This is a genomic window from Roseococcus pinisoli (genome assembly GCF_018413645.1).
GTDB classification, from domain to species: Bacteria; Pseudomonadota; Alphaproteobacteria; order Acetobacterales; family Acetobacteraceae; genus Roseococcus; species Roseococcus pinisoli.
In genome coordinates this window covers 56,408-163,321 of record NZ_JAHCDA010000003.1, presented here as the reverse complement: position 1 = coordinate 163,321, position 106,914 = coordinate 56,408, and the positions used below count along the sequence as shown (strand labels likewise).

Here is a 106,914-nt window from a genome sequence, read left to right as displayed (position 1 = left end):
GCCGAGGATGCCGGTCGCGATCAGCCCCAGGGCGACGGAGACGACCCGGCGCAGGCCGAACCGGTTCATGAAGGCGCCGGCAAAGGGGCCGGTCAGGCCGAAGAGCACGAGGCGAATGGCCAGCGCTGTGGAGATCTGGGAGGTCGTCCAGCCGAATTCGCGCTCCAGCGGGCCGATGAGCACGCCCGGCGCGCTCACGGCGGCGGCCGTGACCAGCATGGTCAGGAAGGTGACGGCGACCACGATCCATCCGTAGTGGATGCCGCTTCGCTGGGGGTTGGGTGGCATGCCGGTCGCTCCTGAAGCGGGTATATACCCTGAAACGATTGAAAAATTCAAAAATCTCGTAGCGTGGTGAACAGCTCCAGCACGCCGGTCGGACCGAGGCGCGCGTCGATCGCGTCCTGCACCCCATCCCAGAGCGGGTCGCCGTCGACGAGGGCCTGATGGCCGGCCGGTGTAAGCCGGACCACGGCCTCCCGCTGATCCTCGCCCCGGCTGAGGGCGACGAGGCCCATGCGCTCGAGGACGCGGACATTGCGGCCGATGGTGGAGCGGTCGAGCTCCGCGAGACGGCCGAGCTCCGTGAGGGTCACGGTCTCCGCGCGGCGGACGCGGCGGAGGAGGCTGAACTGGGCGATATTGACGCCGACGGGCTTCAGCGCCTCGTCATACAGCGCGGCCAGCCGCCGGGAGGCAGCCTTCAGCGCGGTGCAGTAGCAGGGGCTCGACGTCATATCGCGGGTATATGCCCGCAATGGTTCGGATGGCAAGCGTCGCGTGACCGCGGTCGGCGCTTGGCAGCGATGCGCAGGATCCGGGGGAGCCTGGGACGCGCCGGAGAGCGCATCCCAGGCCTCAGGCTCAGCCCGGCTTCTTGGCCGGCGGCAGCTCCACCTTGATGGACAGCTCCTTGAGGCGGATCGGCTCCACCTCGGAGGGCGAGCCCATCATCAGCTCCTCGCCCTGCTGGTTCATCGGGAAGAGGTTGACCTCGCGCAGGTTCGGCTCGTCGGCCAGCAGCATCACGATGCGGTCGATGCCGGCGGCCATGCCACCGTGCGGCGGGGCGCCATAACGGAAGGCGTTGAGCATGCCGCCGAAGCGCTCCTCCACGGCCTCGGGCGGATAGCCCGCGATGCCGAAGGCCTTCACCATGATCTCCGCCTTGTGGTTGCGGATGGCGCCGGAGGCCATTTCGTAGCCGTTGCAGACGATGTCGTACTGATAGGCGCCGATGGTCAGCGGGTTCTGGGTTTCCAGCGCCGCCATCTCGCCCTGCGGCATCGAGAAGGGGTTGTGGCTGAAGTCGACCTGGTTGGTCTCCTCGTTCAGCTCGTAGAAGGGGAAGTCGGTGATCCAGGCGAAGCGGAACACGTTCTTCTCGACGATGCCGAGCTCATTGCCCAGGCGCAGGCGCGTCTGGCCGGCGAACTTGGCGGCGTCGCCCTCCTTGCCGGCCGCGAAGAAGACGGCGTCGCCGGCCTTCAGGCCGCAGATCTGGCGGATCTGCTCGGCGCGGTCAGCCTCCAGGTTCTTCGCGATCGGACCCTTGGGACCTTCCGCGTCGAAGGTGATGTAGCCGAGGCCACCGGCGCCGTTCTCACGCGCCCATTCGTTCAGCTTGTCGAAGAAGCTGCGCGGGTTGCCGCCGGCACCCGGCGCCGGGATGGCGCGGATGACGCCGCCGCCCGCCGCGATCTTGGCGAAGAGGCCGAAGCCCGAGCCCTTGAACTGCTCGGTGACGTCGCTGATCACCAGCGGGTTGCGCAGGTCCGGCTTGTCGGAGCCGTACTTCAGCTGCGCCTCGGCATAGGGGATGCGGATCCAGGGGCCGGCATCCACGGCGCGGCCGGCGGCGAATTCCTCGAACACGCCGCGGATGACGGGCTCCATCGTGGTGAAGACGTCCTCCTGCGTGACGAAGCTCATCTCCACGTCGAGCTGGTAGAACATCAGCGTGCGGTCGGCGCGGCCGGCCTCGTCGCGGAAGCAGGGCGCGATCTGGAAGTAGCGGTCGAAGCCCGCCACCATGGTCAGCTGCTTGTACTGCTGCGGGGCCTGCGGCAGCGCGTAGAACTTGCCCGGGTGCAGGCGGGCGGGCACCAGGAAGTCGCGCGCGCCCTCGGGGCTCGACACCGTCAGGATCGGCGTCTGGAACTCGTTGAACTGGCTCGCGATCATGCGGCGGCGAATGCTGTCGATGATCTGCGCGCGCAGGATCATGTTCCGCTGCAGGCGCTCACGCCGCAGGTCCAGGAAGCGGTAGCGCAGGCGCATGTCCTCGGGCGCTTCCTGCTCCTGCGCGACCTGGAAGGGCAGCACGTCGGCGGCGGATTGCAGCACCAGCTCCTTCACCCGCAGCTCGATGGCGCCGGTGGGGAGCTTGTCGTTCACCGTGCCCGGCTCGCGATTCACGATCTCGCCGGTGACGGTGATGACGCTCTCGACCCGCACGGCATCGGCCGCCTCGAAGACGGAGGAGCCCGAGGGGATCACGCACTGCGTCAGGCCGTAATGGTCGCGCAGATCGATGAAGAGCAGGCCGCCATGGTCGCGCTTGCGGTGCACCCATCCCGAAAGACGGACGGTCTGCCCTGCATTCTCGGCGCGGAGGGCGCCACACGTATGGGTGCGGTAGGCGTGCATCGGGGACCTGCGGAAAGGGAAGATGGACGGCGGAAAGGGCCTTCCCGGGGCGCGCCTGTCAACCCATTGCGGGTCAGGACCCTGCCCCCACCCTTGCATAGCGGCCGTTCCGGCCGCAAAGCAGGCCCATGGCCCGAATGCAAGACCCGCCCATCCGCCTGATCACGCAGTCCGCCGAGCTTGCCGAGCTCTGCGAGCGCCTGCGGACCGAGCCCTTCGTCACCGTCGATACCGAGTTCATGCGGGAGCGGACCTACTGGCCCGAGCTCTGCGTGGTCCAGCTCGCCGGCGCGCGGGACGTGGCGGTGGTGGACGCCCAGGCCGAGGGCATGGACCTCGCCCCCCTCGGCGACCTGCTGGCCGATCCGGCGGTCGTGAAGGTGTTCCATGCCGCCCGGCAGGATGTGGAAATCTTCCTCCTCCGCTTCGGCGCCGTGCCGAAGCCGCTCTTCGACACGCAGGTGGCCGCCATGGTGGCCGGCTTCGGCGACCAGGCGAGCTACGACAGCCTCGTCCGCGCCCTGGCCGGCACCTCCATCGACAAGGCCCACCGCTTCAGCGACTGGTCGGTGCGCCCGCTCTCGGCCTCGCAGATCGCCTATGCCGCCGGGGACGTGACGCATCTGCGCCGCGTCTACCTGGAGCTTCGCGAAAGGTTGCTGAAGGAAGGCCGGCTCGACTGGGTGGCGCAGGAGATGGACGCGCTGCTCGAGCCCTCCACCTACATCACCGAGCCGGAGACGGCCTGGGAACGGCTGAAGCCCAAATCGGCCAACCGGCGCTTCCTCGGCGTGCTGCGCGCCGCCGCCGCCTGGCGCGAGGCCGAGGCCCAGCGCGTCAACATCCCGCGCGGACGCCTGGTGAAGGACGAGTCCCTGGCCGAGGTGGCCGCCTCCGCGCCCGAGACGGTGGACCAGCTGGCGCGCGTGCGCGGCGTCTCGGAAGGATTTGCCAAGGGCAAGTCCGGCGCCACGCTGCTGGCGGCGATCGCCGAGGCGAAGAACCTGCCGGAGGACGCGCTTCCCCTGCCGCTGGAAGCCCGCAAGGGCGCGGGCGCCTCGCCGGCGCTGGTCGCGCTCCTGAAGGTGCTGCTGGCGGCGAGCGCCGAGGCGCATAACGTCGCCCCCAAGCTGCTGGCCGATACCGAGGATCTCGAGCGGCTGGCGAGCGAGACCGAGCCCGATATCCGCGCGCTCTCCGGCTGGCGGCGGGAGGTGTTCGGCGCCGATGCGCTGGCCCTGAAGACGGGGCAGCTCGCCCTCGGCGTCGCGGGCCGGCGCGTGAGGCTGATCCGCGCGGGGTAATCCCTGCCGTCGCCAAACGGCAGGGTGTTCATGTCATCGGGCGGGCGCCCGAGTCGGCGCGCCCGCCCGTGCTGCGCGCTTAGGCCATAGTCGCCGGGATCAGCAGGAAGTCCGGCTCCTCTGCGCCCCGCACCGGATAGAGCTGATAGCGCCATCCGGGCGGCGTGCGTTCCTTCAGGACCGTCTCGACCAGTTCCTTCCTGTCCGTGGTCGCGTGGCGGGCCCGGCGTTTGATCTCGGCCCGGAGCATCGACACGATGATCCGGGACCTTTCCCACAAAGTCTGTTCCATAGTCCCTCCAGCCCGCCCGAACGTATGCGGCGGCAGAAGGTTTCCCGAATGATTCCAATTTCATTGAAGATTTCCATCGCGGCCTGATCGCTCTCGTCGCGCGTGCGACAGGCGCGACAATTCCGTCTCCTCGCGGGATCGGGGTGCGACCGGGCATGGCTATCTGAAGCCCCTGGCCCCGCATGGCGCGGGACCGTCAGAGGAGGACGGCGCGATGCGCGAGCGAGCGATGGCCCCTGGCGACGAGGTTCCCCACCAAAGCTCCGAGGACAAGCCGCCCGAACAAGACCGCTATGAGGGCATCGACGGATGGATGAACGCGGTCCGGGGCTTCTTCGTGCTCATCCTCGGCCTGCTGCTCGTCAGCATCTTCACGGTCGTCTGAAACAACGTCTCCAGCGCTGACCGATTGTCGGCCACCGGGCTTGCCACGATGGGCGGATGATGTGTTCCTCCCGGTTCGCCAAGAACCGCACGTCCGGGGGAAACAGTATCATGACCAATCGCCGCGATATCCTGTCCGCGTTGGCGATCGCGCCGCTTGCCGTCCCTCTGGCCGTCCCTTTCGCCGGCACCGCGCGGGCGCAGGCCTGGCCCACCCGCCCCGTCCGCCTCGTTGTCGCCTTCGCGCCGGGCGGCTTCACCGACATCGCCGCCCGCCTGGTGGCCGAGCGCCTGGCCGCGAGCCTCGGCCAGCCCGTCTCCGTGGACAACCGCGCGGGCGCCGGCGGCATCATCGGCACGGAAGCCGCGGCCCGCAGCCCGGCCGACGGCTATACCGTGCTGATGGGGACCATCAGCACCCAGGCGATGAATGTCGGCCTCTACCGCACCCTCCCCTATGATCCGGTCGCCGACTTCGCACCCGTCTCCGGCGTCGCGACCAGCCCCAACGTGCTCGTGGCCCATCCCTCCACCGGCATCACCGACGTCGCGACGCTGATCGCCCGCGCCAAGGCCCGGCCGGGCGTCCTGACCTTCGCCTCGGGCGGCAACGGCACCTCCAGCCATCTGGCCGGCGAGCTCTTCAAGTCGCTCGCCGGGGTCGACCTGCTGCACGTGCCCTTCCGCAGCACGGCGCCCGCCGCCTCCGCCCTGGTGGCGGGGCAGGTGGACCTGATGTTCGACACCCTGCCCTCCTCTCTGCCCCATGTCCGCGAGGGGCGCCTGACGGCGCTCGGCATCACCTCGGCGCGCCGCCTCGCGAACCTGCCGGAGCTGCCGACGGTGGCCGAGACCGTGCCGGGCTTCGAGATGGGCGTCTGGACGGCGCTCTTCGCTCCTGCGGGCACGCCGCGCGCGATCATCGAGCGCCTGGACGCGGCGGTGCGCGAGGCGCTTCCCCAGCTCCAGGCCCGCTTCGGCGAGCTCGGCCTCGAGCCCTTCGTCGCCGCGCCCGATGCGCTTGCCGCCTATCTGCGGTCCGAGATCGAGAAATGGACCGCCGTGGTGCGCACGGCCCGCATCACCGTCGACTGATCGGCAACGGGCCGCCAAGGGCCCGCGATCGTCCTCGGCGCGAAGGGAGGCAAGGGTGGCCCGGGCCATGAGAAGCGAGCAGTGATGCGTATCGGGATCGAGGCCAGGCTGCTGCTGCTGGCCCTGGGCGCCATGTTCGTTCAGCAGACTTTCGCGTCACTGGGCCGCAACCTGCCGACGGTGATCGCCCCCGCCATCATCACTGACCTGCAGCTCGATACCGCCTGGGTCGGCGTCTATGTGAGCCTGATCGGGCTTTCAGCGCTGATGTTCCAGCTGGGCTGCGGCAGCTTCATCATCCGCTACGGCGCGCTTCGGATGAGCCAGGTGGCGCTGCTGCTGCTGGCCGGCGGCCTGGCGGCGGCCTCCACCGGCTCTATCGCGCTGCTGGCGCTGTCGGCGATCATTGGCGGCGGCGGCTCCGCCATTTCCACACCCGCGAGTTCGCACCTTCTGGGGCGCTACTCGCCGCCGCGCTACGCGCCGCTCGTCTTCTCGGTGAAGCAGACCGCCGTGCCGGCCGGGCTGCTGATGGCCGGCCTCCTGGGCCCGGCGATCACGCACAGCGCGGGCTGGAGCGCCGCGCTCAATGCCGGTGCCATCGGCTGCCTGGTCTTCGCCGTCCTGCTTCAGTTCACGCGGAAGGAGTTCGATTCGGACCGCGTGCCGAGCCGGCGTTTCCACTTCTCGGACTTCCGGACCACCTTCACCTCCGTGCTGGCCACGAACGAGCTGCGCAACCTCTCGCTGGCCTGCTTTGCCTTCAACGGGCTGCAGACGGTCTTCACCTCCTACTTCATCGTCTACCTGGTCGAGCTCGGGCACTCCCTGGCGCTGGCCGGCCTCGTCTTCTCCGTTGCGATGTTCGTGGCCGTGCCCTGCCGCATCCTCTGGGGTTGGCTCAGCAGCACCAGCCTGGCGCCGCGGCCGACCATGGCGGGCCTGGCCTTCGGCATGGCGGCCAGCGCGCTCTTCACGGGGCTGTACGGCCCCTTCTGGCCCGTGCTGCTGGTCGGCTTCGTGGCCTCCTGCCTGAGCGCCACGGCCATGTCCTGGCACGGCGTCCTGCTGGCGGAGGCGGCCCGCCTGGCGCCCCCGGGGATGCGCGGCATGGCCACGGGGGGCGTGCTCTCCTTCGGCCAGATCGGCGCCTTGCTGCTGCCGCTGGCCTATTCGGCGCTGCTATACCTCACGGGCAGCCACGGGCTCGGCTTCGCCGTGTGCGGGCTGCCGGCGCTGGTCGTGGGCGTGCTGCTCGCGCGGAAGTAGGCGGGGCCGCTCATGTCGCCCCGCCCGAGTGCCGCCCGACCCTCTCAGGCCGCGACGGCGGTACCGCGCAGGCAGCGCGCATAGGCCGCGACGAAGCGGTCCACATCCTCCTCGTCATTGTAGACATGCGGGCTGATGCGCATCCGGCCGAGGCGCGGCGCGGCGAAGGCCTTTTCCGCCGCCATCGCCTCGATGAAGCCGTCCGGCATGCCCTTGGGGAAGGAGACGCTGAGAATATGCGGCGCGCGCAGCGACCGCTTCGGCAGGATCGCGCCCGCCTCGGCCAGGCCCTTTTCGAGCCGCGCGGTCAGCATCCCGCAGCGTTCGCCGATCGCGGCGTGCCCCCAGGATGCCATCAGCTCAAGGCCCACCGCCGCCATCTCGAGCCCGACGAAATGGTCGCGCTCGCCCATGTCGAAGCGCCGCGCGGTCGGCGCGTAGGACAGGTCGGAGAGGTACGGCACGCGGTCGTTCAGCACGCCCTTCCGGCCGAAGCCGGTCTGCTCCAGCGGCACGCCGTCCTGATGGCGCTTCGCGATGTAGATGAAGGCGCGGCCGTAGGGGCCGAGCACCCATTTGTAGGTCGGGAAGATCAGGAAATCCGGGTCGAGGCGCTTCACGTCGAGGTCCATCATCCCCGCGCCATGCGTCGCGTCGATCAGCAGCGCCGCGCCCTTCGCCTTCAGCGCCGCCGCGATGCGGTCCATGTCCAGCAGGGCGCCGTCGGCCCAATGCAGGTTGGAGATGGAAGCGATGGAGAGCGGCGCGCCGGGCTTCGCGATCGCTTCCTCTACGGCGGCGGTCCAGTCGCCATCGGCGGGGCGTTTCACCGTCTCGACCGTGAAGCCCTGGGCTGGCGCGCGGGCCAGCCATTCCAGCACGGGCGAGGAATGATCGTCCTCGAAGACCAGGACGCGGGATCCGGCGGGTGGCGCGAAGACCTTCCCGGCGATGGCGACGCCATAGGAGACGGAGGGGATCACGGCGACATCCTGGGCCTCGGCGCCGATCAGGGCGGCGGCGGCCGTGCGGGCACGTTCGATGACGCGGCCCGGAAGCGCCGGATCGACGCCCCAAGGGTGGGTCTTTCGCCCGACGCCCATCCGCCCCGCCTCCTGCACCGCGAGCGGCAATGGCGACCAGGCGGCGGCGTTGAGATAGGCGACATCGCGCGGGATATCGAAGAGGTGGCGCTGGGACGCGAGCATTCTTGGTCTTCCTTGGACGGGTTGGAGTGAGCCTAGATCAGCAAATACCGACGGCCAACGCCGACCTCTCCCGATGGTGTTCAGTAATGGGTATGGCCGGAGACCGCGGGCTGTCAGGCGGCAAAAAGCGCCAACGAGAAGAGCTGATCGATGGGCGCTCCGTTCGGCAATCATCCTCGGTCAGATGCTGCCCGTGCCGAGCCCTCTCCGTGACTCGGGGTCAGTGGAGGGCCATCGCCTTTACTGCGATTGGTTCCAGGACGGTGACGCAGAAACAGGTTTGAGGGTTGTGCCGGCGTTACTTGGGTGCCGAAGATCGTTTCGACACCAAACAATGAAGGGATGGAGCTGCGGGTCGGCGCGGCCCAGGGCGAGCGTCACTCCGGCCAAGCGATCGCGGGCGTATTCCTCGCTCAAAGATACAGACCTGAAATAAATATAAACTCAACGATATCAGGACATTGCACTATAAACCTGAATAATTTAAAAATATACTATAAATCAAAATCCGAAATTAATCCCTGAAATTCAAATATTACGTTGTAAATATAAATAAAAATGCCATCTTCCTGTGGCCCGACACGCCAAGATGTCCGGCCACAGGGATCAATGACATGACTGGAATCGACAGCGCGGCTCCCGGCCGCCGCATGAATTTTCCCGATCGCCTCAGCATGATGACGGCACCCATTCGGAATCTCTGGCGCGGCCCGAAGGGCTTCCTCACCGCCACCCTCCGAAGGGTCAGGGCGAGACCGATGACCTGGACCGCCATCCTGGCGGTCGGTGCCCTGGCATGCCTCCTGATCAGGAGTGCCCATCTCGGCACGGTCCTCGTGGGCGCCATCGGCGTGCTTTGGATGTGGCAGGACATGATCGATGAAGCTGCGGCGGCCGCCCATAAGAGAGGCGCGACATTGCCGGATGACGCGCCTCTCCTGACCCTGCACAGGTGATGATGAGCCCGCACTGCCGCGGCTCATCCCGTCGGGGCAAATCGGCGAACACTCGAATTCGCCGTGAGATTTCTCAGAGAAGAAAACTGGCGGAGGGGATGGGATTCGAACCCACGAAAGGGATTATCTCCCTTTAACGGTTTAGCAAACCGCCCAGGCCGTTTTCCGACCCCTAACCTCCCTTCCAAAATCAACGATTTCAGTCGATTATATCAGGCAGAAGAGGCGGAACAAGCGGCGAACGCGAAGACAGGTATAGCCATCAGTATAGCCGGAATTTGGAAGTGGGGTAGAAACCGTTATAGCGGCCCCCCACCAGCTAATCGAACCCGAAGGGCCTCTGCATCGACCCGCCGTATGGCGAGGATACCCCGGATGCCTCGCTTTTCTGAAGGCAGGACTCCTTGCCGGACATAACGCAGGATCGTGCGGGAAGAGACCCCAATAACATCCGCCGCCTGAGCAGTGGATAGGACATCTCCCTGCCGAATTGATTTACCAAACGTCGCAGCATTTGAAGTATTGGTCATGATCAGAAGCCCCCTCCTTGGTGCTGTCCTGGATCATATGCTGGTAACCATTTGACGTTAGTGTCGCAAGTGTCGCAAGTGTCGCGAATGTCTGCTGGCGCTAAATCTGACCATAGCCGAAAACTCTCCTTCACGGGGCCATGGAGGGTCCGGCCGAAGAGGAAGAACGATTGCCCAAGGAGGGGCATCTTCCTCGACTTCGGATGAGAGGAGATCGTTCGATGCCGGTCATTTACGTCACCAAAGACGCGGCCACCGCCCCGCCCCCTCCCCCATCCAGGATGATCACAATCATCCGATACAAGGCCCCACCGTTGCGGCCTCTCACGGGCTCCAAGAGCTCGAATTGGGGGGCCTGCCTGCGCGAGATGCGGGTCAATGCCGGGCTCAGTCAGCGACAGCTCGCCAGCATCACCTCGATCGACCGCGCTATCATCCGCCGCATCGAGGCCGGCACCGCCCCGGGCAACATCGACGTCATCGAGAAGATCGCCTTCTGCCTCGGCTTCGAGTTCGACCTGATGATGCTGCCCCCCTACCAAGACCCAAACCTACCCGAGACATCGCAGGCGATCGCGTAAATCCGCCGTGCACCCAGGTGCACTACGAATTTTCTCTTGCTCATGCAGGAGGCCCAGCTACGCAAAAGCCGAGGCCAAGGAGGGCCTATCTCATGATCAGCAATCGACGTCTGGGCATGCTTGGGGCGGTGCTCGCCATGCCAGGCCTTGCCATGGTTCGCGTGGCCGAGCCTCGCGTGACCCAGGGAGAGGAGCTGCCCCGCCAGCGGTCCCAAGAGAGCGCGGCCCTGCTGCCCCGCCCGGCCGATCCCAACACCCGCGCGAGTGTCCCAGGCAGCGTGCGCCGACGCCTGGCTCGGGAAGCTGCGAAGGCTGCCGACCGGGCCAACGCGATGGCAGGGGAGACCTCCTAATGGCCGACATCCTGCCGATCGGCACTAAGATCCAGTACACGGGCAATGCGCTGTGGAACGGCGTCATGCGCGACGACACCGGCACAATTTCCGACAGTCGGGCTGTCGTTGGCAACGGTGCCGGAAAGCTGGGCTACCGCTGCACGTTCAAGGCAGGCATCGCCTACCTGCACCGCGAGGAATTCGAAGTCCTGGCGACGGCGTCCGTCTGACCTATTCGACGTCTCGAAGCGAGAGGCCGCCGGCACCTTCGACAACCGCCTGCACCTTGGCCTCCGCTTCCGCCAGCTTGGCCTCGCAGTGCCGACGCAGTGCGGTGCCTCGCTCATATTCGCCGATGGCTTGAGCCAGGGTGCTTTTGCCGCCTTCAAGAGACTTAACGATGCCCTCGAGCTGGCTCAGGGCCTCTTCAAACGGCAGGTTTTTGATCTCGTCTAGGTCCGACATACCGCTTCCGGCTCCACTACCACCCACGCCCGGCCAGGCACCCGCCCCACCAAGCTCCGTTTCCTTAGCATAAGGGCTCTACCGGAGTTCGGCCATGAGCAAGGAACGCCCTCTCGTATTCGGAAGCCCCGACATGCGAGCCGACGATCTCTACCTGATTGCCCGCCGGCACGAGAGCATCCTCGACCCAAGAGAGGTCGAGGTTCTGGAAGCCGCCCGGCGGGAGCTTGCCGCCCACCACGAGGCAAGGCGACCGGTATATCGGATGCTCCACGAGTGAGGGCGTCTAGGTGAACTATTTCTGGCTCCGCAAGAACAACCCTTACCGTGACGAGTTCGGGCGCTTCAGTTCGGCTGATGAAGCGTCCACGACCTTCGCCAAAGATAAATCCGGGGCGAAGGTGACCTTCACGAAGCCCTCGCCAACCAAGCATGTTGCACACACGCCGACGGAGCTGACCGGGAGCCAGGACGTGACCCTGGATGCGCTCCATCGGTACGGGGAGTCGAGCAAACCGTGGAACGAGCAGAAGGAGGCCCCGTCCGATGAGGAGGCCAGGACAGCGCTGTGGAAGGCCAAAGGGCTGGACGCCAAAGGCCGCCCCGAGCGCATCGAGATAGACCAGGCCAACCCCAGCTTCGCCAACGGGCTGATGTCCCATTACGCTAGGCAGCACAGGCTCTCGAAGGAACAGGCGACTGCTGTCCTGGCCTATCAGGGGGCCTCTTACGACGCGATGAACGACCATTTCCGCAAGGACAAGGCGGTGAGCGAGTCGATAAAAGCCAAAATTAAGCAGGTGGATGCCGCCGCTGCGGAGGGTGAGCTACCTGCAAGTATGACGATGTACCGAGGGATCGGGACCACGAATCCCGACCGCTACCTGAAGGATCTGAAGGCCGGAAAATCGAAAATCCTAAGCGACAAGGGCTACACGTCCGTGACGTGGAACAAAGAGGTCGCCGTCAGTTTTTCCAAGGAGAAGGAGCATCAGCTCATTCTGCAGTTCGAGCTTCCAAAAGGGACCAAGGGTCATCTGATGCATGACCAGTATGAGGGGGAGTTCCTCATGCCCCGGGGAGCTGCTTTTCGTCTGAAATCCGTAGAAGAGACCACCGACGATTTCGGAAGGAAAATCTACAGCATCAAGGCGGATTTCATTGGACACCGCAGGTCGGAGGCATAGGTTAGTCACATGCAAACCCTAACCAAGAAGTCGATCCCCCCGATCGACACCGGGCTCCCGAAGAGCCTCCAGCCGAAAGAACCCACCAACCGGTTCGGCTGGAACGACGATGACGTCGAGCTGCTCGACGAAGAAGTCGAACCCGATACCAAGCCCAAGGCTTAGCCCATGATCACGCCCAAGGATGGGGCGTTGGGGTGCTTCATCGGCCTGGCTGTCGGAGACGCTGTCGGCACCACCGTAGAATTCCTCGCTCGTGATTCGTTCCCTCCCATGACCGACATGGTCGGAGGCGGCCCCTTCAAGCTGAAGCCAGGCCAGTGGACCGACGACACCAGCATGGCAATCTGCCTCGCAGAAAGTTTGCTGGTTGATCCGTACCTCGACCAGGATGACCTGCTGCGCCGTTTCGTTCGCTGGTGGCGCAAGGGCATGAACAGCAGCACCGGCCACTGCTTCGACATTGGCAACACCACGGCAAGCGCCTTGCGTCGCTTCGAACGGGGCAAGACCTCGGCGGCTCTTCACGGTGAGGCCGGCCAGGGCGAAGGCAATGGCGGCATCATGCGTTTGGCCCCCGCAGCGATCGTGTGGAATCTTGATGCCAAGATGGCAGTGAAGGTGTCTCGCGAGCAGAGCGACGCCACCCACGACGGCCGGTTGGCTGGCCAATGCGCGATGCTGCTAGGCCGGCTCTTGTCCGATACCATCGCGGGACGACAGTTCCGCTGCCCTCCTTGGGTACGAGATGCCCGATTGCTCGAGATGTTCAGGGGTCGAAGAGAGCCTCTCGCACGTGATGAAGTTAAATCGGGTGGTTATGTCGTCGATACCCTGGAAGCTGCCTTGTGGTGCGTCCAAGGCACGAAAACCTTCGAGGAAGCGATTCTGTTGGCAGTGAACCTCGGAGATGACGCGGATTCTGTCGGCGCCATTACCGGCCAGATCGCAGGCGCGAAATACGGCCTGGGAGGCATACCAAAGAAGTGGGTCGATCGCCTTTGGGACCGAGATAGGTTGCTCGCTCTGGGAAGCGAGTTATTCGAACTTTCTTCACACTTAGGAGAAAATTCTAAGAATTCCCCTTTGACACATGCGCGGCAACCAGCACAGTAGCTGGGTACAAGACGACTGGCCCAAGGAGGGGCCTTCGCAATGAGCCAAGATCTGAATAGCGCGCTGAGCTCCGCCGCCGAGTACATTCTCTCCGGCACGGGCATTCAAGTCGCTGCCGCAGAAGCCGGCGAAGAGTTCTCCCTAAACCCCAAGCTGGTCTTGAACCGCCTCTTGGCGCGGCATTCCGCGACCGTCGAGACGCTGGTGGAGAAGCTCCTGGCCGCTCAGGGCGCTATCAGCATGGCCGCCGAGATGGCCGCGCAAGAGAAGCTCACCGCCGCAAAGCTGGTCGTTCAGCAGATTGCCGGGCAGTACCGCCTTCAGCCCCAAGCCATGGAGCTGGTTGGCCGGCCCTTCGAACTAAAGGGCGTTCAGTACCTCTACGTCGTCAGCGACGCGGCCTGCACGGCCTGGGCAATCCGGGCAGTTAGGCTGTCCGACGCCGCCCCCTGGAAGTTCCGCAAGGAGGTGGCCAGCCGGATTTACGATCAGATCAAGGACTAGCTCTGAACTCAACATGCTCAAGGAGGAGCATTCATGCGAACCATCCGCCAAGGCGGCGTTGCCATCGGCTATGACGTCCAGTTCGACGATCTCCCGGAAGCCATCCGCACCGCACTTCTCGCGCGCAAGCCAACCGATCTGGTGCGCGGCACCGACCCCCGCGATTTCCCGCGCGACGAGGAACATGCACGCCAGTGCAGTTACTGGATCGCCCTCGATCTCGAGCGGACGCACGTGTTCAGCATCATCGAGAACGGGGCCTCGTACCTGAAGCTCGTGGCCGGCCGCCGCTCGGTCGCCGCCTGATGGCCAAGATCACCTTCACGGCCGATCAGGTCGAACATGCCACCATTCTCGCGGCCCTTCGCTTCTACCAGGAGAAGGGTATGGGCGAGCCGGACAACCGCTCTAACGAGATCCACCACATCGCTACGGATGGTGGTGAGGTTATCTCGCTCGACACCGCCGGCATCGACGCGCTCTGCGAGAAGCTGAACGCCTGATTTCCCACGCTCAAGGAGGAGCATGACCATGACCAAAGCGTTGACCCCCAATATCCCGAACCTGACCCGACTCGCGGAGGTGCTTTTTGCCCTGCCGCAGGGGTGGAAGATCGACCTCGACACATATGCGACCGCCGGTGAAGGCGTCGGTACGCATGCCTGTGGCACGACCGTTTGCGCCATCGGCTACGGAGCGCTCGACCCCGTTCTGATGAAGCGCGGCCTGCGTATGACCGGCCCGGACGACATCCTGATCAAGAGCGTCGCCCACTTCAACGCCGTGGTGAAGGCAAACCCCGGAAGCGACTTCGGCATCAAGATCAAGGGGCAGACGAGCTTCGCGCCCGGCGTCACCGACGCCGCGTTCTTCGGCATCGACTCGATCGCGTGGAATGCCCACTTCCAGGACTGTGGGTACGGGCATCTCAAGGGAAAGCCGACGGCCCGAGACGTCGCCATGAAGCTGAATAAGACGTTCAAGCTCGGCCTCAAGGCGCCCCGCAAGTCGCGAGCCAAGGCGGTGGAGATCGCGGCATGAGCGGCCTGACCATCGAACAGAAGAACGAGATCGTGCTGGCCAGGTCGGAGGCCCGTCCAACCCTGCGGCCGACCGTGTCCGCCCTCGAGGAGTGGATGCATAGGGCGATACCTGTCCTCGATCACGGCTTCGTTCGCCTCGTCGACTACATGGGCGATGACAGCGCGATCGTGCAGGCTGCTCGGGTGTCTTACGGGCGTGGCACGAAGACGCTCACCGAGGACGAGGGCCTGATCCGTTACCTGATGCGCCACCGCCACAGCACGCCCTTCGAGATGTGCGAGATCAAGGTGCACTGCAAAATGCCGATCTTCGTCGCGCGCCAGTGGATTCGGCATCGCACGGCGAACGTGAACGAGGCGTCGGCGCGCTACTCGATCATGGACAAGGAGTTCTACATCCCAGAGTCGGCCCAGCTCGCAGTCCAGTCGACCGCCAACCGACAGGGGCGTGGCGAAGTGCTCGACCCGCAGCAGGCCGAGGATGTGCAGCACCTGCTCTTGCGCGACGCCGAGCAGAATTATCGCAGCTACGAGTGGATGCTGAATGAGGACGAGCACGGCCTACCGCTCGACCGCAGCCGGCCGGGGCTGGCCCGCGAGCTCGCCCGTATGAACCTGACGCTGAACACCTACACCCAATGGTATTGGAAGGTGGACCTGCACAACCTGCTGGGCTTCCTCTCCCTGCGGGCCGACAGCCACGCGCAGTACGAGATCCGGGTCTACGCCGACGTCCTGCTCGACCTCGTGAAGACCTGGGTGCCGATGACGCACCGGGCCTTCCTCGACTATCGCCTCGGCGCCGTGACGCTCTCCGCGCAGATGGTGCAGGTCGTCCATCGCAAGATGCTCGGCGAGAAGGTGACGCAGGCCGACAGCGGCCTGTCGAAGCGCGAGTGGTCCGACTTCAAGGCAGCGATGCAGCTCACCGACTGAAAAACCGCGCACCCAGGTGCACGAAAAACCCTGAACCTACCTACGCTTTTTCCTTGAACCGCAGGTAGGCCAAAGCACGATCGACTCATCGAAGAGCCCAAGGAGGGGCACTGAGGATGAACCCAAGTCGCCATTTTGCCCGTATCAGCAATGTTGTCCTGACCGGCCCGGCTGTCACCGCAAATGGTGATGTCGTGCTGCGTGCTGACCTGATCTCGCAGGCAACCAAGCTGGGCTGGAACATTCAGAAATCCGTGCAGGCGACGACCGAGATGCTGGTCGCCAGCCGGGCCGACACTGTGAAGGCCCGCGAGGCGAAAGAGCGCGGCATCATCGTCGTGACCTACGCCGAGTTCCTGGCCCAGATCGGGCCTGTCCCTGCCACTGGCACCTATGACGGCAACGTCGATTGGGTGCCGCCCCCGAAGAAGCTCTTCGCGAAGGCGTTGGCCCAGGCCGCGCTGCTCCCCGAAGACACGATGGTGGAGTTCATCTGAGATGAAGCAGAAGCCCGGGCGCCTACTCTATGCGACCTTCTACAACATCGACGTCTGTCGAAAGCACCCAAGCGCCCTGTTCATCTACGGGGACAATCTGGTGCACGTCGGCACGGGCGGCACTGCGTGCATACGCCGCGAACCGAACTCGCTGGGGGTTCCGACCAAGAAGGTGCCGGCCATGCATGACCTGGCTTACTTCACCGACGATGACTTCCAACAGGTATCGCACCACATTGACCGCGCCTTCGGCAAAGCTCGCGAGCAGCTCGAGGCTGGTGGCGATGTGGTTCTCCCCGCAGGTGGCCTAGGCACCGGACGGGCCGGTCTGGCGCATCGAGCGCCCCGCATCTTCGCACACATCACTGATCACGTGACCGTACTGAGGAAGATCGCGTCCTCCGTCTACGCGCTGGCGGCATAGGGGCAGCCATGAACGAAAATCCGGACCTAGAAGCCTTGGAGTGGGTGCTCAGCCAGGTTGTCCACCACGGCATCCCGACGGGCATCAGCGACATCGAGTACGGCGACAACCTCGACAAGCTGAACCGCGTCCAGGCGCTGATCGAGCGCGTGAAGGCGACCGAGCCAATGAAGCAGGTCTACCGGGTGATGCAGGAGCAAGGCTGCTTCGTAGTCATGGAGGTCACGCGCCAGAGCCTGGCCGAAGACCTGGAGATTCCGGAGCACAAGCTGCCCTCGAACGAGGACATCGATGAGATCGTCGGGCAGGTCGCCGAGGGTAACGGCACATACACCGAAATCATCCTCGAAGGCATCCGCGAAGTGCTCCGAGAGAAGCTGGGGCTAAACGATCTATGACCGATCTCGACGCCATCAAGCTGCTGCTCAAGCTGGCGCGGCACCACGACCTACAAATCCCCAACGACATGAGCGAATTCGCGGTCGTGGACGCCTACCTGCTGATTGAGAAGATGGTCGAGCGGGTCGAGAAGGCAGACCCACAGGAGCAGGCATTCAACGCCCTGGAGAGCAACGGAACCTTCGCCATTCTCTACCTCACCCGAGCGGAGATTGAGGAAGCCAACGCCTCCGGCGCGCCGCTCCCAGACAACGCCGTATTGGCGTCCTGGATCGGCGAGGCTGTCCATTACGACGATGCTGTGACGCTACGAGACACCGTCCTGTCGAGCATCAATAACCTCAGCAAGGATTACGTAGAAAAAATCTAGTAATATTATAGATTTTTACTTGCTAATTTCTAGGTGCCGAATAGTTTGTAGTTGTCACGGAGATCCAAGGAGGGATCGAAGTATGGACCATGCAGTTGTCGCCCGCCACGCAGCGGGCAGTCAGTCTTGGAATAAGCAGACGATTAACTCGCTCCTGCTTTCCAATGATCGGGCCGTCGAGCGCGCTCTCTGCCGCCTCCATGACTCCCAGACCCAACACGAACAGACGATCAACAGGGCCAAGGCGCACAATAACGCGGGTTTCACGGCCCCCGATGCGCCGGCGCTCAGCCCCCTGGCCGCCAAGGTGAAGCGTGGCTGGAGGCTCTATCCCAGAGAGCTGGCTGTGGCCCGAGCGCTCGATGACAAGGGCTACTGCCGGCTCGCCAAATACTGGCGGCAGCTCCTTACCCACAACTCGAACTGAGGAGGCCGCCATGGTCGCCAAAATCCACACCCAGCCCAAGCCGGCCGAGCAAGCATTCCCAGGCGTCACGGTCCTCTCCGAATGGAAGCCGCCGATGCAAGTGATCTTCGAGAAGCAGATCGCCAAGAACAACGGGGAGCCGGTCATGCTTCGGGCCACCATGAGCAACGGCTCGATCCGAAACTACCTGGTCAGCCAGATCCTGGACGGCCAGTGGGCGGTGGTCCGCAAGGACGGGCAGACGCAGGAGCGCCTGCTGAATCTGAACCTCGTCGCGAATATGCACTTCGACCCTGTATCGAAGGCCGCGAAGGCCATCGCCGCCTTCCACGGTGTGGACGAGGGCGAAGACGGCGACGCGGGCGAAGACGAAGACTAAGGGCTGACCCCCACGAAATTGGGAGAGGCACGGAAAGCCTCTCCCCAGGACACCGGTGGCTGGGATTCCCTCAGCCCGGTTTTGCGGCCCCCAGAAAGGCCGCGAACAACACAGCAATGGAGTGCTGAACTATGAACCTTTTCGCCAAGACGATCGAAGATGCCCTGGTCGAACTCGGTGGCCCCGTGGTCGTCGACATGGTCCTGCAGAACGTCGGCCGCACGTCCTTCCTCGTGGAAGCCGTCGAGGACGAGGTGATCATCGCGACGCACAAGCCGTCGGCGACCGGCCGCTCCCGCATGATCAATTCGAACCATATCGTCGAGCTCCTGCTGCCGATCGGCCGCCCCTCGCGCACCGAGACCGTCGTGATCCCCGGCGGCGTCTACGACCCGCGCACGCCGCGCCAGCCGGCCCCGGCGGTGAGTGAGGCCGACGCGACCGAGCTGCCCGAGGCGGCCGAGTAAGCCGCACCGCGCGGTTGGGGCGGGGCCTAAGCCCCGCCCCCTTCCCCATCGTTGCCAAGGAGGGCGACCCAATGAAGAACCCCGTGCCCGCTATGCTGCGAGAGGCCAAGGGCGTGGCCTTCAGCTTCGATTCCCGAGCCGCCGCCTGCCTGCTCCTAGGCCTCTATGGCGTCCTCCAACTGCTGTCCTGGCTGGGGTCGCACAGTTGAGCACCGCCAGCACCCGGTCGGCCTATGAACCCCCCAGCTACCGCTACAACGACGTCGCCCGCGCGGAGGGCCAGATGCTCTTCGATAAGGCCTGGCGCGGCATCATGGCCCAGGGCCGCAAGTCCCGCTCTACGAACGGCTGCGTCTACCAGCTCGACTCAAGCTGCTACTGCGCGATCGGCCATAACCTCACGGACAGAGCCCGCGCCCATCTGGCAAGCGATCCGCGTAGCAACAACGCCGCCGTCCACGACCTCGGCCGCCTGCTCGTCGACTACCCTGGTGATCTCGGGACGCTCTGGCCGCACCGAACTCTGCTGAACGCAATCCAGCTCGCCCACGACGAGCCCTCCGAGAGCCAAGGGCCGGCGTATCTCGAGCCTTTCCTGCTGCGGATGCAAACCGTCGCCAAGACCTTCTCGCTCTCCCTCGCAACGCTGCAGGACGCGGTACGCGCATCGGGCCTTTTCAAGCAGCCCACTCAGACTTCCTGACCGGCCTCGCGGCTTTTCCTTGATAGAAAATAGTCCGTGTTTACAGATACTTAGAGCCAGAATTGAAAGCCGCAAATGACCCTCGCATCCGAGTTTTTCTACCAGCCCTTGCCTCCGACCAGCCTGTGGAAGCCCGACGGCGCCGATCACAAACCGCTGGCCGCCGCGCTCCACAACGAATGGCAGGGGCGCTTCGCTGCGGTGGGCCTGGAGCTCCCGTCGATGGACGCCCCGATCGAGACGCTGAAGCCGTATCTCGAGAACGCGCTGAAGGTGCTGATGGAGAAGGAGGCCCTGCCGGTCTACCCGGTGACCATGCTCTCGCACGGCGGCCGGAAATGGCGCGGCATGAGCGCGATGCAGAAGGGGATTCGCTTCGGTGATCCGACGATGGCCGCCCGCTGCGCCTCGGCCCTGGCCCGTATGTACCCCACTGACTGCCGCCGGCGCCTGGCTGTCATCGCCCTGGAGGACGTAGGGCTGGCCAACCCCTGGGCCGCCACCCTGGCCAACCTCTGGACCGCCAACAAGAAGCTGCGCCGCTCCATCCTGAAGGCCCCCGAGGACCAGGCTGCCTGGGTCGCCGCAGCGCTGTCCACCGGCGCCAAGACTCGAGACCTCTGCCTGCTGGCCGTGTGGGCGCAGAGCAAGATGCCCGAGGCGACCTACTGCATGAACCTGGGGCTGACGGAGCGTGAGGCGCTGATCGGCTACGCCGCTGACCAGCTCATGCCGGTCGGTCCGCGCCTCGCCGCGATGTTCAAGCTCAGCGGCAACGCGAAATGGGGCGCGATCCCCGGCCCCAAGGGCGCCGGCGTGGCGAACCACCAGGAGATGCTCCGCAAGGCGAACGCGCCGACGCTGATTCAGATCCTCTCGGAGGCGAACTATCGGTCCTGCCCGGACAACCATTGGGTCGGGCTGCTGATCTCCTGGGAGATGCTGCTGGCCGGAACCGCCACGGTCGAGAAGGTCGCGGTCCCCCTGGCCAAGATCGGCATCTGCTACGCCGCGACCTTCGACAAGCACGTGTCGGAGGGGAAGCGGTCCCTGATGGCGTTCGCCTCCCAGCACAGCCCGCTGCGCCATGCCTGCGAGAAGTTCGGGGTGGGCACGTCCGACGTGATCGGCTCGCTGGCCTTCTACCATGAAGGCGCCTTGGTGACGCCGCACCTGACGACGCCGCAGACCCGGAAGTTCTTCGATGCGTTCATCGAGGCTAGGGTGCTGCTCGACGGCGTGCCGAACCTGCAGGTCTGGAGCGAGCTCCTGCACGCCTTCGACCAGTCGCTCCCGCAGATCAACAACGTCCGGCGCCAGCATGCAGCCTAGTCCCTACCCTCGCCCGGTGGTGTCCAGTCATCAGCCATCGCTTTGGCCATGGGTTGGCTATTGGGCGAAGGTCGCCGCGTCGGACGTGCACATCATGACCTGCGGCGTCCAATTCGATTACGGCGGCTACCAGAACCGCGTGCAGCTCGGCGCCGCCTGGCTGACGTTGCCCGTGGAGCGCTCCGCGAAGGCAGGCATGGTCCAGGACGCCCGATACCATCCCGAAGCCATTCCCAGGTTGCGCCAGACGGTCCTGGAGGCCCTGGCCGGCAAACGGTGGCCCGGCGCTGAACAGATCAGGTTCATCGTCGCCAGGACATTCGACGATCCGCCGATAGGCAATTTCCTGCTCGATCTGAATATCCAGGGATTCAAAGCAGTTTCCCAGGTGCTCGGACTCACGCACGTGAAGACCTTTCTAGACACCCAAGTTCCGGATGGAAGTTTTAGCAAGACAGAGAGGCTCGTGGCTCGAATTCAGCGCCATGTTCCGGAAGAGCGTATTAGTTATCTTGCTGGCAGTGGGGCACGCGGATACTTAGATCGAGCCACGTGGCCGAGCGGTTGGTCGCTTCGGTTCCAGAACGCCAAGGAGGGCGTGGCGCCGGATACGGTTCTGTCGGTGATCGCTAGGCGCCCCGACGATGCTCTGTCTGTTGTCCTTGGTGCTTTCGGCTATCAGCCGTGGAGCGCCCGTGACGAAGCGCATTCTGGCGATCTCGCCGCACTCGGATGATGTCGAACTCGGTCTGGGGGGCTACCTCCACCGCGAGAACGTCCGGTCGACGATCCCCTGCCACACCCAGGTCGTCGTAATCGCCCAGGGCTCCGGCTCTGCCAGCCGACAGCGGCCGACCGACGGCTGGGTTCGGAACGAGGAAGGCAGCGCCGCAGGCCAGGTTCTTGGGTGCGCCAGCTATGACTTCGTCGGGCTGGCCCCGGACGGTGCTTTCGGCAGCACCCCGCGCGGCGGCCTGGTGAAGTCCCTGGAGCACTTCTTCTACGCCGAGGGGCCCTGGGACGAAGTCTTCATCCCCCTCCCCTCCTACCACACCGACCACACCGTGACCTACGAGGCCTGCCTCGCGGCGCTCCGGATGCGGAAGGGCTTCGTCTCGCCCCGCCGGATCTTCGCCTATGAGTACCCCGCGAATTGCTGGGGGCCGCAGGCGCCGGCGACCGGCAAGGTCTATGCCGCCCTCCAGCCCGCCGACCTGCAGGCCAAGCTGGCCGCCCTCGCGAAGCACAGCTCGCAGTGGGTGTCGGTCCCCGACGCGCCGTACATCGGACTCGACCATGTCGAGGCCTTCGCCAAGGTGCGCGGAGGTGAGTGCGCTGCGCCGGCAGCCGAGCTGTTCTACCTGCTGCGGGAGATCGGCGCATGAAGCTCCTCTTCGACCCGATCTATTCGGGCAAGCCCCGCCGCTGCAGCTCCGCGAGCAAGTACAAGAAGCTAACGGGCCGGCTGCTCGCCGCCCGCCCCGACGTCTTCATTTACTGGCGGGTGCCAACCTGGATGGACGAGGAGGATCGCGCCTGGCTGCCGTCCGATCCTCGCGTGAAGTACATCGAGGTGCCCTGCAACCGCTACGACCGGGTCCGCGAATACCAGCACATCACGCCCGACCTCGAGGATCAGATCAGCTTCAACGGGAGCCTCTGGGATGCCGACGTCGTCGTTACGATGCGCACCCAACAGGTCGCCGCGATGCGCACGATCATGGGCTCGCCGCGCCAGCACCGCTTCACGTGGATGAAGGGCATCTTCCTGCTGGAGGAGATGCTGATCGCTGGCTTCCGCAAGACGGTGCCGGTCTGCCATCAGCGCTCGCAGGAGGGCCTGTCCCTGCTCGGTCACGGCGTGGCCGATGGCTCCTACATCACGGCCAACCACGTGCGCGCCGGCCTGATCGACCTGGCCCGCCAGGAATGGAGCCCGTCCCGCGTCCGCGAGCTTATGGCCAAGGTGAAGCTCGTCTCGCCGCTGCTCTTCACCGACTTCGAGGCGAAGGCCCCGGAGTTCCGCTACGTGCGAGGCCAGGGGCCGTTCCGGCCATTCCATGTCGGCCGCATCAATGCCTTTTCCAGCCGCTGCGAAGAGACGTTCTCCGCCCTCGATAAGAGCTGGATCATGCGCGGCGCCGGCATGGCGCCCGAGGCGTCTTCGCAGTCGGAGGGCAGCAAAGTCGAGGTGCCCGAGAGCGTGACGCTCGGCCTGAACGAGCGGGAGGAGTTCCACCGCAAGATCAAGCAGGAGGCTCACGTCTGCGTGAACAACGCGCTGGACGCCGAGTTCTCTATGACGGTGCTGGAGCCGCTGTGCTTCGGCACACCGGTGATCCTGCCAGACGCTGAATGGTCGCGCGCCCTGTTGGGCAACGAATACCCATTCTTCATCGGGGGCAGCGAGGCCAAGATCTACTCGGCGATCGCCGCCTTCGAGGCTGACTACGACAAGCTCTATGCCCAGTTCCTCGAATGGCGCGACACCGCTTTCGTCGAGCGCATGAGGCCCGGTGGCCTGTTCGGCCACGACATGTACGCGACGCTCGAAGCCGATCTGTTCGGCTTCTGCGACGACATGCGCACCCAGGTGCACAAGCAGTGGGGCAAAACCGGCCTCGAGAACGAGGTCGTGCTCGCCATCCTCAAAGCCTGCGAAGGCAAGGAGGAGATGCAGTTCTTCGACGTGATCCGTGAGATCGCGGTCAAGGGCGAGTTCACAACGCTGCGGGTCAACCTCCCCGAGGCAGCCCCCCGCGCGAAGCTGTCCCTGTCGTTCATGACCGCCTGGCCGATCTACCGGCTGCAGCTCCAGGTCCTGCACGGCTGGGAGGATGCCTCGGCCGAGCCTGGCCACATGAAGCGGAGTAAGCCGGCATGAGCGCCCAGACCAAGACTGACTCGATTGTCCGCCTGGACAAAGTGCCGCTGAGCCTGATGGTTCCGGACGAGGACAACCCGAACCGCATGCCGGCGCGGGCCTTCGATCTGCTCGTCGACAACCTCGAGCGTACAGGCTTCACCGACCCGGTGCTCCTGCGACCGTTCGACCTGCCGGCCTTCGAGGCGCTGCGGGCCAAGGCCGCCGGCGACACCGCTAAGCTGCTTGCGCTGGTCGAGCATGCCCAGTGCCGTTTCAAGATCGTCGGCGGCCACCACCGCCGCGAAGGTGCTCTGTACCTCGGCTTCGATAAGGGGCCGGGCACCATCATCGTCGACCCGGAGTTCGACGACGAGGCTGCCGCCTTCCAGATGGTGCGCATGAACTCGATCCGAGGAAAGATGGACCCGGAGGCGTTCGTGCGCATGTACCAGAAGGTGCAGGCGAAATATGCCGACGAGATCCTGCAGGACATGTTCGGTTTCGCCGAACGCGCCGAGTTCGAGAAGCTGGTCAAGTCGACGGCCAAAGGCCTCCCGAAGGAGATGAAGGACAAGTTTCTCGAGGGTGCCAAGGAGGTGAAGACCATCGACGGTCTCGCCAAGCTGCTCAACGATCTGTTCACCCGGTACGGCGACACAGCCCCTTACGCCTTCATGGTGCTCGACTACGGCGGTCAGCAGCATGTTTGGGTTCAGGTGTCGAAGGCGACGATGAAGTCGCTGCGCACCATTGGTGAAATCTGCATCACCGAAGGTCGCACCATGGACTCCATTCTCGGCAAGTTCGTCCAGGCAGTCGCCAACAATGAGTTTCCCGACTTCCTGAAGGCCGCGATCGAGAGCACGCCCCACGTCGTACTTCCGGCCAACATGCCGGTGGCCCCGACGCTGAAGAACCTCGAGACGATGAACGCCCTGGACTGATTCGATGGTACGAGACCTAGCCAAGGCGCAGAAGCACATGAAGCGCCAGTTCGCCCCGATCGGGCTCGCGCTGAACGAAAGCCAGCTCAAGGCTGTGTCCGAGATGCTGGACAGCGGCATGCCGGTGACCAAGGTCGCGCGGCACATGCAGGGCACTTGGGGCGTCTACAAGGATATGCCCGAGGCAGGCGTAGTGAAGCGTGTCCGAAATTTCCTGACGAAGCACGTCAACCAGGACAAAGACGACCGCATCGGGCGAGAGATCCGCAAGAAGGGCATCAACCGCTTCAATGCGAACGTCAACGTGCTTCAGGAGCTGTACGAGCTTCACGCGATCCAGAAGGCTCGCGTCGGCAAGGCGCTGATGATGGAGAACAAGACCTCGCTGTTGATGGCTTCAGTGCAGGGCGAGATCCGGTGCCAAGCCGACATCCTATCACGCATCGCCGCCGTTCATCTCGACACAGGCATTCTCCCCCGCGCGCCGAAGAACCTGAAGGGCGAGATCACTGACCCCCATGGTCGTGTGATGAAGTTTGATTGGACCGAGAGCGACGACAGCCTGGTTCGCCTCATCGAGTCCGAAGACGCATTGGAAGGCGAAGCTGAGGAGACCGAAGAAGACGTGGAAGCGGGGGCCGGTGTCGCGACTCCTCATTGATATTTGCCGTCGGCTAAAGGAGCTAGGGGAGGCAGGCGAGCACGTCCTCGCACATGCGGCGACGATCGCAGGTAGGGTTCCGCGAGCAGCCTATCTGAAGGAGGCGTTTGCCCACCTCGGCCGCATGCACTCGCTCGGTTGGAAGTTCGTGCGTGTGCCGGTCGACGTCCAGACTTTCCTCGAGTCACCGGCCTTCTTGAAACAGAAGGGCGAGATCTATCCGAAGGTCATGGCGGAGATCATTGAGCTCAACAGCGGCCGTTACACAGAGGCTGTGCTCACAGGCTCCATCGGCTCGGGCAAGACGACTGTGGCTCTCTATACCCAGGCGTACCAGCTCTACATCCTGTCCTGCCTGAAGAACCCGCAGAGGGAATTTGGACAGAACAACTCGGCCGAGCTGACGATCGTCTTCCAGTCGATGAACGCCGCCCTAGCCAAGGCCGTCGACTACGATCGCTTCAAGACGATGATCACCCTGTCGCCCTACTTCCAGCGGCATTTTCGCTTCGACAAGAGCCTCAAGTCGGAGCTGCATTTCCCGAACCGCATCATCGTCAAGCCGCTGTCTGGCGCGTCGACGGCTGCCATCGGCCAGAACGTCATCGGCGGCATCATCGACGAAGTGAACTTCATGGAGATCACGGAGGCATCGAAGAAGTCGGCCGACGGCGGTGTCTATAACCAGGCTGTCGAGGTCTATAACTCGATCGCCCGCCGCCGTAAGTCGCGCTTCATGCGGCGTGGTGCTTTGCCCGGGATGGTGTGCCTGGTCTCGTCGAAGAAGTACCCTGGCGAGTTCACGGAGCAGAAGTCCGACGAGGCGAAGCGTGAGCTCAATGAGCGCGGCTCCACGACAATCTTCGTCTACGACAAGCGCGCCTGGGAAATTAAGCCCGAGGATCAGTTCAGCCAGGCGTGGTTCCGGCTGTTCATCGGCGACCTGAGCCGCAAGCCCTCCATCCTCACGGACGACGAGGTCGTGCCGCCCGAGGACGAGCACTTGGTGATGCGCGTGCCGGAGGATTGGCGCAGCGAGTTCGACAACGACATGCTGTCGGCACTGCGCGACGTGGCCGGTGTGTCGGTGCGTGCTATGCACCCCTACATCCTCGAGCCCGAGAAGGTCACGAAATGCTTCGGCGTGGTGAAGTCCGTGCTCTCGCAGCCATGGGCGGATTTCCGTCTGCAGTGGCCTCTGATCCACCCAAAGCGCATCAGCCAACCGGCCGAGCCTCGCTACATCCATCTCGATCTTGGTCTCACAGGCGATAGCTGCGGCGTGTCTATCGGGCATGTGTCGCATTTCGTTGAGGTGAGGCGCGGCAACGCGGTCGACGCGCCAGTGGAGTGCCTTCCCTTCATCCGCTTCGACGTGGTTCTGCAGGTGAAGCCGCCGAAAGGCGGCGAGATCCACTTCGACAAGATCCGCCAGCTCATTTACCGGCTGCGCGAGGAAGGTATGACGATCCGTTGGGCCAGCGCCGATCAGTTCCAGAGCGCTGACAACCTCCAGATCATGGCCACCCAAGGCATCATCACAGGCCGACTCTCGATAGACAGCACGAGCGTCCCCTACGACATCAGCAAGCAGGCCTTCTATGACGGCCGCGTCGCTTGCCCGGAGCAGGCAACAGCAATGGCCGAGTGGAGCCGCCTCGAGCGCAACCCGAAGACCGGGAAGGTCGACCATCCCGCCAACTTCTCGAAGGACATCTCGGACTCAATGGCCGGCGTGATCTACGGGCTAACCATGCGCCGCGAGATTTGGGCCCGACATAAGATTCCGCCGGTTCGACTGCCGAAGTCCCTGTCTGATGCCATGGCCAAGGAAACGGCCAAAGCACAGCGCCAAGAGATACGGCACCGCGACATTCATTTGACGACCGGCACGCCGATGGAGGTGGGGGTTTAATCGTGCACCCGGGTGCACAACCCCATTGCTTATAAAATAGTTCTCGTCTTAGAACAGTATATGCCAAGTCAAGACCAAGGAGGGTCTTATGTCTGTCATAGACAAGAACACGCCTATAGTGGCGAATAAGCTGATCTACGCTCCCGCCAATGTAGACGCGGATGATCAGATCGTGGTCAATGGCGTGACCTATATCCCCGCCCCCAGCGAGATCGAAGTCCAGACCGTGCACGCGGTGGCCTTCAGACTCACTCCCACCGAGATGTTCTGGGTGCCCCGGCACAAATTGGTGATGATCAGCTTCCTCAACGGGGTGTCTGTCCTCGCCTATCCCGAGGTGTTTGGCGGCAAAATCGTCGCGATCAAGGCGGCGCCCAAGAAGGCGCATGACGACATGGTCGTCATCATCAAGGCCGAGACATCGGGGAAAACCACAATGGCGGTTCGTCTGCGCGTCGACGCGGGCAGCAACAAATCTGGAAAGGCGGAGGAGATCTGGTTTCCGGCTTACCTGTGCTCCCAGCTCGACGAAGGTTTCTGGTCCATCAAGGCGATAATTGCCGTCGAAAAGGGAATTCAAGCACATGTTGGTTAGTCATCCGCCGGCGGCTCTGCTCACGGCCTCTCTGACCCATGGGGCGATGTCCAATATCGGCATGGGCGTGGTGCGGTCCGACGTTCGGCATGCGATGAAAACTGCGTGGCAGGCTGAGTGCGCCAAAATCGACAAACCGATGGTCGCGATGCGCATTGAGCAGCTCACTCAGGCCGTCCATGCGCTGATCAGCGTCGGCGGCATTGAAAGCCCACGAGAGATTTTGGTTGCCTCCTGCCTTTTCGCGATCAAAATGGCGGAGGAAGGTTTCGTGCCCCTGGACAGCAATGTCTGCCTCACGGCCCTTGCCATCACGCAAGATGCGCAGGAAGACGTGCTTCGGGCCGAGACTCGACTAGCAGCAAGCCGTATGTTTGATATGTGGCACCGGTTTATGCATTGAATTCACTTAGAATTTTCCTGTACTAGCCCGATGGTATTTGTATAGTCCGAGACGAGGCCAAGGAGGGCCTTCAAATGAAACTCAGCACGACCCCCCAGATGCAAGCTTTCCCGATCGTGAAGTTCGGGATGGCGGGCTGCCCTGGCCTTAACAACGAGATTGACGCGACGGCGTTTCTCGGTGGCAAGGGCGCCAATTTGGTGCGGATGACCGAGCTGAACCTCCCCGTCCCCCCCGGCTTCACGCTCCCAACGCCCTGGTGCGCTCTGTACGAGACCGCCCCGGACGCAGTCCTCGACGAGGCGGTCGAGCTCGCCCTGGTGGCCTATGAAGAACTGAAAAGTCACTTCGGCTACGCCCCACTCGTCTCAGTCCGCTCCGGTGCCCCCGTGTCGATGCCGGGCATGATGGACACGATCCTGAACGTCGGCATGACGCAGGACAGTCTTCAGGAATGGACGAACCGCCTGGGGGGACGAACCGCCCTCGACAGCCGCCGGCGGCTGATCCAAATGCTGGGCCACACGGCCTACGGCGTCCCCTCCGAGGCCTTCGAGAAGATCCTGCAGAACGCCAAAGACCAAGCCGGCGTGAAGGAGGACAAAGAGCTCGACACGAACGCCTTGGTGGCGGTGTGTGCGGCCTACTGCCAGCTCTTCCAGGCGGTGACCCAGAAGCCTTTCCCCGAGACAATCGAAGAGCAGCTCAGGGCCTCCATCGGAGCGGTGTTCGGTTCCTGGCGCAACGAGCGCGCGGATGTGTACCGAAAGATGCAGGGCATTCCTGTGGAGATGGGCACGGCCGTTACGGTCCAGGCCATGGTGTTCGGTAACGCGAACGATGACAGCGGCTCTGGCGTCCTCTTCACACGTAACCCGTCAAACGGAGAGCCCGGGATTTTCGGTGAGTTCCTACCCAACGCGCAGGGCGAGGACGTTGTCGCTGGCGTCCGCACTCCTATGCCCTTCTTCGTGCTTCGCGAGATGTGGCCGGAGGTTGGTGACCAGATCGTGGCCGTCTGCACACGGCTTGAGGCCGTCTACCAAGATATGATGGACGTCGAATTTACTGTGCAAGATCGGGCTCTGTTCATGCTGCAGTGCCGGGTTGGAAAGCGGGCGTCCCTCGCCAAGTTCCGCATCGCCCACGACATGCACCAGGAGGGTCTGATCGACCTCAATTGCCTGGTGTCTCGCTTCGACGGCAAGGATTTCATAGAAGTCTCTCGGCCTTGCGTGGACCATTCGTTTAAGACGGAGCCCACATTTGTAGGCTTGGCGGGGTCGCCCGGCGTCGTGACCGGGGTAGCGGTAACGGATTCCAAGACAGCGATCACCCGCGCGAAAGCCGGCGAGGGCGTACTTCTCGTGAGGCACGAGACCGACCCCGACGATATCGGGGCCATGGACGCCTCAGTCGGCATCCTGACAAAAACCGGCGGCTCCACAAGCCATGCTGCGGTGGTCGCCCGGGCCATGAACAAGGCCTGTGTGGTCGGCTGCGAAGAGATCGACGTCTCCCTGCTGGAGGGGAAGAAGATCACGATTTGCGGGTCGACCGGTCGGGTATGGGTGGACGTGGACGTGCCGGTCCTGGGGGGCACGCTGACCCCGGAAACGGTAGCCGTGCTGGAGTGGGCGGCTCATTTGAAGGACGAGATGATCGTCATCTCCGATCTCCGCGATGGGGTGCCCAATGTGGCCTTCATCCTCTCCAGTATTGATAATTGGGGGGACGAGTCCTGGCTTGATGCGCAGGTTGCTATCCTGTCTAAAAGCACAGTTCCCCCAGGCAGCTTTTTTCGCCTCGAAAGCCCCAAATCATTAATGAACACGGACGACCTCCTTGTTGCCCGCATGGGTGGAGAGAACTTTCTCTCTAGTGATACTCCTTGGATTCCTGCTCAGCTCAAGAATCTGGGCTTGCCTATCCAAGCGAGCAACGGTCTGGTCGCGATGAAATTACTTGAGCAAGGCATCAATTCGATGGCCAGTCCGTCGACACTGGCTGGCCTGATGGAAGGTGGGGTCGTCGCTGTCTCCGCTGAGCTCGAGGCTGCTTTTGGCAGCGAAGAAGCCAAGGGGAGAATCCTTCGCTGGTGCCGATCGGAGTTCGGCACCGTCGTCGCATCCAACGGCCATTTGCTAGGCGTCGCCTTGCTTCACAAAAACCATTCTCGAGCCCGAGCGGCCTAAAAGGAATTTTCAGATGCCCCTAGTAATGACGTTGCGTCCTGGCGACGAGTTCTACGTCGGCGACACGAAGTTGTCGGTGCTTCGAATTGACGCGCCTCACCATGTCGTAATTCGCCGGGTGGGTGGCCAGGACTTCACGATAAACGACACCAGGGGCACCGAAGTTCTTCCCGATGTATTCATGGCGGTGGGAATGCGAACCCAGCCGGCCATGGCCAGGGTGACGATCGAAGCGCCAAGGAGCCTTCTCGTCCTACGCTCGGAGAAGTATTTGGCGGGCAAGAACCCGACTGACGGACCGACCCAATGAGCTACGACGTATTCCCGTTAGAGGTGCCAGAGCGCGTCAAGGAACAAGCCCGTGCTCTTGGCCTATACGGTAACCTAGATGTGCGCATCTCCCGCATGGCGAAGCAGGCGATGCCCTTCGGGGGCTCCGGGACGGGTTTACGTCGGTTCGATAGCTTCATTTTCAGGATCGACGACGGCGTTGTCGTCGAAATGAAGCTCTTCAAAAGAGAAGAGTGGGACCTCAAAAACAGCTACCAAGCGCGGCGAAATGCAAAGCGCCGCGAGAAATTAGCAGCCAAAATGCTGCAGCCGCTCCCGCGAGATGTAAAGAATTCCGAAGCCGAAGAAAATAGATCCGAAGCGGAACCTAACTCCCCCGAAAAGGCAGAATAGCGTTCTGAACCGCTTGACAATTACCTGCAAATCTTCAGCTTAACTCGTATCACACAGCCAAGGAGGGCTGGACATATGGCCAAGAAAGACCCCGCCGAGTTCACTGCGCAGAGCTTCGGTAGCTCGCCTGAACGCTTCTCGAAGCAGAAGCCCAAGATCAATGGGTCACTTACGATCCCGGTCGATGGGCACGATGTGACGATCTTCGGCGGACCTTTCGATGCCTGCCCCAAGAAGGCCTACAGCGTCTGCCTCGAGGTCCACAGCGCCTTGGCGGACTCCGCTACCATCCTTCTCCATGCGCCCGATTTTGGCACTCCCGATCCCCAGGAGACGCGCGATGCGATGCGTCAGCTCTGGGAGGCCATGCGGGAGGCACCGAACTCAGTCTACTACGTCGGCTGCATGGCCGGCCAAGGCCGCACCGGCTTGTTCCTGGCGCTTATGGCTCGGCTGGCTGGGATCGAGGACCCCGTCGGCTACGTGCGCCGGGAATACTATCGGGCCGCCGTCGAGACTCCCACCCAACAGAAGTTCGTTCGTGACCTCGATCTTACTGGTCTGATCGCACCGAGACGCATCGTCGCTGGGGCCATCTCGGCCGGCCGGATCACTGCCGACCCGGTCACCGTTGACCAGGAACAGGCCGTCGCTGCTGCTCCCGTGCACCCGGGTGCACACTCGATTTTCTCGTTCTGGCCGCGCTTCTTCCGAACTCTCTTCTTGCCTGGCAGGTAGGCTCAACTACGAAAAGTACCGCACTGAAAGACCAAGGAGGGTCTGATGAAGCCGAGCCTGCTCGCACCCAAGAATACGCTCGCCTACCAGTTGGCCAGGCCCCTATGCCGAGCGAACGACATTTCTTCGGTGCCCTGCTCCGAAACGGGGAAGGTCTTCAAAGCCTTCTTCGCCAAGGACACGAACCCGGGGGCGGTCCCGGAAGAAAGCGCCATCACCTTCTACCTGCTCCAGCACGCGGTTGGTGACCTCCGGAAGAAGTTCCACATGCTGGAGCCTCTTCCGATCGATGCGCTGAAGCTTATCGAGACCTATCATGCAGAGGCCTGCGCCTTGGCCGAGAGGTCGTTCGTTTATCTGCTCATCATCTGCACCCGTGAGATGCGGCATCTGAAGAGCTCGGCAAAGACCAAGGCGCTCGTAGCCGGCCTCTACGGGCAGCAGGCATCCGACTACCTCTGCAGCATCCCTGACGATGCTACCACGGCCATGAAGACGTTCCCGAACGCGCCCCCGAACAGCACCTTGGGAGCCTACTGCCAGGCCCTCTGCTACGGCTTCCACAAAGGGTCCTGGGGCGGTGGCTACGGCGGGAAGGCCTGGGGCTCGATCGCGGACTGCATGAAGTCCTACGTGTTCGGCGAGTACACGCCGGAGGTCATGCTCGATGTGTCCTTCACGCTCTCGCACAACAACGGCCCTATCTACAACAAGGGCATGAACTTCGGGATGTACGGGAGCTATTTCCTCTGGGTTCTCGACGTACAGCGCTCGGGTCAAATCCCGCAGATGGTCCACCAGTCCCACGAAGTTGGTATGGGGAAGTACGTCACTGACGCGCACCGCGCCTGGCTGCAAACCCTCTGGGAGCTTTGCCCCCCGGATCACCAGGAACTCGACTACCCGAAAATCCAGGCCCTTGGCGGCAAAGGTGCGATTGCGCCGAGCAAGCCGAAGTCGGCGAAGCCTCCTCCCCCGCCGGTCGCGCAGAAGCTCCCCCCTGGCGCCGAAGCCTGGCTCGGCACGGTTCAGATCATGCCCAAGGTGATTCTGAAAACCCTCAAGATGCAGAGGGCGGCGTGATGCCCGTGCACGTCTACACATGCGTCTTCGCCGAGAGAGACATCGTCGTCGAAGAACTTAGGGCCGGATCTACGGCAAAAGCGAAGGCACACGCCATGAGCAAGGCGAGCAAAAAGGGCCACAAGCCCGGAGATGAGCAGGGAAACCTTCTCGACACTGCCTACGACTATGTGGGCGATGATTCGCCTTGGTACGACACCGCGCCGACCGGCAACCAGACCGTCTCCAGCCAGAGCTCGTCCAAGACCTATCGTGCCTGCTACGAGGACCACCCCCCTCTTACCTTCCCCGACGGACGCAAGATCTGGGGGGGCTCATGCACCCACCCGGTGATCAAGGACGCAGACGTCTACATCGGCCTCGACAGCGGCATGAAGGCCACGAACCGGTCGCTCCCTTGGGAGCCGGGCGACGAGGTCTATTTCCCGATCCAAGACATGCAGATTCCCATCAATCTGTCGTCCTTCACGAAGATGGTGGATTGGACCTACGCGCAGCTTCAGGCCGGGCGGAAGGTTCATGTGGGCTGCATCGGGGGACATGGGCGCACCGGCATGCTCTTAGCCGCCCTGGCGGGCCGCTGTTACAAGATAGACGACCCAATCGCCTTCGTTCGAAAGAACTACTGCAAGAAGGCGGTCGAAACGACCGGGCAGATAGAGTTTCTGGTGAAGCATTTCGGGGCCAAGGCGGCTTCTGCAACCAAGACGACTCAGACCTTCTCCAAGGGGGCCACAGGTAATTCGGGATGGCCTGTGGGCAAGGGCGGAAAGGGCGGTAAGAGTCCGCCGACTGCCAGCGGAACGTCCTTCGGGTCGGTGAATCCGGTCGTCAATTCAAAGACCTACGTCTTCGGCATGAAGGCTTGGCAAGGCACGAAATAACCCTAATTTTCACTTGCCATGGCACAGTAATCTGCCAGTAAAGACGCAGTAGAACCAAGGAGGGTTCGATGCCAGTTATGTACCCCATCAACGGGGCGCTATTCCTCGAGGCGATTGGCTTCCCGTCGATGAAGACCCTGCACAATGCAGGTGTCAGCTTCGAGCAGACCGCTCACAAGTTCACCGTCAAGTTCCCCGACAAGGATCGCATCTCGCTTGCGTGTGGTCCGGCCTTTTCCAAGGCCGCGATCGAGCAGACGCTGACTGAGCACACGATCCTCCTGCACGCTGCGGCACTCAAGCAGTTCGTGGCCGATCTGACGGACAAGCTGAGCACGCTCTTCCCGATAAGCCACCTGCCTGGCGATGCGACCTCGCCCCCGATGACGAACGCCCTCCCCGAGGAAGTTTCGGCAGCCCATCCCGTCTTCGCCGAAGAAGACCTGATGGGGATCATCACCGCCGCTGCGCCGGTCAAGACTTCGTCCGACACTCCGGCGCTTGATATGCTTGCCGGCCCCAAGCCCAAGAAGTCGAAGAAGCCCCCTGCCCTCGAAGAGCTGGGCATTTCGGTGATGGAGCTCACCGATCTTGAAATGAAGACCATGACGACGGTTCCGCTGAGGCAGGCGACGCGGATGTATCAGCCGGTGTCCGGGACGGATGGGCACAGCCGCTACCACGTGGTCGCGTTATCGCCCGCCGTGAATGTCGCGGCTCGTTACCATAACGGCGCACTCTCGATCCGCGTCGAGGGGCCCGGTTTGGGTGAGCTGACGAGCGGTCTGAGCGCCAACGGGTTCACCCCGAAGAGCGGGGGCGGCAAGCCCTACGCCTCCATCCACATGGCCGTGAGCGACGAGAACCTGATGCACAAGTCGTTGGGCGCCCTACTGCTCGGCCTTGGAGTGCCATTCAAGTCGCCGATGCCTCATGCGAAGCGCCTGGTCGGGGTGGGAAGCTAAATGCAGCTCACCAGCATCGCCACGCTACTCGCGCTCAAGGCCGGGACGACCTTCGAGGCCGGACGCCCCCTCCCCTTGGTAACCGATGAGCCGATCGCCTTCGTGGTCACCAAGGTGGACGACGAGAAGAAGCTCGTCCTGGTCGACGCATATCTTTTCGGCATTTGGTTGGGTCGCTGGAAGGGTGACTCGGCCGGAAGCACCGGCATTCGCTGGACTCACCTGAATGAGGTCATGGCACCATGAGTTTCCTGACCCGCGCGGAGGTGTGCGACGCCTTTGGCCTGACGATTCAGTACGGCACATACCCGGCCAAAACGACTGGCGGCGGCAGGACGGACCTCGACCTGGGGCTGTTCAGGTTCCCCGCTCGCCTCGATGTCTGGGATTCGGTCACCGAGGCGACGAAGGACCGGATCACGCTCCTCCTGGCAGGCCCCGGAAATCTGGGCCTCTTGATCGTCAACGGTGAGTCAGGCGGCATGGTCCTGTCGCTTCTCGACCGCAGCACCCTGCCAAAACGAGGCCAAGCCGTATTCACTGACGCTGGCGCAAAGACGGTGGAAGAATGCGTCAAGGCCATCCTGCCCTCCGTCCGGGCGACCTTCGAACGGGATAACCGAGGCGTCTGGGCAGCGGTGGCGTAGGGCGCATGATTCATTTCTGGACGGCTGCACACGGAAAGGCGCTTCAGGCGCACCTTCCACCCATCATGCGGCGCATCGGGTCACCGAAGCACCTGTGCCATAGTCTCAGCCCGCACGTGCCCATACGTTACGTCCCCCCACCCGGGGACGTGGTGCTGGCGATGGGCAAGGATGCCCTCAAGGTGCTGCAAGTCGACGGCATCGCCCCGAAGGGCCGCACCGTCAGCAGCCTTCGTGAGCGGCTGTTTCAGGCTCACCCGGGCGAGGGCCACTACCTGTTGAGCCACGAGCCCGGCGTCTCCGACTTCGATCCCGCCCTGGGGGTTGAGGTCGAGTGGGACGTTATGCTTTCGCATCGCTTCGACACGACCGGCTCGCTCCTGCCGAAGATGGGCATTTACCGCTGGGTCCAATGCTTCGCCGAGACGATCCAGTGGGTGAAGGACCGCTTCGCCGAGACAGGCAAACCGGCCCCCCTAGCCTTCGACTGCGAGACCCTCGGGCTCTCGCCTTTCATCGCCGGCGGCAAGATCCTGTCAGTCGGCTTTACGCGCGTGGCGGGCCAGGGCGACGCGGTGTTCGTGAAGGACATCGCCACGGGCGAGCAGGCCTCGTTGATCCTCCAGCAGCTCACATGGCTCCTGTCCACGCCGATGGTCCGGCTGCGTGGCGCCAACGCGAAGTTCGATCTTCTTTGGCTCAAGGTCGCTTGGAAGATCTCGTGCACGAATCTGTCGTTCGACACGCTGCTGGCCGGCTCGCTGTTGAATGAAAACCGGTCGAACAGCCTCGAGACGCACACGAAGGTCTACGTCTCGGAGCTCGGCGGCTACGACGCGGAGTTCAACCGCACGACGGACAAGTCGCGCATGGACCTGGTGTCGAAGGAGAAGCTCCTGCCCTACATGGGCGGCGATACCGACGCGACCTACCGGGTGGCCGAGAAGATGATCCCGGAGCTGCTGGCCCAGCCGGTGCTCTTGAACTTCTACACGAAGGTGCTTCTGCCGGCCTCGCACACGTTCATGGCCATGGAGGAGGAGGGCATCCTCGTCGACCAGGAGGCCTACGCGCTCCTGAAATCTGACCTGGAGAAGGAGATCGCCAGTCTTGAGGCCGCCGCGCTCGACCTCCTCCCCTACCGGATCAAGGCCAAGTACAGTGACAATCTGAAGCTCACGCGCCCCGCCATCATGCGTGACTACTTCTTCTCCCCGCTGGGCCTGAACCTGAAGCCCATCATCCTCACGGGCGGCGGCAAGGACGGACAGGGCAAGCAGGAGCCCTCGACCGCGAAGTCACACCTGGAGATGTTCGCGCACGTCCCCGAGGCCGAGCGTATCTGCGCCATCCTCGCCGAGCTGAATATCGCTCGCAAAGCCCTCTCGACCTACGTGATAGGCTTCCTCAAGCATCTGCGGGCGGACGGTAAGTTCCACGGCACCTTCAGCCTGCACGCCGGCCGGGTGTTCGACGATGAAGACGACGACGGCGGGACGGCGACGGGGCGTCTTGCCTGCACGGCGCCAGCGCTGCAGACGATCCCGAAGCACAACAAATGGGCCAAGCGTATCCGCGCATGTCTGATCGCGCCGCCCGGCTACCTGCTGGTTGCCGACGACTATGAGCAGGGCGAACTCAAACTGGTTGCCTGCTTCGCCGAAGAGACGGCAATGCTCGCGGCCTACGCCCAGGGCGTCGACCTGCACAGCAAGACGGCCGCCGGCATCGCCGGGGTAGACGTGGCGGTCTTCCTGACCTGGGTAGATTCGCAGCCCGATGTCTTCGACAGCTTCCGCAAGCGCGGTAAGATCTCGAACTTCGGGCTGGTCTACGGCATGTCGGCCGAAGGGTTCCAGGCCTTCGCCTGGCAGCAGTCGCGCCTGCGGCTGTCGCTGCAGGAGGCGGAGGAGCAGCGGAACGCTTTCTTTGCGACGTACCCGGGCCTGCTCGCCTGGTACAAGGCGAAGGTCGCCCAGGTGAAGCGGGACGGGTTCGTGCAGTCGCCCCTCGGCCGCCGACGACACCTGCCCCAGATCTACAGCCCGCTGTCAAACGTGCGGAACGCGGCCGAGCGCCAGGCCATCAACGCCGAGCCGCAGAGCACGCTCTCGGACATGCTGGTGCTGGCCGTCACCGCCGCCCGACTCACCATCCCCCACTACACCCCCGTCGCGACCATCCACGACCAGTCCATCGCCGTGGTGAAGGAGGATCACGCCCTGGATGTGGCCAAGAAGATGACCGACTTGATGGCCAGTCTGCCGTTCGAGAAGGATTTCGGGTGGAAGCCGCAGCTCGTCTTCACGGCCGACGCTGAGATCGGTCAGACCCTGGGCACCATGAAGAAGATGAAGTTCGCAGCCTGACCGGCACTGCGGTTGCAGAAGCCGGCCAGGCCTCCAAGGCAGCGGCCAAAGGCCATACCTAAGGGGCCAGAGAGGGGCTCGTGCACCCGGGTGCACAGGAGAACCCCGTGGCCGAAGCGTCTGTCGACGAGAGCAAACTGAAGGTCACCCTCGTTGGCGCAGCCAGTGGGTCGACGTCTGCGATCACTCCCCGTGCCCTCGAGGTCGAGGACGAATTCCGAGAGTTCTATTCCGGGGAAGGAACACCCACAGGGGCAAGCCTCTCGCTGCTTGCCCCACCCTACCCACCCACGACCTTGGAGCGCCTGGTGCAGGCGAACCCCTCTCTCGGGCCGTGCATTGATTCAATGGAGACCAACGTCGACGGGACTGGTCACGTCATTGAGTTCGAGAAGGGTGATGACGGCGAGAAGGAAACCGACGGTTCAGTCGGCGGGGCTGACCCCGACAAAGAGGAGGCCGCTGAACATCAGGGCCACATTCAACGGGCGAAGAGCTTCTTCGAAGAGACATGGCCGGGAGAGTCCTTCCTCTCTCTCCGCAAGAAGGTCCGCCGCGACCTAGAGAACACCGGCAACGGCTACATGGAGTGCTTGTCCAACGTGAAGGGCGAGCTGGTGTTCATGCGCCATGCGCCATCGCGCAACATCCGCCTGCTGCGGCTAGATGCCCCCGTTCTGGCGCCTGTTAAAATCGAGCGCAACGGCGTCGAAGTAACGATGAGCACCTACATACGGGAGCGGCGCTTCGCCCAGATTGTCGCTGGGAAGCTACTCTATTTCCGTGAGTTCGGCGCCACCCGGCACCTCAACTGTGAAACCGGTATGTGGGAGACGGCCGAGGCCCCCGTACCGCTCGATAAGCGCGCGACGGAGATCCTCCATTTCAAACTGAACCCGGATGCAGGGTCGCCCTATGGCGTGCCCCGTTGGGAGGGTCAGATCCCGTCGGTGATCGGTCAGCGCCGGGCCGAGGAGCACAACCTCGAGTTCTTCGACAGCGGCGGCATGCCCCCGATCCTCCTGATCGTTGGAGGCGGCATCGCGACTGAGGAAACTCGGGCCGCTCTTGAGCAGAAGTTCGCGCCGAAGCAAGGCGGCCAACACCGTGCCGCTATCGTGGAAGTGCAGTCCGCCGGCGGCTCGCTGGACAAGGCCAGCGGCGTCGACATCAAGGTCGAACGTTTTGGCGCCGACCAACAGAAGGACGGCATGTTCCAGAGCTACGACGTCGCCTGCGAGAAAAAGATCCGGCGCTCGTTCCGTCTGTCTGGAATGTTCACGGGTGACTACGAAGGCGTGTCCTTCGCCACTGCCTATGCCGCCGTTCTGCTCGCCGAGAGCCAGGTTTTCCGGCCTGAACGGGACGAGTTCGACAACGTCATCACTCGACGGGTGCTCCCCCGCCTCAACGTGAAGTGCTGCGTCTTCCGCTCAAAGCCCATGGCCGTGGTGGACACTGCGACCAAGATGGCCGGCCTCCAGCTCGCCATGGCCACACAGCGCGTCGACCTCGCCGAAGTAGTGACGAACGTCAATGAGATCGCGGCCCTCAACCTCACCGTGGTTGCGGCTCCTGAACCGCCGCCACCTCAAACCCTCGAGGTGAGTGGCGATGCCACAGACGAAGCTCAGAACAGCTCCCCGCCCGGCAACCCAAGATTGGCAGTGGCCCCTGAAAGCAGTGGCCTTCAGCCGAAGCCCGTCTCAAAGCACGACACGCCGATAGGCGTGCTGGGCCTCGCCGACGAGGTGATGATTGGGCTCCGACGACGAGATTATGTCGGGCTCACCAAGACCATTACTGCCGCCGAAAGCCTGTCCGAGGGCAATAAGGCGAAGCTCCGGGCGGCCCTGGCCGTGCGCCAGTACATGGACCCGTCCATCGACCCGGAGGGCACCAGCCTCCTTGCCGGCTGCACCATCGCTGCAATGCGCACAGCAGGAGAAGCCTGATCGTGACCTACTTCACCCGACGGACCAGTCTCCTCCTCAAGGACGATGATCAGCCCCGAGACGGGATAGGGCGCTTCGCGGCGAAAGCATCTGGCCTCGTTGGGGGAGTCATCTCGCACTTCACGACCAAGGAGCGAGCCGCCTCGATCGAGGCCGGTACGCATGATTTATCGCGAAGCAGTGCCAGATCGTGGCAGGGGGCGGGCCTCTACTTCTTCCCAGGCGAGGGTCCGGAGAAGGCGGACTTCGGTGAGGTGAAGCTGACAGCGGAACACGCCATCAAGGCCCCTTTCGTGGGGACCACCACCGAAGTCGAGGCCAAGGTCTCGAAGCTGAAGGCGAAGCTCGTGCCACCGATCTTCAATCTGCCTGGTGGCCTCACCGTCCCGGGCCTGGATGGGCAGCCCCTGCGGCTGTGGAACGAGGAGCAGACGGAGAACGCGGCCCTTCGAGAGGCGTGGATGGCCGAAGGCTACGACAGCCTGGTCGAGACCGACGCGGCCTCGGGCAAGGCGCTCGTCGTCGCAATTTTCAACCAGACGGCTCTCGGGAAGGTCTTCCGAAAGTCAGGGGGCACATCATGAACCACTTCCTCTTCCGGAAGTCCGAGCCGCGCCCGCTCTACGTTAGCCGCCGGCTACTCAACGCCTATGACCTGATCAAGTGGGCGAAGGAGAACGGTTTCGAGAAGACCGTCCCCCAGGAGGAGATGCACGTCACCTGCTGCTACTCCAAGACGCCGATCGATTGGTTCGCCGTGGACCCGGATTGGAATGGCTATGCCTATGTTGAGGCGGGCGGCGCTCGTATGGTCGAGATACTCGGCGACAAGGGGGCTCGAGTGCTGCGCTTCCAGAGCGAAGGCCTCCAATGGCGTTTCGAGGCCTTCCGGAACGCCGGCGCGTCCTGGGACCATGAGACCTACCAGCCCCATGTGACCCTCAGCTACGAAAGCGGACCCGCCGATCTCGCCAGCCTGACCGCATATTCCGGTCCTCTCGAATTCGGCCCCGAAATCTTCGCGCCCATCTCGAACAACTACCAGGCCACTCTGGTCGAGAAGCGTGAGGCCTAAGCTCCAGACCTACGTCGCGGTCGAGACCTCGTTCGCTGCCGCCATCGGTGCTGCTGTCCAGCCCGATCTCCAAGCGGTAGCAGACGAGGCTGCGAGCCACGCACACCCCGAGAACGCCCTCGGTGTCCTCGATAAATGGGCGCCACCGGTGTTCTCCCAGGAGACCCGTGCCAAGCTCGGCGAACTCGCCGTGTCGGCCATCCTCTTCGGGGCCTCCCGCATGGGCCCGATACAGGAGAGCCGCTACATGCAGGCTCTGCCGCATCTCCAGATCAAGACTGCGATCCACCAGGCCGAGATGATGGCCACGCGCTCGATGCGCAAATTGCTGGTGAAGCAGGTGACGTCCTTCGCCATCGCCTATCGAGCTGGAGCCCCCCTGCCCGAAGGTACGCCCGGCCTGATCAAGGGAGACCTCTGCTGCTCCCCCAAGGGGCTGCTTAAGGCCGACGATCCTTATGCCGATATGGCCGACGCGATGAACGCCGTCGTTATGGGGACTGGTCGGGCGATGAAGGATATCGCCGCCAATCTGACCACCAGCCGGCTCGTTGCATTTGGGGCGCTGGGGGAGGCAGAGGCGCGCAACCAAACGCACTACCAGATCGACTCAACGCTGGACGACCGCATCTGCCCGATATGCGCCCACATGAACGGCAGGCGTTTTCCCGTGCGGGACACGCTGGGAAAGGTCGAGCGTTTGCTCCTGCTCGATGATCCCGAGGATCTGAAGTCGGCCGCTCCGTTTCCACGCCAGAACAAGGCCGGCATCGCGGAGTTCGAGAGCCTAGAAAATCAGGAACTGATAGCTCGGGGGTGGAATCTACCGCCCTGGCACCCGGGCTGCCGCTGCTTGATCGTGGCCGATGGTGACGCCAAAGCCGCCCCGCCTGCTGTGCCTCCCGCAGGAAATAACGACGGACTGCAGTCGTTTACGGTCCACGATTCCGAGGCCGAGAGCTTCTGGTCGAAACTCGCCGAGATACTCAAGAAGAACCCGCCGGCGCCGTAGCGGCTCACATCCACTACCGGCTCAGATTTGTGCACCCGGGTGCACGGAAAATCTCGTCATTTTCCCCGCATGAGCCAGACCGAAAATCCAGTCGCGCGAGAGGTGGCCGTCAAGAAGGCCGATGCCGTGCTGCGCCTGGTCTATGGCGAGGTCTACGCACCCGGCGTCCCCGACAGCCAGGGCGACGTCATGACGGCGGAAGAGATCCGCAAGATGGCGCACGGCTTCGTCAGCGCCGGCCTCGTGAACGCCATCGACGAAGAGCACAACCAGACCGAGTCCGGGACGGTCGTTGTCGAGAGCTTCATTGCTCGGAAGGGCGACCCCGACTTCATCGAGGGCGCCTGGGTCTTGGGTGTACGTTGCCCGCAGGATGTCTGGGAGCGTGTCGAGAAGGGTGAGCTGAATGGCTTCTCCTTCGATGGGTTCGGCGAGCGGCACCCGACGATCGTGACCATGGACATTCCCGACCGACTCAGTGGCCAGACCACCAAGAACCACGAGCATGAGCACACCTTCGTCGTGAAGTACGACAAGGACGGCGTGTTCCTTGGCGGTCAGACCGATGAGGTCGACGGCCACTGGCACATCATCAAGCGCGGCACGGTGACTGAGACATCTGGCGCCGCCCCGCACGCCCACCGCTTCAGCTTCGTGGAGGCCATCAGTGCCAACCATTGACGTCCCCGCGACCGAGTTGCGCGGCGTGAAGCTCAGCTTCGTCAGCCTCGTGAAGCGCGGTGCGAGCCGACTGCCCTTCCGGATCACCAAAGGAGACACCCAGATGGGAATCGACCTCAGCACCTCGCTTCGTAAGCAGGAGGACGCCCGCGCTGTCGTGACGGCGGAGGCCGCCCAGAAGGCGGAGGCCCTCCAGAAATCGATCGAGGATGCGACCGCTCTCATGGAGAGCCAGGGCTTCACCGTCACGAAGAAGGCCGAGCCGCCGTCCGATGGCGGTGCTGCCGCCCGCGCCGAGGAAGAGGCCCGCCTTGCCGCGCTGTCCAAGGACGACGGCAAGGACGGCGAGAAGACCGCCGAGGAACTCGCCGCCGAAGAGGCCAAGGCCGCCGAAGACAAGAAGGCCGAAGAGGATGCCGAGGCCGAAGAGGATGCCGAGGCCGAACGGGTCGCCGACGAAGCGAAGAAGGCCGAGGAGCCGGCTGCAAAGCCCGAAGGCCTGACCAAGGCCGATCTGGAGACTTCCCTCGCCGCCGCGATCGCGGCCGCCATCCAACCCCTCTCCGCTCAGTTCGGCGAGATGGGGAACAAGCTTTCGGACCTCGGCGATCGTCTCGCCAAGGCCGAGACCGCCGTGAGCAAGCAGGATGCCGCCATCTCTGGCTTCGTCCCCGGGCACGCGAACGGAGACCCCGCCTCCCGCACGCTGAAGAGCGAGTCGGGTTCCTCCCTGCCCCCCATCGACACCGCCTACGCGCGCGTCTGACCAAGAAGGACTTCGCACATCATGCCGAGCAATCAGGAACTGCTGCGTAAGGCCGACATGGCCATCGCGGACCTCGCCTCCAACGGCGGCACCCTGCTCCCCGAGCAGGGCAACTCCTTCATCCGGAAGCTGATCAAGGAGCCGACGATCCTGCGCCAGGCGCGCGTGGTCGAGATGCTCTCGCCCAGCCGCAAGATCAACAAGATCGGCTTCGGCACGCGCATCCTGCGCGCGGCACAATCCAGCGTCGCCCTGACGCAGGCCCAGCGTGCCAAGGCGACGACCAGCCAGATCGAGCTGAACACGAAGGAGGTCATCGCCGAGGTCCGGCTGCCCTACGACGTGCTCGAGGACAACATCGAGCGCGCCACCTCCGCGACCAACGATCCGGTCAACGCGGCCTCGCGCGGCGGTCTGCAGGACACGCTGCTCTCGATGATCGCCGAGCGCACCGCGACTGATCTGGAAGAGCTCGCCCTCCTCTCCAGCACGTCCTACACGTCGGCAGACGCCGACGACCAAGCCTACATGACGCTCTTCGACGGCTACCTGAAGAACGCGGCCGGCCCGGGTGGCCACATCTACGATCACGCTGGCGCCGGCGTGACGAAGGAGCTGTTCCGCAACATCAAGATGCAGCTCCCGATCCCGTATCTGCGGAACCTGCCGCTGATGCGCTACTTCACCTCGGTGAACGCCGAGACGATGTGGCGCGACAGCCTGGCCAACCGTGGCACGGCGCTGGGTGACGCCACGCTGACGGGCTCCTCGCCCGTTCCGGCCTACGGCGTCCCCGTGGAGGCCGTCCACATGATGCCCGACCCGAAGGTGCTGCTGACCAACCCGCAGAACCTGATCTTCGGCATCCAGCGGAAGGTGTCGATGGAGTTCGACAAGAACATCTCCGAGCGCGTCTACATCATGGTCGTGACCTGCCGTGTGGCGGTCCAGATCGAGGAGCTCGACGCGACCGCCTACGGCTACGGCGTCGAAGTCAACGGCTGAGCCGACTGAGGTCGGGCTTCGGCCCGGCCTCTTCCCCCACTCCAGACGGAGCCACCTCCAATGCCCATCGCGTACCTGACCGCCGCCGCCACCTTCGCCCGTGGCCATATGATCTGGGCCAATGGGCCGGCCAAGGAAGGCCCGCGCGGGGTGTTCACCTCGCCCACCGGTGAGCCGGCCGTGGGCCGTGTCGTCGACGAGAAGCTGGCGGAAGAGCTCGAACTCTCCGGCTACTTCACCATTGCGGCCGAGCCGATCAACGCCCCGCGTCCCGCTGTCTTCGAGCCTGTCTCCGAGCCGGCCCCCGCCGCTCCGGCCCCCGAATCCACCGCTTCGGCCACCATCGCCGTGCCGGAGGCGCCGACGCCCCCCGTCGCTCTGCCCCCCGTCGCCGAGCCGTCCCCGGCCACTCCTGGCAGTCGCGTGAAGATCATCAAGCCCCCCATCCCCGCCCCCGCCCCCGCTGAGGCCAAGGACGAAGACCCCGCCGTCCCGGTCTGAGGCCAGTCCGAACAAGAGGTAAGATCCATGCTCAGGCTCATTGATGAGGCGTCCGTTCGCGCGGACCTGGGCATGGACGCCATCACGGACTATGTCATCGCCACCGAGGCCGCGATCCTAGCCGCCACCACGCAGCTCTCCGCTCGGCTCCGGACCCCCATCGATCGCGCAACCCATGAGGACACCTTCGAGGTGGCCACCTGGGACGATCGCCGACAGTTTCGCCTATCCGCTGGCTTCATCACGGAACCCCCTGTCGTCTTCTGGGGTGCATCAGCCGATGCGTTCGAGGCGTCTCCCTTGGAAGATCGGCGACCCTGGATTTGGGACCTCGAGCGCGGCATAGGCATGCGCACGACCCGCCCCTCCCCTGGCGTCTACAGATTCGTCTACGACGCGGGTTTTGTAGCGGCCGACGCTGGCACGCCCCAGACGGGTATCCCGCCTTGGCTGGCCGAGGCCGCGAGCATGCTCGCACGCATCCTGATGACGAATAATCCGGCGCTCAAGGAGGCCGGTATCGCGAACAACAATGAGGTCCTCGAGCGCGCGCTGGCCGACACCCTCGCCCAGAAGGCCCGTTACGCCCCAAGCTCGATACTACCGTTCGCCCACCGGGTCCTCTGATGTCCACCGAGATTGAGTTCGACTTCCGGACCAAGCGGTACACGGACGCGGCAGCCGGCCTCAATCTACTCGCAGTCCGCATGGGGCGCAGTCTGGAGACTGTGGGAGTGCCTACCGCTCGGGAAGAGCTAACCGCCTACCTGGGAGCCGCCGGAAAGGCCTTGGCGACGCGGCACGGGGGCGCTTGGCCCACGGCAACAGGCCCCAAGACCCTCAGCAAGCGAACGGGCAACTTGGTGAAGTCCATCCAGGACAGCGTGTCCGTAGAGGGCACGACCTTGAACAACCTGCGGGGCGTCATCGGATCGAACCTGATCTACGCCAAGACGCAGGAAAACGGCGCCACGATCGTCCCGAAGCACTCCAAGTACCTCGCCATCCCTCTGCCGGCAGCCATGGACTCGAGGGGAGTCCCGCTGAAGCCCTCGCCCCGATCCTGGGACCATACGTTCGTGGCCAAGAGTAAGGCTGGCAACCTCATCATCTTCCGTAGGGAGGGAACACAGGTGATCCCGCTCTATGTGCTGAAGAGCAAGGTCTACGTGCCCCCACGCCTCGGTCTTCGTGCCACGTTGGAGTCCAACCTCAGCTTCTTCGTCGATCGGCTCGGGAGCCGCCTCCTCGAGCAGCTCCGTCTCGACATCGCGAAGGCTTGAGCATGACCGAGACCCTCTCAGTCCGGGACAAGATCCTGGAGAAACTCACCGACCTCTTTGCGTCCATTGTCGAAGGTCAGCCAGTCGAGCGACCGTTCCCCTTTCAGTTCAGCCTCGTCACTCGCACGCCGCTGACCGAGGAGTCCTGGAAGAAGGCCTTCTCTCTCGGAGTGCACGACACGGCCGAAGAGGAGGAGGAGAAGGCGGACGTCATTTACTGTATGCTCAGTGTCGTCCTCGAATGGCGCGCCACCTTGTCCGCAGGGGAGAAGCCCTCCCAGCGAGGAAACCTCATCACGAACTGGTTAAAGTACAGGCTCTACCAGGATCGCACCCTCGGAGGCCTGTGCATCAACTGCGTCTCGCACCGCAACGAGCTCTACGTCGAGGAAGCCGAACAGAAGCGCCTGTCAGGCGCGATCTTCGTCCGCGTACTCTACCGATATCGACGCGGAGATCCGTGGCTGCGGGTGTGATTCCCGTCCAGGGCTAAGCGGGCGCCGTGCACCCGGGTGCACAGTTTCTAGGTTCGGGCATTCCAGGAGCGGCGTGTTGCCGCGCACCCTCAAGGAGTGCTCCTCATGCCCGCTTTCGTTTCGCCCAAGCATTTCTCGGGTGCCGGTCGTGTTCATGAAACCGGTCCCAAGGGACTGGCCGCCATTGTTCGTGGCGTGTCGATCGACCTCGCCCGGGTTGCGGCGACGGCCGTTCCCGCCATCACCGACAGTTCTGGCGGCGGGGCCGCTGATGGCAAGGTCGACGCTATCGGGCTCGCCACCAAGGCCGTTCTGGGGACGACCGACGCCGCCCAGGCCGCTGCGACGATCGCTGCGCTCGGCACCGTGACCAATGCCCTCGGGGAGCTGGTGGCTCAGGCCAACGCCATCGCTGCGAAGGTGCCGGTCGGCACGCTCTCCAACAGCATGGGCGGCGCCGCCCCCAGTGGCACCATCGCCGCCATCACCACGGCCCTGACCGGTGTCGGCGCCTCGACGGCGAACGCCGCGAAGGTCAACGCCGCGCTGTCCGTGATGACCGACCGGGTCTCCACGGTGGTGACCTTCGTGAACCGTCTCTGCGTGGCCACCGGCATCGCGCCCATGGTCGACAATTCGGGTGGCACCCCGGAGCGTGGACTGCCTGGCGCGGCCGTCGCTCTGGCGGCCATGCCGCAGATTGCCGCCATCACTGCGTCGTCTGGTGCGGATACGTCCGACGCGAACGCCGTCGTGAAGGTTGCGGACATGAACCTCCGGCTGGTGGCGCTCGCCGCTTCCGTGAAGGAGGTCGCCACCAAGCTCAATGCGATGGTGAGCAATTCTGCCGGCTACCTCGTCGTCAACACGGTAGCGGTCGCCTAAGCGGCGACTTGAGGGAGAATACCCATGTCCGGAGCCCTTCTCGTCGGCCGCACTGCGCTGCTCGCCAAGCTGGAGACGTCGTTTGACGTGCCGGCGAACCCGACCGGTGCGCTGGATGCGCTGCTGATCGACAACTGCATCTATGACCCCGACTTCAAGACGCTGGAGCGCAAGTTCCACAAGCCGTCGCTGTCGCCGAACCCCATCCGGGTGGGGCGTAAGCTCGGCAAGGTGAAGTTCGACGTCGAGGTAGCCGGCAACGGCCTCGTAGGCGCGAGCCCGCCCCGCTGGGCCCGTCTGCTCAAGGGCTGCGGAATGCTGGAGACGCTGCGCGCCGCGCCGTCCTCCAGCCCCGTTCTGCCGGTCGGCATGCCCTCGTCGCCGAGGGTTTCCTGGGCGACGTCGGGTACGCTCGTGCCCACCGCTCCGGTTGTCTACATCATCAAGGTTGCGACCGGAGGTTCTTCCGGCACGGCCAAGTTCGACATCACCGCTGCCGACCCTGACCTCGATGCCCCCCAGACCGCTGTTGCAGCGACCTCGGGGACTGCCGTCGATGTCGGCACCAAGGGACTGAAGTGCACCCCGACCTGGACGGGTAGCCTCGTGGAGGGGCAGGCCTGGGTGGTGGCCCTCATGCCTGCGGGCGTCACGTACACGCCCCGCTCGAGCGATTTCGAGAGCCTCACGCTGGGCGTCTACTACGATGGCGGCCAGCACATGATCACGGGCTCCTTCGGCACCATGACGATGAAGGCGAATGCCGGCGAGGACGCGAAGATGTCCTTCGAGTTCACCGGCCGGCACGTCGACTACCAGGACGCCCCCCTCCCGACGACCATCTTCGAGGACCAGCCACTCCCGCCGATTTTCGAGAACGCGAAGCTGAACCTCGCGGGCATGCAGCCGGTAGCCGATGCCTTCACCTTCGACGCCGGTGTCGGCCTGGCCGAACGGTCCTCGGTCAACGCCGACGACGGCTTCCTCGGCATGCGCATCGTCTCACGGGCGCCTCGCATGGGACTGACGCCGGAAGCCCAGACCGTCGCGGAAGGCAATCTGTGGGAGCTCGCGGAGCAGGGCATGATCGCCCCGTTCAGCACCCGCATCGGCAACTCGCTGGGCAATTGCGTGCACTTCTGGACGCCCGGCGCGCAGGTCACCGGCATGCCGTACCGCGACAAGAACGGCATCCGGAACCACGAGATGGCCCTCGCCCTCTCGAGCCTCACCGGTGCGGGAGACGATGAGTACTTCATCCACATCTGCTGAGCCGCGCCGCACCTTCGCGGTGAAGGTCTACGTGGTGCAGGACGCGAATGGCGGCCTTCTGGGGGCAAAGCTCTCCCGGGAGGCCGCTTCCACATTCGCCGCCCTCCATCCCGGAGCAAATATCACACCTATCTGGGCCGATAAGCGGCCCTGATTGAACAACAGTCGCCAAGGAGGGCGCAGCATGTCGCTCAAAGTCCAGATCCTCTCGTCCATCACGAAGTACCAGTCCAAGTCGGACCCGGACTACGGCACGGATCAGGCCACCACTTTCGAACTCGGTCCCGTCGACGTCTTCTGCGACACGCAGATCTTCGACCGGATGCTCGAGTACAAGACGGACGACGCCGACGGCGTGGAAGCTTCGCGCTTCATGATGAACCAGATGAACCTGGACAAGGTGCGTTTCGGGCTCCGGGGCTGGACCAACTTCCAGAACGAAAAAGGCGAGCAGGTCGCCTTCAGCTCGACGATCCGCCAGGTGGCCGGCCGGCCCTACACCGTGGCTTCCAACGAGGCGGTGGCCCTGCTTGGCATCGAGCTCGTCCGGGAGCTCGCCGAGAAGATCCGTAGCCTCAACATCGTCACGGCCGCCGACGCAAAAAACTCCATCTCGGCGCCGTAGCACTGATCCTGAAGCCGGAGTTTGATTGCGCGAAGTGCACGACCAAACTCCGAACTTCTCGAGGCTGCGACGCCCGGATTGGCCCCTCCGGAAAGTGGGTGAAGAAGGGCGGCACCGCCACTGTCCTGCAAGATGGAACGAGCTGGTGGGGCTGCCCCCGTCGTCCGATCAAGGATGCGCCGAGAGAGTGGGGTGAGCTCCTTGCTCATCTCCGGCGCTATCGAGCAGGCATTCTGCCAGACGATGGAGCATGGAGCCAACAAGCCGCAAAATTGGCCCGCATGCTTGAGCTGCTCGACTCATACCTGAACGAGGCTGAGAACAAAAAGATGACCCTCACCGCACCAAAATAATTCAGGCTAAGGGCGCCTTTTACTTGCCTAGGTGGAGGCATCAGCCAGCGTCATCCCGTCCAACAGTTCACTGTTCACGGAGATGACGATGCCTCACACCAAAATACGCCCGGCGTTCACGTTCCATGTGGAAGTCCCGGAACATGAGTTCCGCGCCGCCGCCGATCGTGCGATCGGTACGTTACGTGCTCTCCTGTCGTCCGGTTTCGGCAGCATGAACCCCGAGGTCACCGGGGATACCACTGCATGCGTCTTGGTAAGCGCCGGCCACGAGAGCGAGGCGACGCTGACGGCCCGCGACGTATGACCGCCATATCCGTCCCCTCCGCGACCAAAAAGCTGCGGCTTCTTCTGCGGGGTGAAACCGAGAATCACGTCGAGATTGGTCGCTACCTGCGGCTGCTGAACACAGCGGTCCTCCAAGAAGCTATCAGGCGGTCCGGTCTCACCAGGCGTCGCGCCTACTACTTCATCGCTATCAGCCGGGCGATCGACGACGGCCTGATATCTGAGGCGTCCGTGGCGCTCATCGGTTGGGTAAAAGCGCGGGCCCTCTGCGCGGTGGCCCGCCGAACCGGAAAGCCCGTCCCAAAGGCGGACATCCTATCGGCCCTTCGATCCTCGAAGGAGAAGGTCCACAACCAGTCGATGGTAAAGGCGGGATGCGAATGCCGATCCTCGATCACCTTCACTCTCGGCGAGGGCGAAGGTGAAGAGTTACGAGAGCTCTTGGCCCGCTTCGGCTGGTCACAGGGCGACGGCCCTACGGCCAAAACGCTGGCGCTTCTAGCGATGTGCCGGACCGCCAACCAGATCAGATGACTACGTGCACCCAGGTGCACGCTTCCTGGGATTGAAATGTTGCGTGTAGCCTCTCCCGGTCCACGGGAGAAGAAACATGACAGAGACTGGTCTATTGATGCCGGTGCCTCTTGAGCATTTGGTGTCTGCAATAAAAGCTTACGATTTCGTCCGGCCTTTGATTTTGGGTAGTAACGCCGCTGTTTTTCTTACCAAGGACGCCAAACGGTTCCTTTGCGGTCAGACAGTTTTTTTGACCCCCACTCGTTTGGGGCCAGATGCCAAGCTCGCCTTTCCCAGAGCCATAGCTACGCACAGAGGTTATCTGCGGGATTTAGTCCAACCCGATGAACACACGGGCAAGTATCCCGGACCAGGGCGCCCACCCACGACCGCAACTGACACTAAGTTCAACATTTACCTAGTCATCGAAGACCTGGAGCCGCTTATGGAGCCCCTCGGCCTGTCGAGATTTCAAGCGGTAGCTGGCGGCACGATGTTGTCGGGCGCGTCGATGAGAGCCCCGCTTCGGGTAAAGTTGGCTGGATCAGGTTTGACCCATCCAGGGCCTGGCACCGACACCTAGGCCTTCGACACCCCCAGAACGGGGAATGACCGAAGACCAAGTTCTCCAGTTCGTGCTGAAGATGCGGGACGAGGCCTCGGCGGTCTTGGCCGGCTACACGAAGGAGCTGGCCGCCTCTGGCGCCAAGCACGCGGCCGTTGCCGCCGCAGCCGGCCTGATGGGTACGGCGCTGAAGGCTGTCAAGGCTGACGTGGCTGGGCTGACGACGGTCATCATCGCCGCGACAACCGCCAAGAAGGCCTTCAGCGAGGCATCGGGTTTCGTGTCCGACCACGCATCGACCGTGGCATCCTCCGTCACCAACGCCGCGCGGGCCTTCATGGTCCTATCACCGGTGACGCGGGCGGCCGTCGTCGGCCTAACCGCAACGGCCATGGCCGCAAATGCGGGCACGAGGGAGTGGAACGCTTACTCCGCCGCAATGGGGCGCTTCAACGCAAGCGCCGCTGGCGTTTCATTCTCTGAGCTGAATCGCCAAGCAGAACGGATTTCCCAGACCACGAATTCGAGTGCCGCAGACGTTGTCTCCGCTGGCCAGAGACTCGCCAGGTTCTCCCGTGGGGATTCCGCCGCCTTCAACAGAGCTACCGGCCTTGCGCCACAGCTCGCGTCATTTCGAGGCACGGACACCGTGACGGCTGCCAATGAACTTGGCGGCCTTATGAGCGACCCAATGCGTGGACTGGCAAGGGTTCGCCGAGATCTAGGCAACACCAACCAGACCGACGCCTACCGTATGAGGCAGATGGAGGAGTCTTTCGATTTCGAAGGACAGCGCCAGCTCTTGCTCAGCCGTGTACAGCAGTCCGTGCAGGGGTCGAATGCGCTTGACCCGAACAACATCTCCGCAAATTACGCGAAGGCCACTGAGGCAGTCGGGCAGTTCTATGAGGCTCACACCCGTGGTCTCGGTCGGTTCATCGTCGAAGGTCTGCAGCTAAACCAGGCTACGGGAACGGTCACTACGCCTATCGCTGGGATGATTCGACTTTTCACTGATCTGGTCCGCTCGGCAACGGACACCTCTCGTTCGCTTTGGGCGCACGTCGCCGGGGCTGAAGATCCGGTTGAGCGCATCGACAATCAGATCGCGGCCCAGCGTCGACAGAGGGCAGCGTTACAAGCAAATGCCTCGCGAAGCGCGCTTCAACGCGCGGGGGCGTCCCTAGACGCAAACCCTGACGAGCTCACACCGGAACAGAGGGCCATTTACGACCGCGAGGTTCGAAGGCTCAGCAGCCGACAGAGCGCGGGCATTGACCGGCGGATCTCAGGGCTTGATGCAGCACGCCTGACCGCTCGCCCTCTAGCCGGCCTTACGCAGACCCAGCAGGACCGGGCTGACGGCGTCTCCCGTATGTGGGAGGGCCTTGATTCCTACCGCGAGCAGCAGACCACTCTGACGAACAGACTTCGAGGCGCCCAGCTCAGCATCTCTGAGCAGGAGAGTATCAATCCTGCTTTCATCACCTCACAGCCAGCCGAGCGCCAAGAGCAGATGGCGACGCAACTCTCCCGAGCGCGCGAGGCGGCCGCCATACTGGCCACCCAGCTTCGCGAGTTGAAGACCACGTGGGAGCAGAACGTGCAGGCCTTTGCAGACCAGTCTGGTCTGGCGGGTCTTACACAAGGTGCTCAGGCTCTAGAGACCACGCTTCGCGCCGTGGCAGTTGCCTATGCTGGCATCGCATCCAATCAAGTGACGGCGACCGAAGCCCGTGAACTGGACACGGTCAGAATCGAGGCCGTCCGGCAGTTTCTTCAGTTGATCGTGCAGCAAGGGCGTGCAGAAAGCACGCTTTCTGCTTCAACGCGCGAGGCTCGCACCGCAATCACCGAAGCCATCATGCAAGGAGCTGCCGCCGAAGAAGAAGCCAATCGCCAGCTCACGATCCGGCAAGCCTTAGTGTCGAAGTTTGGGGCCGAAAATATGAGCCGGCCCGAATTTCAAGCTGCCATAGCCACTGAGCGCAATCGTCTCGAGACGACTACCCAGACAGATCAAGACGAGAGCCGAGCTCGGGCGTCAAACCGATATGTTCAGGCATTGAATGAGCAGATAGCCGCTGAGGCTCGCCTAGCCATCGGCGTTCGCGGAGGCGCTTCCGCCCACCAAGAGGCTATTCGTTTCGCTGCTGCGCACACCGAGGCTCTCAAGGCTGGTCGAGAGGGGACCGAGGCCTACAGGAACGAACTGGATAAGCTCCTGACGCTCCTGCGCACCCGCGACTCTGTTATGGGGCAGCGCATGGTTTCGGAGCTGCTTGCCCAGGCCGACGCTTTCCGCCAGGTGGCCGCCGCCGCGCGTGACGGTGCTGCAGCCTTTCAGATGGCACAGGACGTCCGTAACGCCCCTCCAGGCTCTGGAGCGGCCGGAGCCGTTGCCGTTGGCGAGGCTCGTGATGCGGACGGACTGGTTGCCGCACAGCGCGCCGAGTTCGAAGCTCGTATTCGACGAGCTGGAGATCAGGCCGCCGCTGCCAATGGCGGCAACAGCTATGAACAGAGCGCGGCCCGAACGAGAGCGGAGCAAGCTGTCCGAGAGACTGTCGCGCGCGAAATCGCAATCATACGCGCGGAGTTCCTCCGCCTCGCTGCCGCTGGGATAGACCCCAACGCCCCACGCGGCGAGCGCAATAACAATCCTCTGAACATCCGGGATGGCTCCTACGCCCGAGGCCGAGAAGGGTATCTGGGTGGCGACCGACCGAATGGGGGCATGGCGCGCTTTGCCACACGAGAACAGGGTTTGGCGGCTGCCGATTCCCTGCTCGCGGGCCCGGGTTACCGGAACCTCGGCACACCCCTAGCGGTGATTAATCGCTGGGCCCCTCGCTCCGACGGCAACAACCCGGAGAGCTATGCGGAAACCGTCCGGAGAGAGACTGGGCTTGGGCCGAACGACCAGATCAATTTGCGGGACGCGGCCACACGGGGGCGTCTCCTTCGAGGCATGATGGTGGCGGAGGGTAGTCCACGAAACAGTAACTCTGCGCTAGACGCTGCCCGTATCGCCGGGAACACGGCTCTTGCTGACAATGAGGCCCAGCGGAGTTCAGCCATTGCCAGCCAGAACGCCAACATTGATCGTCAGGTCGACCTGATTCGTAAGTCCTACGAGTACCTTTCGTCCAGCAGGATCACGGTTGAAGAGCTTGGTCTTTTTCAGCAGGCGTACCGGGCTGCCCAAGAAACCTCGAACCGGACCGCCGGTGACTTCACCGCGATCCTCGATCAACAGCTCGCGCGCCTACGCGGGCAACGTGATGTCCAAAACCAGTTGAACACCCTTGAAGCGGCAGCTCAGATGCGCAGGCAGACGGCTGCGATTAATGCCCAAACCGACATGTCCGGCATGTCGAACCTACAGCGGGAGGCCGCCACTAGGCGCTATGATCTGACCGAGAGTCTTCGGAGACAAAATATCCCGCTCGGTAGCGCAGCGGGTCAGGCGGCAATTGAAGCCGACGATGAGCGTACTGCTGCGCTACGCCGTAATGCCCTGTCGCAGAGCTCGCTCTCACGATACGTGGGGAACGACGGCAAGGAGGCCTGGGAACGGTACTCCGATGCAGCGGTGTCCGGCCTAGACGCTATGAACAGCGGCCTAGCCGAAGCTCTGACCGGCACTCGGACGCTTGCGGAGGGAATGTCTTCGGCTGCCCGGACGATGGCTAATGCCCTGTCCCGGGAGTTGATGAAGGAGCTGGTAACCGGACCTCTCGCCAACTTCCTGAAGAGCCTTATGGGTGGTGCCACTTCTGGTGGCGGGGCTGGAGGATTTTTCAGCTCGCTGTTCGGGGCAGCGTCCTCGCTTACCGGCATGGGGGGCGGCGCGAAGAGCGCTTTCGCGGACGGCGGCATCATGACTTCCATGGGGCCAGTGCAGCTTAGGAAGTACGCCAACGGCGGCGTGGCTAATAACCCTCAGCTCGCCCTCTTTGGTGAGGGGGCGCAGCCGGAGGCCTACGTGCCCCTGCCCGACGGGCGTTCGATCCCCGTGACCATGGCTGCACCGATCAGCGCCCCGCCAAGCTCAACAAATGTCATGAGCAGCAATGTCGAGGTGCACCTTCACATGGATGCACCGGCCGGCGGCGGCTCCACCGGCGGTAGCGGTGGCATGTCGCCCGACCAGGCCGCCCGCATGACCAACGATGTGGCACGCATAGTGCAGGCTACCGTGGCCACTGAGCTCCAACGCCAGATGCGCCCGCGCGGCATGCTGAGTTCCTCGGGGATGTGATGTCTAGCTAGGGATGCGCATTGGCCGCAGGGTTGTCAGCACACAGACCACCTCGTTCGGGCCTCTGTAGATTGCCTTGGTGAAGTCGCAGAGGCGCGCAACTAAGCGCACAGCTCCGGCAGGTAAAAATATCGTGTCCCCGGGCTGGCATGCTCGAGCGATTCGCTCTTCGTCTCCTGGAGACTGGACAGTGCTAGAGCCAGACACGCAATACTCCGACCCTGCTTGTGCCTGGCCTGCGAGGCAGGCAGCCAAAAAAAACCCCAAAACCATGCCGCGCATCGCCGCCATCCCAATCTATTTCTTCGCGTGTGAGGCAAACGACCCGCCGGCGCAAGAGCGAACCACCCTTTACATGCCCTCGACTTCGGTCTGTGCACCCAGGTGCACAACATCGAAATGGCACTCGCGACCTTCCTGCCCGACCCACCGCCGTCGCTGACGAGCAAGCGCGAGATCGACTTTAAGATCTTCGAGGCTGAATTCGGCAACGGCTACAAGCAGCGCACACTCGATGGCACGAACCCCCGTCGCGACAAATGGACGCTGATCTGGACGAACCTGAGCAAGGACGAGGCCGACGCGATCGAGAACTTCATGATCGAGACGAAGTGCGTAACGGCCTTCTACTGGCTCTCGCCCCGCGACACGGTGACGAAAAAGTGGACCGTCCAGCCGAAATGGGAGCGCACTCAGGTCGAGGGCGACACGGACACCTTTCAGTGCGTGATCATCCAAGATTTCACGCTGGTGACCTGACATGAGCACGAACCATCTCGCGACCGCCCAGCTCCTGGACGCCGACGCCATCGTGACGATGTACCGGTTAGACGCCAGGGAGATCAGCGGAGACCCGAACGCCCTTCTCTGCTTCACGCCAATGCCACTTGGTTCGGGAAACCTGGTCTATCAGGGCTACAGCTACCAACCGGTGCCCATTGTCGCCTCCGGATTTGAGTGGTCGGGCAAAGGCCCGCTGCCCAGGCCAACGCTTCGTGTGTCCAATGTCGGCGGTTTCATGGTGGGGGACATCGTGGCCTACGACGACCTCGTCGGCGCCTCGGTTACGCGCATTCGAACGTTCGTGAAGTACCTAGACGGGCAGCCCGACGCGGACCAATTCGCTCATTGGCCCGTCGAAGTCTTCCATATCGAACGGAAGTCCAAGCTCGATCAGAACGAGCTCGAGGTGGAATTGTCCGTCGCCTTCGACCAGCAGGGATCTTACCTGCCTGGTCGACAGATGTTCGCCAGCGCCTGCACGCATATCTATCGCGGCTTCATCAACGGCGGCTTCACTTACGCCAAGGTGACCTGCCCCTACACTGGTGGCGCCTACTTCAAGCTCAATGGCGACGCCACGGGTGATCCGGCCCAGGATAAGTGCGGGCACCGGCTGTCGGACTGCAAGAAGCGCTTCGGCGAGAACGGCCAGCTCCCAATGCGAGCCTTCCCAGGCATGGTGCTGGGTCGCTGAACAACCAGGCCGGCTAGGCTCGAGGCCTTAACGAGGACTCCGGACGCACAACTGGCTCCATGGCCAGTTCCTTCGTCCGCCCCCAGCCGTTTGGCGCTGCCGTTGAGGCCGCTATCCAGAAGCACGCTGTGGAGATGCACCCGCAGGAGGCGTGCGGCGTGGTCACCGCGCAGGGGTATGTCCGCTGCGCAAACGTCGCCGATGACCCACTGAAGAACTTCGCAATCTCCGAAGAGGAACTCGCCCTTCACCGGCCAATTTTCGCCATCGTGCACTCGCACCCGGGCGGAAGCCTGACGCCCTCGGAGCTCGACCAGCAGCGCCAGATAGACGGAGATCTCATCTGGGGCATCTGCGCGGTGCATCACGACCCTGTCGACGGCCTGACGCCCCTACCGGTGCTTTGGTGGGGGGACGGCGTCTGGCAGGACCACGATCTACCGCCACTGATCGCCCGGCCTTTCCGATGGGGTCCGACGGGCACGGACGGGGCCGGAGACTGCTTCTCGCTGGCCCGTGACTACTACCAGCTCCACCACGGATTCCTGATGGATGAGGTGGCCCGTGCGTCGGGCTTCTGGCGCCGAGGCGCTGATCCCTACGGCACCCGGTGGAAGAGCGCCGGCTTCGAAAAGATCGAGCTGACCGACATGCAGCCCGGTGATGCCGTCTTCCTCTGCATCCGCGCTGACGTCCCGAACCACGCGGCTATCTTCCTCGGTGAGGGTGGGTTGATCCTGCATCACCTGGAGAACCACCTGTCCTACCGCGAGCCTCTGGCGCGCTGGACGAACAGCGTGCGGCTCGCCCTCCGGCCTCCGAGGCCTCGGCTGGAGGGGGCCCCCGCCATTGCGTGACATCTACCTGCACGGACGCCTCGCACGAGAGTTCGGCCCACACTTTCGCCTGGACGTCGCCTCCCCGGCCGAGGCCGTGCGCGCCCTCATTTCGCAGTTCCCGAAGTTTCGCAGCGCCCTGCAGCCAGGCTCGTTTCACATCGTGAAGGGCGAGCTCGAGAAAGGGCACGGCCTTGGTGAGGCTGACCTACGGCTGCCTATGGCACCCCGGCATTCCCTGCATCTGCGGCCGGTGGTCGAAGGCTCTGGCGGCGGCAGCGGGGGCAGTTCCGGCGTGAAGATCGTCCTTGGTGTGGTGCTGATTGCCGCTGCGGTGTTCACAGCCGGCGCTTCGCTCGCGGGTGCTGCTGCTCTGGAGGCCGGGTCGATAGCTGGCTTCGGCGCCGCGATGGGCGCGACCTCGGTCATGGGCGTCAGCATGTCGAGTGTGGCCCTGTTCGGCGCGACGATGCTTTTCGCCGGGGTATCCCAGCTTCTCTCGCCATCGCCAAAAGCTCCCCAGGCCCATGAGGCCGTCGATGGGCGACCGAGCTTCCTGTTCCAAGGCGTCACTAATACCGCCGTGCAGGGCTGTCCGGTGCCTCTCGTCTACGGCCGGTTTCGAGTTGGTTCGGTGGTCGCCTCCAGTTCCATCCGGTCTGAGCAGGTCTCCCCAACGGGCGGCGACAACGGAGATGGCTTCATCTGGGCGGGCTTCTCGTGAGTAAAGGAGGTAGCCCGGGCTCGGCCGGCGGCGTTGAGAGCGCCAACACCCTTCAAGCGAAGGGGACCGCCGTTATCCTCGACGTTCTCGCCGAAGGCCCAATCAAGGGTCTAGCGAAGGGCGACGGCAAGTCGATCTATTTCAACGGCACTCCGTGGCTGAACCAGGAAGACGGCTCGGCCAATTTCCCGGGTGTGTCATTCAGCGTGATGGGTGGAAATCCGTCTCAAACCGCACTCGACGGCCTCGACCACGTCGAGACCCCGGTTATGGGCACGCCTGCCGGCACCCCCATCAAGAAGGGCGCCCCAGGGCCAATCTCCTTCAGCATCCCTGACGGGGAGTACAGCTCGGCTCGGGTATCCATTCAGATCCAGGGCCTGGTGGTTACCAAGGACAACGGCAACATGGACCCGACGTCGGTCCAGGTGCAGTGCCACGTCCGTCCTTTCGGGGGCACCTATCTGATGGTGGTCGATGACACGATCACCGGGAAGACGACATCCGTCTTTCAGAAAGACTATCTCTTCGATCTGCCTGGCGAAGGTCCGTGGATCGTCCGCTGGACCCGCATCACGGACGACAGCACTTCTAGCAAACTCGTCAACGCGACGGTCTGCGGCCCGGCTTTCGCCATCACGTCGGCCCGGATGATCTACCCGGATACGGCCTATGCCTTGGGCAGTTTTGATTCGGAGTTGTTTGGCTCAAGCATCCCGTCGCGGGGCTATGAGATCGACGGCCGGCTCATCAAGGTCCCCACCAACTACGACCCGACCGCCAGGACCTATTCGGGCGTCTGGGATGGTTCGTTCAAGGAAGCCTGGACCAATAACCCGGCCTGGATTCTCTACGACCTGCTGACCGACAGGCGCGTCGGTCTCGGCCGCCATATCCCTGAGTCCTATGTCGATAAATGGGGCCTCTACAACATCGCGGTCTACTGCGATGGCACTGTCCCCGATGGCTTCGGTGGTTACGAGCCGCGCTATACCTTCAACGGCATCCTGAACACGCGCGAGGATGCCTTCAAGGTCCTGCAGTCGGTCGCCTCCTCGTTCCGGGGGATGCTCTATTGGGGCGCCGGGGCGATCCAGGTCGTCGCGGATATGCCGGCCGATCCCGTGAAGCTGGTCACCAACGCCAACGTTCTGGCCGGTAATTTCACCTACGAGGGCACTGCTCTCAAGTCGCGGCATACCTATGCCCTAGTGACGTGGAACAACCCGGACCTCGGCTACGGCCCGGACATCGAACCGGTCGAGGCCGGCGAGTACATCGACAAGATTGGCGTGCGGCAGACGGAGGTGATGGCTTACGGCTGCACGAGCCGGGGCCAGGCGCATCGCATGGGCAAGTGGGCCCTGTTCACCGAGAATGAGAGCACCGAGACCTGCTCTTGGAAGGCGTCGCTCGACCAGTTCGACCTCCGCCCCGGTGACATCGTCTACGTTGCCGACGAGAACCTCGCGGGCATTCGCCAAGGCGGTCGTGTCGTCTCCGCGACCACGGTCAGCATGGTGGTCGATGCGCCGGTCACCCTGGGTGCAGCCGGCGGCACCATCCGAGTGATGCTGCCCAACGGCACGCTTGAATCCCGCGTAGTGAACAACCCGGCCGGCATCCATACCACCCTGACGTGGGGTACGGCGCTGTCCCAGACACCTCTGCCAGACGCCATGTGGGTGGTGTCTGACGCGACGATCGCGCCCCGTCAGTTCCGTGTAGTCACGGTACTGGAGGTTGAACCCAACGTCATCGAGATCATCAGCCTCTACCACGACCCTGGGAAATACTCGTGGGTCGAACTCGGCATCCGCCTCGATCAGCCGCCGTCAACGATCTATCTGCCTCGTGGCGGCATGCTGTCCGCCCCGACCGATCTACAGGTCGACGAGTATGTGACGGGTACGGGCGTGACGTCCCTAGTTCGGGTGATCTTCTCCTGGCGCCCGCCGCTCAATGACAACCGGTTGCGGGGCTTTGAGGTCCAGGCAATCTCTGAAGGTATCGTGCTTGCCCAGGGCAGTACGGTCGGCAGCAGCTTTACGTTCGAGACCCTGTCGCCTGCGGTCTACAGCTTCCAAGTACGGTCAGTCGGTGACGAGGGCCAGGTTTCGGGGTGGGTTTCCACCAGCCAGATCAATGTCGACGGCCTGACCGATCCGCCCCAGACGCCCACCGCCATCTCGATCACCGGAGGCATTCGCCAGAACACCCTCAATTGGGCGCACCCAGCAGGTCGCTTCATTCGTGCCGTTGAAGTGCAGGCATCCGGTCTGGGGTTCGATAACGCAGGGGACGGCCCCTACGACAATCTTCCCAGCGCGCCCCTGGACGGCACCTTCACCAAAATCGGAGAGACGGCCGGCACCAACTTCACCCATGCAGGGTTGGCCGCAAGCCACGTCTGGTACTACCGGGTCCGCTCGGTCGACGTGTTCGGACAGTTCAGCCCGTGGGTAGGACCCTTCGGTGTCCGCACGTCCTATCTCGTTGCCGCCGACATCCGGGACGGCATCCTCGACACGGCGAAGTTCGCCGCCGGCATCATGCCGGTGGAATTGCTCGAAAACCTCGACGAGGACCGGCCGGAAAATACAGTCGCCTTCAACAAGGAAGACGGCCGGCTCTACCGACGGGTGAATGGCACGTGGACCGCTGAGGTTCCAGCCGCCGATATCTCCGGCCAGCTTACGGATGAGCAGATCGCAGATCTCGACGCCACCAAGCTTATTGGCCAGGTCACCAGTGAGCAGATCGAGAAGCTCGACGCTGATAAAATCTCCGGCCAGCTTACGAGCGAGCAGATCGCAGATCTCGATGCAGCGAAGATCGCGGGTGAGCTCAGCGCGGAGCAAATTGCGGATCGGGCGATCGTCGCGAGCAAGATCGCAGAGGCAGCGGTCGGCACCTATGCCCTGGCGCTCGGCTCCGTCACGGCCTCCAAGCTCTACATTGGCCCCGGCAGCATCAACCCCGATAGGTTTTTCATCGACCCGGCCTATTGGGCCGCTGATCCCGATGGTTGGTCCATCCAAGAGGCTGCAGGCAGTAACGAAGCGGCCCTTCTGGGGGTGAGCCGCGCAGCCGTGCTTTCCGACGCGGCGTTCACAGGGGACGCTCGACACGAGATCAACACGCCAGTCTCTTCGCCCGTGTCGCAGGCGATTGCTGGGGAAGCCCTGCGGCTGCGTGCACGGGGCCGCAACTCAAACCCAGAACAGCTCGTCACGGTAGGACTTCAATTTTTCGACGTGGCCGGCGGCTACATTAGCGGAGCCGTTCTGTCCTGGTCTGACGAGGATAGCGACCCTCGAGGGGTGATGAAGGACGTCCAGGTCACTGGACCGATGAACGCCAATTCCTTCCGACTGGTCGTTTACAACACGGGTGGGTCAGCCTGGGCTGGCGTGGCAGTTGTGAGTGACGTCCAGGTCGTCCTAGCCACTGATGGCAGCATGGTCGTGGATGGTGCGATCACAGCTCGGCAACTCGCAACCTACGCTATCTCCACGGATAAGCTCGCGGCCGGCTCCATCATCACCGAGAAGCTCGCTGCAGGTGCCGTTACGGCGAGCAAGGTCGCGGCAGGCGCGATCACCACCGAGGCGCTTGCCGTCGGCTCCGGGAACCAGATCTGGAACAGCACCTGCGACGTGGCTGCCACGGGCTGGGGTTCATGGGCTGGTGGCACTTACACGGGGACTGCGACGCTCGGCCCTGCAGCGCCCCCTTGGAGGCTCGATGGCTATGGCAGCGGCATGCTATTCGCCCCGGGCATCGTGCCAATCGGCGGGGTTCTCAGCGCCTACTTCCTGGCCAATTCCGGCTACGGCTTCACGGTCACGCCCGGCCGCACCTACCAGGCCGCTGCCCTCCTGCAGAATCACCGTTGCCGGGGCCATCTCGAAATCCAATGGCGAGACAGTAGCGGCGCCTGGATAGGCGCTACATCAAGCGACGAGGTGCCTACCAATCAGGCTGCCGATGGGCGGTTCGACGATCGCTACGCTCGGGCGATGGTGCTTGGTGTGGCGCCGCTGCTCGCTGCTTACGGCATGCTGGCCATCACCGGTCACGGGACCGGCGCTTCCGACGCCTACGTCTATTTCACCAAGACCTTGTTCTCGGAAGCTCCGAGCAACGCGGTCGAGGTAGGGCCCTGGACCGCCGGTGGGATGACCTCGATCGAGGGCGGTATGGTTCGGGCCCGGACGATCCAGGCCGACCGCATCGTCGCGGCCTCGATCACGGCCGACGAGCTCGCTGCCAATAGCATCGTCGCAGGCAAGATTTCCGCCGAGGCTGTCACAGCCAACAAGATCGCCGCTGGTGCCGTTACCGCGAACAAAATCGCGGCCGGCGCGATCACCGCCGAAAAGCTCGCGGTGGGCTCCGGAAATCTGGTCTGGAACAGCACCTGCGACGTCGCCACGTCGGGTTGGAATGTATGGTCCGGGGGGGCTTATGCAGGCGCCGCGACGCTTAGCCCTGCGGCGTACCCATGGAGGCTTCTTGGATACGGCAGCGGGCAGCTTTTCGCCCCCGGCTATGTGCCTGTTGGGGGGGCCTTCAGCGCTATTTTCTCAACCGACGCGACCTTCGGATTCACGGTCATTGAAGGTCGCACCTACCAGGCAGCGGCCCTCCTGCAGAATCACCGTTGCCGGAGCAGGATCGATATCGAGTGGCGAGACGGCAACGGCACTTGGCTAGGTGCAGCCTCGAGCCAAGAGGTGCCCACCAACCAGACAACCGAGGCTTTGTACGACTTCCGCTATGCGCGGGCGACGGTTCTCGGTGTGGCGCCGCCCGGGGCGGTTTTTGGGCGGCTCGCTATTGCCGGCATCGGCACCGGCGAAACCGATGCTTATGTCTTCTTCACGAAGACGATGCTCTCGGAAGCTCCGAAAAACGCGGTCGAGGTGGGCCTCTGGGTGGCTGGCGGGGTCACCACGATCGAGGGCGGTATGGTCCGGGCTCGGTCAATCCAGGCCGACCGCATCGTCGCGGCCTCGATCTCCGCAACGGAACTCGCCGCAGACAGTGTCGTCGCAGGCAAGATCGCCGCCGGAGCGATCTCCGCGCGCGAGTTGGCCGCCTACCAGATCAGGGCCTACCACCTCGCGTCGGAGATGATCATCGCGCAGACGATCCAAGTCGCGAATTTGATCATTGGCACCGAGAAGATCGGCCCCGGGTCGATGTCGACGGCTTATGGCGTGGCAAATTCACCCGGCGACGTGCTCCTGAATTTCCCCGGCTACGGGAATGTCGCCACCCGCCCGATCGCCGATCTGTTTCTCCAGGTGAACGCCGGTGAGCAGGGCCGGGTCCTGTTGGTTTTCGACGACAATATGTACTCCGCCGGGAGCATCACGCTGGTGACCTACTCAGAAGAGGGCGGTGGTGGTGATGGCGGTGGCGGGGGTGGGGAGTAAGCCATGGCCGTTCCATACGAGTATTTTCAAACCCACTGGGGCATCGCTTTGATGCGATACCAACACAGCACCGGCGAATGGTTTTTCGAGTGTTGGTCCACCAAGCGGGCGCTAGTTCGGGATCTCGGAGAAGGTGGCCACAGCTTTCAGCTCTGGATGATTCTGGGCGGTAGCGTCGTCCAAGTGATGTCGATGCGCTACAATGGTTGGTGCAACATCTACGCCATCAAGTACCGCAAATGAGCGAGACTTTTGGCCCCGCAACGCCTCTGTCTGACTGCTGGGTGGATCACGAAGACGGCATAATCCGAAGCTTCGGCTATAGCCCCGTCGGCGAAATCAGACTTGTGCCACCCCCCATGCCGGACCAGGCCGAACGGCAGCGTGTACTGACCAACCAGAGTACCCTCGACCAGCTCTCGCTCGGACCCGAGGGCTTCTACGTCGCCGATGGCCTGGTGTGGAAACGTGAGTCTCCTGGGATCGAGATCTCCTCCCCGACCCTTGTCGCCGATGGCGAGGCGGAGGTGCTGGTCTCCGGCATCCCCCCGGGCTCCCGCTTACGCATTGAAGGAGCGGTACAGCAACCCTGGGTAACGATCGACGACGGCGAGGTAGCTCTTACCAGCTCGGCGACCGGCACCCTGAAGATCCGGATCGAGTGCCCGATCCCGTGGTCCAACTGGGGGGCGACCATCCGTGCGAATTGATCTTGGGCCCGACATCGAAGCAGTGCGAGATCGGACTCTGGCTCTGATCGAGAGCTACGCTGCCTCTGCCGCGAGCAACGTGCGCCCGGGCACTCTCGCCGTCATGGACGCCGAGCGTCTGGCAGAGGCCACGAGGCTTCTCGACATACCGGAATTCAACCCGCCGGCCGGCGCGTACCCGTTGCTCGAACTTGTCCAAGGTCCGGGCAGTACAAGGGACAAGGCCGACCGCGTGGTGGCGCTTTCGATCGAGACCAAGACCGCCCTCACGAAAATCGAAGCACAACGACTTTCAGCCAAGGCGTTGGCTCGGGCGGCGACTTCTGTCGCCGCCTTGCGGGCCATATCGTTGCCGGGGAATGACTGATGCCTAGCGCCATCGACAACGTTCTCCCCCGCGCTCAGAGCGTCGCAACCGCTCGCGGCGAGATGCTGCTCTTCACGCGCTTCGTCCCCGCGAGCGGCGAAGCCTACATGGTGACCCAAAGCAGCTCGACGAACTTCCCCATCCTGCTGCTGCCAGCCGATCCGAGTGCTCCCGCGATCCTTGTGAATGCCCGCTCCTCACCGCGAGCGGCCGAGCGGGAAATGGAGGCCCGCGCGACAAACACGCCCATCCCCGATGACGACCCCGGGAACAGCGTGCCTGGAGGCCCGGAAACGGCTGCTAATGCGGCGGCGAACAGTGCAGTCTCGGCGGCAAACAGCGCCCTCGCCGCTCATGCTGACGCCGCCTTGGCCACTACCAAAGCAGCAGCAGCCGCAGCCTCTGCAAGCTCGGCGGCAGCCAGCGCCGACAGCATCGACAACCAATTGGACGACGCTGCGGCCTCAGCTACGGCGGCCGCCGCCAGCGCGTCTCTCGCCGCTCAGAGGGCCGCTGAGGCCACCACGACGGCTGGCGATTCCGCGACGTCAGCCGCAGCGGCCGCCACCAGCGCGGCCACAGCCATCGCCAAGGCAAGCGAGGCCACCACGTCGGTCACGTCGGCTGCTGGAAGTGCAAGCACGGCGAGCACCAGGGCAGGCGAGGCCGCAGCATCAGCTACTGCCGCCTCCAATAGCGCAGGCACAGCCAGCACGAAGGCAACCGAGGCGGCGTCCTCCGCTACCGCCGCTGCCGGCAGTGCGGCAACGGCCGGGACAAAGGCTGTCGACGCCGCCACCTCCGCGACCGCAGCGGCCGGCAGCGCCACCACGGCGACAACGAAGGCGAATGCGGCGGCGGCCTCCGCAACGTCAGCCGCTAACAGCGCCAGCAACGCCGGGACGAGCGCAGGTGAATCGGCGAACTGGGCCACCGCTTCAGAGGCCAGTGCCAACAGCGCCGCCACCAGGGCAGGTAACGCCGCCACGTCGGCGACTGCAGCGGCCGGCAGCGCGACGCTCGCAGGTCAAAAGGCCACCGATGCGACGACGAAGGCCAACGACGCCGCAGCCTCAGCGACGGCGGCGGCCGGAAGCGCCGCCACCGCCAGCACCAAGGCCACCGATGCGGCGACCTCGGCAGCGGCCTCTCAGACGCGCTGGGATGAGTTTCGTTCCCAATATCTGGGAGCACTTTCTGGTCCGCCGACGACGAATCCTCTGGGCGGGGCTCTTCAGACGGGGAACCTCTACTTCGATACGACTCTTTCGGCTCTCCGGATCAGAACGACTGCCAACGGCTGGGCCGACTATCTCCCCATGGATAGTTCGGTCGTCGCACGGCTGAGCGGCGCGGCCTTCACAGGCCCGGTGAAGACCTCTTCGGCGCCCACCGCCGCCGATCATTTGACCCGCAAGGATTATGTGGACACTGGGCTAGCGGGCAAACAAGCCAACTTAGGCTTTACCCCGGTCCGCCAAGGCGGCGGCACGGGTCAGGGGGATAATATCGTCCGACTTGGGTGGTCTACTGACTCCAGTGGTCTGCGTGCTCAGGTGGATTTCACTGACCTCGGTGTTCTTGCGACCCGAGGCTGGGCCCAGAACGAAGGCAATTCCATCCTGGCCCGCAAGGTTCAACTGTGGGAGAGCGGCGGCCCGGGGTACATCGACTTCGGCTACACCGAGAGCTCGCTCAAGTACTCCCTGAGCGGATCGTCCTCCGAGTTCCTGCTGCATTCCGCCCATCTTCGCTGGATGTCGATGCTGGACTGGGGCGGAACCTGGGCGCTCGCGATCAACTCGAACGATGGTCAGAACGCCATCTACTTTCCTACGGCTTGGTCTGACTCCGCCTTCAAGGAAAACGTAAGTCCCACCTCCGTCGATGCTCTGTCTGCCCTCCGTGCTCTGGAGATGGTGCAGTACGACTGGAACGACGACGGCCTCTACGTCGGCAACATCCGCCGCGAACTGAAGCACGTCCCCCTTGGGGTCATCGGTCAGCAAGCCATCGAGCATGCCTCGGAGATGTTCGAGGCGGGGCCCACGACCCTGACTGATGGATCGACCGCCTACCGCATCACCTTCCACCCGGAGCGGGCCGTGCCGCGCCTCATCCGTGCTCTCCAGCAGATGGCCGATAAGGCTGACTCCGTGGAGGATGTTCTTCTGGCGCGCATTGCCGCGCTGGAGGCGCGCATCGAAGCGCTCGAGGCATAGAGCCGAACATCCAGCAAATTGGCCTCGACCAGACGCACCGACTTTCAGACCGTCTGAAGAGCAGGAGATCTCACACGTGGCGCTAGTCCTTCTGATGAAGTCGGCAGTCCTGTATGCGATCTGGGGTGCCTTCTGTTGGCGGATCAGAGGGGGGGCTTGGGAGACGTTGCTACGCCTCCCGCGCGGCACGACCAAAGCACGCCTGGCATGCTCCATCGCCTTCGCAATCCCTCTGGTGCCACTTCTGAGTTGGCACGCGGCAGGCGTCGCGATCTGCCTGATGCTTGGCCTAGTCTTCGCCCGTTGGGGCGATGCAATGGACATTGGTCGGATCGAAGGCAGCCGGCTCCTCGACACCATGAAGATGACGGGTTGGGGGCTGGTCACGGTTGCCCCTTTGGCCGCTCTCGCTTGGTGGGGTGGTTATCTCTGGTGGCCGTTGATCGTTGCCGGGGGTCTCTTCGGATTGGTCTATGCGGCCTGTTGGTGGTGGAGGGACCGGCTCCCTCATGTGGAGGCTTTCGCCTCTGGACCGACCGAGTGGGGGGAGTGGGGCGCGGGCTTCCTGGTGGCTGCCGCGCTCTTCTGGGTTAGTGTGAACTGAACCTCTTGGCCGTGCACCTGGGTGCACAGGTCGACCGGCCTCTTACTGGTCGTCGCCCGCCAATGAATGCAGCGGCATAGCTCTCTGATTGCTCGGGGCCTCTTGGCCCCTCCTTGTAGGAGAGCTCGATGGCCGACGTTAACGATCGAATTCGTGAACTAGAGCAGAGTGATTCGGCTCTGCGGTTGGCCACAGCCGTTCACGAAGCCGTTTGTGCCGAGCGTTACAGGGGCATCACCTGGCGCCTGAATATTCTGGTCGCATTGTTTGTCGCGACACTAGGGGCGGCCGCCGCCGGCAACCCCGTTATGCAGGCGTTAAGCCGCATCTTCACCGGGTCGTAGACCAACCGCTCACCCGACTCATCGCCCCCGGCTGACAGCCCTTCCGCCATGAGGTGCTGACACAGTCGATGCGGAGTTGGCCATGAGCAATCCGAAGTGGGTGACCATTGCGCTGGCCGAGATGGGCCAGAAGGAAATCGCCGGTCCGGCCTCGAACCCCCGCATCCTGCAGTACCATGCAGTGACGACCCTCGGCGCCAAGTCCGATGAGGTCGCTTGGTGTGCCTCCTTCGTCTCCTGGGTGCTCAAGGAAGCCGCCCTGCCGTCGGTGCTCTCGAATGGCCGTGGGTCGGCCCGCGCCGCCGACTTCGCGACATACGGCACCAAACTCGAGAAGCCCGTCCTCGGGGCGATCGTCGTGTTCTCCCGCGTCGGCGGGAACCACGTCGGCTTCTACATGGGTGAGGACAAGGGCAAATGGCTCATCCTTGGGGGTAACCAGGGCAACCAGGTCTGCATCGAGCGGTACGGTCTGGAGAAGCTGATTGCCATTCGCTGGCCGGCGGGAGTCCCCCTCCCCAATGCCATCGCCCCACTGAGCACGTCGGGGGTCATTCGAGGCAATGTGGTCACTGGCCTCGCCACCGTAGGCTCGCTGGGTGCAGGTCTAGTGGGCAGTGCCGACACCGTCGACAAGGCGAGATCCTGGATCGCTGAGGGCGGCTGGATCGCAATCACATTCGGCATCCTCGCTTTGGTGGGCGTGGTCTGGTCGATCCTTTCTCGCGTGAAGGGTCGGACGGCCTCCGGAGAGACGCCAACATGGGATGTGGTCCCGTGATCGCGATCATCGTTGCGGCGCTCAAGTCCCGTGTCACGGGCTTCATGGTTGCGGTGGTTGCCGTCTTGGCCGTGCTCGCCACCGTCTACCGCTCCGGCCGCAAGAGCGCCACGCAAGCGGACGCGCTCGAAAAGGCGGAATCCACAGTCCGACAAGCAGGAGTTAGGTCCCATGTGGACGCTGAGGTTGCTCGCTCTGACGATCCCCTTGATGAGCTGCGCCGCAAGTGGCGTCGCCCCAATTAGCTGCGCAGCCTGGCGTCCCATTCTGATCGCCGACGCTGACGTGCTGACCCGACCCACCGCGACTGATGTGCTCGCCCACAACGAGACAGGTCGCCGGCTCTGCGGCTGGTAGAGCAACGACGTGAAGGCCCTCCCATGAACTCGTTCATTGCCCTCTACAGCCCAGCAAGTGGCAGCGGAAAATCGACTCTAGCCAACAGCCTGACCGAGGTCGGCTTCGTCCGACTGTCGCTCGCCGACCCCATCAGGGAGATGGCGCTGGTGGTGCTGGGGCCGATTGCCCCCTACCGCGACTGGTTCTCGCCGGAAGTGAAGAACGTCCCGGTTCCTGAGCTCCATGGCAAGACGCCCACAGATCTTCTGATCGCTCTCGGCCAAGGCATTCGCGACCGCTTCTACAACGATGTCTGGCTCGACAACCTTGTCGCCCGCCGTAAGCGCGCGGTGCGGCCGGTGGTCTGCGACGATCTTCGCCAGCCGAATGAGTTCGATCGGTTCCGATCGGAGGGTGCACTACTCGTGAAAGTCGTCCGAGATGGAGCCAAGCCTCGGGGCATGGACGGCCTCCTCGAGGATCGGGAGTTCGACCTGGTGCTCCATAACGACACCGACAGCCCGACGGCTTGGACCATCAAAGCAGCCAATGCCCTCGCTGCGCACACCGGCTTGCGCTGAAATCCTGGCCGTCCCCGGGTGACTGGATGATCTGTGCACCCAGGTGCGCAACAAAGTCGGAATGTCTCTTCTAAACAGCGATTTAGGCGGTTAGGGACAGAGCAGTCCGGGGTGTCCGGGCGTCGCTCGCGCACGGAGGCGCGTCAAGGAAAACACCAATGCGGATCGTCGCGCTCACGGGCTACCAGCAAACCGGCAAGACCGAAATCGCTCGCTACCTAGAGCGCCGTTGGGGCTTCCGACTCGTACCTCTCCGGGCGCCCGCCGTAGCCATGATGCAAGCCCTCGGAATTGCCGAGGACTACTTCTCCCCGCAGCGGCAGCATTGCCGTTGCGATGACCTCCCGGTCACACCCGCGAAGGCGATCGAGACCTTGATGGAGTCTTGGGGCCGCCTCTGCCTCGACGATCGGTTCTGGTTGAGCCGGTGGGAGGCGCGAGTTGGGACTTTGCCGCCCCGGGCGAACATCGTGGTCGACGATATAGGGCGAGCAGACGAGGCCACCGCCATCCGCGCCTTGGGTGGAAAGGTCTGGCGGGTCAACCACCCGAAGCGTCACGCGCGAAACGCCCGTGAAGAAGCAAACATGGACGGCATTGAAGAAGATCGGTCCGTCTACAATGGCAAGGGATTGAAGGAGTTATTCCGCTCCATTGACGGACTCATCCTAGATCAAAAATAATACTTTCTAAGTATTTAAACTATTGCTACATAGCCGACCCCAATAGATGATGTCTCTCATTCAGCAGAGGCCGATTAATGACCGACGATCTCAAGTCCCTCCGGATGGCAGGGACCTCCGGATTTCATGATTATTTTGTGGTCGATGTCTGTGGTGACTACGCCTTGGGCCTCAAGGCTCTGGCCGGTTGCTCGGTTGATGAGGGCAGCTTTGTGGGGTGCCGGTTCAGGGCCTCCGCCCACCCCAACACACCTGGAGCCCCCCGCCCGAAGTCCGGGTGGCACTCGCACTGGACCGGCCTGACGTGGGTCAAGCACGGCTCCAAACACTCCACCGGTTTGGCGATTTGCCAACTGCAGAACGCCCTGCCCGCCGTGATGCTTCACGAGATCAAGAAGGTCGATATCGCGAGCATCGTCGCCAACCGGCTGTCCCTTGGCCTAGGCAAGACGTCGATCTACTCGCCGTCGGAGCTGGCGGCCCTGCTCCAAGCCGAGTGGATCAAACTTCTGAAGGCCCCCGACGAAGGCGAGCTTCCGGATGACTTCGCCGGCAAACCCCTGATCGACCTCGATGCTGTCCTGAAGAAGAAGCCCGAGCCGCCACCCATCGCCTAGAGGCTGCCGATCACCCGCTCATGGAGGAGCGCATGCACGAAATGATGACCACGTCGAAGGCCAACAATTTGGCCTACACCAAGAAGCTGGCGCCGCTACCTCAGCAGGGCATCCAGGCCATGGGCCTGTCGAAGGATGCTGCCTTCCTCTTCGCCCGCATCGCTGCATGGTATCCGAGCGCGAAGGCCCTACGCCCCGGAGATCCGACGCCGTGGATCGCACGGTCGTCGAAGATCTGGTTCACGGAACTCGACTTCACCGCCTGGGAGTGGCGAAAAGCGGTCGGGGAGCTCGAGACCAGAGGACTGATCGAGCGGGCTCGTGGGCTTTGGAATAACCGATGCCTGTCCTTCGTTCGGCCGTCCAAGCGGGTCCGGACCGAGGGCTGGATCGCCATAGGCAAACCCATTTTTGAGCTCGATTCACAAAATCAAATCGGTGCGGAGCACACGATCGAAGGTGTGGCAGACACCGATTCTTTCTTCTTAGTTCCTGAACTACAGCCAAACTACAGCAAGGAAGATGGCCAGCCGCCTGCGGCGCCCGGCGCCCTGCCTCCGGGGTTCGTGTCGAAGGCAGAAGCAGGGGAAGTCAGCCAGGCGTCCTCTACCGCTCAAAGCTCCCCCCCTGTCCAATCTCCCCAGCCCCCCTTTCCTGCCCCGATCGTGATCTCGAAGCCCGCTATGGCCATGCAGGTCGATAGCGCCGTGCACCCGGGTGCGCAGCACGCGCTCGCTCAGATGGCCAAGGAGGGCCTTAAAGCCATGGCGACCACCACACCCCCGCCGAAAGGCTCTCAGCCCGCCCAGGACGAGGCCAAGGCGTCAGGCGGTGGCGTTGCCGCCCTGGCCCAGGGGTGGAAGGCCCAGCAGCTCACCAAGGGACCGCTGGCGGCCGTGGCCGCTGCCTCGGGGGGCAAGAGCCCACTGGCCAGCCTGGAGGCTGTCTGGAGGGCCGGCACGCCAGGTTTCACCGCTGCATGGTCGCCCAAGACGAAGACGCTGATGAAGCGCTTCATCGCGCATATGCCACCGAAGACGGATGCCTCGGCCGTGATGGCCTCCTGCCTCGCCGACTGGCCCGGCTTCCGGGCCTTCGCGAAGGAGAACTATGAAGGCTGGAAGCTCTCTGAAAAGCCGGTCGCCGACGTGATGGCCCTGCAGATCGACGCTGCCGTGAACTGGTTTCAGGCCGAAGCCAAGCGCGAGGAGCTGAAGGCCGCCGCTGCCGCCAAGGCCGCTGCCGCCAAGATGGCCACGTCGCTGAAGCAACTCAAACCGCTTGCTGCCCCGGCGGCGGTTACCCCGAAGGTTGTGGCGGAGAAGCACGTACCGATCACCCCAGAGGAGATCGAGGCCGCCCCACATGCCTTCACCTCGTTCGGGAAGAAGAAGACGTTCGACCCCTTCGCCGCCTTGAAGGCCAAGAAGGCCACCGACGCATGATTCCTCTGCCAATTAGCAAGGAGGTGTCCGACACCTACGATGTCGAAAAGCACGCCAGCATCGTGCACATGATGGACACCATCGTGAACGACTGCCGCGTACCCGAGGGCTTCATCTGGGCGAAGTTCGGCCGCTATGTCGGCCAGCAAGAGCTCGAATGGGCCCAGCGATTCCCCAGACTTCGAGCCGAGGGTATCGCCGGCATGATTTACCTCGGCGCCGACTTTTCGCCCTCGGTCGAGGAGCGCTGCATGGCCCTGGTTGGCAGCCTCACGCGAAACCGAATCCGGGGCCGCTTCTTCACGCTCGCCGAGGCGATCGAGGCTTGGCAGATGGATGAGCTGCGGGCGACGTGCCTCGTGATCCCGAATTTCGTCGACGACGAACCAGGCGAAAAGTCGAAGTTCACACGAGGCGGGCCGCGTAAGGACCTGATGTCCGATCTGTTGCTGTCGAGGTTCCGGGACCCGAAGGCGCAGACCGTCCTCGCCGCGCCCAGCATGGACGCGATCAGCAAGGCCTACGGCCCATTCGTCCGGTCGCATGTCGAGGCGCACTACACCCAAATTCACCCCGATGGGTCAGACCCCGTCCTGCAGGGGCAGCCCGCATGAGCCTACTTGCCCAGTCCTTCGTGGCCTCGATTGTCGACTCCCCGAAGGGGCTTGAGCTGCTTCTTGAAGTCGGAGATCCGGCTCCGCTCTTCGTCACCGAGCCCGACCAGAAACTCTGGTCGTTCGTGTCCGGGCACCTGACGACGCACGGCAAGCTACCGCATCGATCGACCATAGCTGCAGTCATGAAGATTGACCTGCCGCAGGCTCTGGAGCCGGCCAGCTTCTACCAGGAAAAGCTCACCGAGTTTTTCGTCCGTTCGTCTCTGGGGACCATGGCGACGGGCATCCAGGAGCACATAGGCGCCGCCGCTGCGCAAGAACTGCTCGCCGCCGCGCAGGAGGCCATGAATGGCATCCTCAAGGTGCAAATGCAGCGCAACCTGCACGACTTCAGGCACGCGGCACCCGCCATCCTCAAAGCCCACAATCTCGCTCAGGTCGGCGGCGCGGTGGGCTTTTCATCGGGCTGGCCGTCTTTTGATAAGCAGGCCGCAGGGCTCCGCCAGGGCGACGTCATCTCCATTGTCGGACGCCCCGCAGCCGGCAAGTCCTGGCTGCTCCTCTGGATCGCGCTCTACATGTGGCGGAGGCACAAGCTCTGCATCCTGTTCGTCTCGATGGAGCTCGACCAATTGGCCGTGATGCAGCGGCTATCTGGTATCTACGGCCAGGTCGCAGCCGGACAGGTCGTCAGCGGGCAGCTTTCGACCAAGACCTACAATGCCTTCCGCGTCACTCTGAGCGGGCTGGAGGATGAGGAAGTCCCCTTCTGGGTGCTTGACGCAAACCTGGCCGGCACCGTCGACGATGTGGCGGCCTTGCAGGCCATGCTGCAGCCAGACGCGACCCTCATCGACGGCGCCTACATGCTGACGCACCCGAAGGAGTCCGACATCTACAAACGGGTCGCCCTGAACGCGAACCTGATCAAGCAGAAGCTCGCCAAGCGAGGCCCCGTCGTCGCCTCCTGGCAGTTCGCCAGGACCGCCAAGAAGAAGCCCAAAGGTGAAAAGCCAGGGATGGAGGATATTGCGTACTCGGATGTGATTCCACAGGTGTCCTCCATTGTGATGGCCATCATGGAAGACGACAGTACGGAGACGTCGAACACTCGGGAAGTGGCGATTGTGAAGGGGCGCGGCGGCCAAGTAGGATCGTTTCGGGTCAATTGGAATTTTGCTTGGACGACGGACTTCTCGGAATTTGTAGAGCACGACCCAATGGCCACCGGTCAACTCGACGTCTGACAACTCGTGCACCCAGGTGCACATTCTCGTATTTATACTTGATGAATTCTATCAGTTCATTTAGCTCAACAGATGAGACCAAGGAGGGTCTGAATATGGCAATCAAGTTCGCGAAGCCCAGCAAGGCGGCGGCCACTAAGGCGCCCACACAAGCGCTGAGCCCCGAGGTCGAGATCAAGGGCAGCGTCCCTGTCGAGACAGCGCCAGAAACGGCCCCGGCCGAAACCGGCCCCATCTTCCACAAGCTCGAAGCCCAACAGTCTGCCGCCCTTGAGGAGCTGAACAAGCTTGCTCCTGAGCTCGCGGCCGCCAAGGCGCTGCTGAAGAAGGCCGGTGAGCTGCAGAAGACCGTCATGGAGGCCGGCGACGGGTTCCTCGCGGAGGAGGACCTGATGTTCGAGAGCGCGAACGGTGATCGCATCACGCTCTCTGCGAAGTCGCTGGGTCGCAAGATCGTCGACATGCAGGGGCTGCACGAGAAACTCGGCGACGAGGCCTTCTACCAGAACTGCACCTTCCCGCTCGGCGTGCTCGACGTGCACGTGTCGAAGGTCGATCAGACCAAGCTGAAGCTCGTCTCCGAGGGCCGATCCGGCTCCCGCGCCATGAAGCCGCTGCCCCGAGCCAGCTAATGGACGAGGCAACGGCCAGGGCCTTTCTCAAGGCTCTAGGCTCGATGCCGCAGGGAAGCAGGACAGCAGGTGACGGTCGCACCCATGTGCTCGCCCGATGCCCGCTGGCCCCTTGGCGGCACGAGAAAGCCATCGACAGCAAGCCATCCTTCTCCATCGCAATATGCGAGGGCAAGGAAGCGGTCGCGAGCTGCTTTTCATGCGGCTTCAGGGGAGGACTCTTACCTCTCCTGATGTCCATGGAGACGCTGCATGAGCATCATCCCGCCAAGGACTGGCAGTTCGCCGCCGCTCGGCAGATCGCCTGCAACGAGGAGGAGGCAGCCCCACCTGTTCTCGATCCTGATGCCGACATCACACCACCCAAGGTAGGCCTGGCTTACCCGGAGGAGATGCGTCTCGCGATGGACCCGGCCTGGCACGAGGATGAGGTCCACCCCTACTTGGCGCTACGTGGCGTATCGGCTCAGACGGCCCGGCTTTGGGACCTCCGTTACGACGCTAAAAGAATGCGGATCGTGACCCCTATCCGCGACTTCGGCGGCACACTGATGGGGTTACACGGGCGAGCAGTTCACGCGAGCAACTCGCTCCGATGGCTGGCCTACGAGCACCCAGCTCAGAAGGGCGCCACGAACCGACATATCCTGCTGGGGGAGCACAAGTTCACCCCGCACCTTCCGGTGCTCGTGGTCGAGAGCGTCTTCGACCTGCTGGCCTGCTTTCCGATCTGGCCCAACGTGGTGAGCCCTACGGCCGCAACGTTCCCGACAAGCATGATGGCGCGGTTCGATGGGGTGCAGCGCGTCGTCACCCTATTCGACAACGACAAGGCCGGGTCCGCAGCTCGGAAAACCTTCAGCAAGCATCTCGGCAATACGTGCCAGCACTTGATGTTGCCCGAGGGGGTCAAGGACGCCGGCGAAGCTAAAATCCAAGAACTAGAAAATTTACTGTTAACAGCCATTCCAGCCGTAAAATCATTGGCATTACTTGATGAATACAGCTAGAAACTGGTCTGTTCACCCGTATAGCAAGATGGAAAGGAGTCCTCATGGCTATCACCTTCGGAAAGACCCTCGCGAAGCCTGCCGCAAAGCCGAGCTTCGGCACCGGGGCCCAGCCAGCACCAGCGACGCCCTCCTGGCTCAAGACCGGGGGTGACTCGCATGCGGCCTTCGCCGAGCAGGCCGCTCAGCAGGAGGCCAAGAAGGCGATGCTGGACCGGGCATGGCGGTTCCGCATGCAGGTCAACGAGGAGAAGCGGATCACGTTCCTCGACGGCAGCCTGCTGGCTGACGGGCGCCTCGCCCTGCTGTCGTACTTCGAGCACTCGGTGCAGGTGAACGGGAAGTGGCACAACTTCGTCTGCCTAGAGGCGGGCGACGAGAACGGCGATCCGTGCCCGCTGTGCATGGCCGGGGACCAGTCGACCCCCGTGGCCGCGTTCACCATCCTGGATCACACGCCCTACACGATTCAGAAGGGCGACAAGGCCGGCACCGTCATTCCCTTCCAGCGCAAGCTGCTGATCGCGAAGGCGGGTTCCGTGAAGAAGCTGCAGATGATCGCAACGAAGTTCGGCGGCCTGATCGGCCAGACGATCGACGCCTCCCGCCTGACCGACAAGGACCCGGCGATCGGCGGCAACTTCATCCCGGTGGGCAAGACCGAGCTCCCCGATCTCGCGGTGCAGCTCGAGACGACGCCGGAGGACCTGCAGCCGCTCGATTATGCGAAGGAGCTGCCGCGCTTCACTGCGAAGGAGCTGATCGGCATGGGCGTGTCCGCCGCCCCGAAGGGCCCTGGCTACTCCGGCCCGTCCAACTTCAACGCCGGCGCCGCCGCCGAAGCGCTCTAGGCCTAGGCGATGATCGCGACCACCGCCCAAACGGTGACGCAGTTCCCCCGTATGTCCTCACCGGCGATGTCGGTGGGGGCTGCGGCGGCGTACCCCTGGGACGACATGACAGCGAAGAGGTTCGTTTTCACGTCCCAGTTCGACGAGCCGTACATGGCCTACCGGAAAGCCGGCAGCCAGATCCTGGTGCCGCGCAACTCTGGTTTAGCCGGTCCCGCCACTCACGATCGGATGAGTGATGGCGCCGAGATAGACGTAAAATTCACGGCGACCCCACGCACGGAGGACCAACTGTCCTCGTGGAAGCAGATCGCTGAAGCCATGGGCGAAGGACGGTCCGGTCAGTACATCGCAGCTACGGGCGGTGGTAAAACCTTGGGTGGGTCCGTCGCCATCGCGACCGCCGGTGTGACCGCCCTCGTCCTCGTCCCCAAGCAGGACTTGGTCGAGCAGTGGCACCAGACCTTCATCGACTTCCTGGGCCTTGAGCCTTCGCAGATTGGCCACATCCAGGGCGACACCGTGAAGCTGCTGGGCAAGAAGGTTGCCATCGGCATGCTACAATCGCTGTCGATCATCGGACGCTACCAGCAGAGCGTCTACGATTGGGCGGGCCTTCTGATCGTCGACGAGGCGCATCGCTGCCCAGCCGACCAGATGTCGAATGCCCTCTTCATGATCCCCGCACGACGCCGACTGGCTGTCACCGCCACGCCGAGACGGTCGGACGGAAAGCACGTTCTGATCAGCATGCATTTCGGGCCGGTCGTGGCAAAGGCCCACGCCCCTGTGATGAAGCCGAAGATCCTCGTTCTGCGTACCAACTGGCATTGCCCGAAGGTGACGCGGACGTGTGAGTTGACGGGCAAGATCAAGCTGGTCCCCAAGCCTCATAGTCCCGGACGCCTGGGCTGGGTGATGAGCTCCCTCGCGGAGGATGACAACCGCAATGGCCAGATGACCGAGCTGGCGAAGATGTCCTACGCGAAGAACCGCGTCGTCATCTTCTTTTGCGACCTCATCGACCACGTTGAGCGACTGCTGATCCTTCTGGAGAAGAGCGGTATCCCGAAAGGCGACATCACCCACTACATCGGCGGCATGACGAAGGCTGAGCGCGCCATAGCGAAGACGAAGAGGATCATCGTCTCGACAACTGGCGCCATGAAGGAGGGGACCGACATCCCCCGAGCCGACACTGCGATCTTCGCCGCGCCCCGATCGGATGTGGAGCAGATGGCGGGCCGCGTACTGCGCGAGCACGGTGACAAGAAGCAGCCTGTGATCATCGACGTTCAGGACCTCGATAGCCCGGTGCTCAAAGGCTACGCAGCCAAACGGATGGCTTTCTACAAGAACACGGGCGCCGAGATCGTCTTCCTCTAACTCAGACTTTTCGGACCCAACGGAGGGGTCCACAACATGGCCATAACGAAGAAAATCAAGACCTCGGACGAGCCCAACGAAGAGGCCGTCCTGCATTCGGCAGCAGCCAAGGCCTCGATTGAGGTGAAGCATCCTGACGGGTCCACTACGACCAAAGACGAGCCCGTGGGCGGCGCCAAGTTGTTCAAGGAACCGCCTTGTACTGTGGGGTTCACGCTCGGCTGCACCATCCCCCTTGCCCCGTACACGTCAGGCCGCGCCGAGGTCAGTCTGTCGGTGCCCTGCGGGCACGGTGAGATCAACAAGGTCTACGATTTCGCGAAGAAGTGGGTCGAAGACCGGATGGAGACGGTCAGCTCCGAGCTCGCAGCGAGCATGGCCCCGACCACCTGATCTGTGCACCCGGGTGCAAACACCAAGGAGGGTGTGATGGCCGATATTTCGACGCTGCTGAAAGCCTACCAGAAGGATTATGGCGTCATGGTGGGGGCGCAGGGTGGCACGGGCTTGCTGGAAGTCGAGCGCGTGGCCACTGGCGTCTTCGAATTCGACTTGGCTTCCGGCGGCGGGTTTCCGCGCGGCCACTACTCGGTGATCTACGGACCTGAGAGCTCGGCTAAAACTACGCTGGCGCTCAAGGCGATCGCGGTGAACCAGGTGGTGCACCCGGAAGAGGTCAACATCTTCTTCGACATCGAAGACGCGCTTGATCTGGCCTGGGCCACGAAACAGGGCGTCGACACCAGCCGGCTGATCGTGATGAAGCCCGACTACGCGGAGCAGGCCGTCGATATGCTCGACGGGTTCCTGGACGCAAAGGACTGCGGGATCGTTGTCGTCGACAGTCTCGCTGCTCTCATGGGGCAGAACGAAATCGACTCCTCGGCCGAGAAGGTGCCTGTCGGCGGCGTGTCGAACATCGTTGGCCGCATGACCCGCAAGGTCGTGCACTCTCAGTCCCAGGCCAAGAAGCAGGGGCGGCGCCCGACCTTCATCGCCATAAATCAGACCAGGTTCAAGATTGGTCAGATGATGGGTAATCCAGAGACGATGTCGGGAGGCAACGCCCCGAAATTCGCCTCGAGCATGACCGTCCGCTGCTACGGCAAGAACATCACCGATACCAAGATCAGCAAGAATGTGCCTATCCAAAAGGAGGTGCATTTCTCGCTGCAGAAGTGGAAGTGCCCGATTCTCTCCGTCAACGGCGTGTTTCGCCTCGTGACCTTCCCCCACAAGGGGTTAGTGCCTGGCGAGTGTCATGATTGGGGGACGCTCGACCAGTACCTGCGGCACACCGGTCGGCTGGCGAAGGGCGAGAAGGCCGGCTGGGTGCTCGACGGCGACGCCTACAAGACGCTGGACCAGATCCAGTCCCGCCTGGCCGCTGAGCGAGAGTGGGCAGCCGGAATCCGTTCGACCCTGATCAAAGCGATGCTCGAGCAAGGCGCTCTGCCCGGGAGCGTCGAGGAATGAAAAACTCCTATCTCGATCGGCAGAAGGCCAATCCTATGAAGAGCGGCAGGCGCGCAGAAGCGCTCACCGCCAAGCGACATTCGGCCCGGCTGGTGCCTGGCTCCGGGGCCGCGAATGCGAAGGGGGATTTCAGCTCGGGGTCTTTCCTCTTCGAACACAAGGCCACGTTGCGCGGGAGCATGAGTCTACCTCTCGAGTGGCTGATCAAGATCGAGCTGGAGGCCACGGCGCTCGCGAAGTTGCCCGCACTCGCCATCACCTACACCACCGCTGCGTCCGCGCCCCGCCCTTCCGGGGCATGGGTGATGTTGCGTGAAGCTGACTTCCAAAGCCTCGTTGCCAGGGCGGGGCCGGAGGTATGATCAACTTCAAGGCCCTCGCCCCGAAGAGCACCACGCTGCGCGCGAAGATGCATAAGGCCAGCGCCGGTCCCGTACCGGCACGGTCTATTCGGACCCTGCATGCCTCGGAGTATGTGAAGCCCGACTTCTGCGCCCGGCGCATCAGCATCATGGACACCACCGGCAAGAAGCCGCGAGATGAGTATCTGACCACGGCCCACGTGCTCACGTTTGCCTTTGGGCACGCGATCCAGCGCGTCGTCATCAATAAGATGGTGGATGCCGGCACCGCCGTGTCGGATTGGAAGTGCCTCGTCTGCAAGGCGAAGTGGAGGTTCACGAAGCGGCCGATCGCCTGCACGGTCTGCGGTCACAATCTGATCGACCCGGAAGAGCCTCGCCTAGTGTGCCCCGACACGGGATTGTCCGGAGGACTCGACGTCTGCGCCGACCTAGGAGGTCTTCGTCCAGTCATCATTGAGACGAAGTCGATCCGACCGGAGGACTTCAAGAAGTTGGACAAACCTCTTCCAGAGCACACTCTCCGGACCCAACTCTATTTGGACCTCGCGGCGCGCATTCCGGCCAGCGACCCCCTGCACGGGAAGATAGACACCACCCGAGCGATCGTCTTTTACGTGTCCAAGGGCGGATTTGGTGCCATGGATGAAGGCCTCCCGAAGGAAGGCGTCCTGGAAAAATTCTCGCCGTATCGAGAGTACGTAGTAACCCCTAATCCCAAGGCGGTTATGGGGCCGTTCAGCAGAGCAAAGCAGGTGAAGGGCTATCGCGATCGCACGCAAGCGATGCCTGAGAATGAAACTTGCCCCAATGCGTTCTGTCCCCGCGCGAAGACGTGCGAGGTCGCCAAAGAATGCTTTTCGGGGCAGTTTCCTGCGGGTTTCATGCTGCCGGCCGCTCCCTGATGGCCGTGCATTTCAAAAAGAAAATCTCTGTGCACCCGGGTGCACAGACGACATCCATTATGGGTCTTGATGGATCAGCGACCAGCACCGGCATCACGATTTTTAGCCGGAATGGATCGCTTCTGGCGACGTATCGCCTCCAACCGAAAATAAACGGCGCTGCGCGATTGCGTGAAATTCACGAGGCATTCAGGGTGCTCCTAACCAAGCACGCTGTGGGTCTAGTGATCCTCGAAGGCTACGCCTACGGGAACGTCAACACCCTAGCCACCTTGGCCGAAGTGGGAGGCGTTCTGCGCCTCGCGATGGCTATGTACGGAGTACCGTACCTAAGTGTTTCTCCTAATTCTCTGAAGCAGTTTGCCACAGGAAAAGCAAACGCGAAGAAGGAGGAGGTGATGAAGGACGTCTACAAACGCTGGGGTTTTGATTCCCCAGGAAACGATATTGCCGACGCCTACGTTCTGGGGAGGGTCGGACTGTGTCTCCTAGAACTCACTCCGACTGAAAATTCTATCCAGAAGCAGGTCGTTCAAACGATTGCAAAAAACCCTTTGTCAGCAGAAGTAATCAAGCTACAGAGGAGTTTGTATCCCACGGCCATGGAGGGCTGAAATATGTCTGGTGACGCGAGCCTCGAGCTCATGCAGGGAACCACGTTCCCGGTTCCTGCTTCCGCCGATGAGCATCTCGGTGAGACCCCCACGCAGGAAGCCGGCCCGACGGCGGTCACGCTGACGAAGCCCAAGACCAAGAAGCCCAAGGCCCTCGAGGGCGAAATCATCCCGGGCGACGCGATCGCGAAGATCGTCAAGAAGGTCGAAACCCTCTCACAAGATCAGGTGAAGGCGCGCCTGTCCGCCCTTCCCGAAGACGACGGGTTCCTCGAGTTCGAGCAGGGCGGCCTGCTCAAGCGCGTGCTCGAGAACAACTGGTTCCCCGAGTGGGGCTTCGACGACTTCGGCGCCTACGTCGAGGCGACTTTCGATTTCCGCAAGCGCAAGGCCTACTACCTGATCGGCATCTATTCGGGCGTGATCAGCGCCGGCCTCTCCGCCGACCAGGTGAAGGCGTTCGGCTGGACGAAGCTGCGCATCCTGCTGATGCCGGACAATCCCCTGCTGACGGCCGAGAACGTGGACGACTGGCTGGAGAAGGCCCAGTCGATGTCGAAGGACGAGCTCGCGAAGCAGATCCAGGCCCAGAAGGCCCTCGGCGGTCCGTCGGACCCCACCCCCACCGACAACGTCAAGTTCAAGCTGCAGGGAGACCAGATCAGCACCGTGAAGAGCGCGATCGAGAAGGCGATGTCGGTCTCCGGCAGCGAGAGCCCGAGCGCTGCTTTCGAGTTCATCTGCCTGGAGTACCTGGGGAAGCCGACCCCGCCCCCCGTGGCCGGCCCCGTGACTGCCGACGGCTTCATCGAGACCATGAAGACGTTCGGCTGGGAGAAGACCTTGGAGGCCTTCGACAAGGTGTTCCCGGACATCGGCCTGACGGTCGAGCTCCCCAGCTAAGGCCATTCGATAAGACAACGCCTGCCCCTGGTCCGGTTATGCTGGACCAGGAGCCCCTTCGTTACCCCCTCGAACCCCATCAGGCCTCAGCACATATGAGCATCATGCACGCCCAACCGCTTCCGGTTGAGAGCTTCGCCATCGAAGACAGCGTCGGCATTCGGGTCGGCAGTAACTACTGGACCGCGTGCATTTACGCCGATGGTCCGGGCTGGATGATCGAGGCCAGCTACCCCGCCATAGCGTTGCGAGGAATGGCGGTGGTCTTCACTACGGAAGATCTGCATCTCGACACACTGCATTCACGTCTGGCGGCCGAGGTTGATCGCTATTCGGACTCTCTGGCGGCGGCTCTCGAATAGAGGAATCCTCTTGCCTGCCCGGCCTTTACAGCTACCGTCCGCAGGCGACCAATGAACAGCTCAAGGAGGAGCTACCCAATGAAGATCGCCCTGCATATTCGCCTGGCCCACGGCTTGCTCCTGGCAAGCCTGGCTACCACCCCGGCATTCGCTCAGCAGCAAGGATGGGGGACGGGCTGGGGATCAGCCCCCTCCAATCCAGGACCACGCCCGCCCGAGCAGCGCCCCCTCTCCGCTCCATCCCTGCCCTCCGTCTTGCCCTCGACGATCTACGATCGGAACGGGGCAAGGGCAGGCTCCATCGAGACACACTCATGGGGGTCAACTGTCTATGACCGGAACGGCGCCCGTGTAGGCACCGCTCGACCGAGATGAGCCGCCACGCTGGGCTCACCAGGATGGCGCCGCTCTTTCTGGGCCCTGTTAGGTCCAAGGCGCCGAAGGATGAAGGACTGCAATGGTCCTTCTCACTCCTTCAGAAGGGCAAGCTCACACTTCTGAAATACGACAGCCTGGCCGCTGCCAGGACGAGCAGGAAGAGTCTGCTAGGTGGCACGAACTGCTTCGCGGTTCCGACTATGCACCTGCTCGAAGCCATCCGGATTTCTCACGGCAAGACCAAGAGTTGAGCAGCGGCCTCACCGCCGCAGAGAACGATCACTTCGTGGACATGGAGGTTCACATGACTCAGAATTCCGATGTGGCCGAGGACGCTCGGCCTGCCGAGCCCCCTGGGTTCGGAAACCGCAATATGCCACCTCGACATGTGAGCGGCACCGTCGCTGCGGAGTTCCTGTTGCAGGCCGCCGAACTGGTGAAGGGTGTCCGCAACATCACCCACGGCGAGAAGGAGGCCAGCTTTTCGGCCACAGCCTCGGTGTGGAACGCCTACCTCGGCGCTCGCCGCGACCCTGCCCGTCAAATCAGCTCGGGCGACGTCGCCATCCTCATGGTTCTGCAGAATTTCGTGCAGGCCGAACACGGCATGTTTTCGCGCGAGCGGGCTCTCAATGCCGTGGGCTATGCGTCGATCTGGGCCGAATTGCTCACGCCGCCACCTGCCACCTAACCACTCACCACTGTCTCAAGGAGGAGACCACGTGCTCGCCGAATTTACCCCAGAAGGTCGTCCGACCATCCAGCCCCCACCCCCTCCACCGAAGATCATGACCGAGATGCCCGACATCTGCGTCCTGCACTTCACCACCATCAACGGTCGCCATTACGAGGTCGCTGCGCATGTTCTGCCCGGCCTGGACTTGGCGGGCATGGCTGAGCAGGTGAAAGCCAACCTGGACAAGGCTGCAGCCTTCGACGGCGATCGGGCAACGTACAACGTCGGCCCACTCGTCGTGCGTGTCGATCAGATCGAGTCAGTGGAGGCCCGGCACTATGCCCCAACAGCATAACGACAACCTACCGGCCCCGCCGGTCCAGGCGCGCAAGCTGATGCTCTCGATGGTCCAGCTCTTCGAGGTCGGCCGGAAGCTAAGCTTCTCGATCCAGACCAACGACGACCAGACACGCCGCGACCTGGTCACCGGTGCCGGCATGGAGCTGGAGCGTATCGTCAACCGGCTTCGGATGACGGAGCTCCCGATCGCGACGCGACATGCTCCTTACCGAGACGACACCGCGATGCTCCTCTCTGTGGCGGAGATCCTGGAGTGCGGGCGAGACCTCGGATACGCGGCGCTAATTCCGCCGGACGAGAGCCGGATCACCAAGATCGCCGGTGTCGTGGCAGGCCTCGAGCGGGCTCTTCGGCGCATCTGGGGCCCGATGCCAGAGCCGGAACCTCTCGCGGCGTAACTGTGCACCCAGGTGCATCAACCAAGGAGGGTTGGGATGCTAAAGTTCGTGAATAGGGCTGTGGTGGAGCAACGGGGGCAGGATAAGACGTCGACCCCCGACGCCGACCCACTGTTTCGAAAGCTCGACTTCTTCCCCACCCCTCCTTGGGCCGTCCGCGCCGTGATGCCGTTCCTGGCCCCCTACCTGCCCACCACGATCACGATGAAAGACCCCAGCGCAGGGGCCGGCCACCTGATCTATGGGGCCGCCTCGTCAAAGGCCTTCAAGCATGTCGAGGCCCAGGGCACTGACATCCACGACTACGGCTTCGGCTACGCCTACCAAGACATGCTGACCTCCCAGAACGAGGAGCATGATCTCGTCATCACGAACCCACCATTTCCCTTCGCTGCTAGGTACGCCCACCGCGTGCTGACCGAGTGGGAGCGCCCGCCTCTCGTCTTCGCCATGCTGGTTCGCAACTCCTGGCTCGAGGGTGTGGGCCGATACGACAAGATCTTCGGCAACCCCAAGACTCGCCCGACCGCCAACATGGTCTTCTGCGAGCGGGTGCCGATGGTATTGGGCCGCTACGACCCGGATGCCAGCACGGCCACTGCCTATTCCTGGATCGTGTGGTCACGCCTGCTGCAGGGCGACCAAACCAGAACCATTTGGATACCCCCTGGCCAAAAGAAGTCTCTATTCCGGGAAGTTGACCGAGATGTCGCCCTGGGCTGGTCGGCAACTGGCCATTCTCCCAACTAATACTTGCATTAACCGAACAAAATCCTTGCCTTGAGCCAGATGCTCTCGTAGCTTTATGGTTCATCGAACCCAAGGAGGGGTTTATGCGCGAGTTTATGCTTCCAGTCGTCACGGCTCTACTGGTCGTGACATCAGGTGCGCTCTATGCCGCCATCTTCATCGCCCCGCCCGCCCATTGGTCGATGAACCTCGCGAACGGCGGCCTCTAATGCCCCGCGCCCCGTTCTATGAACCCGCCACTCTGAAGAACCGGCTACGCGGCATCTACCGCACTCCCATCACCGATGGGCTGGGCCCGGCCGGCGGCGAGGAGCCCGACAATCCTCTCGAGCACGTCCACACCTTCGAGACTGTACCGATCCAGCATGAGGCCGCTGCCTACATCGAACGGCTAGAAGCGGCCTTGGCCCTGGCCACAGGCTCGAACGACAGCCTCGGCTTCCCTGTCTACCGCCACGTGAAGCGCGGCACCGAGTACACGGTCCTCGGTCAAGGCGAGCTGCAGATGTCAGCCGACCTGGTTGATGGAGCCGAGCTCGTGATCTACCGGGGCGACGACGGCAAGATCTGGTTCCGCGAGACCGGCGAGTTCCACGACGGCCGCTTTGTGAAGGTCGACCCGGCATGAGCGACGTCGACCTGCACCTGCGCCCCTTCGGCTGGGCACCCGGAGGCTACAGCTTCCACTGCCAGGACTGCACACCCGTCGGCGCCAGCATCAAGGACCTGCCCACGGGTGACAAGCGCGCCTGGCGCTGCCGCCCCTGCGCCGAGCAGGCCCTGGCCCGCCAGGCTGCTGCCACGGGCGTGGCCGAGGTCGCGCCCACCCTCACCCCCCAGCAGGACATCGAGGACCTAGTCCAGCGCTTCTCCGAGGCCCTGCGGGCCAAGCTGGTGATCTCCGAGGCTAAGCACCGCTGGAAGGGCCACTGGCGCCGCGACGGATGGCTCGCGGAGCTGCGCGCCGAACTGCTGCTGCATGTCGACAAGGGCGACCCGCGCGACGTGGCCGCCTACTGCGCCTTCGCCTGGCACCATGGCTGGAGCCTCGCCCCCACGCCGCCGGCGCGCACCGCCCAGCAGGAGGAGGCCAACCGGGCCAGCCTTCGCAACCACTGGCTGAGCTGCGGCAGGGCCATGGAGCGACGCCAGGTGCACATCGTGGCCGCCGCGTGCCGCTACGACAACGTGACCTACCGGCTCCCGCCGCCGGCGCGGCATGGCGACGTGCTGGAGCTCATGCGCAAGCTGCTGCCGCAAGGCACCGGCGGCCTGGAGCAGCAGGGGTTCGTCACCAACAACGACCACTTCGTCGGCCGTGAGGAGGCGTGCGTGATCGCGCGATCCGCCGGCCAGATCCTCCACAAGACCGGCCCCGAGGACGTCCTGTTCTCGGAGTGCGTCTGGTAGCCACCACCACTTCACCCGCGAAAAAGGAGTTTCGCATGTCGATTTTCGAGCAAGAGCGCGTCTTCGTGGAGGCCATGGGCCAGACCACGACGGTGCTGAACATCAAGCAGGCCGAGCTCTACAAGAAGCTCACCGAGGAGGAGAAGAAGGAATTCGACGAGGCCTGGGAGGCGGGCGACCGCATCGAGATGGCCGACGCGATCATCGACTCCATCGTCGTCTGGACGAACCTCGGACTGAGCCTCGGGCTGCCGATGCAGGCGCTGTGGGACGAGGTTCTGCGCTCGAACATGGCCAAGATCGGTCCCGACGGGAAGGTGACGAGGCGTGAGGATGGAAAAGTCCTCAAACCGGCCGGATGGACGGCCCCCGATATTGCTGGTGTTCTCGAGATCCACGAGACGCTCGCCGCCGACGCCTCCTGATCAGGGGAGGTCGGGTGTTCTTCACAGGTCCATGCAGGGAGTGTGGAGGAGCTCGGCCTCCTTCGCCGGCAGGCAAAAGGAAGTTCTGTGAGCCCTGCTTGGCCGCACGGATGAGGCTAAGCGACAGGACGAAGCAGAAAGCCCGACGCGCCAAAAGCGGGCACAAGGAGAAGTACCGGGCGTGGTCGGTCATGAAAAAGTACGGGATCACCATCGAGCAGATCGAGGTGATGCTCCTAAAGCAGAATGGATGTGCCATCTGCCATTCTGAACATCCAGGCTGGAACAAGGGGTGGAACGTAGATCACGACCATCAAGACGGGCGTGTTCGAGGCATCTTGTGTCAGCCGTGCAATTTGATGATTGGCCTCTCGAAGGATCGAACAGACACCCTGGCTAAGGCAATCGAGTACCTCGAGCGCAGCAAGACGACCGGCAATTTGTGCACCCAGGTGCACGCTGAAGGCCAAGGAGGGCCTGACCCCGCATGAACACCTCGCCCGTCCGACCGATCTCGCTCGACGACCGGATCAAGGACAACGACCCGCGCAGCCCTGGCCGCGTGCTCACGGTCACCGGCTTCGAGAACGTCTCCGGCATCCCGATGGTCCTCTGCAAGACCGGTGCCCGAAACGTGAAGGTGCCGCTCAGCCGCATCTACCTCGACGACAAAGAGAGGCGCACCGGTTTCTCGCGAGTCGCATGACCATGAGTATCGTCCTGCTGGTCTGCGGGGGCCGGGGCTACGGGCGTATGCCCGAAGTCTACAACCGCCGTGACAAGGCCGCCCTAATGGAGAAGGCCCGACTCGAGTGGGTGGCCGGCTGGGCTGGCATGGACAAGGTGCACCAGCAAACCCCCGTGCGACTGCTGATCCAAGGCGAGGCACCGGGTGGTGACGCCATGGCCAAGGCCTGGGCTGCCGCCAACAAGATCCCTTGCCGTGGTTTCCCCGCCGATTGGAAGGCTCACCCGAAGTCCGCCGGCCCGATCCGCAACAGGCAGATGCTCGTGGAGGGCAAGCCTGACGCGGTCCTCGCTCTTCCTGGACACAAGGGCACCGAAGATATGGTCAAGCAGGCCCGCCGAGTGGGGCTGCCCGTCTACTTTCTCGCCGGCGCTGCGTAATTCCTATTGCACCGAGGCCGGCTCCAGGCAGCCTCGGTGCACTACCCAAACCCAAGGAGGGGTTCATATGAACGAGACCGCAGTCCTCAACGCCGCGCCGATCGACACCGTCCAGAAGGCCTGGGTCGATGCTTTCGTCGACCGCTTCGTTGAGCTCGCCACGGGCAAGGTGGAGCCCCCCATCACCGAGGATGAGCTCCGGCTGTTCGCCCGCATCGCCGGCAATGGCAGCTACGACGTCTTCAAGAACGACCCGCCCGACGAATGCGCCCAGGGCGAGTGGGAAGAGTGGCTGGAGGCCAGCCGGTGAGCACACAAGCTCTTCTGGGCCTCATCCGCTCTCTCGACGATGTGGCCAACAAGCTCGGGCTCGAGCTGGCCATTCTTCCGGACGCGCTCGACCTGATCTGTAAGGCCACCGACATGCTGGAGGAGTATGCGAAGGTGGCGCAGCCCGGCCTGCAGGTCGAACGCAGCAAGCCTTCGAAAGTCCCGCAAGGACATGTCGAGGTCCGCGTTGCCATAGCTGTCGATCCAACAGGAAACTGGAACTCGAACGGCTGGAAGGACGCCGAGGGCAGTGCCGCAATGGACAACGCCATCGAAGGCGTCAGTGACGGAGAGGCTCGGTACTGGCTGACCGCCGTGCTCCCCATTCCCAAAGCGCCTGAGATCAAGGCTGAAGTCGAGGTCGTGCCGTGAGCCGCGCCAAGGGCATGCTGCGCCTGACGGATGACGTCACGATCGACCCGGAGAGCGTATCGCTGATCAAGATCGTCCGTAGCACCTCGTACAGCAACGGGCTGCCGGTCCTGATCATCGAGCGGCACATAGGCAAGACCCTCTTCATCTCGGCCGCCGATGATGCGGATGTCGATGTTCGCGCCCTCAAGGCGAAGCTAGAGCAGGCCTGCGGGGTGGCCCCGGCATGAGCACCCGGCCCAGAGTTGGAGACCCGGTCACCTATCGAGGTGAGCCCGCTGGGATCGTGTCCAGCGTCGAAGGCAACCTGTGCTGGATCAAACCGGACGAGGGCGACACGACCTTGTTCATCTGGCGCTTCAAGAGCCGGGTTCACGGAGGTGAGCCCGTTATGAACACCCTTCACGACTGGCCGACCAAGCAGTCCGAGTACGTGGTTCCCCACTGACGGCTGGCCCTGACCGAACAAGTCACTGAACAAGTCCCGGCTCCAAGGAGGGAGCTCAACATGAAGAAGACCATCCTCACCCTCACCGCCGCCCTCACCCTGGCGGCATGCTCCGATGGACCCACCGCCAAACGGGTCGCAGAAGACCAGGGTTTCACCCAGGTCGAAACGACGGGCTATCGCTGGAGCGGCTGCGGCGAGCAAGACAGCTACCGCACCGGCTTCCGGGCTCTGTCTCCGAATGGGCGCCGCGTCTCCGGCGTGGTCTGCAGCAGCTCGTTCTTCGGGTTCGGCAAGACCAACACGCTGAGGCTCGACTGATGCCCGGCACCTGGAAGACCCAACGCCTTGTCGACGGCCTGCACAAGGCTGCGATCGAGGGGGCCTTGTCCGAAGGCTGGGAGCCTTTCGCTGTCTGCCCGCACGGAGCGGAGACCTACGTCTGGTTCCGTAAGCACTCGCCTGCCGAGACGACGGTGGAGGCCGGGGTTCACATCGACGCCCGCGCGTTCGATTCCACTGGGTTCCGAGAGACCGTCAGCAAAATGGTTCGGGTCGCACTCGAGGAACAGGCCCGTGTGGTTCAGCCGGATCATCACTCCGTCGGGACGCCGCCGATGGTCAAGCTTGACAGCCGCCCCGACGAACCATGGGCCGGCCCAGAGATGTCCGAGGCTGAGAAGGCCCTGCGCGCATGTCACGCCGCTCGAATGGAGCAGATCCGGCGCTCCATCGCCGCGCACCAGGAAGGCATCCAGAGGCTGACCGAGGAGCGCGGTCGAATGCTCGACGAGCTCTACGCCCTGAAACGCTTGGAGGGCTGGACGCCATGATCTGGGTCGGATTCCTCCAAGCCTCGCCCCTGTTCGGCGGCACCGCCGCCTATGTTCAGGTGAGACACAATCAAGAAGGAATGGCAGCCGGCCTATGGGTGCTCGCTGTCATTGCTCTCGCTCTGGCCGGCGCCGCTGCTGGTAACAGGTGGGGAGCATGATCGCCCTCGGACAGGGCTTCCTCGCCCTCACCGCCCTGCTCTCGGTCGTGTCCGTCTATGCCCAGATCAAGACCGGCCGGTCCGACGTATCCGTCGCCTTCTGGATGCTCGCCCTGCTCTCCCTGATCGGGGCCGGCATCATCACGCTCAAGGTGACCCTGACATGAGATATGCCATCGGCATCAGTCTCCTCCTGTGGGTGCTGATCATCGCAGCCGTGAATCTGGTGATCGGCTCATGAACGACATGCAGGTAGGTCGCATCGAGTTCGGCCCAGCCGATCCCCACAAGCGGGCGCAGTTCGAAGAGATGCTCCGCAAGGCCAAGGAGTGGTTCGACGGGCTATCTCCCGTCGACCAAGCCCTTCACCGCGCAGAGCAGCGGCGCAGCATGATCCGAGGTCTGGCCGGCCAAGATCCGGGCCCAGGTATCCTGGTGGAGGAGGTCAAGCGGCTAAGAGCGCTCGTTGTGTCTCTTGGCGGCACCCCATGATCGGCAAGATCGACGAACACCTGATCGAGCGGGCCCAGGATGCTGCTGATGCCCTGGGCATATCCCCACTCAAAATCGCAGCCCAACTCTGTATGGGCTGCATCGCCTTCAGCATCCTGTACGAGGTGCTCCGCTGGGAGGGCACCGTTAATGCGACGCACTTCCTCGTAGGTGTCGTCGTGGTGGTTCTGGCCGGACACTATCGCCTGATCGCGGCGATAGACGACAAGCCAGCCGGCCCCGCCATGAATCCGCTGCGGCTCCGCTACTGGCTCTGGAGAAGACTAACCATCTTCCTCATCCCGACGATGGCCGGCTCAATGACCGCTGTGTGGTTTCACTCCCCAGCACTGCAGGCGGCGATCGACTGCGCACTGGCTGGGATGTTTGTGTGCCTCCCCTTCTTCGCGTCCTGCACCAAGCGGCCCCCTAAGCAGAAGCGGGCCACGGTGATGCGCCAGAACATCATCCTGCAAGGAGCGTGACTATGACGGTCTACGTCGACGACGTGCGGCATCAGTTCGGCCGGATGGTCATGTGCCACATGTGGGCGGATTCCCTGGAGGAACTGCTGGTCATGGCAGACGCCATAGGGGTCCAGCGCAAATGGCTGCAGGTGCCTCCGAAAGCGAGTTGGGTGCATTTCGACATAGCCCTGTCGAAGAAGGCTCAGGCTCTGAAACTCGGAGCTGTTCTGACGGATAAGTACGGCCCCTTGGAACACCTGGCTCGCCAGAAAGGTGATGAGGCGAAGCTCGAACAGATCACCCAGATTCGGACGCAGAGGGCCGGCTGAGACGCGATCATGCCTCCGGAGATACGCCCAGCACCGAGCATCGAGATGATCAGAATGGCTGGATAGAAAGTGCCGAAAAAGTGCTTCCGAACGATAGCCAAGGATAGCCGATGCCTCCCGCAAAAATCCCCACCAGGGAAGAAGAGATCAACCTCGCTGCGAGGGACCTCTCGATGCGCATCGGCTTGTCGATGATGGACCAGCTCAGGCGCACCGGTCAGTCGTTCGGGAGCATGGCGGTGACCCTGCAGGTGCCCGAGATCGAAGTTCGGGTCGCCATGCTGGGCCTGCTGGAAGGTTCGATGGGACAGCACATGACGCTGCAGGGTTTGGCCGAACTGTGCGTGGCCGCTGATCTGGTGATCGACCTGGGCGCGATGTCCACGGAGGAGTTCGCCGAGAGGGACGGCTCGTATGAGCGCTTCACCGACGGCGGTGACGCAGAAGATCCGGAAGAAGGGGTGCTGGAAGACCATGTCGGGACACAGCACTGATGGCCGCCGGCCGCGCCCCAAGATCGTTCCTTGGCGCCGTCGTATCCGCCAGCCGACTCTTGGCTCGCCCCTGGTTCGGTTTGTTTTCACTGCTGCCAACGCCAAACGGGTTTCCCTATCCGAGGTCGCGCGGGCGTCTGGTCTGGAACGAAAGACCCTGCATCGCTGGCAAGGTCACAGCACAGCGCTGCTCGCTCCTGTCGAAGCAGCTCTCGGCGCGCTCGGTTATCGCCTGGTGGTGCAGGACATGGACACGGGAAGGATCATTTCGCCCGAGGCGTCGAATGAAGAAGTCGAAGCGGCGATATTAGAAGAAGAAAACCCCGTGACAGAAACTGCGCCCACGACTACGAAGTAGAAGCTGTTCGTGGCCAAGGAGGGTCGCTGCATGACTATCAAGATTGCTCAGGCCAAGCTGGCCGAGCATCGTGTAAAGGCCGATATCCGGCCACCTCTAATCACGTTGATCTGTGACGCCTCTTGGTGCCCGACGACCAACGCGGGCGGGTGGGCCATCTGGTGGAAGTCGAGTGCGAAGTCCGGCAAAGCCTCCGGTTTCTTCAACACCCCCTTCGCCAAGTCGTACATCGCCGAAGCCGCCGCGATCGTGAATGGACTGCACCGCGCCGATGCCCAGGGTGCTCAGGTGCTGGTCCAAACCGACTGTCTGTCGGCGATCAGCCTGCTACGCGACAAGCCGAAGCCGGCCAGCGGCGCCGACGCCCTGATGGTATGGGAGAGGTTCTGTAGCGTCTCCACACACACCGGCGCGCGCGTCACCTTTCGGCACATCAAGGCGCACAGCGGCACCGACACGCCGCGCACCTGGGTGCACGACATGCTCGACCAAGAAGCCCGCTTCCAGATGCGCCTCCGCCGGCACGAGCTGAAGGGCGCTGCGTAATGGTGATCCGTCTGCACCCGGGTGCACAGCTTCCGGAGGGAGTTCCAAACCTGTGGAACAACAAGCCCGTCACGATGACCCCGGAAGCTCTTCTCGATTGGGTCCGCCTCGTCTTCCCGCACGTGAAGGTGCTCTCGCCCGAGTTCGGCACGAAGATCGTGACCACCGACGGCGGCTATCTGACGGACCACGAAGAGACCATCACCACTTTGAACCAGGAGATCGCAGACACCTGGTTCAAGGAGCCTAAGCACACGCTCGTCGACCACGGTGAGATTGCGACCAGCGATATCGCGGCGAACGCGGTTGCGGCGAACCCCAACGTCGCCGGCAAGAAAGTGTGGCCTGGCAAAAAGACTATCGCCGCGATGTTGGACCCGGGCATGTACATCAACGACGAGCCGGTTGAGCACTACGGCTTCGGCCTACCGCACAATCTGAGTAAGACCGCGACCATGGGTATGCTGTACAGCGGCGGCCAGGTCCCCGCGACGGTCCGAAACATGCAGCTCGTCGAGCACCTGCCCCACGACGGTGCCGTGGAGAAGCTCTTCGTCGCGTCGTTCTGGAGCGAGGCCACACACCGAGCCTCAGCCTCCTGGCATTGGACGCGGAATGGAAATCACAAGGTCGGGACGGGTATCATGCTCGGGGGCCACTTCAATGGGCCGGTCGAAGCCCTTGTGCTGAGCATCGTTGAGGCCTTGAGGAAAGTCACACACGCCAAGCCAATCTCGGCCGACCTGCCGATCATCGTCGATGTGCCAGCCCTTTATGCCCAGGACGTCTATCTGGCGATGAAGATCGGCAAGGGTATGGAGAAGCCCCGCTGCAAATTGATCCTGAAGGCGCTCGATAATTTGATCGACAGCCGCTCCCTGAAGATCGGCGTGGTGTGCAATCTGCCGTACCAACAAGGAATGCATGCGAGCGTCTCGCATGGCCAAAAGGAGGGCGCGAAGTACGCCGCCCGCGTGGCGCTGATGGCCGATCCGCAGCAGGCCTTGGCCATGGACATGCACGGGCTTGCACATCAGGCCTACGAAGCCGAGCCGATGACCGAGGCCGACAAGGAGCCTTGGTGGGTTCCGAAGATGGAGCCGCTGCCCTCGATCTACGACGACTACGTGCCCGTTGAGAAGCCAAGCTTCGCCATGAAGTCGAACGGCGACATCGTGGCCGGACCAGGAGGCAGTAAGCCGATGAAGGCGATCTTCTCGTTTGCCGACCCTGCAAACGGCTATGACAACGCGACGGAGGAGGTGAGCACACCTCTGTTGGATGATTTCAACGAAGCCGTGAAGAGCCTGCTCAAGGACGATGGCTTCTGGAAAGACAAGCTTTAGCCAGCCCCAAGCGCGACCAAGGAGGGTCACATGGAGCTCGAGAGAATAAACCCCCACAAGGCAGCTTCAATCATGGGCTGCACCGTGCGGACGCTGACCTATTATGCAGTCCTCGGAAAGATTCCTGGAGCGATGAAACTGTCCGGCCGCTGGACGTTCAGAGAGCAGGCATTGAGAGACCATATTGCTGAGCAAGAAGCCTTGACCCAGATGCGCGCGGCAGCCTCTATTTCGGCAACCAAGCAGCCCTCTGCAGCAGGCCTCCCCAAATGTCCGCCACCGATGAAAAGCTCCCTGAAGGCCTATACCGCAGACCCAACCGTGAAGGTCTGTACGGACGGGTCCGGATCGACGGTGCTCTTCGGACAGTCGGCCTACGCGCTATGGAAGTCGAACAAGCAAAAGAAGAGCGCGACGCCTGGGCAAACAGTCTGAGAAAGAAGGCCGCCAAGAGCGTTGCCGCCCAGGCTAAAGCGCTCAAGGCCGGCCCCTCGGTGTTGTGGGAGGACGTGGTCGAGGCGGCTATTGGTCACGCAGAAGGATCGGGTCTGAAGCCGGCCACCCTGAAGCGCTACCGCAGCTCGCTGGATACCATCGACCCGCTGCTGCGAGGTGAGCGCGTCGACACGATCACGATGAAGCGGCTCCACCGTCTTGTGAAGGAGCGCAGACAGCCGCGCGTCGTGATGGTCGCGGGCAAGGAAAAAGGTTTCGACACACCCACGAATGCGACGATCAACCGGGACCTGAGCGCGGTGTCGCTGGTTCTGGAGTACGCCGTCATGGAGGGCTTGGTCGACGTGAATCACGCCCGTCTGATCAGCCGCAAGAAGGTGACGAAGGAGGTCCGAGATCCGAAGGAGATTCCCTCGGACGAAGACATCGCCACGTTCCTGAAACAAGCCTCCCCGGAGTTCGCCAACCTGGTCCGATTCCTTGTCGAGACCGGATGCCGGCTACTTGAAGGTGTCTGCGCACAGATGCCCGATCAGAGCTTGGAAGGGGCCCATCCCTTCGTCATGGTGCGCCACACGAAGAGCAATCAGCCCCGCATGCTGCGCGTGCACCCCGACACCGCCGCCTGGCTGCGAGAGCTGCCTCGCACGACGAAGACCGTGGAGTTTCCGAAGGAGACGGCAACGGGCAAGGCGATGAAGGGCATCCCGGTGTTCTGGCATGGCCGGCCCGAAGACCCGCTGCCCTTTCAGAATGCCTCATCGAACATCGCCCAGTACGGCAAGCGCATCGAAGGCGCGGTCCCTGGCTATCGGCACTTCGGCGCGCACGCCCTGCGGCACCGCTTTGCTCATCGCAAACTCGAGGAGGGGGCCGATTTATTCCTGCTTCAGCAGCACATGGGGCACAGCTCGATCAAGGTGACCGAAGGCTATCTGAAGACGATCAACGTCGCCAAGCGTGAAGCCGCCCTGATGGGTGCTGTCGGCTTGCCGGTTACCACCCTCCCCTTCAAGCCCAAGGGTTAGCTCCATGCCCGATGAGACCAAGCCGTCGACCGGCAAAGCCGTCCTTGTGCCCGCGCCTTGCAGCCAGTGCTCAAAGACTTCGGTCGTCGCGATCAATAGAACCCCGCTGTGCGTGAGCTGCTATTACGAATTCCAGGTCGCCCACCATCTGGAGTTCTCGAGATCTGCTGCCAAGGCAAACAATGCCGCCGCACTGATCGACGCATCCTCACAGTACGGCCTGCCTACACCGCAGATCCAAATCCCCCCTCTCCCAAGGCCTCCCATGCACCTGCACAACATCAAGATCGACAACAGCACCGTTGGTGTCGTTAACACCGGCCAGGTGCAGTCCATGGACGTCAACATGACGATCATGAAGCAAGGCGGAAACGCCAAGCTTGGCCAGGCCCTGGCCGCTTTCACCGAAGCAATCTTGAAGAGCCAACAGCTCCAGGATCAGCAACGGGCCGAGATGGTGGACCAGGTGTCGTTCTTGAGTGACCAGGCGGTGGCAGCGGCAAAAGACCGGAAGCCCGGCGTGATTAAGGCGACGCTGACGAGCCTGGCAACGGCGGCCGGGGGCCTGGTGTCTTTGTCCGAGGCTTGGGACATTCTTCGCCCGCTGCTGGCGTCCTATTTCGGTATCTGAGCCCGGCAGGTCATCGGGAGAACGTTGAATGAAGAACCGACGCCTGGGTGAGAGGCTTAGCCTGCGCCTGTCCCCTGAGGACCTCGAAGCACTAGATAATTGGGGCGAGGCCCGGGGGTGCAAATCCCGATCGGAAATGATTCGCGCCGTTCTTCGCACCCTTAGAAAGGATGCCTCAACCGATTCGACCAAGGAAATCTGATGTCCACCGAACAGCGTCTGAAAGACCTCGAAGAGTTCGTCGACAAGCTGTCGCACCAGCAGTCCCTGCAGGCTGTCGAATGGGGCAAGATCCAAGGCGAATGCTCGGTCTACGGCTCCATGGCCGGCCACCTGCTGCGCCTGCTCCCCCTACCCCTTCATGCATCGGTCCGAGCCATGCTCGTGTCCCAGAGAGAAGACTTCTCACAGAAGATCGAGAAGTATGGAGACAAGCCAGGCACCGCCAATTTCCAAGGCGGCATCGACGGCTGCACCTTGCTGATCACCATGCTGGATGAACCCCAGGAGTAACGACATTGGCCCGACCGCCACCGATGAGTCCTGCACTTCGGGATGAGATGATTGATCTTCGCGTACGGATTGAGCGCGAGTACGATTACGAGCACGCGCTCGCACCCGACGAGGACCCTAAGCCTATGCTCGAGGCGATCACCCGCAAGCATCTGAGGGGTGATGACCGCTGGGAATGGCATGTCCTCTACAAGTCCGGCAACACTGCCAAGTTGATGCTCGCCCCGAAGCCGGAGGCCCTGGAGTGATCTATGATGACAAGGATCGCGAGATCGTTGAACAGGAGATCATGAAGGCCTTTCAGGCCGCCAAGGTCACCCGGCCGCAGAGCGAATGGTTAGCTCTCCTGAAGCGAATAGGGGACGAAAAGGTCAGGTCCATGCGAGGTCACGTCGTTCAAACTTACGAGGCGAACGGCGAGTTCAATGTGCTTGTCTTGCCGGGATAAATTTTCCCCGCGCTAAGTGATTTTCCTCTTGTGCACCCAGGTGCACAGGGTATCGAAGTAGCCATCAGCCAAACCCAAGGAGGGGTTTCAGATGACACCGACCGAACGTGCACGCGCTTTCGCAGAAGCGCTCGAAGCCTGGGCCGATGCCCGGGATGACTATAAGCGCCGTTGGGATAGGGACCTCCCGACCTACCAGGCCCAGTGCACAAAAGACGCAGCCTTAGAGGCGGTCATTGAAGCCGCCGCCAGGCTTGCGTCATGAGTCGGCTCGATGTCCTCCGAGATCTAAATGATCGTTTGGAGAAGGCCGGCACCGGTAGCTCTCACCTGGACGAAGCGCTGTTCGGCCTGCGCGACAATTGGGACGTGCCGCTCAGTAATTCGGCATGGTACGCCTATCGTTCCGCCGGTCGACCCAGCTTCATGATGGAGATCCCCGACGCTCTGTCTCTCTTACCTGACGACTGGATCGTCAGCCTGAGGATCAACGCGCCGATCATCACGACGCACGGCGCCTATAAGCACAGTGCGACGCTGTGGAGGCCGGAGGACACGTTCAACCCGGTCGGATTCGGGGCCGGCCATACGTCCGCAGCAGCCGTCTGCCTAGCCTATGTGCGAGCACTCCTCGACAAGGAGAAGGCGCGCGTCGTCGGCGTGGAGGACGGGGCATGACTCCGGTGATCTACCCGGGCGTCCCGCCCATCCCCGACAGCGTGCCCGGTATGCGGTCGGTGTCCAAGGAGGAGTTCTACTCGACGGTCGGCCCGATGAACGTGCACCCGAGCGTTGTGAATCCGGCATTCAGTTCCTGGGAGACGCCTAACCGCGAGGTCATGGGCCGCTCTTACCCAGGCTGGAAGCACAGCGGTTTGCCGGGCACCCCGAGAGCCTACTTCGTCAAAGACACGCTCAGGCCTCCAGCCGATGCCCTTAGCGAAGCCAAGAAGCTCCTCGGGGCCGCTGCGAAGGCCGTCCTGCTGAAGGAGGAGGCTGCGTCATGAAGACCGTCCATTCGCCAGGTCCCTGGCAGTCCAGCGGCGTCCGCATCAACGGCGAGTTCCTGCTGAAGGCCGAGAAGATGCTGCAGGTGACCTGCCCCACGGGCGCGATCGCCTACATCCCCTACACCGACCGCGTGAAGGGTGAAGCTGAGATGGCCCACGCCGATCAGCGGATAATGGCCGCGTCCCTCCACCTGCTCGACGCGCTCAAGGAATTCGTCCACGGCTACCAGTCCGGCACGCTGACCGAGGCCGAGCGCAATCGAAACGCGCTCGATGCCATCAGCCTGGCCACCAGGGGGTTTACGACATGACCGAAGACATCAACCAGGACGACCTAGCCGGATACGAGGACCTGCTGCTCGCGCTGCCGGAGGACTGCAGAGGTACGGTAAGAACGGCTATGGGCCGACCCGGCACGCCGTATCATGGCAAGGAGCATCTCGGCCGCATGTGGCGCCTGCACCGGGAGGTCTTCCAGGGCGACGGCGACCTCGAGATGGCGCTCCTGATCGCCTATCACGATATCGTCTACGACCCGCAGGCACCGAAGAAGCAGAACGAGGAGCAGTCGACCGGCGTGTTCCTCCGGGCGGCCCCGAACCTCGGCCTCACGCACCAGCAGACGCAGCACATCACGGCTGCGATCCTCGCTTCGGCAGATCACATCGGCGTCGGAATGCGAACCGTCCGGCCCATGATGAACCGATGGGGCTCCTGGTTCCTCGACCTCGACCTCGAGCCGCTTGCCAGCCCCTATTTCGACCGCAACACGGAGCGTCTGCGGGAGGAGTACAGCCACTTGTCACCGGAGAAGTTCAATGCCGGCCGCAAGGCGTTTCTGGGGACCTTCTTGGCGGCTGACTGCATTTTCCGAACCGACATGGCCCGAGTTCGTCAGTGGGAGCAAAAGGCCCGAGAGAATATTTCGAAGGAACTCGCGTGAAGCCCGCGAATGACGACTTCCTACGAACTGAGGGGGAGATCCGCCCGATGCTCACCCGACTTGCGGCCGCAGCCGAACTGTTCCGCACGGACGATCCGACCGAGCTGAGCCTTCTCAACGACCTGGCCGTCGATGGCCTGGTGGCTTGGCGCGGCCCTCTGGTCGCCAGTCGGACGACCGCATCAGGATGGGGTCTGACAGACATTGGCCGGGCCTGGCTGAGGTCACGGCAAGGAAATTAAGACTGTGCACCTGGGTGCACGAAACCACGGCCAAGGAGGGTCGAACGATGAGCACACGAATTCACAAGGCAATGGGCTACGGCATGGTGCATCCGGACCGGCCCTGGCTCGACCAGCGCCTGTACACGGACGACAAGCCGGGTGAGGTCGATGCCTTCGTGAGAGGGCACTACAGGCGCCAGGCCGACAGCAAGGAGAGGGGCTGGTCACAGCTCGGCTTCGATTGCCTCCACCAGCACATGAGCGAGAAGGATCGGGAGCGCTACCCCAAGACCTTCTCGGAGACGGTGCGGTACGCCGAGTACACCGACACGGATGGGGGGCTGAGCCTGATCATACCGCCCAGCCAGGCCACCTATTGGTTCCGGTTCGATGACATCCTCGATTACACGGAGGTCCAGGCCCAGCGCCTGGAAGATCCGCTGGTGACCGTGGTCAAGGAGCTGCCCGTCCCGATCTACCCTTACCTCAACTGGATGGACCCGGTGACCGGCGAGAAGCTGGAGCACTACTCGAACATCAGCGACCGCAAGCGCTACGTCGAAGATCATGGCCACGCGCCCGTGCCGCTGCCACCCGAGGTCATCCTGCTTATCGCCGAGGAGCTCCGCTTCGGAGACTGGAAGCAGCTCCGCCCCTACGTTTGCACGTGGTGGTCCTGACAATCGAACCGACCAAGGAGGGCCGGCCATGAAGATCACCATCTATCACGCGAAAGACAGCGACGACCTGCTGCTCGCCCACAAGCTGCTGACGCTCTACCAGAAGGAGGGCTGGGCGGACGGCTCCCGGCCGACCCCGCGCAAGTGCGTGATCTTCGGCAAAGAGCGGACTGTCGCTGTGTGGGGAGGCCCAGAGCACATACGGGCCGCCTTCCCGAGGCCACTCAATCCACATGATGACGGATGCTGATCACGGGCGGTTCCGGCTCGGAAGGCGCCGGCGTCTCGTCACGAGCTTGGTGCTGGGGGAAAGCCTGGTGAAAGGCCTCCACGGCGTAATGCACGGCGAACACGCTGTAGCCGGCCAGAAGCAAAAAGTAGGCGATGAAGTGGATGAGGGGCGACATGCAAGCGGACTCCTTCCTAAAAAAGCAGGAAGATCCGGTCGCCCCTGAGAGCCCCAATTAGAGGCCGATTCTGGGTTTAGCTGCAATAGGCGAAGTGTCCGTTGCCCCCGACATCCTCAGAAACCCCAGAAATTTTAGAAAGCCGAATCAATCTGTTGGGGTGCAGCGCATAGACGTTCGACAGCAGATTCGTTGCGTCGTTATCAGGCTAAAGCAAGCGCCTGCGTATTTCATCTTGCACACTTCGATAGACCAGGCACGAAGGCGACCACATGGCCAAGGAGGGTCGAACGATGAGCCAGCAGATTTCCCAGCCGACCGGTCCCGACCAGAACGGCGCTTACCAGTGCAACGGCTGGGACATCCAGCAGACCGGTGCGGGTGACTGGCGCTGCTCCGTCATCGACGAGGATGGCGACTACCTCCAGAACGAGTATTTCGACACGAAGGCCAAGGCCCTCGCGCACGCTCGCAAGGAAGCCTCCTAATGGACGATGAGCGTCTCGAGTACCTGATCGGCTACCTGCGTGACCACCACGCGGGAGGGTTCGTGAATTGGGTCGTCCACCGCGACGAGCTGCTGAACGCGCTGGTCGACCTTCAAAAGCTGCGCGAGCGCCCCTTGCACTGCCCGAGCTGCAACGGGGATCACCCGTAATACCTCCAAATACCTCTTGCCAATATGCAGGCGGCAGCCCAGAAGAAAGACAGACGTCGTGGCCAAGGAGGGTCGCAAAATGTCCATGAGAAAGTTGCTGTTCAGACGAACCGAGTCGGCGGACTTCGCCATTGACTTCGCCGACCGGGCACACCGCTATCAGAATCGCAAGTATTCTGGTGAGCCCTATGTCTTCCACCTGATCGAAGTGCACAACATCGTGACCGGCTACACGGACGATCCCGTGACGCTGCAGGCCGCGCTGCTGCATGACGTCGTCGAGGACACGCCCGTCGAGCACCAGGCGATCCAGGCCATCTTCGGCCACGAGGTCGCTGATGTGGTGTGGGAGCTCACCGACCAGTTCACCGGCCCCGAGCACGGCAACCGCGCAGCTCGCAAGGCCCGAGAAGCCGCCCGCCTCGGCAACTGCAGCGGGCGAGCGCACACGATCAAGATCGCCGACCTCTGTTCGAACACGCGCTCGATCGTGCTGCACGATCCCAAGTTTGCGCCCGTCTATCTGAATGAGAAGCAGCAGCTTCTGCCGATACTGACCAAGGCCCCGCCGCTGATGCGCGCCTGGGCCGCCGACAAGCTTGCTCAGGTCGTCGCGTCCGGCACCTGGGTGTCCACCACAGCCAAGGAGGGCTGAAATCATGACCGACGCGCCGGAAGACAAGGGAGAGCGGCTGCTGTTCGAGCAGTTGTGCGACCGTGATTATGCAGGGGACCGCCTCGCCAGCATCGCAGCGGGCCTGGGCGCCATGTCGAAGGCGGTGCCGCAGGAAGGCAGCTTCAGCAAGATCCTCGCGATTTACTGCAACGAGGTCGCGAAGGCGGGTCGTGAGCTGATGGCCTTCCGTGAGAAGCCCACGGTCGAGACCCGGGAGCAGAAGCTCGAGACCCTACTGCGCGGCCTCCTGCAGAACGCCTGGATGTACGACGACGACCTCGAGAACCCGGTTGGCGACCAGCGCGACGCTAACGTCAACGCGAACGAGCTGCACGAGATTGCCAAGGAGCTCGACGCGCTCGGTGCGGCCCCGCCCATGGGGCATGACACCTGGGCCAGTTTATGGCCCCTGCAAGTGGGGGAGGACGACGAAGACGACGGCACCGCAGAAGACGAGGACGACGAGGAGATCAGTTCCCGTGTCATCGAGAAGGCCGTTGGTACGACCGAGCTCTGTGACCCTTCCCGGCTGAAGATACACTCGACCTTCTTGGCTGATGGCGTCGGACCGCTCTGGTGCGTCGTTGCGACGAAGCAGGGCAACTGGATCAGGGCGCAAGTCATCAACGGTGGCTGGAACATCGGCTTCGATCTGGACACCGGCATGGCAACAGAGAAGGGGACCGACAAGGAGGCCCTGCCGCACGCCCTGCAGGCCCACATCACCTACACAGGGAGCTTCAAGGGGTTCAGCGACCGCCAGTACAACGACGCGATCGCCTTCGCCCAAGAGCAGGTCCGCAACGCAGCCAAGGAGGGTTGAATGTCCAAGAACATTGTCATCGTCACTGCTCCCAACGGGTGGATCGTCCAGCAGGATGCCGGCCATCCTGCCCAGGTCCTCGACCTGATCGGTGTGGCCGAGACCATCGACGGCCTCTGCAGTCTGCTGAAGGCCCGCCTCACACCCGAGGAGGCCTCCCCAGCAACGCAGGCTACCAACCTCACCCCCCAGCCTTCGCGCCGTTCCCGCACGTCTCCAGCCCAAGGTGGACGGGCCGGCCCCGAGAGCCGCCGCGCCTGGACCGAAGAGGAGAACGAACTCCTGCGCAATGGGCACGGCACCCGCACTTCTATCGAGACCATCGCCGGCGCTCTGAGGCGCAACTGCGGGTCCGTCTACGCGCAGATGCTCAAGCTCGACCTGAAGCCCCGTACCGGCGACCATGAAGCTGTGCAGAAAGAGCGGGCATCGCTCCCGACTCTCGATCTGAGTCATGCTGCGTGATGCTCGTCTTCATCACCAAGCATGCCCTGACGACTGGCATCTGGTCGTTCGACGGCGAGGTCAAGCAGAGCGGCAACATGATCCGCTTCAAGGGCGAGAAGGACACCCTTCACCATCACTACCACGGAGAAGGCCGGGAGTGGCACCTCACCCTCGAAGCCGCCCAGAAGCGAGCTGAGGAGATGCGCCTGGCCAAGCTCGCCTCGCTGCGCAAGTCGGTCGAGAAGTTCGAAGGCACAACCTTCGGCCTCGTGAAGGCCCTGTGATGACGACGATTGCCGTCGGCATGAAGGTGAAGCTGCACGACAGCCAGGTGAAGGTCTTCAAGTCGTTCGCCGGATGGCAGGGGGAGGTCGTAGGGCCTCCCGGGGTGAAGGGCGAGGTCGAGGTCGTGTGGACACACCCAACTCGTGACTCCGTCCACCTGAGCCGGTGGAAGCCTGAACACCTGGTGCCGGCATGATCACCGCAGATGCCATCGGAAAGGAGGTCATCGTCATACGTCGATGGAATGAGGCCGACTCACGTCTGAAGATCGGCATGTCGGGTGTCGTGCGAGACGTCGTGTACCACACCGCGCCGAAGTTCTCGCAGTACGTCGTCGTCGGATTTCCCTTCGACCGGGAGATGAAATTCTACTTGGACGAGGACATGGTTGTCCTACTGAAGGAGTCGGGCCTGAAGCTCGTGGTGCACCCACCGCTTTCCGCCCTAACACCGAAGCAGCCCCAGCTTCCCTGGTGCTGAGCTGATCCCCACGGCCAAGGAGGGCCGATCGCATGCCGAAGAAGACCCGCCGAGTTCATTTCCTTGTCTCTCTGGACCTGCCGCCAGACACGACCCGTACCGATCAGGCCAAAAGCATCGGGGATCTCATCCGGTACGGCAAGGCGTCCATCGGACAGCCGGGCGACCCGACGAATGTTAGGGCCAGGGCGCTGACGAACGCCGATGTACTGCTCAAGCAGAACGTCTTCAACGAGGCCACTGACGCGGTCCTCGCAGATCGGCCTGAGAATGGTAAGAAGGAGTTGATGAAGGCCACGATCAGAGCCTTCATCACCGCCGTGAACGCAATTCAGCGGAGCCGCAAGGTATGATCCTGGCCCCGTTCTGCTGGACGTGCCTCGGCACCGGCGGCATCGAGGTCTACCGAGCAGAGCGACCCAAAGGCCTACGGTTCATCGCGTGGCCTTGCCCCGTCTGTGAGGCCCCGCCGCATCCCGCAATCGGCCCCGCCGAAATCAGGAGCCATGCTCGATGAGTGGTCAGACCCGCTTTATGTCTCTCGTCGAGAGCGGCGCGAACATAGTCGTCGGCTTCGGTGTGGCCATCGCCTCGCAGCTCGTCGTCTTCCCGATGGTCGGCATACCGCCCCAGAACCTCTCCACGCATCTGGAAATCGGCGCCTGGTTCACGCTGATCAGCCTCGCCCGATCGTACTGCATCAGGCGTTGGTTCAATGGCCTGAAGTTTCGACGCGACACCTGATTCTGTGCACCCAGGTGCACGCATTTCTCTTGCACCCAGGCCGGCCAAAGCTACGACGAAGACATCATTCAGATGACCAAGGAGGGTCAGATAATGAACGAAAAAGCCCAACCCCAGGACACCGAGCGCGCCGCCGTCGAGGCGATGGCGGCCCTCATCCCGGACGCGGTAGTGCGGGACGCCTACGACCACGCGATGGCCTATGCCGAAATGGCCGGCGGCTTGTCCGCCATGCGCCAGGGTATCGCCATCGCCCTGACCACCCTCCACCCCCGCATCGGCGCCGTCCTGCGCGGCGAGGCGGTCGTGACCATGCTGCCGGGCGACATTCTGCCGGAGTTCGCTGTCGGGCAGACCTGGGTTCCGACCTCCGGCCGGGCCCAGCCGCGTACCATCATGTGGATCGGAAAGGGGCCTCGACACTGGGTCGACGTGCCGTGCATCGGATGGGCGCACGACCCGGTTAACCCGTCTTGGGTCGAGGGTGACTACCGCCATGATGGCTACCTCCGGGTGCCCGAATGGCGGGGCTGGATCAAGAACCGAAAGGCCCAGCTCGCCGCCTCGCCCTACGCGGCGGGAGGTGGGGCATGAGCTTCGACCCGACCCCGCTGATCGAAGCGGCGAAGAAGGCCGGCGGCCAATCCTGGCGGCATAAAGGGAAGGACGGGAAGTATCTCTCGCCCGGCGACTGGGAGGTCGCGAACTACGAGTCCGCCGGCTACACCTGGGTGCCTGTGAGAGACGGGAAGCGCGTCGTTGCGCTGGTCACATCGGAAGACGTCGCCGATGATCCTGCCTGCGTCCATGACGCGGCCCACATCGCCGCCTCCAACCCCGCTGCCATCCTCGCCTGGGGCGCCCACACCGACGCCCAGGCCGCGCGCATCGCGGAGCTGGAGGCAGGATTGCGGATGGTCCTCGCCATGTACGGGGACGATCTCAGCCACGCGAAGTTCCGTGAGGCCGCTCGGTTCCATGCCCGCGCCGCCCTGGAGCCCCGCGCATGAGCGCCGCGACGCCCTGGGACGGCGTGCCGCTGCGGGCGGATGTGGATGGGTGGCACGTCGTTGATGGGCAACCCTTCGGCTGGATCGCGTCTCTCCAGAACTGGAAGGACCACGCTGGCCGTTTCCTCAGCGCCAAGGTGTTTGCCGGTCGCGTCTATGCCGGCCCCGTCCGCACCGACGCCGACCTCGGCGCCGCCAGTGCTGCGGGGGCGCTGGCCATGAGGGAGGCGTGTGCGCAGGTCGTTGAGGACAACCCGGTCGCGGGGATGGCGTGGTCTACGCAGCATGAGCGGCTGGTGAAGGTCACACCGGGGATGACGCCCCATGAATTAATCGCTGCTACCCGCGCCCTCCCCATCCCCGACGCCCCGGCGCTGGCCACCGCGCTGGAGCAGGCGCGCAGGGAGGAGCGGGAGGCGTGTGCTCGGATCGTCGAGGCGCGGGCAGCCGCCTACGATAACGAGCACGGCATCTACGACCACAGCACCGGGGTGACCGAGTATCCTGGCAACGGTGATGAGTGGATGGAGGAGTGGGGCAGTATCGCCGGCACCATCCGCGCCCGCACGCCCACGACCGGGGAGCAGGCCGAGGGAGGGGCGTGATGGAACGCGCTCTAATCTGGATGCGAGCTGCGGCAGGGGCGGCGATGCTCATCGTCGCAACCCTTGGGGCGTGCGGGGTACGGTTGATATGAAAACCCCACCCCGCCAGCCAATGGAAAAAATGGTCGTGGTGCCGGCCGCCCTACTCAAGACCGTCGTCGAGATGTGCAGCCGCCCCGGCAACGACTCGACTTTCGGTATCATTCGTCTTCGGAAGATCCTGGCTGGTATGAAGGCCGGTCCCCGGAATTCCATTTAGACGGCTGCAGCAGTCCCAGGCATC

At 63.1% G+C, this 106,914-nt stretch carries 148 protein-coding genes and 1 tRNA gene (1 of these 149 running past the window's edge); 140 read left to right on the top strand and 9 right to left on the bottom strand.

The window, feature by feature from the left end; translation table 11 throughout:
- From KHU32_RS15795 to aspS, 3 genes are all read right to left on the bottom strand, one after another.
- Positions 1-288, bottom strand: partial view of an MFS transporter gene (locus KHU32_RS15795; RefSeq protein ID WP_213671121.1) — the beginning only. The gene continues 987 nt to the left of window position 1, outside the view; the window shows 288 of its 1,275 coding nt (coding positions 1-288); it begins with the start codon at positions 286-288; its stop codon lies beyond the left edge, outside the window.
- Positions 289-335: 47 nt separating this feature from the next.
- On the bottom strand, positions 336-737 hold the full coding sequence (locus tag KHU32_RS15790; RefSeq protein ID WP_213671120.1) for a MarR family winged helix-turn-helix transcriptional regulator: 402 nt from the start codon (positions 735-737) through the stop codon (positions 336-338).
- A 127-nt stretch (positions 738-864) separates the two neighbouring features.
- Positions 865-2,649, bottom strand: coding sequence for an aspartate--tRNA ligase (gene aspS, locus KHU32_RS15785; RefSeq protein ID WP_213671119.1), 1,785 nt, complete (start codon positions 2,647-2,649; stop codon positions 865-867).
- Positions 2,650-2,777: 128 nt separating this feature from the next.
- On the opposite strand from aspS, the gene rnd reads away from it, so the two are divergent.
- Positions 2,778-3,953, top strand: a complete 1,176-nt coding sequence (gene rnd / locus KHU32_RS15780) for a ribonuclease D (protein ID WP_213671118.1) — start codon at positions 2,778-2,780, stop codon at positions 3,951-3,953.
- A 79-nt stretch (positions 3,954-4,032) separates the two neighbouring features.
- On the opposite strand, the gene KHU32_RS15775 is transcribed toward rnd, so the two are convergent.
- Positions 4,033-4,245, bottom strand: coding sequence for a hypothetical protein (locus KHU32_RS15775; RefSeq protein WP_213671117.1), 213 nt, complete (start codon positions 4,243-4,245; stop codon positions 4,033-4,035).
- Between the two features lie 214 nt (positions 4,246-4,459).
- Here KHU32_RS15775 and KHU32_RS15770 point away from each other — a divergent pair, with 214 nt between their 5' ends.
- The 3 genes from KHU32_RS15770 (at position 4,460) to KHU32_RS15760 (ending at position 6,993) form a co-directional block, all read left to right on the top strand.
- A complete protein-coding gene (locus KHU32_RS15770; protein ID WP_213671116.1) occupies positions 4,460-4,630 on the top strand; it encodes a hypothetical protein in 171 nt (56 codons plus the stop codon).
- A gap of 110 nt (positions 4,631-4,740) precedes the next feature.
- On the top strand, positions 4,741-5,724 hold the full coding sequence (locus KHU32_RS15765) for a Bug family tripartite tricarboxylate transporter substrate binding protein (RefSeq protein WP_213671115.1): 984 nt from the start codon (positions 4,741-4,743) through the stop codon (positions 5,722-5,724).
- Positions 5,725-5,808: 84 nt separating this feature from the next.
- Positions 5,809-6,993, top strand: a complete 1,185-nt coding sequence (locus KHU32_RS15760; protein WP_213671114.1) for an MFS transporter — start codon at positions 5,809-5,811, stop codon at positions 6,991-6,993.
- A gap of 44 nt (positions 6,994-7,037) precedes the next feature.
- Here KHU32_RS15760 and KHU32_RS15755 read toward each other — a convergent pair whose 3' ends face one another.
- A complete protein-coding gene (locus KHU32_RS15755) occupies positions 7,038-8,201 on the bottom strand; it encodes an aminotransferase class V-fold PLP-dependent enzyme (RefSeq protein WP_213671113.1) in 1,164 nt (387 codons plus the stop codon).
- Between the two features lie 758 nt (positions 8,202-8,959).
- Here KHU32_RS15755 and KHU32_RS15750 point away from each other — a divergent pair.
- Positions 8,960-9,157, top strand: a complete 198-nt coding sequence (locus KHU32_RS15750) for a hypothetical protein (protein WP_213671112.1) — start codon at positions 8,960-8,962, stop codon at positions 9,155-9,157.
- Between the two features lie 87 nt (positions 9,158-9,244).
- On the opposite strand, the gene KHU32_RS15745 is transcribed toward KHU32_RS15750, so the two are convergent.
- Together KHU32_RS15745 and KHU32_RS23560 are read right to left on the bottom strand one after the other, a co-directional pair.
- Positions 9,245-9,343, bottom strand: a tRNA-Ser gene (locus tag KHU32_RS15745).
- Positions 9,344-9,456: 113 nt separating this feature from the next.
- The gene (locus KHU32_RS23560; protein ID WP_213671111.1) at positions 9,457-9,687 is read right to left on the bottom strand and encodes a helix-turn-helix domain-containing protein; all 231 of its coding nucleotides are present in this window, start codon (positions 9,685-9,687) and stop codon (positions 9,457-9,459) included.
- Between the two features lie 221 nt (positions 9,688-9,908).
- Between KHU32_RS23560 and KHU32_RS15735 the strand changes: the two genes are divergently transcribed.
- From KHU32_RS15735 to KHU32_RS15725, 3 genes are all read left to right on the top strand, one after another.
- Entirely contained in the window at positions 9,909-10,268 is a 360-nt protein-coding gene (locus KHU32_RS15735; protein ID WP_213671110.1) for a helix-turn-helix domain-containing protein, read from the top strand.
- A gap of 92 nt (positions 10,269-10,360) precedes the next feature.
- Positions 10,361-10,621, top strand: a complete 261-nt coding sequence (locus KHU32_RS15730) for a hypothetical protein (RefSeq protein ID WP_213671109.1) — start codon at positions 10,361-10,363, stop codon at positions 10,619-10,621.
- A complete protein-coding gene (locus KHU32_RS15725; RefSeq protein WP_213671108.1) occupies positions 10,621-10,833 on the top strand; it encodes a hypothetical protein in 213 nt (70 codons plus the stop codon). Before KHU32_RS15730 ends, KHU32_RS15725 begins: the two co-directional genes overlap by 1 nt.
- Before the next feature lies 1 nt (position 10,834).
- Here KHU32_RS15725 and xseB read toward each other — a convergent pair whose 3' ends face one another.
- On the bottom strand, positions 10,835-11,068 hold the full coding sequence (gene xseB / locus KHU32_RS15720; RefSeq protein WP_213671107.1) for an exodeoxyribonuclease VII small subunit: 234 nt from the start codon (positions 11,066-11,068) through the stop codon (positions 10,835-10,837).
- Positions 11,069-11,162: 94 nt separating this feature from the next.
- Between xseB and KHU32_RS15715 the strand changes: the two genes are divergently transcribed.
- The 119 genes from KHU32_RS15715 (at position 11,163) to KHU32_RS15130 (ending at position 100,746) form a co-directional block, all read left to right on the top strand.
- Entirely contained in the window at positions 11,163-11,348 is a 186-nt protein-coding gene (locus tag KHU32_RS15715; protein ID WP_213671106.1) for a hypothetical protein, read from the top strand.
- A gap of 10 nt (positions 11,349-11,358) precedes the next feature.
- Positions 11,359-12,255 carry an ADP-ribosyltransferase gene (locus KHU32_RS23475; RefSeq protein ID WP_213671105.1) on the top strand — a complete coding sequence of 299 codons (897 nt, stop codon included), beginning with the start codon at positions 11,359-11,361 and terminating at the stop codon, positions 12,253-12,255.
- A gap of 9 nt (positions 12,256-12,264) precedes the next feature.
- Positions 12,265-12,420 (top strand): hypothetical protein, encoded by a 156-nt coding sequence (locus KHU32_RS15705; RefSeq protein ID WP_213671104.1) that lies wholly within the window; start codon positions 12,265-12,267, stop codon positions 12,418-12,420.
- A 3-nt stretch (positions 12,421-12,423) separates the two neighbouring features.
- Positions 12,424-13,371 carry an ADP-ribosylglycohydrolase family protein gene (locus KHU32_RS15700; protein ID WP_213671103.1) on the top strand — a complete coding sequence of 316 codons (948 nt, stop codon included), beginning with the start codon at positions 12,424-12,426 and terminating at the stop codon, positions 13,369-13,371.
- Between the two features lie 39 nt (positions 13,372-13,410).
- Positions 13,411-13,875, top strand: coding sequence for a hypothetical protein (locus tag KHU32_RS15695; protein WP_213671102.1), 465 nt, complete (start codon positions 13,411-13,413; stop codon positions 13,873-13,875).
- A 33-nt stretch (positions 13,876-13,908) separates the two neighbouring features.
- Positions 13,909-14,181: a hypothetical protein gene (locus tag KHU32_RS15690; RefSeq protein ID WP_213671101.1), complete on the top strand. Its 273-nt coding sequence runs from the start codon at positions 13,909-13,911 to the stop codon at positions 14,179-14,181.
- Positions 14,181-14,378, top strand: a complete 198-nt coding sequence (locus tag KHU32_RS15685) for a hypothetical protein (protein ID WP_213671100.1) — start codon at positions 14,181-14,183, stop codon at positions 14,376-14,378. Before KHU32_RS15690 ends, KHU32_RS15685 begins: the two co-directional genes overlap by 1 nt.
- 22 nt (positions 14,379-14,400) lie before the next feature.
- Positions 14,401-14,916: a hypothetical protein gene (locus tag KHU32_RS15680; protein WP_213671099.1), complete on the top strand. Its 516-nt coding sequence runs from the start codon at positions 14,401-14,403 to the stop codon at positions 14,914-14,916.
- On the top strand, positions 14,913-15,854 hold the full coding sequence (gene thyX / locus KHU32_RS15675; RefSeq protein ID WP_213671098.1) for an FAD-dependent thymidylate synthase: 942 nt from the start codon (positions 14,913-14,915) through the stop codon (positions 15,852-15,854). Before KHU32_RS15680 ends, thyX begins: the two co-directional genes overlap by 4 nt.
- Positions 15,855-15,970: 116 nt before the next feature.
- Positions 15,971-16,351: a BRCT domain-containing protein gene (locus tag KHU32_RS15670; protein ID WP_213671097.1), complete on the top strand. Its 381-nt coding sequence runs from the start codon at positions 15,971-15,973 to the stop codon at positions 16,349-16,351.
- Position 16,352: 1 nt separating this feature from the next.
- Positions 16,353-16,775, top strand: coding sequence for a DUF7831 domain-containing protein (locus KHU32_RS15665; protein ID WP_213671096.1), 423 nt, complete (start codon positions 16,353-16,355; stop codon positions 16,773-16,775).
- Positions 16,776-16,783: 8 nt separating this feature from the next.
- A complete protein-coding gene (locus tag KHU32_RS15660; protein WP_213671095.1) occupies positions 16,784-17,173 on the top strand; it encodes a hypothetical protein in 390 nt (129 codons plus the stop codon).
- The gene (locus tag KHU32_RS15655; protein ID WP_213671094.1) at positions 17,170-17,544 is read left to right on the top strand and encodes a hypothetical protein; all 375 of its coding nucleotides are present in this window, start codon (positions 17,170-17,172) and stop codon (positions 17,542-17,544) included. The genes KHU32_RS15660 and KHU32_RS15655 overlap by 4 nt, the downstream gene beginning before the upstream one ends.
- An 82-nt stretch (positions 17,545-17,626) precedes the next feature.
- Positions 17,627-17,971 (top strand): hypothetical protein, encoded by a 345-nt coding sequence (locus KHU32_RS15650; protein WP_213671093.1) that lies wholly within the window; start codon positions 17,627-17,629, stop codon positions 17,969-17,971.
- 10 nt (positions 17,972-17,981) lie between these two features.
- Positions 17,982-18,350, top strand: coding sequence for a hypothetical protein (locus tag KHU32_RS15645; RefSeq protein WP_213671092.1), 369 nt, complete (start codon positions 17,982-17,984; stop codon positions 18,348-18,350).
- Positions 18,351-18,481: 131 nt separating this feature from the next.
- On the top strand, positions 18,482-18,817 hold the full coding sequence (locus tag KHU32_RS15640) for a hypothetical protein (RefSeq protein ID WP_213671091.1): 336 nt from the start codon (positions 18,482-18,484) through the stop codon (positions 18,815-18,817).
- Between the two features lie 71 nt (positions 18,818-18,888).
- Entirely contained in the window at positions 18,889-19,026 is a 138-nt protein-coding gene (locus tag KHU32_RS15635) for a hypothetical protein (RefSeq protein WP_213671090.1), read from the top strand.
- A complete protein-coding gene (locus KHU32_RS15630; protein ID WP_213671089.1) occupies positions 19,023-19,520 on the top strand; it encodes a hypothetical protein in 498 nt (165 codons plus the stop codon). The genes KHU32_RS15635 and KHU32_RS15630 overlap by 4 nt, the downstream gene beginning before the upstream one ends.
- Before the next feature lie 75 nt (positions 19,521-19,595).
- Positions 19,596-20,852: a hypothetical protein gene (locus KHU32_RS15625; protein WP_213671088.1), complete on the top strand. Its 1,257-nt coding sequence runs from the start codon at positions 19,596-19,598 to the stop codon at positions 20,850-20,852.
- Complete coding sequence (locus tag KHU32_RS15620; RefSeq protein WP_213671087.1) at positions 20,842-21,588, top strand: WbqC family protein; 747 nt, start codon at positions 20,842-20,844, stop codon at positions 21,586-21,588. The genes KHU32_RS15625 and KHU32_RS15620 overlap by 11 nt, the downstream gene beginning before the upstream one ends.
- Complete coding sequence (locus tag KHU32_RS15615; protein ID WP_213671086.1) at positions 21,548-22,237, top strand: PIG-L deacetylase family protein; 690 nt, start codon at positions 21,548-21,550, stop codon at positions 22,235-22,237. The genes KHU32_RS15620 and KHU32_RS15615 overlap by 41 nt, the downstream gene beginning before the upstream one ends.
- On the top strand, positions 22,234-23,736 hold the full coding sequence (locus tag KHU32_RS15610; protein ID WP_213671085.1) for a hypothetical protein: 1,503 nt from the start codon (positions 22,234-22,236) through the stop codon (positions 23,734-23,736). Before KHU32_RS15615 ends, KHU32_RS15610 begins: the two co-directional genes overlap by 4 nt.
- Positions 23,733-24,662 (top strand): ParB/RepB/Spo0J family partition protein, encoded by a 930-nt coding sequence (locus KHU32_RS15605; RefSeq protein WP_213671084.1) that lies wholly within the window; start codon positions 23,733-23,735, stop codon positions 24,660-24,662. Before KHU32_RS15610 ends, KHU32_RS15605 begins: the two co-directional genes overlap by 4 nt.
- A gap of 37 nt (positions 24,663-24,699) precedes the next feature.
- On the top strand, positions 24,700-25,323 hold the full coding sequence (locus KHU32_RS15600; RefSeq protein WP_213671083.1) for a hypothetical protein: 624 nt from the start codon (positions 24,700-24,702) through the stop codon (positions 25,321-25,323).
- Positions 25,304-27,238 (top strand): hypothetical protein, encoded by a 1,935-nt coding sequence (locus KHU32_RS15595; protein WP_213671082.1) that lies wholly within the window; start codon positions 25,304-25,306, stop codon positions 27,236-27,238. Before KHU32_RS15600 ends, KHU32_RS15595 begins: the two co-directional genes overlap by 20 nt.
- Positions 27,239-27,326: 88 nt before the next feature.
- Positions 27,327-27,833, top strand: a complete 507-nt coding sequence (locus KHU32_RS15590; RefSeq protein WP_213671081.1) for a hypothetical protein — start codon at positions 27,327-27,329, stop codon at positions 27,831-27,833.
- Positions 27,823-28,236 (top strand): hypothetical protein, encoded by a 414-nt coding sequence (locus KHU32_RS15585; RefSeq protein ID WP_213671080.1) that lies wholly within the window; start codon positions 27,823-27,825, stop codon positions 28,234-28,236. The genes KHU32_RS15590 and KHU32_RS15585 overlap by 11 nt, the downstream gene beginning before the upstream one ends.
- A 74-nt stretch (positions 28,237-28,310) precedes the next feature.
- The gene (locus KHU32_RS15580) at positions 28,311-30,431 is read left to right on the top strand and encodes a PEP/pyruvate-binding domain-containing protein (RefSeq protein ID WP_213671079.1); all 2,121 of its coding nucleotides are present in this window, start codon (positions 28,311-28,313) and stop codon (positions 30,429-30,431) included.
- A 306-nt stretch (positions 30,432-30,737) separates the two neighbouring features.
- A complete protein-coding gene (locus tag KHU32_RS15575; protein ID WP_213671078.1) occupies positions 30,738-31,115 on the top strand; it encodes a hypothetical protein in 378 nt (125 codons plus the stop codon).
- 75 nt (positions 31,116-31,190) lie between these two features.
- A complete protein-coding gene (locus tag KHU32_RS15570; RefSeq protein ID WP_213671077.1) occupies positions 31,191-31,853 on the top strand; it encodes a protein-tyrosine phosphatase family protein in 663 nt (220 codons plus the stop codon).
- Between the two features lie 45 nt (positions 31,854-31,898).
- Positions 31,899-32,936, top strand: coding sequence for a hypothetical protein (locus tag KHU32_RS15565; RefSeq protein ID WP_213671076.1), 1,038 nt, complete (start codon positions 31,899-31,901; stop codon positions 32,934-32,936).
- Positions 32,937-33,031: 95 nt separating this feature from the next.
- Entirely contained in the window at positions 33,032-33,820 is a 789-nt protein-coding gene (locus KHU32_RS15560; protein WP_213671075.1) for a protein-tyrosine phosphatase family protein, read from the top strand.
- 68 nt (positions 33,821-33,888) lie between these two features.
- Positions 33,889-34,785 carry a hypothetical protein gene (locus tag KHU32_RS15555; protein WP_213671074.1) on the top strand — a complete coding sequence of 299 codons (897 nt, stop codon included), beginning with the start codon at positions 33,889-33,891 and terminating at the stop codon, positions 34,783-34,785.
- Positions 34,786-35,031, top strand: a complete 246-nt coding sequence (locus tag KHU32_RS15550) for a hypothetical protein (RefSeq protein WP_213671073.1) — start codon at positions 34,786-34,788, stop codon at positions 35,029-35,031.
- Positions 35,028-35,432: a hypothetical protein gene (locus tag KHU32_RS15545; protein ID WP_213671072.1), complete on the top strand. Its 405-nt coding sequence runs from the start codon at positions 35,028-35,030 to the stop codon at positions 35,430-35,432. The genes KHU32_RS15550 and KHU32_RS15545 overlap by 4 nt, the downstream gene beginning before the upstream one ends.
- Positions 35,433-35,437: 5 nt before the next feature.
- Positions 35,438-37,801, top strand: coding sequence for a DNA polymerase (locus tag KHU32_RS15540; protein WP_213671071.1), 2,364 nt, complete (start codon positions 35,438-35,440; stop codon positions 37,799-37,801).
- Positions 37,802-37,908: 107 nt separating this feature from the next.
- Entirely contained in the window at positions 37,909-39,756 is a 1,848-nt protein-coding gene (locus KHU32_RS15535) for a phage portal family protein (protein ID WP_213671070.1), read from the top strand.
- A 2-nt stretch (positions 39,757-39,758) separates the two neighbouring features.
- Positions 39,759-40,340: a hypothetical protein gene (locus tag KHU32_RS15530; RefSeq protein WP_213671069.1), complete on the top strand. Its 582-nt coding sequence runs from the start codon at positions 39,759-39,761 to the stop codon at positions 40,338-40,340.
- Entirely contained in the window at positions 40,337-40,831 is a 495-nt protein-coding gene (locus KHU32_RS15525; RefSeq protein WP_213671068.1) for a hypothetical protein, read from the top strand. The genes KHU32_RS15530 and KHU32_RS15525 overlap by 4 nt, the downstream gene beginning before the upstream one ends.
- A complete protein-coding gene (locus KHU32_RS15520) occupies positions 40,821-41,843 on the top strand; it encodes a hypothetical protein (protein ID WP_213671067.1) in 1,023 nt (340 codons plus the stop codon). Before KHU32_RS15525 ends, KHU32_RS15520 begins: the two co-directional genes overlap by 11 nt.
- Before the next feature lie 69 nt (positions 41,844-41,912).
- A complete protein-coding gene (locus tag KHU32_RS15515; RefSeq protein ID WP_213671066.1) occupies positions 41,913-42,524 on the top strand; it encodes an XkdF-like putative serine protease domain-containing protein in 612 nt (203 codons plus the stop codon).
- Positions 42,511-43,290: a hypothetical protein gene (locus tag KHU32_RS15510; RefSeq protein ID WP_213671065.1), complete on the top strand. Its 780-nt coding sequence runs from the start codon at positions 42,511-42,513 to the stop codon at positions 43,288-43,290. Before KHU32_RS15515 ends, KHU32_RS15510 begins: the two co-directional genes overlap by 14 nt.
- A gap of 21 nt (positions 43,291-43,311) precedes the next feature.
- A complete protein-coding gene (locus tag KHU32_RS15505) occupies positions 43,312-44,295 on the top strand; it encodes a hypothetical protein (protein WP_213671064.1) in 984 nt (327 codons plus the stop codon).
- Positions 44,296-44,355: 60 nt separating this feature from the next.
- Positions 44,356-44,796: a hypothetical protein gene (locus tag KHU32_RS15500; RefSeq protein ID WP_213671063.1), complete on the top strand. Its 441-nt coding sequence runs from the start codon at positions 44,356-44,358 to the stop codon at positions 44,794-44,796.
- 27 nt (positions 44,797-44,823) lie between these two features.
- The gene (locus KHU32_RS15495) at positions 44,824-45,423 is read left to right on the top strand and encodes a hypothetical protein (protein ID WP_213671062.1); all 600 of its coding nucleotides are present in this window, start codon (positions 44,824-44,826) and stop codon (positions 45,421-45,423) included.
- Positions 45,423-46,079, top strand: coding sequence for a phage tail protein (locus KHU32_RS15490; RefSeq protein ID WP_213671061.1), 657 nt, complete (start codon positions 45,423-45,425; stop codon positions 46,077-46,079). The genes KHU32_RS15495 and KHU32_RS15490 overlap by 1 nt, the downstream gene beginning before the upstream one ends.
- 2 nt (positions 46,080-46,081) lie before the next feature.
- Positions 46,082-46,555: a hypothetical protein gene (locus tag KHU32_RS15485; protein ID WP_213671060.1), complete on the top strand. Its 474-nt coding sequence runs from the start codon at positions 46,082-46,084 to the stop codon at positions 46,553-46,555.
- 105 nt (positions 46,556-46,660) lie between these two features.
- Positions 46,661-47,440 carry a hypothetical protein gene (locus KHU32_RS15480; RefSeq protein ID WP_213671059.1) on the top strand — a complete coding sequence of 260 codons (780 nt, stop codon included), beginning with the start codon at positions 46,661-46,663 and terminating at the stop codon, positions 47,438-47,440.
- 24 nt (positions 47,441-47,464) lie between these two features.
- Complete coding sequence (locus tag KHU32_RS15475) at positions 47,465-48,712, top strand: hypothetical protein (protein WP_213671058.1); 1,248 nt, start codon at positions 47,465-47,467, stop codon at positions 48,710-48,712.
- Between the two features lie 184 nt (positions 48,713-48,896).
- On the top strand, positions 48,897-49,337 hold the full coding sequence (locus tag KHU32_RS15470) for a hypothetical protein (protein WP_213671057.1): 441 nt from the start codon (positions 48,897-48,899) through the stop codon (positions 49,335-49,337).
- 441 nt (positions 49,338-49,778) lie between these two features.
- Positions 49,779-49,997, top strand: coding sequence for a hypothetical protein (locus KHU32_RS15465; protein WP_213671056.1), 219 nt, complete (start codon positions 49,779-49,781; stop codon positions 49,995-49,997).
- A complete protein-coding gene (locus KHU32_RS15460) occupies positions 49,994-50,512 on the top strand; it encodes a hypothetical protein (RefSeq protein ID WP_213671055.1) in 519 nt (172 codons plus the stop codon). Before KHU32_RS15465 ends, KHU32_RS15460 begins: the two co-directional genes overlap by 4 nt.
- 590 nt (positions 50,513-51,102) lie before the next feature.
- Complete coding sequence (locus tag KHU32_RS15455; protein ID WP_213671054.1) at positions 51,103-55,323, top strand: hypothetical protein; 4,221 nt, start codon at positions 51,103-51,105, stop codon at positions 55,321-55,323.
- 399 nt (positions 55,324-55,722) lie between these two features.
- Positions 55,723-56,082, top strand: a complete 360-nt coding sequence (locus KHU32_RS15450) for a phage tail protein (RefSeq protein WP_213671053.1) — start codon at positions 55,723-55,725, stop codon at positions 56,080-56,082.
- A 1-nt stretch (position 56,083) separates the two neighbouring features.
- Positions 56,084-56,800, top strand: coding sequence for a phage minor tail protein L (locus tag KHU32_RS15445; RefSeq protein WP_213671052.1), 717 nt, complete (start codon positions 56,084-56,086; stop codon positions 56,798-56,800).
- 59 nt (positions 56,801-56,859) lie between these two features.
- Positions 56,860-57,657: an NlpC/P60 family protein gene (locus KHU32_RS15440; protein ID WP_213671051.1), complete on the top strand. Its 798-nt coding sequence runs from the start codon at positions 56,860-56,862 to the stop codon at positions 57,655-57,657.
- Positions 57,650-58,360 carry a tail assembly protein gene (locus KHU32_RS15435; RefSeq protein ID WP_213671050.1) on the top strand — a complete coding sequence of 237 codons (711 nt, stop codon included), beginning with the start codon at positions 57,650-57,652 and terminating at the stop codon, positions 58,358-58,360. The genes KHU32_RS15440 and KHU32_RS15435 overlap by 8 nt, the downstream gene beginning before the upstream one ends.
- Positions 58,357-63,804 carry a host specificity protein J gene (locus KHU32_RS15430; protein WP_213671049.1) on the top strand — a complete coding sequence of 1,816 codons (5,448 nt, stop codon included), beginning with the start codon at positions 58,357-58,359 and terminating at the stop codon, positions 63,802-63,804. The genes KHU32_RS15435 and KHU32_RS15430 overlap by 4 nt, the downstream gene beginning before the upstream one ends.
- A 3-nt stretch (positions 63,805-63,807) precedes the next feature.
- The gene (locus tag KHU32_RS15425; protein WP_213671048.1) at positions 63,808-64,047 is read left to right on the top strand and encodes a hypothetical protein; all 240 of its coding nucleotides are present in this window, start codon (positions 63,808-63,810) and stop codon (positions 64,045-64,047) included.
- Positions 64,044-64,514, top strand: coding sequence for a hypothetical protein (locus tag KHU32_RS15420; protein ID WP_213671047.1), 471 nt, complete (start codon positions 64,044-64,046; stop codon positions 64,512-64,514). The genes KHU32_RS15425 and KHU32_RS15420 overlap by 4 nt, the downstream gene beginning before the upstream one ends.
- Positions 64,504-64,881, top strand: coding sequence for a hypothetical protein (locus KHU32_RS15415; RefSeq protein WP_213671046.1), 378 nt, complete (start codon positions 64,504-64,506; stop codon positions 64,879-64,881). The genes KHU32_RS15420 and KHU32_RS15415 overlap by 11 nt, the downstream gene beginning before the upstream one ends.
- Positions 64,881-67,103 (top strand): tail fiber domain-containing protein, encoded by a 2,223-nt coding sequence (locus KHU32_RS15410; protein ID WP_213671045.1) that lies wholly within the window; start codon positions 64,881-64,883, stop codon positions 67,101-67,103. Before KHU32_RS15415 ends, KHU32_RS15410 begins: the two co-directional genes overlap by 1 nt.
- A 732-nt stretch (positions 67,104-67,835) precedes the next feature.
- A complete protein-coding gene (locus tag KHU32_RS15405) occupies positions 67,836-68,051 on the top strand; it encodes a hypothetical protein (protein ID WP_213671044.1) in 216 nt (71 codons plus the stop codon).
- 82 nt (positions 68,052-68,133) lie between these two features.
- A complete protein-coding gene (locus KHU32_RS15400) occupies positions 68,134-68,832 on the top strand; it encodes a TIGR02594 family protein (protein WP_213671043.1) in 699 nt (232 codons plus the stop codon).
- Positions 68,829-69,077 carry a hypothetical protein gene (locus KHU32_RS15395; protein ID WP_213671042.1) on the top strand — a complete coding sequence of 83 codons (249 nt, stop codon included), beginning with the start codon at positions 68,829-68,831 and terminating at the stop codon, positions 69,075-69,077. The genes KHU32_RS15400 and KHU32_RS15395 overlap by 4 nt, the downstream gene beginning before the upstream one ends.
- Before the next feature lie 135 nt (positions 69,078-69,212).
- Positions 69,213-69,752 carry a nucleoside/nucleotide kinase family protein gene (locus KHU32_RS15390; protein WP_213671041.1) on the top strand — a complete coding sequence of 180 codons (540 nt, stop codon included), beginning with the start codon at positions 69,213-69,215 and terminating at the stop codon, positions 69,750-69,752.
- 158 nt (positions 69,753-69,910) lie between these two features.
- Complete coding sequence (locus KHU32_RS15385) at positions 69,911-70,435, top strand: hypothetical protein (protein WP_213671040.1); 525 nt, start codon at positions 69,911-69,913, stop codon at positions 70,433-70,435.
- A 77-nt stretch (positions 70,436-70,512) separates the two neighbouring features.
- Positions 70,513-71,052, top strand: a complete 540-nt coding sequence (locus tag KHU32_RS15380) for a hypothetical protein (RefSeq protein ID WP_213671039.1) — start codon at positions 70,513-70,515, stop codon at positions 71,050-71,052.
- Between the two features lie 32 nt (positions 71,053-71,084).
- Positions 71,085-72,497 carry a hypothetical protein gene (locus KHU32_RS15375; RefSeq protein ID WP_213671038.1) on the top strand — a complete coding sequence of 471 codons (1,413 nt, stop codon included), beginning with the start codon at positions 71,085-71,087 and terminating at the stop codon, positions 72,495-72,497.
- A gap of 23 nt (positions 72,498-72,520) precedes the next feature.
- A complete protein-coding gene (locus KHU32_RS15370) occupies positions 72,521-73,111 on the top strand; it encodes a hypothetical protein (protein WP_213671037.1) in 591 nt (196 codons plus the stop codon).
- Entirely contained in the window at positions 73,108-74,361 is a 1,254-nt protein-coding gene (locus KHU32_RS15365) for a DnaB-like helicase C-terminal domain-containing protein (RefSeq protein ID WP_213671036.1), read from the top strand. The genes KHU32_RS15370 and KHU32_RS15365 overlap by 4 nt, the downstream gene beginning before the upstream one ends.
- Before the next feature lie 95 nt (positions 74,362-74,456).
- Positions 74,457-74,993, top strand: a complete 537-nt coding sequence (locus KHU32_RS15360) for a hypothetical protein (protein WP_213671035.1) — start codon at positions 74,457-74,459, stop codon at positions 74,991-74,993.
- Positions 74,993-76,003: a toprim domain-containing protein gene (locus KHU32_RS15355; protein WP_213671034.1), complete on the top strand. Its 1,011-nt coding sequence runs from the start codon at positions 74,993-74,995 to the stop codon at positions 76,001-76,003. Before KHU32_RS15360 ends, KHU32_RS15355 begins: the two co-directional genes overlap by 1 nt.
- A gap of 44 nt (positions 76,004-76,047) precedes the next feature.
- The gene (locus KHU32_RS15350) at positions 76,048-76,854 is read left to right on the top strand and encodes a hypothetical protein (RefSeq protein ID WP_213671033.1); all 807 of its coding nucleotides are present in this window, start codon (positions 76,048-76,050) and stop codon (positions 76,852-76,854) included.
- Between the two features lie 9 nt (positions 76,855-76,863).
- Entirely contained in the window at positions 76,864-78,240 is a 1,377-nt protein-coding gene (locus tag KHU32_RS15345; protein WP_213671032.1) for a DEAD/DEAH box helicase, read from the top strand.
- 36 nt (positions 78,241-78,276) lie between these two features.
- On the top strand, positions 78,277-78,633 hold the full coding sequence (locus KHU32_RS15340; RefSeq protein ID WP_213671031.1) for a hypothetical protein: 357 nt from the start codon (positions 78,277-78,279) through the stop codon (positions 78,631-78,633).
- 36 nt (positions 78,634-78,669) lie between these two features.
- Positions 78,670-79,716: a P-loop NTPase family protein gene (locus KHU32_RS15335; RefSeq protein ID WP_213671030.1), complete on the top strand. Its 1,047-nt coding sequence runs from the start codon at positions 78,670-78,672 to the stop codon at positions 79,714-79,716.
- Positions 79,713-80,078 (top strand): hypothetical protein, encoded by a 366-nt coding sequence (locus KHU32_RS15330; RefSeq protein WP_213671029.1) that lies wholly within the window; start codon positions 79,713-79,715, stop codon positions 80,076-80,078. Before KHU32_RS15335 ends, KHU32_RS15330 begins: the two co-directional genes overlap by 4 nt.
- Positions 80,075-80,983 carry a hypothetical protein gene (locus KHU32_RS15325; RefSeq protein WP_213671028.1) on the top strand — a complete coding sequence of 303 codons (909 nt, stop codon included), beginning with the start codon at positions 80,075-80,077 and terminating at the stop codon, positions 80,981-80,983. The genes KHU32_RS15330 and KHU32_RS15325 overlap by 4 nt, the downstream gene beginning before the upstream one ends.
- Positions 80,983-81,597 carry a crossover junction endodeoxyribonuclease RuvC gene (locus KHU32_RS15320; RefSeq protein ID WP_213671027.1) on the top strand — a complete coding sequence of 205 codons (615 nt, stop codon included), beginning with the start codon at positions 80,983-80,985 and terminating at the stop codon, positions 81,595-81,597. Before KHU32_RS15325 ends, KHU32_RS15320 begins: the two co-directional genes overlap by 1 nt.
- Before the next feature lie 3 nt (positions 81,598-81,600).
- Positions 81,601-82,500 carry a hypothetical protein gene (locus KHU32_RS15315; protein WP_213671026.1) on the top strand — a complete coding sequence of 300 codons (900 nt, stop codon included), beginning with the start codon at positions 81,601-81,603 and terminating at the stop codon, positions 82,498-82,500.
- A 95-nt stretch (positions 82,501-82,595) separates the two neighbouring features.
- Positions 82,596-82,862: a hypothetical protein gene (locus tag KHU32_RS15310; RefSeq protein WP_213671025.1), complete on the top strand. Its 267-nt coding sequence runs from the start codon at positions 82,596-82,598 to the stop codon at positions 82,860-82,862.
- 625 nt (positions 82,863-83,487) lie between these two features.
- Positions 83,488-83,931 (top strand): DUF6378 domain-containing protein, encoded by a 444-nt coding sequence (locus KHU32_RS15305; RefSeq protein ID WP_213671024.1) that lies wholly within the window; start codon positions 83,488-83,490, stop codon positions 83,929-83,931.
- A gap of 31 nt (positions 83,932-83,962) precedes the next feature.
- Positions 83,963-84,271 (top strand): hypothetical protein, encoded by a 309-nt coding sequence (locus KHU32_RS15300; RefSeq protein ID WP_213671023.1) that lies wholly within the window; start codon positions 83,963-83,965, stop codon positions 84,269-84,271.
- Entirely contained in the window at positions 84,255-84,674 is a 420-nt protein-coding gene (locus KHU32_RS15295) for a hypothetical protein (protein WP_213671022.1), read from the top strand. Before KHU32_RS15300 ends, KHU32_RS15295 begins: the two co-directional genes overlap by 17 nt.
- Positions 84,675-84,710: 36 nt before the next feature.
- Entirely contained in the window at positions 84,711-85,424 is a 714-nt protein-coding gene (locus tag KHU32_RS15290) for a hypothetical protein (RefSeq protein WP_213671021.1), read from the top strand.
- Positions 85,425-85,507: 83 nt separating this feature from the next.
- A complete protein-coding gene (locus tag KHU32_RS23325) occupies positions 85,508-85,633 on the top strand; it encodes a hypothetical protein (protein ID WP_283771078.1) in 126 nt (41 codons plus the stop codon).
- Entirely contained in the window at positions 85,633-86,052 is a 420-nt protein-coding gene (locus KHU32_RS15285) for a hypothetical protein (RefSeq protein WP_213671020.1), read from the top strand. The genes KHU32_RS23325 and KHU32_RS15285 overlap by 1 nt, the downstream gene beginning before the upstream one ends.
- Positions 86,049-86,834, top strand: coding sequence for a hypothetical protein (locus KHU32_RS15280; protein ID WP_213671019.1), 786 nt, complete (start codon positions 86,049-86,051; stop codon positions 86,832-86,834). The genes KHU32_RS15285 and KHU32_RS15280 overlap by 4 nt, the downstream gene beginning before the upstream one ends.
- A 35-nt stretch (positions 86,835-86,869) precedes the next feature.
- Positions 86,870-87,259: a pyrophosphohydrolase domain-containing protein gene (locus KHU32_RS15275; RefSeq protein WP_213671018.1), complete on the top strand. Its 390-nt coding sequence runs from the start codon at positions 86,870-86,872 to the stop codon at positions 87,257-87,259.
- Entirely contained in the window at positions 87,193-87,750 is a 558-nt protein-coding gene (locus KHU32_RS23555; protein WP_408887851.1) for an endonuclease VII domain-containing protein, read from the top strand. The genes KHU32_RS15275 and KHU32_RS23555 overlap by 67 nt, the downstream gene beginning before the upstream one ends.
- A complete protein-coding gene (locus KHU32_RS15265; protein WP_213671016.1) occupies positions 87,747-87,965 on the top strand; it encodes a hypothetical protein in 219 nt (72 codons plus the stop codon). Before KHU32_RS23555 ends, KHU32_RS15265 begins: the two co-directional genes overlap by 4 nt.
- A 2-nt stretch (positions 87,966-87,967) precedes the next feature.
- On the top strand, positions 87,968-88,387 hold the full coding sequence (locus tag KHU32_RS15260; RefSeq protein WP_213671015.1) for an SLOG family protein: 420 nt from the start codon (positions 87,968-87,970) through the stop codon (positions 88,385-88,387).
- Between the two features lie 67 nt (positions 88,388-88,454).
- Positions 88,455-88,697 carry a hypothetical protein gene (locus tag KHU32_RS15255; protein WP_213671014.1) on the top strand — a complete coding sequence of 81 codons (243 nt, stop codon included), beginning with the start codon at positions 88,455-88,457 and terminating at the stop codon, positions 88,695-88,697.
- The gene (locus KHU32_RS15250; protein ID WP_213671013.1) at positions 88,694-89,089 is read left to right on the top strand and encodes a hypothetical protein; all 396 of its coding nucleotides are present in this window, start codon (positions 88,694-88,696) and stop codon (positions 89,087-89,089) included. The genes KHU32_RS15255 and KHU32_RS15250 overlap by 4 nt, the downstream gene beginning before the upstream one ends.
- On the top strand, positions 89,086-89,319 hold the full coding sequence (locus KHU32_RS15245; protein WP_213671012.1) for a hypothetical protein: 234 nt from the start codon (positions 89,086-89,088) through the stop codon (positions 89,317-89,319). The genes KHU32_RS15250 and KHU32_RS15245 overlap by 4 nt, the downstream gene beginning before the upstream one ends.
- Before the next feature lie 278 nt (positions 89,320-89,597).
- Positions 89,598-89,858, top strand: coding sequence for a lipoprotein (locus KHU32_RS15240; RefSeq protein WP_213671011.1), 261 nt, complete (start codon positions 89,598-89,600; stop codon positions 89,856-89,858).
- Positions 89,858-90,370: a hypothetical protein gene (locus KHU32_RS15235; protein ID WP_213671010.1), complete on the top strand. Its 513-nt coding sequence runs from the start codon at positions 89,858-89,860 to the stop codon at positions 90,368-90,370. Before KHU32_RS15240 ends, KHU32_RS15235 begins: the two co-directional genes overlap by 1 nt.
- A 157-nt stretch (positions 90,371-90,527) precedes the next feature.
- A complete protein-coding gene (locus KHU32_RS15230) occupies positions 90,528-90,698 on the top strand; it encodes a hypothetical protein (RefSeq protein ID WP_213671009.1) in 171 nt (56 codons plus the stop codon).
- Between the two features lie 70 nt (positions 90,699-90,768).
- Complete coding sequence (locus tag KHU32_RS15225) at positions 90,769-91,023, top strand: hypothetical protein (RefSeq protein ID WP_213671008.1); 255 nt, start codon at positions 90,769-90,771, stop codon at positions 91,021-91,023.
- Positions 91,020-91,508: a hypothetical protein gene (locus KHU32_RS15220; RefSeq protein WP_213671007.1), complete on the top strand. Its 489-nt coding sequence runs from the start codon at positions 91,020-91,022 to the stop codon at positions 91,506-91,508. The genes KHU32_RS15225 and KHU32_RS15220 overlap by 4 nt, the downstream gene beginning before the upstream one ends.
- Before the next feature lie 2 nt (positions 91,509-91,510).
- Entirely contained in the window at positions 91,511-91,819 is a 309-nt protein-coding gene (locus KHU32_RS15215) for a DUF4031 domain-containing protein (RefSeq protein ID WP_213671006.1), read from the top strand.
- 110 nt (positions 91,820-91,929) lie between these two features.
- Positions 91,930-92,313, top strand: coding sequence for a hypothetical protein (locus KHU32_RS15210; RefSeq protein WP_213671005.1), 384 nt, complete (start codon positions 91,930-91,932; stop codon positions 92,311-92,313).
- Entirely contained in the window at positions 92,294-92,671 is a 378-nt protein-coding gene (locus KHU32_RS15205) for a hypothetical protein (RefSeq protein WP_213671004.1), read from the top strand. Before KHU32_RS15210 ends, KHU32_RS15205 begins: the two co-directional genes overlap by 20 nt.
- Before the next feature lie 30 nt (positions 92,672-92,701).
- The gene (locus KHU32_RS15200) at positions 92,702-93,217 is read left to right on the top strand and encodes a ribonuclease H family protein (protein WP_213671003.1); all 516 of its coding nucleotides are present in this window, start codon (positions 92,702-92,704) and stop codon (positions 93,215-93,217) included.
- Positions 93,217-94,563, top strand: a complete 1,347-nt coding sequence (locus tag KHU32_RS15195) for a hypothetical protein (protein WP_213671002.1) — start codon at positions 93,217-93,219, stop codon at positions 94,561-94,563. The genes KHU32_RS15200 and KHU32_RS15195 overlap by 1 nt, the downstream gene beginning before the upstream one ends.
- Positions 94,564-94,593: 30 nt before the next feature.
- Positions 94,594-94,998 (top strand): helix-turn-helix domain-containing protein, encoded by a 405-nt coding sequence (locus KHU32_RS15190; RefSeq protein WP_213671001.1) that lies wholly within the window; start codon positions 94,594-94,596, stop codon positions 94,996-94,998.
- Positions 94,947-96,047: a tyrosine-type recombinase/integrase gene (locus tag KHU32_RS15185; RefSeq protein ID WP_213671000.1), complete on the top strand. Its 1,101-nt coding sequence runs from the start codon at positions 94,947-94,949 to the stop codon at positions 96,045-96,047. The genes KHU32_RS15190 and KHU32_RS15185 overlap by 52 nt, the downstream gene beginning before the upstream one ends.
- Before the next feature lie 4 nt (positions 96,048-96,051).
- Positions 96,052-96,678: a hypothetical protein gene (locus tag KHU32_RS15180; RefSeq protein WP_213670999.1), complete on the top strand. Its 627-nt coding sequence runs from the start codon at positions 96,052-96,054 to the stop codon at positions 96,676-96,678.
- Between the two features lie 28 nt (positions 96,679-96,706).
- Entirely contained in the window at positions 96,707-96,880 is a 174-nt protein-coding gene (locus KHU32_RS23550; protein ID WP_213670998.1) for a ribbon-helix-helix domain-containing protein, read from the top strand.
- Positions 96,880-97,191 (top strand): hypothetical protein, encoded by a 312-nt coding sequence (locus KHU32_RS15170; RefSeq protein WP_213670997.1) that lies wholly within the window; start codon positions 96,880-96,882, stop codon positions 97,189-97,191. The genes KHU32_RS23550 and KHU32_RS15170 overlap by 1 nt, the downstream gene beginning before the upstream one ends.
- A 47-nt stretch (positions 97,192-97,238) precedes the next feature.
- Entirely contained in the window at positions 97,239-97,439 is a 201-nt protein-coding gene (locus tag KHU32_RS15165) for a hypothetical protein (RefSeq protein ID WP_213670996.1), read from the top strand.
- Complete coding sequence (locus KHU32_RS15160; RefSeq protein WP_213670995.1) at positions 97,436-97,639, top strand: hypothetical protein; 204 nt, start codon at positions 97,436-97,438, stop codon at positions 97,637-97,639. The genes KHU32_RS15165 and KHU32_RS15160 overlap by 4 nt, the downstream gene beginning before the upstream one ends.
- A gap of 261 nt (positions 97,640-97,900) precedes the next feature.
- Complete coding sequence (locus KHU32_RS15155) at positions 97,901-98,317, top strand: hypothetical protein (protein WP_213670994.1); 417 nt, start codon at positions 97,901-97,903, stop codon at positions 98,315-98,317.
- Positions 98,314-98,646 carry a hypothetical protein gene (locus KHU32_RS15150; RefSeq protein ID WP_213670993.1) on the top strand — a complete coding sequence of 111 codons (333 nt, stop codon included), beginning with the start codon at positions 98,314-98,316 and terminating at the stop codon, positions 98,644-98,646. Before KHU32_RS15155 ends, KHU32_RS15150 begins: the two co-directional genes overlap by 4 nt.
- Positions 98,643-98,960, top strand: a complete 318-nt coding sequence (locus KHU32_RS15145) for a hypothetical protein (protein ID WP_213670992.1) — start codon at positions 98,643-98,645, stop codon at positions 98,958-98,960. Before KHU32_RS15150 ends, KHU32_RS15145 begins: the two co-directional genes overlap by 4 nt.
- Entirely contained in the window at positions 98,957-99,592 is a 636-nt protein-coding gene (locus KHU32_RS15140; protein ID WP_213670991.1) for an HD domain-containing protein, read from the top strand. The genes KHU32_RS15145 and KHU32_RS15140 overlap by 4 nt, the downstream gene beginning before the upstream one ends.
- Positions 99,593-99,881: 289 nt before the next feature.
- The gene (locus KHU32_RS15135; RefSeq protein WP_213670990.1) at positions 99,882-100,496 is read left to right on the top strand and encodes a hypothetical protein; all 615 of its coding nucleotides are present in this window, start codon (positions 99,882-99,884) and stop codon (positions 100,494-100,496) included.
- Between the two features lie 28 nt (positions 100,497-100,524).
- A complete protein-coding gene (locus tag KHU32_RS15130) occupies positions 100,525-100,746 on the top strand; it encodes a hypothetical protein (protein WP_213670989.1) in 222 nt (73 codons plus the stop codon).
- Here the strand turns inward: KHU32_RS15130 and KHU32_RS15125 are convergent.
- A complete protein-coding gene (locus tag KHU32_RS15125) occupies positions 100,721-100,903 on the bottom strand; it encodes a hypothetical protein (RefSeq protein WP_213670988.1) in 183 nt (60 codons plus the stop codon). The two genes, KHU32_RS15130 and KHU32_RS15125, sit on opposite strands and share 26 nt — an antisense overlap.
- 293 nt (positions 100,904-101,196) lie before the next feature.
- On the opposite strand from KHU32_RS15125, the gene KHU32_RS15120 reads away from it, so the two are divergent.
- The 13 genes from KHU32_RS15120 (at position 101,197) to KHU32_RS15060 (ending at position 106,631) form a co-directional block, all read left to right on the top strand.
- On the top strand, positions 101,197-101,391 hold the full coding sequence (locus KHU32_RS15120; protein WP_213670987.1) for a hypothetical protein: 195 nt from the start codon (positions 101,197-101,199) through the stop codon (positions 101,389-101,391).
- On the top strand, positions 101,391-101,561 hold the full coding sequence (locus KHU32_RS15115) for a hypothetical protein (protein ID WP_213670986.1): 171 nt from the start codon (positions 101,391-101,393) through the stop codon (positions 101,559-101,561). The genes KHU32_RS15120 and KHU32_RS15115 overlap by 1 nt, the downstream gene beginning before the upstream one ends.
- 85 nt (positions 101,562-101,646) lie before the next feature.
- The gene (locus KHU32_RS15110) at positions 101,647-102,216 is read left to right on the top strand and encodes an HD domain-containing protein (RefSeq protein ID WP_213670985.1); all 570 of its coding nucleotides are present in this window, start codon (positions 101,647-101,649) and stop codon (positions 102,214-102,216) included.
- A gap of 4 nt (positions 102,217-102,220) precedes the next feature.
- The gene (locus KHU32_RS15105; protein ID WP_213670984.1) at positions 102,221-103,060 is read left to right on the top strand and encodes a hypothetical protein; all 840 of its coding nucleotides are present in this window, start codon (positions 102,221-102,223) and stop codon (positions 103,058-103,060) included.
- Positions 103,061-103,525 carry a hypothetical protein gene (locus KHU32_RS15100; RefSeq protein WP_213670983.1) on the top strand — a complete coding sequence of 155 codons (465 nt, stop codon included), beginning with the start codon at positions 103,061-103,063 and terminating at the stop codon, positions 103,523-103,525.
- The gene (locus KHU32_RS15095) at positions 103,525-103,791 is read left to right on the top strand and encodes a hypothetical protein (RefSeq protein ID WP_213670982.1); all 267 of its coding nucleotides are present in this window, start codon (positions 103,525-103,527) and stop codon (positions 103,789-103,791) included. Before KHU32_RS15100 ends, KHU32_RS15095 begins: the two co-directional genes overlap by 1 nt.
- The gene (locus KHU32_RS15090; protein ID WP_213670981.1) at positions 103,791-103,988 is read left to right on the top strand and encodes a hypothetical protein; all 198 of its coding nucleotides are present in this window, start codon (positions 103,791-103,793) and stop codon (positions 103,986-103,988) included. The genes KHU32_RS15095 and KHU32_RS15090 overlap by 1 nt, the downstream gene beginning before the upstream one ends.
- Positions 103,985-104,272 (top strand): hypothetical protein, encoded by a 288-nt coding sequence (locus KHU32_RS15085; protein WP_213670980.1) that lies wholly within the window; start codon positions 103,985-103,987, stop codon positions 104,270-104,272. The genes KHU32_RS15090 and KHU32_RS15085 overlap by 4 nt, the downstream gene beginning before the upstream one ends.
- Positions 104,273-104,304: 32 nt before the next feature.
- Positions 104,305-104,625 carry a hypothetical protein gene (locus KHU32_RS15080; protein ID WP_213670979.1) on the top strand — a complete coding sequence of 107 codons (321 nt, stop codon included), beginning with the start codon at positions 104,305-104,307 and terminating at the stop codon, positions 104,623-104,625.
- A gap of 160 nt (positions 104,626-104,785) precedes the next feature.
- Positions 104,786-105,016 carry a DUF7220 family protein gene (locus KHU32_RS15075; protein ID WP_249681248.1) on the top strand — a complete coding sequence of 77 codons (231 nt, stop codon included), beginning with the start codon at positions 104,786-104,788 and terminating at the stop codon, positions 105,014-105,016.
- A gap of 93 nt (positions 105,017-105,109) precedes the next feature.
- Positions 105,110-105,610, top strand: coding sequence for a hypothetical protein (locus KHU32_RS15070; RefSeq protein WP_213670978.1), 501 nt, complete (start codon positions 105,110-105,112; stop codon positions 105,608-105,610).
- Positions 105,607-106,026 (top strand): hypothetical protein, encoded by a 420-nt coding sequence (locus KHU32_RS15065; RefSeq protein ID WP_213670977.1) that lies wholly within the window; start codon positions 105,607-105,609, stop codon positions 106,024-106,026. Before KHU32_RS15070 ends, KHU32_RS15065 begins: the two co-directional genes overlap by 4 nt.
- Positions 106,023-106,631: a hypothetical protein gene (locus tag KHU32_RS15060; RefSeq protein ID WP_213670976.1), complete on the top strand. Its 609-nt coding sequence runs from the start codon at positions 106,023-106,025 to the stop codon at positions 106,629-106,631. The genes KHU32_RS15065 and KHU32_RS15060 overlap by 4 nt, the downstream gene beginning before the upstream one ends.
- Positions 106,632-106,914: the final 283 nt, after the last annotated feature.

Coding starts and splice junctions, on each gene's coding strand:
- KHU32_RS15265 (WP_213671016.1), top strand. CDS start 87,747: ATGAACACCTCGCCCGTCCGACCGATCTCGCTCGACGACCGGATCAAG.
- KHU32_RS15455 (WP_213671054.1), top strand. CDS start 51,103: ATGACCGAAGACCAAGTTCTCCAGTTCGTGCTGAAGATGCGGGACGAG.
- KHU32_RS15330 (WP_213671029.1), top strand. CDS start 79,713: ATGAAAAACTCCTATCTCGATCGGCAGAAGGCCAATCCTATGAAGAGC.
- KHU32_RS15225 (WP_213671008.1), top strand. CDS start 90,769: ATGAACGACATGCAGGTAGGTCGCATCGAGTTCGGCCCAGCCGATCCC.
- KHU32_RS15170 (WP_213670997.1), top strand. CDS start 96,880: ATGTCCACCGAACAGCGTCTGAAAGACCTCGAAGAGTTCGTCGACAAG.
- KHU32_RS15150 (WP_213670993.1), top strand. CDS start 98,314: ATGACTCCGGTGATCTACCCGGGCGTCCCGCCCATCCCCGACAGCGTG.
- KHU32_RS15570 (WP_213671077.1), top strand. CDS start 31,191: ATGGCCAAGAAAGACCCCGCCGAGTTCACTGCGCAGAGCTTCGGTAGC.
- KHU32_RS15605 (WP_213671084.1), top strand. CDS start 23,733: ATGAGCGCCCAGACCAAGACTGACTCGATTGTCCGCCTGGACAAAGTG.
- KHU32_RS15670 (WP_213671097.1), top strand. CDS start 15,971: ATGAACCCAAGTCGCCATTTTGCCCGTATCAGCAATGTTGTCCTGACC.
- KHU32_RS15205 (WP_213671004.1), top strand. CDS start 92,294: ATGTCGGGACACAGCACTGATGGCCGCCGGCCGCGCCCCAAGATCGTT.
- KHU32_RS15425 (WP_213671048.1), top strand. CDS start 63,808: ATGGCCGTTCCATACGAGTATTTTCAAACCCACTGGGGCATCGCTTTG.
- KHU32_RS15755 (WP_213671113.1), bottom strand. CDS start 8,201: ATGCTCGCGTCCCAGCGCCACCTCTTCGATATCCCGCGCGATGTCGCC.
- KHU32_RS15190 (WP_213671001.1), top strand. CDS start 94,594: ATGGAGCTCGAGAGAATAAACCCCCACAAGGCAGCTTCAATCATGGGC.
- KHU32_RS15555 (WP_213671074.1), top strand. CDS start 33,889: ATGCCAGTTATGTACCCCATCAACGGGGCGCTATTCCTCGAGGCGATT.
- KHU32_RS15750 (WP_213671112.1), top strand. CDS start 8,960: ATGACCTGGACCGCCATCCTGGCGGTCGGTGCCCTGGCATGCCTCCTG.
- KHU32_RS15660 (WP_213671095.1), top strand. CDS start 16,784: ATGAACGAAAATCCGGACCTAGAAGCCTTGGAGTGGGTGCTCAGCCAG.
- rnd (WP_213671118.1), top strand. CDS start 2,778: ATGGCCCGAATGCAAGACCCGCCCATCCGCCTGATCACGCAGTCCGCC.
- KHU32_RS15480 (WP_213671059.1), top strand. CDS start 46,661: ATGCCCGCTTTCGTTTCGCCCAAGCATTTCTCGGGTGCCGGTCGTGTT.
- KHU32_RS15090 (WP_213670981.1), top strand. CDS start 103,791: ATGACGACGATTGCCGTCGGCATGAAGGTGAAGCTGCACGACAGCCAG.
- KHU32_RS15185 (WP_213671000.1), top strand. CDS start 94,947: ATGGAAGTCGAACAAGCAAAAGAAGAGCGCGACGCCTGGGCAAACAGT.
- KHU32_RS15525 (WP_213671068.1), top strand. CDS start 40,337: ATGAACCACTTCCTCTTCCGGAAGTCCGAGCCGCGCCCGCTCTACGTT.
- KHU32_RS15405 (WP_213671044.1), top strand. CDS start 67,836: ATGGCCGACGTTAACGATCGAATTCGTGAACTAGAGCAGAGTGATTCG.
- KHU32_RS15765 (WP_213671115.1), top strand. CDS start 4,741: ATGACCAATCGCCGCGATATCCTGTCCGCGTTGGCGATCGCGCCGCTT.
- KHU32_RS15340 (WP_213671031.1), top strand. CDS start 78,277: ATGGCCATAACGAAGAAAATCAAGACCTCGGACGAGCCCAACGAAGAG.
- KHU32_RS15685 (WP_213671100.1), top strand. CDS start 14,181: ATGGCCAAGATCACCTTCACGGCCGATCAGGTCGAACATGCCACCATT.
- KHU32_RS15355 (WP_213671034.1), top strand. CDS start 74,993: ATGGACGAGGCAACGGCCAGGGCCTTTCTCAAGGCTCTAGGCTCGATG.
- KHU32_RS15650 (WP_213671093.1), top strand. CDS start 17,627: ATGGACCATGCAGTTGTCGCCCGCCACGCAGCGGGCAGTCAGTCTTGG.
- KHU32_RS15280 (WP_213671019.1), top strand. CDS start 86,049: ATGAGCGACGTCGACCTGCACCTGCGCCCCTTCGGCTGGGCACCCGGA.
- KHU32_RS15130 (WP_213670989.1), top strand. CDS start 100,525: ATGAAGATCACCATCTATCACGCGAAAGACAGCGACGACCTGCTGCTC.
- KHU32_RS15295 (WP_213671022.1), top strand. CDS start 84,255: ATGCCCCAACAGCATAACGACAACCTACCGGCCCCGCCGGTCCAGGCG.
- KHU32_RS15165 (WP_213670996.1), top strand. CDS start 97,239: ATGATTGATCTTCGCGTACGGATTGAGCGCGAGTACGATTACGAGCAC.
- KHU32_RS15375 (WP_213671038.1), top strand. CDS start 71,085: ATGCACGAAATGATGACCACGTCGAAGGCCAACAATTTGGCCTACACC.
- KHU32_RS15230 (WP_213671009.1), top strand. CDS start 90,528: ATGATCGCCCTCGGACAGGGCTTCCTCGCCCTCACCGCCCTGCTCTCG.
- KHU32_RS15210 (WP_213671005.1), top strand. CDS start 91,930: ATGCCTCCCGCAAAAATCCCCACCAGGGAAGAAGAGATCAACCTCGCT.
- KHU32_RS15390 (WP_213671041.1), top strand. CDS start 69,213: ATGAACTCGTTCATTGCCCTCTACAGCCCAGCAAGTGGCAGCGGAAAA.
- KHU32_RS15345 (WP_213671032.1), top strand. CDS start 76,864: ATGATCGCGACCACCGCCCAAACGGTGACGCAGTTCCCCCGTATGTCC.
- KHU32_RS15775 (WP_213671117.1), bottom strand. CDS start 4,245: ATGGAACAGACTTTGTGGGAAAGGTCCCGGATCATCGTGTCGATGCTC.
- KHU32_RS15115 (WP_213670986.1), top strand. CDS start 101,391: ATGGACGATGAGCGTCTCGAGTACCTGATCGGCTACCTGCGTGACCAC.
- xseB (WP_213671107.1), bottom strand. CDS start 11,068: ATGTCGGACCTAGACGAGATCAAAAACCTGCCGTTTGAAGAGGCCCTG.
- KHU32_RS15465 (WP_213671056.1), top strand. CDS start 49,779: ATGCCTCACACCAAAATACGCCCGGCGTTCACGTTCCATGTGGAAGTC.
- KHU32_RS15735 (WP_213671110.1), top strand. CDS start 9,909: ATGCCGGTCATTTACGTCACCAAAGACGCGGCCACCGCCCCGCCCCCT.
- KHU32_RS15260 (WP_213671015.1), top strand. CDS start 87,968: ATGAGTATCGTCCTGCTGGTCTGCGGGGGCCGGGGCTACGGGCGTATG.
- KHU32_RS15145 (WP_213670992.1), top strand. CDS start 98,643: ATGAAGACCGTCCATTCGCCAGGTCCCTGGCAGTCCAGCGGCGTCCGC.
- KHU32_RS15380 (WP_213671039.1), top strand. CDS start 70,513: ATGACCGACGATCTCAAGTCCCTCCGGATGGCAGGGACCTCCGGATTT.
- KHU32_RS15620 (WP_213671087.1), top strand. CDS start 20,842: ATGCAGCCTAGTCCCTACCCTCGCCCGGTGGTGTCCAGTCATCAGCCA.
- KHU32_RS15290 (WP_213671021.1), top strand. CDS start 84,711: ATGCTAAAGTTCGTGAATAGGGCTGTGGTGGAGCAACGGGGGCAGGAT.
- KHU32_RS15275 (WP_213671018.1), top strand. CDS start 86,870: ATGTCGATTTTCGAGCAAGAGCGCGTCTTCGTGGAGGCCATGGGCCAG.
- KHU32_RS15560 (WP_213671075.1), top strand. CDS start 33,032: ATGAGCAAGGCGAGCAAAAAGGGCCACAAGCCCGGAGATGAGCAGGGA.
- KHU32_RS15235 (WP_213671010.1), top strand. CDS start 89,858: ATGCCCGGCACCTGGAAGACCCAACGCCTTGTCGACGGCCTGCACAAG.
- KHU32_RS15335 (WP_213671030.1), top strand. CDS start 78,670: ATGGCCGATATTTCGACGCTGCTGAAAGCCTACCAGAAGGATTATGGC.
- KHU32_RS15155 (WP_213670994.1), top strand. CDS start 97,901: ATGAGTCGGCTCGATGTCCTCCGAGATCTAAATGATCGTTTGGAGAAG.
- KHU32_RS15440 (WP_213671051.1), top strand. CDS start 56,860: ATGGCCAGTTCCTTCGTCCGCCCCCAGCCGTTTGGCGCTGCCGTTGAG.
- KHU32_RS15220 (WP_213671007.1), top strand. CDS start 91,020: ATGATCGGCAAGATCGACGAACACCTGATCGAGCGGGCCCAGGATGCT.
- KHU32_RS15565 (WP_213671076.1), top strand. CDS start 31,899: ATGAAGCCGAGCCTGCTCGCACCCAAGAATACGCTCGCCTACCAGTTG.
- KHU32_RS15590 (WP_213671081.1), top strand. CDS start 27,327: ATGTCTGTCATAGACAAGAACACGCCTATAGTGGCGAATAAGCTGATC.
- KHU32_RS23555 (WP_408887851.1), top strand. CDS start 87,193: ATGGACGGCCCCCGATATTGCTGGTGTTCTCGAGATCCACGAGACGCT.
- KHU32_RS15365 (WP_213671036.1), top strand. CDS start 73,108: ATGAGCCTACTTGCCCAGTCCTTCGTGGCCTCGATTGTCGACTCCCCG.
- KHU32_RS15575 (WP_213671078.1), top strand. CDS start 30,738: ATGAGCTACGACGTATTCCCGTTAGAGGTGCCAGAGCGCGTCAAGGAA.
- KHU32_RS15580 (WP_213671079.1), top strand. CDS start 28,311: ATGAAACTCAGCACGACCCCCCAGATGCAAGCTTTCCCGATCGTGAAG.
- KHU32_RS15320 (WP_213671027.1), top strand. CDS start 80,983: ATGGCCGTGCATTTCAAAAAGAAAATCTCTGTGCACCCGGGTGCACAG.
- KHU32_RS15600 (WP_213671083.1), top strand. CDS start 24,700: ATGAAGCGCCAGTTCGCCCCGATCGGGCTCGCGCTGAACGAAAGCCAG.
- aspS (WP_213671119.1), bottom strand. CDS start 2,649: ATGCACGCCTACCGCACCCATACGTGTGGCGCCCTCCGCGCCGAGAAT.
- KHU32_RS15790 (WP_213671120.1), bottom strand. CDS start 737: ATGACGTCGAGCCCCTGCTACTGCACCGCGCTGAAGGCTGCCTCCCGG.
- KHU32_RS15085 (WP_213670980.1), top strand. CDS start 103,985: ATGATCACCGCAGATGCCATCGGAAAGGAGGTCATCGTCATACGTCGA.
- KHU32_RS15065 (WP_213670977.1), top strand. CDS start 105,607: ATGAGCTTCGACCCGACCCCGCTGATCGAAGCGGCGAAGAAGGCCGGC.
- KHU32_RS15460 (WP_213671055.1), top strand. CDS start 49,994: ATGACCGCCATATCCGTCCCCTCCGCGACCAAAAAGCTGCGGCTTCTT.
- KHU32_RS15125 (WP_213670988.1), bottom strand. CDS start 100,903: ATGTCGCCCCTCATCCACTTCATCGCCTACTTTTTGCTTCTGGCCGGC.
- KHU32_RS15240 (WP_213671011.1), top strand. CDS start 89,598: ATGAAGAAGACCATCCTCACCCTCACCGCCGCCCTCACCCTGGCGGCA.
- KHU32_RS15550 (WP_213671073.1), top strand. CDS start 34,786: ATGCAGCTCACCAGCATCGCCACGCTACTCGCGCTCAAGGCCGGGACG.
- KHU32_RS15705 (WP_213671104.1), top strand. CDS start 12,265: ATGCAAACCCTAACCAAGAAGTCGATCCCCCCGATCGACACCGGGCTC.
- KHU32_RS15385 (WP_213671040.1), top strand. CDS start 69,911: ATGCGGATCGTCGCGCTCACGGGCTACCAGCAAACCGGCAAGACCGAA.
- KHU32_RS15110 (WP_213670985.1), top strand. CDS start 101,647: ATGAGAAAGTTGCTGTTCAGACGAACCGAGTCGGCGGACTTCGCCATT.
- KHU32_RS15445 (WP_213671052.1), top strand. CDS start 56,084: ATGAGCACGAACCATCTCGCGACCGCCCAGCTCCTGGACGCCGACGCC.
- KHU32_RS15095 (WP_213670982.1), top strand. CDS start 103,525: ATGCTCGTCTTCATCACCAAGCATGCCCTGACGACTGGCATCTGGTCG.
- KHU32_RS15420 (WP_213671047.1), top strand. CDS start 64,044: ATGAGCGAGACTTTTGGCCCCGCAACGCCTCTGTCTGACTGCTGGGTG.
- KHU32_RS15255 (WP_213671014.1), top strand. CDS start 88,455: ATGAACGAGACCGCAGTCCTCAACGCCGCGCCGATCGACACCGTCCAG.
- KHU32_RS15195 (WP_213671002.1), top strand. CDS start 93,217: ATGGTGATCCGTCTGCACCCGGGTGCACAGCTTCCGGAGGGAGTTCCA.
- KHU32_RS15060 (WP_213670976.1), top strand. CDS start 106,023: ATGAGCGCCGCGACGCCCTGGGACGGCGTGCCGCTGCGGGCGGATGTG.
- KHU32_RS15470 (WP_213671057.1), top strand. CDS start 48,897: ATGTCGCTCAAAGTCCAGATCCTCTCGTCCATCACGAAGTACCAGTCC.
- KHU32_RS15400 (WP_213671043.1), top strand. CDS start 68,134: ATGAGCAATCCGAAGTGGGTGACCATTGCGCTGGCCGAGATGGGCCAG.
- KHU32_RS15475 (WP_213671058.1), top strand. CDS start 47,465: ATGTCCGGAGCCCTTCTCGTCGGCCGCACTGCGCTGCTCGCCAAGCTG.
- KHU32_RS15635 (WP_213671090.1), top strand. CDS start 18,889: ATGAAGAACCCCGTGCCCGCTATGCTGCGAGAGGCCAAGGGCGTGGCC.
- KHU32_RS15315 (WP_213671026.1), top strand. CDS start 81,601: ATGTCTGGTGACGCGAGCCTCGAGCTCATGCAGGGAACCACGTTCCCG.
- KHU32_RS15075 (WP_249681248.1), top strand. CDS start 104,786: ATGAGTGGTCAGACCCGCTTTATGTCTCTCGTCGAGAGCGGCGCGAAC.
- KHU32_RS15215 (WP_213671006.1), top strand. CDS start 91,511: ATGACGGTCTACGTCGACGACGTGCGGCATCAGTTCGGCCGGATGGTC.
- KHU32_RS15625 (WP_213671088.1), top strand. CDS start 19,596: ATGACCCTCGCATCCGAGTTTTTCTACCAGCCCTTGCCTCCGACCAGC.
- KHU32_RS15410 (WP_213671045.1), top strand. CDS start 64,881: ATGCCTAGCGCCATCGACAACGTTCTCCCCCGCGCTCAGAGCGTCGCA.
- KHU32_RS15770 (WP_213671116.1), top strand. CDS start 4,460: ATGCGCGAGCGAGCGATGGCCCCTGGCGACGAGGTTCCCCACCAAAGC.
- KHU32_RS15730 (WP_213671109.1), top strand. CDS start 10,361: ATGATCAGCAATCGACGTCTGGGCATGCTTGGGGCGGTGCTCGCCATG.
- KHU32_RS15725 (WP_213671108.1), top strand. CDS start 10,621: ATGGCCGACATCCTGCCGATCGGCACTAAGATCCAGTACACGGGCAAT.
- KHU32_RS15105 (WP_213670984.1), top strand. CDS start 102,221: ATGACCGACGCGCCGGAAGACAAGGGAGAGCGGCTGCTGTTCGAGCAG.
- KHU32_RS15325 (WP_213671028.1), top strand. CDS start 80,075: ATGATCAACTTCAAGGCCCTCGCCCCGAAGAGCACCACGCTGCGCGCG.
- KHU32_RS15585 (WP_213671080.1), top strand. CDS start 27,823: ATGTTGGTTAGTCATCCGCCGGCGGCTCTGCTCACGGCCTCTCTGACC.
- KHU32_RS15200 (WP_213671003.1), top strand. CDS start 92,702: ATGACTATCAAGATTGCTCAGGCCAAGCTGGCCGAGCATCGTGTAAAG.
- KHU32_RS23550 (WP_213670998.1), top strand. CDS start 96,707: ATGAAGAACCGACGCCTGGGTGAGAGGCTTAGCCTGCGCCTGTCCCCT.
- KHU32_RS15540 (WP_213671071.1), top strand. CDS start 35,438: ATGATTCATTTCTGGACGGCTGCACACGGAAAGGCGCTTCAGGCGCAC.
- KHU32_RS15080 (WP_213670979.1), top strand. CDS start 104,305: ATGCCGAAGAAGACCCGCCGAGTTCATTTCCTTGTCTCTCTGGACCTG.
- KHU32_RS15680 (WP_213671099.1), top strand. CDS start 14,401: ATGACCATGACCAAAGCGTTGACCCCCAATATCCCGAACCTGACCCGA.
- KHU32_RS15140 (WP_213670991.1), top strand. CDS start 98,957: ATGACCGAAGACATCAACCAGGACGACCTAGCCGGATACGAGGACCTG.
- KHU32_RS15360 (WP_213671035.1), top strand. CDS start 74,457: ATGGCAATCAAGTTCGCGAAGCCCAGCAAGGCGGCGGCCACTAAGGCG.
- KHU32_RS23325 (WP_283771078.1), top strand. CDS start 85,508: ATGCGCGAGTTTATGCTTCCAGTCGTCACGGCTCTACTGGTCGTGACA.
- KHU32_RS15655 (WP_213671094.1), top strand. CDS start 17,170: ATGACCGATCTCGACGCCATCAAGCTGCTGCTCAAGCTGGCGCGGCAC.
- KHU32_RS15135 (WP_213670990.1), top strand. CDS start 99,882: ATGAGCACACGAATTCACAAGGCAATGGGCTACGGCATGGTGCATCCG.
- KHU32_RS15495 (WP_213671062.1), top strand. CDS start 44,824: ATGCTCAGGCTCATTGATGAGGCGTCCGTTCGCGCGGACCTGGGCATG.
- KHU32_RS15645 (WP_213671092.1), top strand. CDS start 17,982: ATGGTCGCCAAAATCCACACCCAGCCCAAGCCGGCCGAGCAAGCATTC.
- KHU32_RS15485 (WP_213671060.1), top strand. CDS start 46,082: ATGACCGAGACCCTCTCAGTCCGGGACAAGATCCTGGAGAAACTCACC.
- KHU32_RS15180 (WP_213670999.1), top strand. CDS start 96,052: ATGCCCGATGAGACCAAGCCGTCGACCGGCAAAGCCGTCCTTGTGCCC.
- KHU32_RS15450 (WP_213671053.1), top strand. CDS start 55,723: ATGGCACTCGCGACCTTCCTGCCCGACCCACCGCCGTCGCTGACGAGC.
- KHU32_RS15640 (WP_213671091.1), top strand. CDS start 18,482: ATGAACCTTTTCGCCAAGACGATCGAAGATGCCCTGGTCGAACTCGGT.
- KHU32_RS15490 (WP_213671061.1), top strand. CDS start 45,423: ATGTCCACCGAGATTGAGTTCGACTTCCGGACCAAGCGGTACACGGAC.
- KHU32_RS15505 (WP_213671064.1), top strand. CDS start 43,312: ATGCCGAGCAATCAGGAACTGCTGCGTAAGGCCGACATGGCCATCGCG.
- KHU32_RS15700 (WP_213671103.1), top strand. CDS start 12,424: ATGATCACGCCCAAGGATGGGGCGTTGGGGTGCTTCATCGGCCTGGCT.
- KHU32_RS15690 (WP_213671101.1), top strand. CDS start 13,909: ATGCGAACCATCCGCCAAGGCGGCGTTGCCATCGGCTATGACGTCCAG.
- KHU32_RS15545 (WP_213671072.1), top strand. CDS start 35,028: ATGAGTTTCCTGACCCGCGCGGAGGTGTGCGACGCCTTTGGCCTGACG.
- KHU32_RS15500 (WP_213671063.1), top strand. CDS start 44,356: ATGCCCATCGCGTACCTGACCGCCGCCGCCACCTTCGCCCGTGGCCAT.
- KHU32_RS15515 (WP_213671066.1), top strand. CDS start 41,913: ATGAGCCAGACCGAAAATCCAGTCGCGCGAGAGGTGGCCGTCAAGAAG.
- KHU32_RS23560 (WP_213671111.1), bottom strand. CDS start 9,687: ATGACCAATACTTCAAATGCTGCGACGTTTGGTAAATCAATTCGGCAG.
- KHU32_RS15070 (WP_213670978.1), top strand. CDS start 105,110: ATGAACGAAAAAGCCCAACCCCAGGACACCGAGCGCGCCGCCGTCGAG.
- KHU32_RS15715 (WP_213671106.1), top strand. CDS start 11,163: ATGAGCAAGGAACGCCCTCTCGTATTCGGAAGCCCCGACATGCGAGCC.
- KHU32_RS15100 (WP_213670983.1), top strand. CDS start 103,061: ATGTCCAAGAACATTGTCATCGTCACTGCTCCCAACGGGTGGATCGTC.
- KHU32_RS15610 (WP_213671085.1), top strand. CDS start 22,234: ATGAAGCTCCTCTTCGACCCGATCTATTCGGGCAAGCCCCGCCGCTGC.
- KHU32_RS15285 (WP_213671020.1), top strand. CDS start 85,633: ATGCCCCGCGCCCCGTTCTATGAACCCGCCACTCTGAAGAACCGGCTA.
- KHU32_RS15760 (WP_213671114.1), top strand. CDS start 5,809: ATGCGTATCGGGATCGAGGCCAGGCTGCTGCTGCTGGCCCTGGGCGCC.
- KHU32_RS15665 (WP_213671096.1), top strand. CDS start 16,353: ATGAAGCAGAAGCCCGGGCGCCTACTCTATGCGACCTTCTACAACATC.
- KHU32_RS15310 (WP_213671025.1), top strand. CDS start 82,596: ATGAGCATCATGCACGCCCAACCGCTTCCGGTTGAGAGCTTCGCCATC.
- KHU32_RS15120 (WP_213670987.1), top strand. CDS start 101,197: ATGAGCCAGCAGATTTCCCAGCCGACCGGTCCCGACCAGAACGGCGCT.
- KHU32_RS15350 (WP_213671033.1), top strand. CDS start 76,048: ATGGCTATCACCTTCGGAAAGACCCTCGCGAAGCCTGCCGCAAAGCCG.
- KHU32_RS15695 (WP_213671102.1), top strand. CDS start 13,411: ATGAGCCAAGATCTGAATAGCGCGCTGAGCTCCGCCGCCGAGTACATT.
- thyX (WP_213671098.1), top strand. CDS start 14,913: ATGAGCGGCCTGACCATCGAACAGAAGAACGAGATCGTGCTGGCCAGG.